96 protein-coding genes, 1 pseudogene, 2 riboswitches and 1 other annotated feature are annotated in these 112,085 nt (G+C 55.6%); of the genes and pseudogenes, 70 read left to right on the top strand and 27 right to left on the bottom strand.

The genetic code is table 11. The features are described 5' to 3' along the window. Positions 1-11: 11 nt before the first annotated feature. A complete protein-coding gene (locus ACFO1S_RS27940; RefSeq protein ID WP_204603028.1) occupies positions 12-857 on the bottom strand; it encodes an alpha/beta hydrolase in 846 nt (281 codons plus the stop codon). Between the two features lie 201 nt (positions 858-1,058). Between ACFO1S_RS27940 and msrA the strand changes: the two genes are divergently transcribed. Beyond that, complete coding sequence (gene msrA / locus ACFO1S_RS27935; protein WP_204603027.1) at positions 1,059-2,024, top strand: peptide-methionine (S)-S-oxide reductase MsrA; 966 nt, start codon at positions 1,059-1,061, stop codon at positions 2,022-2,024. Positions 2,025-2,033: 9 nt separating this feature from the next. Here the strand turns inward: msrA and ACFO1S_RS27930 are convergent, their stop codons facing one another. Then, entirely contained in the window at positions 2,034-2,933 is a 900-nt protein-coding gene (locus ACFO1S_RS27930) for a DNA-3-methyladenine glycosylase family protein (RefSeq protein ID WP_204603026.1), read from the bottom strand. Positions 2,934-3,204: 271 nt separating this feature from the next. Here ACFO1S_RS27930 and ACFO1S_RS27925 point away from each other — a divergent pair, with 271 nt between their 5' ends. Next, positions 3,205-4,137, top strand: coding sequence for a manganese-dependent inorganic pyrophosphatase (locus ACFO1S_RS27925; RefSeq protein ID WP_204603025.1), 933 nt, complete (start codon positions 3,205-3,207; stop codon positions 4,135-4,137). 79 nt (positions 4,138-4,216) lie between these two features. Then, entirely contained in the window at positions 4,217-5,212 is a 996-nt protein-coding gene (locus ACFO1S_RS27920; protein ID WP_204603024.1) for an LLM class flavin-dependent oxidoreductase, read from the top strand. Here ACFO1S_RS27920 and ACFO1S_RS27915 read toward each other — a convergent pair. After that, the gene (locus tag ACFO1S_RS27915; RefSeq protein ID WP_204603023.1) at positions 5,209-6,870 is read right to left on the bottom strand and encodes a helix-turn-helix domain-containing protein; all 1,662 of its coding nucleotides are present in this window, start codon (positions 6,868-6,870) and stop codon (positions 5,209-5,211) included. The genes ACFO1S_RS27920 and ACFO1S_RS27915 overlap by 4 nt on opposite strands. 128 nt (positions 6,871-6,998) lie before the next feature. Beyond that, positions 6,999-8,012, bottom strand: coding sequence for an ABC transporter substrate-binding protein (locus ACFO1S_RS27910; RefSeq protein ID WP_204603022.1), 1,014 nt, complete (start codon positions 8,010-8,012; stop codon positions 6,999-7,001). A 235-nt stretch (positions 8,013-8,247) separates the two neighbouring features. On the opposite strand from ACFO1S_RS27910, the gene ACFO1S_RS27905 reads away from it, so the two are divergent. The 4 genes and pseudogenes from ACFO1S_RS27905 to ACFO1S_RS27890 all read left to right on the top strand — a co-directional run bounded on the left by ACFO1S_RS27905 (position 8,248) and on the right by ACFO1S_RS27890 (position 11,363). Beyond that, a complete protein-coding gene (locus ACFO1S_RS27905) occupies positions 8,248-8,754 on the top strand; it encodes a metallophosphoesterase family protein (protein WP_204603021.1) in 507 nt (168 codons plus the stop codon). Positions 8,755-8,825: 71 nt separating this feature from the next. After that, positions 8,826-9,704, top strand: coding sequence for a radical SAM/SPASM domain-containing protein (locus ACFO1S_RS27900; protein WP_204603020.1), 879 nt, complete (start codon positions 8,826-8,828; stop codon positions 9,702-9,704). Positions 9,705-9,767: 63 nt separating this feature from the next. Further along, positions 9,768-10,814 (top strand): annotated as a pseudogene (locus ACFO1S_RS27895) (M42 family metallopeptidase); the annotation flags it as partial. Continuing rightward, on the top strand, positions 10,815-11,363 hold the full coding sequence (locus ACFO1S_RS27890) for a DinB family protein (RefSeq protein WP_378128061.1): 549 nt from the start codon (positions 10,815-10,817) through the stop codon (positions 11,361-11,363). A 25-nt stretch (positions 11,364-11,388) separates the two neighbouring features. Here ACFO1S_RS27890 and rsgA read toward each other — a convergent pair whose 3' ends face one another. After that, positions 11,389-12,495, bottom strand: coding sequence for a ribosome small subunit-dependent GTPase A (rsgA, locus tag ACFO1S_RS27885; RefSeq protein ID WP_204603018.1), 1,107 nt, complete (start codon positions 12,493-12,495; stop codon positions 11,389-11,391). A gap of 452 nt (positions 12,496-12,947) precedes the next feature. On the opposite strand from rsgA, the gene ACFO1S_RS27880 reads away from it, so the two are divergent. Beyond that, positions 12,948-14,420 carry an MDR family MFS transporter gene (locus ACFO1S_RS27880; protein ID WP_204603017.1) on the top strand — a complete coding sequence of 491 codons (1,473 nt, stop codon included), beginning with the start codon at positions 12,948-12,950 and terminating at the stop codon, positions 14,418-14,420. 75 nt (positions 14,421-14,495) lie between these two features. Here the strand turns inward: ACFO1S_RS27880 and ACFO1S_RS27875 are convergent, their stop codons facing one another. Further along, a complete protein-coding gene (locus ACFO1S_RS27875; RefSeq protein ID WP_378127990.1) occupies positions 14,496-14,705 on the bottom strand; it encodes a DUF6199 family natural product biosynthesis protein in 210 nt (69 codons plus the stop codon). Positions 14,706-14,793: 88 nt separating this feature from the next. Here ACFO1S_RS27875 and ACFO1S_RS27870 point away from each other — a divergent pair, with 88 nt between their 5' ends. Then, on the top strand, positions 14,794-16,038 hold the full coding sequence (locus tag ACFO1S_RS27870) for a DUF445 domain-containing protein (protein WP_204603016.1): 1,245 nt from the start codon (positions 14,794-14,796) through the stop codon (positions 16,036-16,038). Between the two features lie 27 nt (positions 16,039-16,065). Here ACFO1S_RS27870 and ACFO1S_RS27865 read toward each other — a convergent pair whose 3' ends face one another. Further along, entirely contained in the window at positions 16,066-16,929 is an 864-nt protein-coding gene (locus ACFO1S_RS27865) for an AraC family transcriptional regulator (protein WP_204603015.1), read from the bottom strand. 134 nt (positions 16,930-17,063) lie between these two features. On the opposite strand from ACFO1S_RS27865, the gene ACFO1S_RS27860 reads away from it, so the two are divergent. The 7 genes from ACFO1S_RS27860 (at position 17,064) to ACFO1S_RS27830 (ending at position 27,291) form a co-directional block, all read left to right on the top strand. Then, a complete protein-coding gene (locus tag ACFO1S_RS27860) occupies positions 17,064-17,894 on the top strand; it encodes an amidohydrolase family protein (protein ID WP_204603014.1) in 831 nt (276 codons plus the stop codon). Then, complete coding sequence (locus tag ACFO1S_RS27855) at positions 17,891-19,384, top strand: tagaturonate reductase (RefSeq protein ID WP_204603013.1); 1,494 nt, start codon at positions 17,891-17,893, stop codon at positions 19,382-19,384. Before ACFO1S_RS27860 ends, ACFO1S_RS27855 begins: the two co-directional genes overlap by 4 nt. Then, entirely contained in the window at positions 19,381-20,877 is a 1,497-nt protein-coding gene (locus ACFO1S_RS27850) for a UxaA family hydrolase (RefSeq protein WP_204603012.1), read from the top strand. Before ACFO1S_RS27855 ends, ACFO1S_RS27850 begins: the two co-directional genes overlap by 4 nt. Next, a complete protein-coding gene (locus ACFO1S_RS27845; RefSeq protein ID WP_204603011.1) occupies positions 20,877-21,821 on the top strand; it encodes an aldo/keto reductase in 945 nt (314 codons plus the stop codon). Before ACFO1S_RS27850 ends, ACFO1S_RS27845 begins: the two co-directional genes overlap by 1 nt. Positions 21,822-21,833: 12 nt before the next feature. Next, positions 21,834-22,847, top strand: coding sequence for a zinc-binding alcohol dehydrogenase family protein (locus ACFO1S_RS27840; RefSeq protein WP_204603010.1), 1,014 nt, complete (start codon positions 21,834-21,836; stop codon positions 22,845-22,847). 466 nt (positions 22,848-23,313) lie between these two features. Next, positions 23,314-25,218, top strand: a complete 1,905-nt coding sequence (locus tag ACFO1S_RS27835) for a carbohydrate-binding protein (RefSeq protein WP_204603009.1) — start codon at positions 23,314-23,316, stop codon at positions 25,216-25,218. A gap of 27 nt (positions 25,219-25,245) precedes the next feature. Continuing rightward, entirely contained in the window at positions 25,246-27,291 is a 2,046-nt protein-coding gene (locus ACFO1S_RS27830; protein WP_204603008.1) for a beta-xylosidase family glycoside hydrolase, read from the top strand. 393 nt (positions 27,292-27,684) lie between these two features. Here the strand turns inward: ACFO1S_RS27830 and ACFO1S_RS27825 are convergent, their stop codons facing one another. Then, complete coding sequence (locus tag ACFO1S_RS27825; protein WP_378127986.1) at positions 27,685-28,602, bottom strand: DMT family transporter; 918 nt, start codon at positions 28,600-28,602, stop codon at positions 27,685-27,687. A 184-nt stretch (positions 28,603-28,786) separates the two neighbouring features. Here ACFO1S_RS27825 and ACFO1S_RS27820 point away from each other — a divergent pair, with 184 nt between their 5' ends. The 3 genes from ACFO1S_RS27820 (at position 28,787) to ACFO1S_RS27810 (ending at position 31,392) form a co-directional block, all read left to right on the top strand. Next, complete coding sequence (locus ACFO1S_RS27820) at positions 28,787-29,731, top strand: hypothetical protein (RefSeq protein ID WP_204603007.1); 945 nt, start codon at positions 28,787-28,789, stop codon at positions 29,729-29,731. Positions 29,732-29,887: 156 nt separating this feature from the next. Beyond that, positions 29,888-31,144, top strand: a complete 1,257-nt coding sequence (locus ACFO1S_RS27815; RefSeq protein ID WP_204603006.1) for an MFS transporter — start codon at positions 29,888-29,890, stop codon at positions 31,142-31,144. A 38-nt stretch (positions 31,145-31,182) separates the two neighbouring features. After that, a complete protein-coding gene (locus tag ACFO1S_RS27810) occupies positions 31,183-31,392 on the top strand; it encodes a hypothetical protein (RefSeq protein WP_204603005.1) in 210 nt (69 codons plus the stop codon). Here ACFO1S_RS27810 and ACFO1S_RS27805 read toward each other — a convergent pair. From ACFO1S_RS27805 to ACFO1S_RS27795, 3 genes are all read right to left on the bottom strand, one after another. After that, a complete protein-coding gene (locus ACFO1S_RS27805) occupies positions 31,389-32,831 on the bottom strand; it encodes an aminotransferase-like domain-containing protein (RefSeq protein WP_204603004.1) in 1,443 nt (480 codons plus the stop codon). The two genes, ACFO1S_RS27810 and ACFO1S_RS27805, sit on opposite strands and share 4 nt — an antisense overlap. 24 nt (positions 32,832-32,855) lie before the next feature. After that, on the bottom strand, positions 32,856-33,461 hold the full coding sequence (locus tag ACFO1S_RS27800) for a hypothetical protein (protein WP_204603003.1): 606 nt from the start codon (positions 33,459-33,461) through the stop codon (positions 32,856-32,858). Between the two features lie 179 nt (positions 33,462-33,640). Next, the gene (locus tag ACFO1S_RS27795) at positions 33,641-34,357 is read right to left on the bottom strand and encodes a C40 family peptidase (protein WP_204603002.1); all 717 of its coding nucleotides are present in this window, start codon (positions 34,355-34,357) and stop codon (positions 33,641-33,643) included. Positions 34,358-34,626: 269 nt separating this feature from the next. Here ACFO1S_RS27795 and ACFO1S_RS27790 point away from each other — a divergent pair, with 269 nt between their 5' ends. The 9 genes from ACFO1S_RS27790 (at position 34,627) to ACFO1S_RS27750 (ending at position 44,655) form a co-directional block, all read left to right on the top strand. Beyond that, the gene (locus ACFO1S_RS27790) at positions 34,627-36,570 is read left to right on the top strand and encodes an ATP-dependent DNA helicase (RefSeq protein ID WP_204603001.1); all 1,944 of its coding nucleotides are present in this window, start codon (positions 34,627-34,629) and stop codon (positions 36,568-36,570) included. 93 nt (positions 36,571-36,663) lie between these two features. Beyond that, on the top strand, positions 36,664-37,209 hold the full coding sequence (locus ACFO1S_RS27785) for an NADPH-dependent FMN reductase (protein WP_204603000.1): 546 nt from the start codon (positions 36,664-36,666) through the stop codon (positions 37,207-37,209). 246 nt (positions 37,210-37,455) lie between these two features. Further along, positions 37,456-38,535: a D-alanine--D-alanine ligase family protein gene (locus tag ACFO1S_RS27780; RefSeq protein ID WP_204602999.1), complete on the top strand. Its 1,080-nt coding sequence runs from the start codon at positions 37,456-37,458 to the stop codon at positions 38,533-38,535. Positions 38,536-38,542: 7 nt separating this feature from the next. Next, the gene (locus ACFO1S_RS27775; RefSeq protein WP_204602998.1) at positions 38,543-39,952 is read left to right on the top strand and encodes a UDP-N-acetylmuramoyl-tripeptide--D-alanyl-D-alanine ligase; all 1,410 of its coding nucleotides are present in this window, start codon (positions 38,543-38,545) and stop codon (positions 39,950-39,952) included. A gap of 16 nt (positions 39,953-39,968) precedes the next feature. Then, a complete protein-coding gene (alr, locus tag ACFO1S_RS27770) occupies positions 39,969-41,132 on the top strand; it encodes an alanine racemase (RefSeq protein ID WP_378127982.1) in 1,164 nt (387 codons plus the stop codon). 205 nt (positions 41,133-41,337) lie between these two features. Then, a complete protein-coding gene (locus tag ACFO1S_RS27765; RefSeq protein WP_204602997.1) occupies positions 41,338-41,793 on the top strand; it encodes a MarR family winged helix-turn-helix transcriptional regulator in 456 nt (151 codons plus the stop codon). Next, complete coding sequence (locus tag ACFO1S_RS27760; protein ID WP_204602996.1) at positions 41,786-43,279, top strand: DHA2 family efflux MFS transporter permease subunit; 1,494 nt, start codon at positions 41,786-41,788, stop codon at positions 43,277-43,279. The genes ACFO1S_RS27765 and ACFO1S_RS27760 overlap by 8 nt, the downstream gene beginning before the upstream one ends. A gap of 137 nt (positions 43,280-43,416) precedes the next feature. After that, positions 43,417-44,334, top strand: coding sequence for a glycerophosphodiester phosphodiesterase (locus tag ACFO1S_RS27755; protein ID WP_204602995.1), 918 nt, complete (start codon positions 43,417-43,419; stop codon positions 44,332-44,334). Between the two features lie 48 nt (positions 44,335-44,382). Then, complete coding sequence (locus ACFO1S_RS27750) at positions 44,383-44,655, top strand: YqkE family protein (protein ID WP_378127980.1); 273 nt, start codon at positions 44,383-44,385, stop codon at positions 44,653-44,655. Between the two features lie 9 nt (positions 44,656-44,664). Here the strand turns inward: ACFO1S_RS27750 and ACFO1S_RS27745 are convergent, their stop codons facing one another. Then, entirely contained in the window at positions 44,665-44,862 is a 198-nt protein-coding gene (locus tag ACFO1S_RS27745; protein WP_378127978.1) for a uracil-DNA glycosylase, read from the bottom strand. An 81-nt stretch (positions 44,863-44,943) separates the two neighbouring features. On the opposite strand from ACFO1S_RS27745, the gene ACFO1S_RS27740 reads away from it, so the two are divergent. The 4 genes from ACFO1S_RS27740 (at position 44,944) to ACFO1S_RS27725 (ending at position 51,563) form a co-directional block, all read left to right on the top strand. Further along, entirely contained in the window at positions 44,944-45,924 is a 981-nt protein-coding gene (locus ACFO1S_RS27740) for a M15 family metallopeptidase (protein WP_378127976.1), read from the top strand. Positions 45,925-45,991: 67 nt separating this feature from the next. After that, entirely contained in the window at positions 45,992-46,510 is a 519-nt protein-coding gene (locus ACFO1S_RS27735) for a GNAT family N-acetyltransferase (protein ID WP_204602993.1), read from the top strand. A gap of 142 nt (positions 46,511-46,652) precedes the next feature. Beyond that, positions 46,653-51,119 (top strand): DEAD/DEAH box helicase, encoded by a 4,467-nt coding sequence (locus ACFO1S_RS27730; RefSeq protein WP_378127974.1) that lies wholly within the window; start codon positions 46,653-46,655, stop codon positions 51,117-51,119. A 93-nt stretch (positions 51,120-51,212) separates the two neighbouring features. Further along, positions 51,213-51,563 carry a PH domain-containing protein gene (locus ACFO1S_RS27725; RefSeq protein ID WP_378127972.1) on the top strand — a complete coding sequence of 117 codons (351 nt, stop codon included), beginning with the start codon at positions 51,213-51,215 and terminating at the stop codon, positions 51,561-51,563. A 107-nt stretch (positions 51,564-51,670) separates the two neighbouring features. Here the strand turns inward: ACFO1S_RS27725 and ACFO1S_RS27720 are convergent, their stop codons facing one another. The 4 genes from ACFO1S_RS27720 to ACFO1S_RS27705 all read right to left on the bottom strand — a co-directional run bounded on the left by ACFO1S_RS27720 (position 51,671) and on the right by ACFO1S_RS27705 (position 56,215). Then, positions 51,671-52,312, bottom strand: coding sequence for a metal-dependent hydrolase (locus ACFO1S_RS27720; protein ID WP_204602990.1), 642 nt, complete (start codon positions 52,310-52,312; stop codon positions 51,671-51,673). 191 nt (positions 52,313-52,503) lie between these two features. After that, the gene (locus tag ACFO1S_RS27715) at positions 52,504-53,652 is read right to left on the bottom strand and encodes a Ger(x)C family spore germination protein (protein WP_204602989.1); all 1,149 of its coding nucleotides are present in this window, start codon (positions 53,650-53,652) and stop codon (positions 52,504-52,506) included. Next, the gene (locus ACFO1S_RS27710) at positions 53,649-55,133 is read right to left on the bottom strand and encodes a spore germination protein (RefSeq protein WP_204602988.1); all 1,485 of its coding nucleotides are present in this window, start codon (positions 55,131-55,133) and stop codon (positions 53,649-53,651) included. Before ACFO1S_RS27710 ends, ACFO1S_RS27715 begins: the two co-directional genes overlap by 4 nt. Next, complete coding sequence (locus ACFO1S_RS27705) at positions 55,130-56,215, bottom strand: endospore germination permease (RefSeq protein ID WP_204603176.1); 1,086 nt, start codon at positions 56,213-56,215, stop codon at positions 55,130-55,132. The genes ACFO1S_RS27710 and ACFO1S_RS27705 overlap by 4 nt, the downstream gene beginning before the upstream one ends. Positions 56,216-56,555: 340 nt before the next feature. Between ACFO1S_RS27705 and ACFO1S_RS27700 the strand changes: the two genes are divergently transcribed. After that, positions 56,556-57,629 (top strand): glucosaminidase domain-containing protein, encoded by a 1,074-nt coding sequence (locus tag ACFO1S_RS27700; RefSeq protein WP_204602987.1) that lies wholly within the window; start codon positions 56,556-56,558, stop codon positions 57,627-57,629. Here the strand turns inward: ACFO1S_RS27700 and ACFO1S_RS27695 are convergent. The 3 genes from ACFO1S_RS27695 to desA all read right to left on the bottom strand — a co-directional run bounded on the left by ACFO1S_RS27695 (position 57,622) and on the right by desA (position 60,519). Beyond that, on the bottom strand, positions 57,622-58,227 hold the full coding sequence (locus tag ACFO1S_RS27695) for a response regulator (RefSeq protein WP_204602986.1): 606 nt from the start codon (positions 58,225-58,227) through the stop codon (positions 57,622-57,624). The genes ACFO1S_RS27700 and ACFO1S_RS27695 overlap by 8 nt on opposite strands. A 17-nt stretch (positions 58,228-58,244) precedes the next feature. Further along, the gene (locus ACFO1S_RS27690) at positions 58,245-59,372 is read right to left on the bottom strand and encodes a sensor histidine kinase (RefSeq protein ID WP_204602985.1); all 1,128 of its coding nucleotides are present in this window, start codon (positions 59,370-59,372) and stop codon (positions 58,245-58,247) included. 79 nt (positions 59,373-59,451) lie between these two features. Further along, positions 59,452-60,519: a Delta(5) desaturase DesA gene (gene desA, locus ACFO1S_RS27685; RefSeq protein ID WP_204602984.1), complete on the bottom strand. Its 1,068-nt coding sequence runs from the start codon at positions 60,517-60,519 to the stop codon at positions 59,452-59,454. A 186-nt stretch (positions 60,520-60,705) separates the two neighbouring features. On the opposite strand from desA, the gene ACFO1S_RS27680 reads away from it, so the two are divergent. The 5 genes from ACFO1S_RS27680 (at position 60,706) to ACFO1S_RS27660 (ending at position 67,330) form a co-directional block, all read left to right on the top strand. Next, complete coding sequence (locus ACFO1S_RS27680) at positions 60,706-62,985, top strand: ATP-binding protein (protein WP_378127968.1); 2,280 nt, start codon at positions 60,706-60,708, stop codon at positions 62,983-62,985. Positions 62,986-63,096: 111 nt separating this feature from the next. Next, positions 63,097-63,303 carry a copper ion binding protein gene (locus ACFO1S_RS27675; RefSeq protein WP_204602983.1) on the top strand — a complete coding sequence of 69 codons (207 nt, stop codon included), beginning with the start codon at positions 63,097-63,099 and terminating at the stop codon, positions 63,301-63,303. A 210-nt stretch (positions 63,304-63,513) separates the two neighbouring features. Further along, the gene (locus ACFO1S_RS27670) at positions 63,514-63,840 is read left to right on the top strand and encodes an antibiotic biosynthesis monooxygenase (RefSeq protein ID WP_204602982.1); all 327 of its coding nucleotides are present in this window, start codon (positions 63,514-63,516) and stop codon (positions 63,838-63,840) included. A 189-nt stretch (positions 63,841-64,029) separates the two neighbouring features. Then, positions 64,030-65,748, top strand: a complete 1,719-nt coding sequence (locus ACFO1S_RS27665) for an ABC transporter ATP-binding protein (protein WP_204602981.1) — start codon at positions 64,030-64,032, stop codon at positions 65,746-65,748. A gap of 280 nt (positions 65,749-66,028) precedes the next feature. Then, entirely contained in the window at positions 66,029-67,330 is a 1,302-nt protein-coding gene (locus ACFO1S_RS27660; protein ID WP_204602980.1) for a vWA domain-containing protein, read from the top strand. Between the two features lie 152 nt (positions 67,331-67,482). Here ACFO1S_RS27660 and ACFO1S_RS27655 read toward each other — a convergent pair whose 3' ends face one another. Beyond that, positions 67,483-68,244 carry a response regulator transcription factor gene (locus ACFO1S_RS27655; RefSeq protein ID WP_204602979.1) on the bottom strand — a complete coding sequence of 254 codons (762 nt, stop codon included), beginning with the start codon at positions 68,242-68,244 and terminating at the stop codon, positions 67,483-67,485. Positions 68,245-68,248: 4 nt separating this feature from the next. Continuing rightward, a complete protein-coding gene (locus tag ACFO1S_RS27650; RefSeq protein ID WP_204602978.1) occupies positions 68,249-70,120 on the bottom strand; it encodes a sensor histidine kinase in 1,872 nt (623 codons plus the stop codon). Between the two features lie 237 nt (positions 70,121-70,357). Here ACFO1S_RS27650 and ACFO1S_RS27645 point away from each other — a divergent pair, with 237 nt between their 5' ends. The 8 genes from ACFO1S_RS27645 to ACFO1S_RS27610 all read left to right on the top strand — a co-directional run bounded on the left by ACFO1S_RS27645 (position 70,358) and on the right by ACFO1S_RS27610 (position 80,195). Beyond that, a complete protein-coding gene (locus ACFO1S_RS27645; protein WP_204602977.1) occupies positions 70,358-71,719 on the top strand; it encodes an ABC transporter substrate-binding protein in 1,362 nt (453 codons plus the stop codon). A 168-nt stretch (positions 71,720-71,887) separates the two neighbouring features. After that, entirely contained in the window at positions 71,888-72,763 is an 876-nt protein-coding gene (locus ACFO1S_RS27640) for a carbohydrate ABC transporter permease (protein ID WP_204602976.1), read from the top strand. After that, complete coding sequence (locus ACFO1S_RS27635) at positions 72,763-73,581, top strand: carbohydrate ABC transporter permease (RefSeq protein ID WP_204602975.1); 819 nt, start codon at positions 72,763-72,765, stop codon at positions 73,579-73,581. The genes ACFO1S_RS27640 and ACFO1S_RS27635 overlap by 1 nt, the downstream gene beginning before the upstream one ends. Positions 73,582-73,595: 14 nt before the next feature. Then, positions 73,596-74,879 (top strand): alpha-L-fucosidase, encoded by a 1,284-nt coding sequence (locus ACFO1S_RS27630; protein WP_204602974.1) that lies wholly within the window; start codon positions 73,596-73,598, stop codon positions 74,877-74,879. 66 nt (positions 74,880-74,945) lie between these two features. Next, entirely contained in the window at positions 74,946-75,149 is a 204-nt protein-coding gene (locus ACFO1S_RS27625; protein ID WP_204602973.1) for a hypothetical protein, read from the top strand. A gap of 32 nt (positions 75,150-75,181) precedes the next feature. Continuing rightward, positions 75,182-76,900: a Gfo/Idh/MocA family oxidoreductase gene (locus ACFO1S_RS27620; protein ID WP_378127963.1), complete on the top strand. Its 1,719-nt coding sequence runs from the start codon at positions 75,182-75,184 to the stop codon at positions 76,898-76,900. Then, positions 76,897-79,335 (top strand): glycoside hydrolase family 95 protein, encoded by a 2,439-nt coding sequence (locus ACFO1S_RS27615; RefSeq protein WP_204602972.1) that lies wholly within the window; start codon positions 76,897-76,899, stop codon positions 79,333-79,335. The genes ACFO1S_RS27620 and ACFO1S_RS27615 overlap by 4 nt, the downstream gene beginning before the upstream one ends. Positions 79,336-79,541: 206 nt before the next feature. After that, a complete protein-coding gene (locus tag ACFO1S_RS27610) occupies positions 79,542-80,195 on the top strand; it encodes a hypothetical protein (protein WP_378127961.1) in 654 nt (217 codons plus the stop codon). A 73-nt stretch (positions 80,196-80,268) separates the two neighbouring features. On the opposite strand, the gene ACFO1S_RS27605 is transcribed toward ACFO1S_RS27610, so the two are convergent. Further along, entirely contained in the window at positions 80,269-81,432 is a 1,164-nt protein-coding gene (locus tag ACFO1S_RS27605) for an AI-2E family transporter (protein ID WP_204602970.1), read from the bottom strand. A gap of 137 nt (positions 81,433-81,569) precedes the next feature. Further along, positions 81,570-82,748 (bottom strand): hypothetical protein, encoded by a 1,179-nt coding sequence (locus tag ACFO1S_RS27600; protein WP_204602969.1) that lies wholly within the window; start codon positions 82,746-82,748, stop codon positions 81,570-81,572. Between the two features lie 153 nt (positions 82,749-82,901). On the opposite strand from ACFO1S_RS27600, the gene ACFO1S_RS27595 reads away from it, so the two are divergent. The 5 genes from ACFO1S_RS27595 to ACFO1S_RS27575 all read left to right on the top strand — a co-directional run bounded on the left by ACFO1S_RS27595 (position 82,902) and on the right by ACFO1S_RS27575 (position 88,355). Next, on the top strand, positions 82,902-83,834 hold the full coding sequence (locus ACFO1S_RS27595; RefSeq protein ID WP_204602968.1) for a VanW family protein: 933 nt from the start codon (positions 82,902-82,904) through the stop codon (positions 83,832-83,834). A gap of 205 nt (positions 83,835-84,039) precedes the next feature. Further along, positions 84,040-85,701 (top strand): GAF domain-containing sensor histidine kinase, encoded by a 1,662-nt coding sequence (locus tag ACFO1S_RS27590; protein ID WP_204602967.1) that lies wholly within the window; start codon positions 84,040-84,042, stop codon positions 85,699-85,701. Further along, positions 85,698-86,366: a response regulator gene (locus ACFO1S_RS27585; RefSeq protein WP_204602966.1), complete on the top strand. Its 669-nt coding sequence runs from the start codon at positions 85,698-85,700 to the stop codon at positions 86,364-86,366. Before ACFO1S_RS27590 ends, ACFO1S_RS27585 begins: the two co-directional genes overlap by 4 nt. A gap of 189 nt (positions 86,367-86,555) precedes the next feature. Continuing rightward, positions 86,556-87,179, top strand: a complete 624-nt coding sequence (locus ACFO1S_RS27580; RefSeq protein ID WP_204602965.1) for an FMN-dependent NADH-azoreductase — start codon at positions 86,556-86,558, stop codon at positions 87,177-87,179. A gap of 63 nt (positions 87,180-87,242) precedes the next feature. After that, positions 87,243-87,342: riboswitch (purine riboswitch) on the top strand. Positions 87,343-87,413: 71 nt separating this feature from the next. After that, the gene (locus tag ACFO1S_RS27575; protein WP_204602964.1) at positions 87,414-88,355 is read left to right on the top strand and encodes an EamA family transporter; all 942 of its coding nucleotides are present in this window, start codon (positions 87,414-87,416) and stop codon (positions 88,353-88,355) included. A gap of 11 nt (positions 88,356-88,366) precedes the next feature. On the opposite strand, the gene ACFO1S_RS27570 is transcribed toward ACFO1S_RS27575, so the two are convergent. Further along, a complete protein-coding gene (locus ACFO1S_RS27570; protein WP_204602963.1) occupies positions 88,367-90,040 on the bottom strand; it encodes a ribonuclease J in 1,674 nt (557 codons plus the stop codon). A gap of 162 nt (positions 90,041-90,202) precedes the next feature. Beyond that, positions 90,203-90,442 (top strand) — a binding site (T-box leader). 51 nt (positions 90,443-90,493) lie between these two features. Here ACFO1S_RS27570 and ACFO1S_RS27565 point away from each other — a divergent pair. The 3 genes from ACFO1S_RS27565 to ACFO1S_RS27555 all read left to right on the top strand — a co-directional run bounded on the left by ACFO1S_RS27565 (position 90,494) and on the right by ACFO1S_RS27555 (position 93,080). Beyond that, positions 90,494-91,678, top strand: coding sequence for an aminotransferase class I/II-fold pyridoxal phosphate-dependent enzyme (locus tag ACFO1S_RS27565; protein WP_204602962.1), 1,185 nt, complete (start codon positions 90,494-90,496; stop codon positions 91,676-91,678). Positions 91,679-91,694: 16 nt separating this feature from the next. Beyond that, positions 91,695-92,273, top strand: coding sequence for a DUF1349 domain-containing protein (locus ACFO1S_RS27560; protein WP_204602961.1), 579 nt, complete (start codon positions 91,695-91,697; stop codon positions 92,271-92,273). A 63-nt stretch (positions 92,274-92,336) separates the two neighbouring features. Further along, positions 92,337-93,080: a hypothetical protein gene (locus tag ACFO1S_RS27555; protein WP_204602960.1), complete on the top strand. Its 744-nt coding sequence runs from the start codon at positions 92,337-92,339 to the stop codon at positions 93,078-93,080. A gap of 162 nt (positions 93,081-93,242) precedes the next feature. Here the strand turns inward: ACFO1S_RS27555 and gdhA are convergent, their stop codons facing one another. After that, on the bottom strand, positions 93,243-94,616 hold the full coding sequence (gene gdhA, locus ACFO1S_RS27550; protein ID WP_204602959.1) for an NADP-specific glutamate dehydrogenase: 1,374 nt from the start codon (positions 94,614-94,616) through the stop codon (positions 93,243-93,245). Positions 94,617-94,834: 218 nt separating this feature from the next. Here gdhA and ACFO1S_RS27545 point away from each other — a divergent pair, with 218 nt between their 5' ends. The 5 genes from ACFO1S_RS27545 to ACFO1S_RS27525 all read left to right on the top strand — a co-directional run bounded on the left by ACFO1S_RS27545 (position 94,835) and on the right by ACFO1S_RS27525 (position 99,051). Then, the gene (locus ACFO1S_RS27545) at positions 94,835-95,599 is read left to right on the top strand and encodes a MerR family transcriptional regulator (RefSeq protein WP_204602958.1); all 765 of its coding nucleotides are present in this window, start codon (positions 94,835-94,837) and stop codon (positions 95,597-95,599) included. 161 nt (positions 95,600-95,760) lie between these two features. Beyond that, on the top strand, positions 95,761-96,198 hold the full coding sequence (locus ACFO1S_RS27540; protein WP_204602957.1) for a GntR family transcriptional regulator: 438 nt from the start codon (positions 95,761-95,763) through the stop codon (positions 96,196-96,198). Continuing rightward, positions 96,195-96,884 carry an ATP-binding cassette domain-containing protein gene (locus tag ACFO1S_RS27535; protein ID WP_204602956.1) on the top strand — a complete coding sequence of 230 codons (690 nt, stop codon included), beginning with the start codon at positions 96,195-96,197 and terminating at the stop codon, positions 96,882-96,884. Before ACFO1S_RS27540 ends, ACFO1S_RS27535 begins: the two co-directional genes overlap by 4 nt. Further along, positions 96,881-97,714, top strand: coding sequence for a hypothetical protein (locus ACFO1S_RS27530; protein ID WP_378127955.1), 834 nt, complete (start codon positions 96,881-96,883; stop codon positions 97,712-97,714). Before ACFO1S_RS27535 ends, ACFO1S_RS27530 begins: the two co-directional genes overlap by 4 nt. Positions 97,715-97,731: 17 nt before the next feature. Next, positions 97,732-99,051, top strand: a complete 1,320-nt coding sequence (locus ACFO1S_RS27525; RefSeq protein ID WP_204602954.1) for a hypothetical protein — start codon at positions 97,732-97,734, stop codon at positions 99,049-99,051. A gap of 69 nt (positions 99,052-99,120) precedes the next feature. Here ACFO1S_RS27525 and ACFO1S_RS27520 read toward each other — a convergent pair whose 3' ends face one another. Next, complete coding sequence (locus tag ACFO1S_RS27520; protein ID WP_204602953.1) at positions 99,121-99,750, bottom strand: helix-turn-helix transcriptional regulator; 630 nt, start codon at positions 99,748-99,750, stop codon at positions 99,121-99,123. A 31-nt stretch (positions 99,751-99,781) separates the two neighbouring features. Continuing rightward, positions 99,782-100,684: an oxygen-dependent tRNA uridine(34) hydroxylase TrhO gene (gene trhO / locus ACFO1S_RS27515; RefSeq protein WP_204603173.1), complete on the bottom strand. Its 903-nt coding sequence runs from the start codon at positions 100,682-100,684 to the stop codon at positions 99,782-99,784. Between the two features lie 145 nt (positions 100,685-100,829). Continuing rightward, positions 100,830-100,969, top strand: a riboswitch (cyclic di-AMP (ydaO/yuaA leader). Between the two features lie 136 nt (positions 100,970-101,105). Here trhO and ACFO1S_RS27510 point away from each other — a divergent pair. The 11 genes from ACFO1S_RS27510 (at position 101,106) to ACFO1S_RS27460 (ending at position 111,766) form a co-directional block, all read left to right on the top strand. Then, complete coding sequence (locus ACFO1S_RS27510) at positions 101,106-101,753, top strand: hypothetical protein (protein WP_204602952.1); 648 nt, start codon at positions 101,106-101,108, stop codon at positions 101,751-101,753. Between the two features lie 216 nt (positions 101,754-101,969). Further along, the gene (locus tag ACFO1S_RS27505; protein WP_378127952.1) at positions 101,970-102,749 is read left to right on the top strand and encodes a gluconate 2-dehydrogenase subunit 3 family protein; all 780 of its coding nucleotides are present in this window, start codon (positions 101,970-101,972) and stop codon (positions 102,747-102,749) included. Between the two features lie 13 nt (positions 102,750-102,762). Beyond that, on the top strand, positions 102,763-104,484 hold the full coding sequence (locus tag ACFO1S_RS27500; protein ID WP_204602951.1) for a GMC family oxidoreductase: 1,722 nt from the start codon (positions 102,763-102,765) through the stop codon (positions 104,482-104,484). Beyond that, a complete protein-coding gene (gene tatC / locus ACFO1S_RS27495; protein ID WP_378127950.1) occupies positions 104,481-105,245 on the top strand; it encodes a twin-arginine translocase subunit TatC in 765 nt (254 codons plus the stop codon). The genes ACFO1S_RS27500 and tatC overlap by 4 nt, the downstream gene beginning before the upstream one ends. Positions 105,246-105,279: 34 nt before the next feature. Then, entirely contained in the window at positions 105,280-105,480 is a 201-nt protein-coding gene (gene tatA, locus ACFO1S_RS27490; protein ID WP_204602950.1) for a twin-arginine translocase TatA/TatE family subunit, read from the top strand. Between the two features lie 150 nt (positions 105,481-105,630). Further along, positions 105,631-106,050, top strand: coding sequence for a BlaI/MecI/CopY family transcriptional regulator (locus ACFO1S_RS27485; RefSeq protein WP_204602949.1), 420 nt, complete (start codon positions 105,631-105,633; stop codon positions 106,048-106,050). Next, positions 106,047-106,910, top strand: a complete 864-nt coding sequence (locus tag ACFO1S_RS27480) for a M56 family metallopeptidase (RefSeq protein ID WP_204602948.1) — start codon at positions 106,047-106,049, stop codon at positions 106,908-106,910. The genes ACFO1S_RS27485 and ACFO1S_RS27480 overlap by 4 nt, the downstream gene beginning before the upstream one ends. Before the next feature lie 98 nt (positions 106,911-107,008). Then, positions 107,009-107,701 carry a DUF3105 domain-containing protein gene (locus ACFO1S_RS27475; RefSeq protein ID WP_204602947.1) on the top strand — a complete coding sequence of 231 codons (693 nt, stop codon included), beginning with the start codon at positions 107,009-107,011 and terminating at the stop codon, positions 107,699-107,701. Between the two features lie 242 nt (positions 107,702-107,943). Continuing rightward, complete coding sequence (locus tag ACFO1S_RS27470) at positions 107,944-110,322, top strand: response regulator (protein ID WP_204602946.1); 2,379 nt, start codon at positions 107,944-107,946, stop codon at positions 110,320-110,322. After that, positions 110,322-110,693, top strand: a complete 372-nt coding sequence (locus ACFO1S_RS27465; RefSeq protein ID WP_204602945.1) for a response regulator — start codon at positions 110,322-110,324, stop codon at positions 110,691-110,693. Before ACFO1S_RS27470 ends, ACFO1S_RS27465 begins: the two co-directional genes overlap by 1 nt. Before the next feature lie 14 nt (positions 110,694-110,707). Continuing rightward, positions 110,708-111,766, top strand: a complete 1,059-nt coding sequence (locus ACFO1S_RS27460) for an HD domain-containing phosphohydrolase (RefSeq protein ID WP_204602944.1) — start codon at positions 110,708-110,710, stop codon at positions 111,764-111,766. Positions 111,767-112,085 lie beyond the last annotated feature (319 nt).

Below are 112,085 nucleotides of genomic sequence, written 5' to 3'. Positions count from 1 at the left end.
CCGCCTTGTTCTTACTCCTCCAACTGCTTCCGGAGCCATGTCCGGATCACGGCGAAGACTTCCTCCCGGCGCTTCTCGTTGTGCAGCTCATGCTTGAAATCCGTCCATTCTCTCCACTCCGCAAGGTCGCCCGCCAGATGCGCGAATTGCTTGCTCGCCGCCAGCGACGTCACCTTGTCGTCCCCGCCATGCATAAGCAGCAAAGGCACGCTCAGCCGATCGGCATGCTTGAGCGCCCACAGTCCGGCATTCTGGACTCCGAAAAAGAACCTCGCCGTAATCTGTCCGTGCCCGAGCGGATCGGTCAAGTAGCGCTGAATCATCTCTTCATCGCTCGTCAGGCTATCGGCGACCATAGGGCGATTATTCGTATAGGCGGGATAGATCTTATCGATAAGCTTGCCCAGAATCGCCTGAAGCGAAGGGGGCTTGAAGGCGAGCTTAAGCCAGGGACCCGTGACGATTGCGCCGCGAATGTCCGGCTGCCGGCGAAGCAAGTAGTTCAAGGTCACATTGCCGCCCATGCTATGACCGAACAGAAAGAGGGGAAGGCCTGGATATTTGCGCCGGGCTTCCTGAAGGAGCAGCTCTACCCCCTCCAGCAGCGCTTCGTAATCCGGAGTGTGGCCGCGCTTGCCATGCGTGCGGCCATGTCCCCGCTGATCGAAGCCCATTACGGCGTAGCCTTCGGCATTCAGCATATCCGCGACGTGGATATAACGCCCCATGTGCTCGCCCATACCGTGAATCAGGCCGACGACGGCTTTGGGCGCACGGCCCGATTCCCCCACGCTCCACTCGCAGGCATGCATCAGGGTATTGTCGGAGCACCGCCAATCCATTGCTTGCAACGCCATCAGGTTGCCTCCTAAGCCTTTCAATTGGAATGGTATCCATCTATTCCTAATCATAGCCGATAATCGGCAATCAAGCGAGAGCAGCGGCCGGCTGATTCCGAAGAGAGGTTACGGATTACATGATTACAGATTGGAATCCGCTCGTCAGATTGATTACAATATAGAGAGTGTGAGCGACTCGAAAGGGGAAGGAGTATCAATATGGATAATGCGAATCAGAATTCGTTGCATAAAGCGACTTTCGCCGGAGGGTGCTTCTGGTGCATGGTCACGCCGTTCGAGGACTTGCCGGGCATTCACGGCATCGTATCGGGCTATACGGGAGGACATACGGCTAATCCAACCTATGAAGAGGTATGCTCCGAGACGACCGGACATGCCGAAGCGGTTCAAATTACGTACGATCCGCAAATTTTCCCTTACCGCAAGCTGCTCGACATATTCTGGAGGTCCATCGATCCGACGGACGAGGGCGGGCAATTCCATGATCGGGGCTCCTCTTATCGGCCGGCGATTTTCTATCATGACGAAGAGCAGCGTCAGCAAGCGGAGGATTCCCGCCGGGAGCTGCAATGCAGCGGACGGTTCGACAAGCCGATCGTCGTCGAGATCGAACCGGCGGAGACGTTCTATCCCGCAGAGGAATATCATCAGGACTATCATTTGAAAAATCCGCTGCGCTACAAATACTATCGGAATGGCTCGGGCAGGGATGTTTACCTCCAAGAGCACTGGAACACCGCGAAGGATAAGGAGGAGCTGCGCAAGAGGCTGACGCCGATGCAGTTCGAGGTGACGCAGAATAAAGGCACCGAGCCTCCGTTCCGCAACGAATTCTATAACAATACCGAACCCGGGCTGTATGTGGACATCGTGTCCGGGGAGCCGCTGTTCAGCTCCCGGGACCAGTTCGATGCGGGCTGCGGCTGGCCGAGCTTCTCCAAGCCGCTGCACAACGGCATCATACAGGAGCATCAGGATCTGTCGCACGGCATGTATCGGATCGAGGTGCGAAGCCGGGAAGCCGACTCCCATCTGGGACATGTGTTCGATGACGGCCCGATGCCCGGAGGATTGCGCTACTGCATCAATTCCGCAGCGCTGCGCTTTATTCCGAAGGATCAGCTGGAGAAGGAGGGCTACGGACGTTATATGTCCGAGCTGTAGGCAACGCCTCTAGTAAAGCACTCGCCAGAGATAAAACGTCGCATAGGCCTCCCAGTCGCGCCAGCCGGCCGCAAGCTCCTTAATCTGAGCTGAGGTCGGCTTTTTGTCCATCTGCAGCACCGATTTGATTGCATTATGCAAGCCTACGTCGTCAATGGGAAATGCCGCAGGATAACGAAGGCATCTCATGAGCACGTAATTGGCCGTCCATGGGCCGATACCTCGAATCGAGACGAGACGCTTCTCCGCAGCGGAGAAGCTGCCGGCTGCCAGCAGCTTTTCCTTGCTGAGCTCTCCTTCGGTCATCAGCCGGGCAACCCCGATCAGGTATTCGGCTTTTTTCGTTGTCATCCGAAGCGCGGTAATCTCCTCTACGGACAAGCGCGCTATCGCCTCCGGGGTCGGGAACAGCCAGCAATCGATATCTACTCGGCGCACTTGCCGGCCGAACGCCTCGACTAATCGGCGCTTGAGCGTATAGGCGAAAGCAAGATTGATCTGCTGGCCGATAATGCCCCAGCACAGCGCCTCGAACAAGTCGGGAATGCCCATGTTGCGGAGGCCGTACAGTCTTTTTACGACATCTCTTAGCACCGGGTCGTTGCGGGACATGGCATAGAAGGGAGACAGATCGTTGTCCAGGTCGAACCAGTCTCGCGTATATTGCACGATAGCAAGCTCCTCATCCGGGCTCCAACGCGTATCTCCATCGAGCGAACGAACCTGCAGGAAGCCGGGCTCCAAGCCGCTGACCTCGAAGAATGGCGTCTTGCCGCCCAAGGGAATCGTCTTGTACAGTCGGCCCTCGCGAATTCGATACAAGCTTTCGTCGGGAGAGCGGGAGAGGTAGTCCAGATTGACGGCAAAGTCGAACTCTGCCGGAACCGGTATGCGAAGGCTAGAGCTCATGGCTGCACGCTCCTTTAATTGGAAATCCGTTTCTGTTACTGAATCGTGCCGACCCCGATGAGCCATTGAAGAGAACGTAGCTCAAGGCGAGAGTCTATACCTATAGTTGTATCACAATTGCGGCGATAGTTGCGTTCGTTATCTTGCGGTTTCATTTTTAATCGTGTCGAAACAAGGTAAGCCTATCGGAATAAACTGTCGTTTTCCTTGATTCCTTGGGCGCTTTTGCGGTATACTTTTCTCGCCAATATCATAGATGAGGAGCAAGAAAATGAGCAAAGTATTGATCTTCGGTCACAAAAATCCGGATACGGATACGATTTGTTCTGCCATTGCTTACGCGGATTTGAAAACACAGCTTGGAGAAGAAGTCGAAGCTGTTCGCCTGGGCGCCGTCAGCGGCGAAACCCAATACGCCTTGGACAAGTTCGGATTCCAAGCGCCCCGTCTCGTCGAGACGGTCGCGGGAGAAGCAAAGGGCGTCATTCTCGTCGATCACAACGAACGCCAACAAAGCGTCTCCGATATCGATCAAGTTACGGTGCTGGAGGTCATTGACCATCACCGGATCGCGAACTTCGAGACGAGCGCTCCGCTGTACTACCGCGCAGAGCCAGTCGGCTGTACCGCAACGATTCTCAACAAGCTGTACAAGGAGAACGGCAAAACCGTGCCTGCGAATATCGCCGGCCTGATGCTGTCCGCGATCATCTCGGATTCGCTGCTGTTCAAGTCCCCGACGTGCACGCCTCAAGATGTGGCAGCTGCGAAGGAACTGGCGGCGATTGCCGGCGTTGACGCGGACAGCTACGGCCTCGACATGCTGAAAGCCGGAGCGGATCTGAGCGACAAGTCGATCGCGCAATTGATCTCTCTGGACGCTAAGGAGTTCAGCATGGGCAAAGCCAAAGTCGAGATCGCGCAAGTGAACGCGGTCGATGTCAACGACGTGCTGTCCAAGCAAGCCGAGCTTGAAGACGCGCTGACGAACATCATTAACGAGAAGGGCCTGGATCTGTTCCTGTTCGTCGTAACGGACATTCTGAACAACGATTCCATCGGTCTTGCCCTCGGACGCTCCGCAGATGCGGTAGCGGAAGCCTACGGCGTTAAGATCGAGAACAACAGAGCGCTGATGAAAGGCGTTGTATCGCGCAAGTCGCAGATCGTGCCTGTGCTGACCGACATTTTCAACAAACGCTAAGCTATCGATAACAGCCCGCGATTCTCGCGGGCTGTTTGTGCATGGACGCATCGATGGAGCATGGAGGCTTCGAATAGCTATGAAACTAAGCGTGCTAGAGCATTCGCATGTGAACGAAGGAAGGTCGGTCAAGGAAACGCTGGACGAGACGGTCGCGCTGGCCCGCGAGACGGAGCGCCTCGGCTACCATCGGTTCTGGGTATCCGAGCATCACGGATCGGAGGCGCTGGCCTCGTCCAGCCCGGAGGTTCTGATCGCCCATATCGCCGCCCATACGGAATCGATCCGCTTGGGGTCGGGCGGCATAATGCTTCCGCATTACAGCTCCTACAAAGTCGCGGAAAATTTCAAGCTGCTGGAGGCGCTGCATCCCGGAAGAATCGACGTCGGGCTGGGGCGGGCTCCCGGGGGGACTCCCCTTGCAACGAGAGCGCTGCAGGAGCACAAGCGCTCGGAGCCGGACTTCTACCCGCAGCAAGTCGTCGATCTCTATCACTACCTGCTGGACGATCATCCGCAGAAGCACCGCTTTCCCGGCCTGCGCGCCTTTCCGCAGACGGAGGGCATGCCCGAGCTGTGGCTGCTGGGCTCCAGCGACGGAACGGCAAGAATTGCCGCGCAGCTCGGAACGCCTTATGCGTTCGCGCAATTTTTCGGAGCGGCGGGCGATGAAGCGCTCCAGCATTATTATTCTTATTTTCAGCCTTCCTCTTACTGCGCCCGGCCGAAGGCGCTCGCCGCCGTCATGGCCATCTGCGCCGATACCGAGGAGGAAGCCCGCCAGCTGGCCAGAAGCAACGAGCTGTTTTTCCTCAAGCTGCTGACGGGGCAGGAGCTCGGCTTCATGCCATCCGTCAAGCGCGCGACGGAGTATCCCTATACCGCGGCCGAGCAGCAGATCATCGAGCAGATGAAAACCCGACGGTTCATCGGCACGCCCGGACAGGTCAAGGAATCCCTCAAGCGCTACGCGGATCGCATGCATCTGGATGAGCTGATGATCGTCTCGCATATTCATGATTTCGAGAAGCGGCTACGCTCCTATCGATATATTGCCGAGGCATTCGAGAGCTAAGAGATGTTCCCCAGCATCCGGGGAAGGTTTTGAAGCAGCTTTTGCCGCGACAGGGCGTCGCCGTGATTCCACAGGTCCGCTTCCATCACGTACGCGCGGCCTGCGCGTACGGCGGGAAGCTTGCGCCACAGGTCGCTGCCCATCATGTCCTCCGCCGCCTGTCTTGAGGTCTCATTGGAGCTGAGCAGCATGAAAATATGGTCTCCGGCGTAATCGGGCAGGCTTGCGGGAGAAATCTCGGCGAAGCCTCTGGCTGCCTCGACGATCTCCCGGATTCTCGAAGCGGCTTGAAATCCGGAAGGATGGTAGAGGGAGGAGGACAGCCCCGCCGTCCCCATCACGAACAGCCGTCTGCCGTGCTCGTAGATAAAGACGGAAGCAGTATCTCCCGCGTCGATGACGGCATGCAGCTTGCGCCACATCGCCGATACGCGTTCGTGGTAAGCGGCGAGCCATAGCTCTGCTTCGCGCTGCCTCCCTAGCCATTGTCCTAACGTAAGCAGCCTGTGCTCCAACGGAGCGTGGGTATTGAGCGTCACCGTGGGCGCGATGCGCGAGAGCGCCCGATACTGGTCTTCGTCGGCGCTTGCCAGAATGATCAAATCCGGCTTCAAGGCTTCGGCCTTCCCCGGATTGATCGGCATGCCGATATCCTGCATTTCGAGCTGCGGCTCATGCTCCAGCAGCGAACTGTTGGCGAAGAAGGCGCTTCCCCCGACGGCCCGAATGCCCAACGCGCACAAATCCCCCAAAGATTCTCCGTGGTAAATCACCCGTTCCGGCTTACGGGGAATGTATACCTCATGCCCGGTCCAATCCTTGATCCGAATCTTCCTGCTCATGGAGACGGAATATTGCCGGGGCGTCATTCCGGTCGTGTGCCGAAATCGCCGGTTGAAATAATATTCGTCCGTGAAGCCGACCCTTCTGGCGATTTCCCGCAAGGGCACATCCGACTGAAGCAGCCACTCCTTCGCGCGGCCGATGCGCAATTCGGTCAAGTAGTCCAAGGGCTTCATGCCCATCCGTTCCTGAAAGAGAGAACTGTATTGCCATTGCGGAATGTTCCCTAATTGCGCCAATTGCTTCACGGTAATGGTATGCATATAATGGCTTTGCATATAGCTGACGGTGCTCTCTACGGCCTGAGTGGCGCTTAATGCGTCGTCGTCCCGCCATTCCTCCTCGAACAGTGCGGACAGCAGCTCCTGAAACCGGACTTGTCGTCGGAAGCTTTCCGTCGCCCGTATGTCCGTCGGGTTTCCGGTCAGCTGATCTGCGAGCTCAGTCAAGCGGGAGAAGGGATGGACGACAGATTCGTGTCTGTCAGGCAGAAGATTTCCTCGATATGCAGCAGGTCCGGCCTCCCCGATATGGAAAACATCGAACCTGAGAAGATATAGCCTAAGGTTCTCGCACTCATTGACGATTTGCACGGCGTTGCCCGGATTAAGCCAATATACCCTGCCGCTGCATAGCCTTGTTTTCCATTGCGTTCTCCGCAAATCTCCGCTGCCTTCAAGGACCAGCAATAAGACGCGATCCTGAATCTCAATCGGATCGTTATGCCAACCGGCGTTATATTCCATCAGATTTGCCTGCTTGAGGCGAAACAGCAGAGAGTCCAGCGCAAGGCGCTCCAAGCCAGGTTGTTCCAATATCCATCACCTTGCCTTTCCTCGCAAACAGTGATAATCATTATCATTTCCGTCATTGTAAACAAACAAAAGGAACTTTTCAACGCGCGCGTTGAAAAATTCCTTAGGGATTGCGGATAGAAAGCGAATCAGGAGGCCATCAGCTTCGGCAGCTCTTGGATGAGCCATTCCCGGGTCAGGGCATCGCTGCCGGAACGATTGATGTCTATGCGATAGACGCGCCCGGCTTTCGCTGCGGGAAGATCAAGCCAGATCCGGTTCTGGAGCAGATCCTCGGTAGACTGAACCGCATCCGTCAGCTCGGAGAACGGATTAAGCACGAAGACGTAATCTCCGGCGAATTCGGGCAGCACCTCGGGGGAAATCTGCTTAAAGCCCGAACCGGCATCCAGTATTTCTTGAATCGGCTTCGCCGCCTGGAAGCCGTTCTTCCCGTACAGCACTTGAGAGAGTCCGGTTCGCGCCATGACGAACAGCCGATCGCCCGGATAATAGGTGAATACGGAGGCCGTTTCGCCGGGCGTCACTCCCGCATCCGCCAGCGCCTTCCACATCTGCTCCGCTAACAGGTTGTATTCGTCCAGCCATTTCACGGCTTCCTGCTTCTTGCCGACGATGTCTCCGAGCAGCGGCAAACGCTCTTCCAGCGGCGCGAACGTATCGAAGACGACTGTAGGGGCAATGATCGACAGAGAGTCGTATACTTTCTCATCGGTATCCGCAATGATGATCAAGTCCGGATTAAGCAAGGTCGTCTTCTCCAGATTTATCGGAAAGCCGACGTCTTCGATGTCGGCCAGCTTGTCCAGGTAGATCGTGCCGCTGGCCATATCCAACGAAGTGCCGATGGCCTTCACGTTCAGGACGAACAGATCGCTGAAGGTCTCACCGACGAAGATGACGCGCTGGGGAGACGCGGGAATCTGCAAGGTATGTCCCACGTAGTCCGTATATTCCCGCATTTCCGGCTCTTGGTTCGATTGCGGCGTTTCCGATGCGGCCGCGGACGAGGCGGAAGAAGGGCTTGCGGAAGCAGGAGGATTGGCGGCTTCCGGAGAGCCTTGCTTGCCGCAGCCGATGAGCAGCGTACCGAGAATGCCAAGTAAAGCCAAGGTTAACAATAAGGTTTTGCCCGTTTTCATGAGTTCATGTCCCCTATCCTTTTGTGCTTTCGGTGAAAATGATAATGATTATCATTAACAACGATATTCATCATAATCCAACAACCCACCCGGCTCAATGGACAAAAATATGCAGCTCGCTTTATTTTGTACAATCGTACGCGGAGGACGGAAGAATCGGGTCGCTTCGACATTGCCGGTCCGGAACGTTCCCAGTAAAATGAAAAGACGCGAGGCAAGGAAAGGAGAAGGCTGTATGAAGGTCGTCATCGTTTCCGATACGCATATGCCGAGAATGTGCAAGAAGCTGCCGTCCCGCTTGCTGAAGGAGCTGAGACGAGCCGATGCGATTATCCACGCGGGGGATTGGACGGCCATGTCGGTGTATGAGCAATTGGTCGAGTTTGCTCCGCTATACGGCGTTGCCGGCAACAACGACGGCGAGGAGCTGCGGAGTCGGCTCGGTCTGCGCAAGGTGGTGGAGCTCGCGGGCTGCCGCATCGGTCTCGTACACGGACACGGCGCCGCCCGTCGCGCCTCTACGGAAGCGCATGCGGTCGAGGCTTTCAAGGGGACGCCGGTAACGGCGATTGTTTACGGGCACTCGCATATTCCCGTGCGCAAGCTGGCAGGGGATACGCTTGTATTCAATCCGGGCTCTCCGACGGACAAGAGGCGGCAGCCGCTTTATTCCTTCGGCCTATTCAACATCGAAGCCGGAAGCATTCGGGCGAAGCATATTTATTACGCGGACAAATCTTAAGATCAGGGATGCTCGCTGTGCTATAATAAGGAGAAGAATTCGTAAGGCGGAACAGATTGGAGCACCGAACCTTGAAGAAATTCAAAAAATTCTACATTGAAATTACAAGTATATGCAATCTGGCCTGCAGCTTCTGTCCACCGACGAAGCGACAGGCGAATTTTATTAAAGTGGACGCGTTCAAGCATACGCTGGATCAGATTCGCGGGCATGCCGAGTATATTTACTTTCACGTCAAGGGCGAGCCTCTGCTTCATCCGAAGATCGACGAGTTGCTGGACATCAGCCATGACAAAGGCTTTAAGGTAAACCTCACGACAAACGGCACGCTGCTGGGCAAGAACAGGCACAAGCTGCTCGGCAAGCCGGCGCTCAGGCAGATGAACTTCTCCTTGCACAGCTTCGACGGGCATGAAGGCTCGGTTGACAAGGAGGGGTATGTCTCCGGGGTGCTTGAATTCGCGAAGGAGGCTGTCGCGCAGACGGGGATGCTCGTATCTTTGCGCTTGTGGAATCTAACCCAGAATAACGCCGAGAACGTGCAAAGGGACAGAAACCGCGACATACTCGCGCAGATCGAGCGCTATTTTCAGCTGGATTACCGGATCGAAGAGCATTTCGAGCGCGGGAAGGGCATCAAGCTTGCGGACCGCATCTACCTCAACCATGAGGAAGAGTTCAAATGGCCGGATTTGAAGGAGAAGGAAGACGAAAGCAAGGGGTTTTGCCATGCGCTCCGCAATCAGGCAGGCGTGCTGGTGGACGGGACGGTAATTCCATGCTGCCTGGATGGCGAGGGCGTGATCAATCTTGGAAACCTGAACCGCTCCCCGTTCTCCGAAATTATCGAGGGCGAGCGCGCGACCCGGCTGTACGACGGATTTTCCCGCAGAGAGGTCGTCGAGGAGCTGTGCCGCAAATGCGGGTATCGACAAAGGTTCAACGCTTAGGTTCGACAAGGGAAATAGTCGCGATAGCTCGCGGCTATTTTGCGCATAAAGGAGTGGGAAGATATGACAAAAGCACTACAGCCAAAGCTGGACAGGGCATATATAATAGGGCTGTTGGAAGAATTATTGAGAATTCCGAGCCCGAGCGGCTTCTGCATGGCCATCATGAAGCGTATACGCGAAGAAGCGGACAAGCTGGGCTTCGCGATTGAGATGACCCCGAAAGGCAATGCGATCCTTACGTTACCCGGGGCAGAGAGTGCGCCGGAAGGCACGCTCGCCCTGAGCGCGCACGTCGATACGCTCGGCGCGATGGTTCGTTCGATCAAGCCGAACGGCATGCTGCGGTTTACTCCGGTCGGCGGCTATGCCATGCAGTCGGTAGAGGGCGAGTATTGTCTCGTACATACCCGGGATGGCCGAATCTACGAAGGTACCGTGCTGGCGACCCGTCCATCCGTACACGTCTATTCGGACATGCGCGAATTGAAGCGGGAAGAAGCGAATATGGAAATCCGTCTCGATGAAGCGGTCGCCGCCAAGGAGGAGACCGAGAAGCTCGGCATCGCGCCCGGAGATTTCATCTCCTGGGATCCGCGAACCCGCGTCTTGCCCAACGGATGGATTAAATCCCGCCATCTGGACGACAAGGCCAGCGTAGCCGCGCTGTTCGGGGTGCTGGAGTGGTTCAAGCGCGAGGGCGCGGTTCCGGCAAGACCAGTGAAGCTTGTCTTCTCCGTCTATGAGGAGGTCGGACATGGCAGCTCGTACCTTCCTCCGGATATTACCGAGCTGATTGCCGTCGATATGGGGGCGATCGGCGACGATCTGTCCGCAACGGAGCGGGATGTGTCAATCTGCGCCAAGGATTCCTCCGGCCCTTACGATTACGAAATGACCTCCAGGCTCATCGCTCTTGCTCGGGCGGAGAATCTGCCGCACGCCGTCGATATCTATCCGCATTACGGCTCCGACGCATCGGCGGCGCTGAGAGGAGGCGCGAACATCCGGGCCGCCTTGATCGGCCCCGGGGTACATGGCTCTCACGGCATGGAAAGAACGCACGCCGACGCCGTCGTGAACACAGCCGCATTGCTGATTGCCTACATTATGGAATCAAGGAGAGGATCGTTCATGAGTAACCTGACCCAACGTCCCGCACCCGAAGAATTCGGCGCGCATTTCGGCAAGTATATTGAGATCGTCCCGGACGGAAGCATTGTCGATATTCTGGCGGGATACTTGAAGTCCACCGCCGAGTTTCTGTCGGATATCCCCCAAGCGAAGGGCGAGTACCGCTATGAACCCGGCAAATGGAGCTTAAAGCAAGTGATCGGCCATATCAGCGATACGGAGCGCGTCATGAGCTATCGGCTACTACGGATTGCCAGAGGCGACGGCACTCCGCTTCCCGGCTTCGATCAGGACGCCTATGTGAGCAACGTGGATTTCGACGCTTATTCCTTATCCGACTTGATTGAGGATTACATTTCCGTGCGCAGGGCGACTTTGACCTTGGTTCGGGGGCTGGCGGACGATGCTTGGTCTAGAATGGGCACGGCCAGCTCCGCTCCAATGAGCGCGAGGGCGCTAGCTTACGTCATTGCCGGCCACGAGTTGCATCATCTGCGCATCCTGAAGGAGAAGTATTTAGTCTAGTCGCGTCGGGATGAGCGAAGCTCACTCAATCCTGCGCATGATCCCAAGATCGATCGGGCCGCCAATCCGCCTTGCCAGGGGATTTCGGCCTTTTATTTTTGTCCCGTTTGCCCGCAGCGGAACGCTCCTTCCGTGCCTGATAGGCCAGCTCCTTCGCGGTTTTGTGATAGTTGGCAAGCCGTTTGGGGTCTATCGTGCCTTCGGCGAGGGCCGCGTGAACCGCGCAGCCGGCCTCGTGCTCATGGCGGCAGTCGCGGAATCGGCATTCGGCCGCCAACTGTTCAATGTCGGCGAAGGCTTGCTGCCATCCGTCATGGGCTTCCCAGAGCTGAAGCTCTCGCATGCCGGGGGTATCCATGACCAGCGCGCCGTTGCCCAGCAGGAACAGCTCGCGGTGCGTCGTGGTATGACGCCCTCGGGCGTCGTCTTCCCGGATGTCTTGCGTGTGCTGCAGCGGCTCGCCTGCCAGCCAGTTGAGCAGCGTAGACTTGCCGACGCCGGACGAGCCCGTAATTCCGATCGTGATTCCTTGACCGAGATAAGGATTCAGGCTTTCCTTGCCCTGCTCCGTCAGAGCGCTTACGACATGCACCGGCACGCCGGGAGAGAGCTCGCGCACCTGTTCGGCGAACGCTTCCGGCTGCGGGCACAGATCGGATTTCGTCAGCAGAACGACCGGCTGCGCGCCGCTCTCCCAGCCCAGAATCAGGTAGCGCTCGATCTTGCGCAGATTGAAGTCCTGATTAAGCGCGTTGACGATGAACAGATAGTCCAGATTCGCTCCGACCACTTGCTCCTCCACAGCGCTGCCGGCAGCTTTGCGAATCATGGCCGTACGACGGGGAAGGACCGCATGGATGACGGAACGGGCTTCGTTCGGAAGCGCCTCTGTCCACACCCAGTCGCCTACGGCGGGATAGTCGCTGCGTTTGCTCGCCAGAAATTCGAACTTTCCGGCGACGCTTGCGGTGTGGGGACCTTCCTCAGTCATCACAGTGTACGAGTGAGAGAATTGCGCGATCACTCTGGCCGGGGAGAGCCGGATTGACTTCGAGAGGGAAGGTGGAGACAACTCTTGCCAATATTCATTCCAGCCATATTTGGTTAACAAGGGATATAGGTTTGGATTCATGGGAGAACTCCTTATTAATGAGATGGGAACAGCAAAAAAAACCGCAGGATCGCCAGCGGCAGGAAGAGGCGCAATAGCGCACGCAAAAAAACCGCCGGGACCCTATAGGTCTCCGGCGGTAGGCAACAGGCCTGCTGTAAGCAAGCGAATATACGCTTCCTTCCGGCGAGGCTTAATCTGCAATTCCATCCGTAGAGACCGTAAACAATGTTCTAGCGCAACTAACGACGAGAGGAACGCGTTTGTTAACATAGGACATCTTCATCAGCCTCCTTATTATTGACATGCTGTCAGTATATTCAATTTGTTGCTCCGATGTCAAGACAGACGAAACGACAGATTGACGGAACGATAGGTCATCCGTCCGGGGGCGGATTGAAGATGAGGAAGCCGAATGTTATATTGGATAAGCTGAAAGCATCCATACACAATCAGATTTGGAGGAAACAACATTGAACGCCGCTGGTAATGCTGCGAACCTGCAGCCCAAGGAACTGGAGAATGTCAAGAGATTGCCCATCCTGATTACGCTTGTCATCGGGGCATTCTTCTCCATCCTTAATGAAACGTTGCTCAATATCGCTTTCGTGGACTTGACCATCGATCTCAACGTGGCCTACACGACCGTGCAATGGCTGTCGACGAGCTACATGCTTGTCGTCGGGATTCTCATCCCGGTATCCGCACTGCTCGTGCAGTGGTTCACGACCCGCCAGATGTTCCTGGGAGCGATGATCCTGTTCTCGGCGGGCACGCTCGTCTGCGCGGTGGCGCCGGAGTTTTACACGCTGTTGGCCGGTCGGATCATTCAGGCTTTCGGTACGGGGCTTATGCTTCCGGTCATGATGAATACGATCCTGATCCTGTATCCGCCGGAGAAACGCGGAGCGGCGATGGGAAGCATCGGGCTTGTCATCATGTTCGCGCCCGCGATCGGACCGACTCTGTCCGGTCTTATTCTGGAATCGCTCGATTGGCGCTGGCTCTTCTATCTGGTGCTGCCTTTTGCAATTCTCTCGGTTGTCATCGCAGCGGTATTCCTGAAGAATGTGTCCGAAGTAACCAAGCCAAAAGTCAACTTCCTGGCGATCCTCTTGTCCACGATCGGCTTCGGAGGCGTTGTATTCGGCTTCAGCAGCGCCGGCGAAGGTGAAGGCGGCTGGTCCGAGCCGAAGGTCTATGTCACGCTTATCGTCGGGGGGATCTCGCTGCTGCTGTTCATCTGGCAGCAAATTGTATCCAAAAATCCGATGCTGAATCTCAGAGCCTTTCTGTCTCCGATGTTTTCGCTTAGCACCGTGCTGCTTATCATCGTGATGATGTCGCTGTTTTCCACATTGATGCTGCTGCCGATTTTCTTGCAGCAAGGTCTTATGATGACCGCTTTCGCCTCGGGACTGGTTCTGCTGCCCGGCGGCATTCTGAACGGATTCCTGTCTCCGGTAACCGGCAAGCTGTTCGACAAGTTCGGCCCTCGCGTGCTCGTCGTACCGGGATCGGCGATTCTCGTTGTGGTCATGTGGCTGTTTACGCAGATTGATCTTGATACGAGCAAGGGCACGCTGATTCTGTACCATTGCATTATGATGGTGGCGATCTCGATGATCATGATGCCGGCGCAGACAAACGGGCTGAATCAGCTTCCGCGCGCTTATTATCCGCACGGAACGGCGATTCTGAATACGCTGCAGCAAGTATCCGGAGCGATCGGCGTCGCATTCTTCATCAGCATCATGTCTTCAGGTATGACTCGCTATTTCACTAACAAGACCGGCGAAGCAACGGCTCTGGACCCGGCGCTGGCGTTGAATGCGGGCGTTCACGATTCCTTTAGGATCGGTATGATTTTCGCGATTGTCGCGCTGGTGCTGTCCTTATTCGTCAAGCGGACCAAGGCGCCCGACGAGGCGAAGCAACCTTTGTAATCCAAGTCCGATCGACACGAAAGCCGCGCTCACGAGCGCGGCTTTTCATAATTTGGATCTCCGACTGTGTTCCATCTAGCTTCCGATCAGAGGAAGTACGACGAACAGGAATACGATAAGAATGATGACGCTGCTTATTCGGCTCATCAGAATGTAGGCGTCGCTAGGCTCGGATTCGCCCTTCATCATCCAACCGTAGCGGAGTTGCCAGCCGAATTTCGGGTAAAAGATATTTAATACGGCCATCGCCACGAACAATATGTAGAATACGATCAGCATCATCATCAGCTCCTTAAGTTTTATACGTTTAGACAGACGGTTTGTTTCGGTTATACTAGAAGAATGTCTAATTCATCCAACGAGGTCATGAGCTATGAGAACGAAATATATTGCCGGGTTATCGTTGATCGGAATGGGAGCCGGTTTCGTCATTACTTTATTTCTGCCGGAGCATCCGATTGTAAACTTGCTTCAGGGCGGCTTTGAGGCCGGTCTGGTAGGAGGCTTTGCGGACTGGTTCGCCGTAACGGCGCTGTTTCGCCATCCGTTAGGCATTCCGATTCCGCACACCTCCTTACTGCTGAAAAATCGCGATAAAATATCCCGCTCGCTCATCTCCGCGTTAGAGAACGAGCTGCTGAACCGGGACAGCATCGTGACCAAGCTGAAGCAGTTTCAGCCGATGAAGGCTGCGGGAGCCGCATTGACAAGAATGGCGGCCAAACGCGCCAATCGAACGGGCTTGCTTAGGTTCCTGCATGCGATGACGGAGAAGCTGCCGTTGGCGGATTTGGCGCCGCACCTTCAGAGGATCGTTGTGGAAGCGATTCGTCGCGTCGACGCTGGCCCGCTGGCCGAGAAGGCGGTTCGGACCGTTGTCCGAGAACGGATGGACGAGCAGGCCTTTGATTATGCTTTGCGGCAAGGAGCCGAGTGGATCGCCAAGCCCGAAACGGGCCATATGCTGGGCGCGATGGCGCTGCAGAAAATATCGGAGGCCCGCGTCGGAGGCTTCATGGGCTTCGCGGTTCAGGCGTTCGCCGGCTTCATGAGCGAGGATAAGCTGGGCCCGATGATCCAGCAATTGCTGCTGTCGAATATACGCGACCTGCTTGATCCGGGCAATGCGAATCGCGAGAAGCTGCTTGGAGAAATTCGGGCGCAATTGACCCGTGCGGCGGAGGACGAGGCGCTGCTTGCCCGCGGCAAGGCCTGGGTCATCGGGAAAGCGGAGCAACCGGACGGCACGGACTTTGTTCGGGAGCAGCTTGAGGCATTGCGAGCATCGCTGCTGAGCGCCATCGAGCGCGAGATCGAAAACGGCGGACGGAAGGTCGTTCAAGCGCTGCGCTTCGTTGTCCGCAAGCTGCAAGCCGAGCCGGAATGGGTCGAGCGCACGGAGAAGAAAATCCTCGATTTCGCGGCCGATACCGTAGAGGCCAATCACTATCGGATCGGCCTGCTGATCAAGGACAATCTCGACAAGATGAACGACAAGGAGCTTGTCGCGATGCTGGAAGAGAAGGTCGGCGGCGATCTGCAGTGGATTCGGGTGAACGGCGCGTTATGCGGCTTTCTGATCGGTCTCGTGCTGTCTCTGATTCAAGGCCTGGGCTGAGCCGGCGAAGGGCGGCCGATTGGCGGTCTAGCGCTGCCCGCGCTTGTAAGCGCCCGGGGTTTGACCCGTTATTTTCTTGAAAATGCGGTGAAAATGGGGGAGGCTCTCAAAGCCGCAGCGCTCGGCGATCAAGCTGACGCTGTCGTCGCTTTCCAGGAGCCGTTCCTTGGCGAGCGAGATGCGTTTGGCATTCACGTAGTCCGTTACGTTCATGCCTGTCAGCTGCTTGAATACGCGGGAGAAGTGCGCACCCGTAACGGAGGACTGCCTCGCCAGCGCCGCCAGTCCCAGATCGTTGCCCGGATGGGCCGCGATGTAGCGCAGAATATCCTTCATCCATTGCGGGCCCAGGCCCGTCTCGGCTTGGTCGCTGGCGCGCTCCGATTCGATCTGGCGGTTGACGCGGAGCAGCCATTGCTGCAGATGAAGAACAATGGCGTGGCGATAGCCGAGGCCGCCTCGGTCAAGCTCATCGCGGATGTTCTCCAATGCGGATATCGTCACGTCTTGAAGCCGTTCGTCCAGCTCAAGCTTGTAACGCTTGCTCTTGCGAGCGAGCTCGAAGCAGCGCAGGCTATGATACGGCTCGTCGAAGGCGCCGTGCGCGACGAGGCTCGGAGCGAAAAAGACGGCGGTAGACGTGACGGGAGATAGCGCATCGGGAAAGGCCCGATGCACGGAGTTGCCCGGAATCAGGAAGAGATCGCCCCCGTTCATATCATACAGCCTCTGATCGATGAAGAACGTACCGCGCCCTTCGTAGACATAGACAAGCTCATAGCGATCGTGCAGATGGTCCGGCAGCTCCCGCTCCGGGCTTTTGGTGTCTTTGTAGTCCAGCTCGAAGGGGAATAGGCTCTCATTATGAAAGGGCTTACGGACGGGCTTCATGAAGATGACCTCCAAGTCTCGCTTCTCCTTTAAAAATATCAAAATAGAGTATGTTTGTGCAAGCTGAGGCCCTTTCATGGAGAGAAACAGCTGATACAATATTGATGAGCGCTTAATTAAGGGAGAGTCTTCATATGAGAATCGATGCCCACCAGCATTATTGGCGAATCGACCGGGGCGATTACGGCTGGATCACCCCGGAGCTTCCGGTTCTATACCGCGATCTGCTGCCTGAGCAGCTTAAGCCGCATCTCGATAAGCACCGGATAGACGGCACGATTGTCGTGCAGGCGGCTCCGACCTTGGCCGAGACGGAATATATTCTCTCGCTGGCCGATAAGGAGGAGTCTATCGTCGGAGTTGTCGGCTGGCTGGATTTGCACGATCCCGCGCATCGAGACCACTTCGAGCGTTTTTCGGGGCATAGGAAATTCGTCGGCTTTCGAACGATGATCCAGGAGATGCCCGATGCGGAGCGAATTTTGGAACCGGGCTACGTAGAGGCGCTTCGCGGCTATGCGGATGCAGGCGTTCCGGTGGATCTGCTGGTGCTGTCCCATCAATTGGAACCGCTTGCGAGGCTGCTTGATCAGGTTCCCAACCTGCGGGGGGTCATTGATCATCTGGCCAAGCCCCCGATCGCGGAAGGACGGATGGAGCCCTGGCTGACGAGCATGACCGAGATCGCAAAGCATGAGGGCATCTACTGCAAGCTGTCCGGCATGGTGACGGAAGCGGATCACGGGAACTGGCGGCACGAGCAGTTCGTCGAATACATCCGTCACATGATCGCGCTGTTCGGGCCCAAGCGGCTAATGTTCGGCAGCGATTGGCCGGTCTGCCTGCTGGCAGCCAGCTACGACCAGGTGATCGAGGTGCTTGAGCGCAGCTTGCCGCCGGATTGGGGAGAAACCGAACGCGCCGGGCTGTACGGACTTAACGCAAAGGAGTTCTATAAATTATGAATAAGCTGAATCGCGCTCATTGGAGCGCCGACAATAAAGCCGGACTTGCAACGGCGCAAGCCGAACCGGTACGGGTATTGCAAATCGGCGAAGGCAACTTTCTGAGAGGCTTCTTCGATTGGATGGTTCATGAAAGCCGCAAGCAGGGGAAGTTTACCGGAAGCATAGCGGTGACGCAGCCGCGTCCGGCAGGCAAGCCCAAGATCGATGCGCTGAACGGCCAAGACCGCTTGTATACGCTTGTCGTGCGCGGAATCGAGAAGGGTGAGCGGGTGGAGCGCCGAGACATCGTTTCCGTGTTCTCGGAGGCTTTCGATCCGTACACCGAATGGGATCGGATGATCGGGCTGGCGGTCAGCCCGGAGCTGCGAATCGTCGTGTCCAATACGACGGAGGCAGGCATCGCTTATCGGGAAGAGGCGCTGACGGAAGGAAAGCCGATCGCCTCCTTCCCGGGCAAGATCGCGTACTTGCTCTATCGGCGCTATTTGGCATTCGACGGAGCCGCCGAACGGGGTCTGCTTTTCTTCCCTTGCGAGCTGCTGGAGCGCAACGGAGACAAGCTGCGGGAGGCGGTGCTTCGCCACGCGGAGGACTGGAAGCTCCCGGAAGGCTTCCGGGGGTGGGTTAAGCTTCACAATCGCTTCCTGAACACGCTTGTGGATCGAATCGTTACAGGCTATCCCGACGAGGCGCAGGCGGAGGCCTGGTTCGCGGAATGGGGCTACCGGGATGAGCTGCTGTGCGTAGCCGAGCCTTATTACCTCTGGGCAATCGAGGGCGAACCGGAGCTGGACCATGAGCTTCCGCTGGCTTCGGCCGGGCTTAACGTGCTGTGGACGAAAGACTTGGCGCCTTACCAGCAGAGGAAGGTGCGACTGCTGAACGGAGCGCACACGTGGATGGCGCCGCTTGGCATACTTAGCGGGATCGAGCACGTTCGCGAGTTCATGGAATCGGAGCTGGGAGAACGGGTGAGAACTACGGCGAGGGAGGAAATCATCCCTTCGCTCCCGTACGCGCAAGAGGAAATGAACGCTTACGCGGATACCGTATTCGAGAGGTATTTGAACCCCTTCGTTCGGCATAAGCTGGCGGATATTGCCATGAACAGCCTCAGCAAGTTCAAGACGCGTCTGCTGCCTACGCTGGAGCATTACGCTGCTGGGGCGAAGCGGATACCGGACGGGGTTCTGCTTGGCTTCGCGGGTCTGCTCCGCTATTATCGCGTCAAATCCGACGGCGAAGGATACCACGGCGTTACGTTCGACGGCCGCCGGTATACCGTTCGCGACGATGCCGATTCGCTTGCGGCAATGGCGCAAGCGTGGGGAGAAGCGGAGCTTGGCGAAGAGGCGCTGGAACAGACCCTGTCCCGGCTGTTGAAGCTGGAGGCCGTCTGGGGACGGGACTTGTCCGAATGGCCTGATCTATCCGCGAGATTAGCCGCGATTATCGAAAGCTTGAGCACGAAGGAGGCACAACGATGAGTGACTGGATACGCATCTCCGATCGCGACCAGGTCGTGATTGCATTGAGGGATTATACGGCGGGAGAAACGATTGCGCTCGAAGACGGTTCGCAGCTGCAAGTGACCGAGGATGTGCCGAAGGGGCACAAGCTGGCGACCCGGTCGGTTGCCGCCGGAGAAGATGTGCTGAAATTCGGCTATTCCATCGGCAAGGCGAAGACGAATCTGGAGCCGGGCGTATGGGTGCATACGCACAATCTGGGGACAGGCTTAAGAGGTCTGCTGGATTATCGCTACGAGCCTGCGCAAGAAGAAGCGCAGGCGACGCCGGGAGCTTGGCGCGACACGTTTCAAGGCTATGTACGCGGGAACGGCGAGGTCGGCATCCGCAATGAGATCTGGATTATCAATACGGTCGGCTGCATCAACAAAACATGCGAGACGATGGCCAGTCGCGCTAACGCCCGCTACGCGGGGAGAGTGGACGGCGTATTTCATTTCGCGCATCCATTCGGCTGCTCGCAGCTTGGCGACGACCTGGTGCATACGCAGAAGCTGCTGGCCTCGCTCGTCAATCATCCGAACGCCGCAGGCGTGCTCGTCGTCGGTCTCGGCTGCGAGAACAATCAGATCGATTCGTTCAAGAAAGCCATCGGGCCGCATGATCCGAACGCGATCCGGTTTCTCAAGGCGCAGGAGGCGGAAGACGAGCTGGAGGAGGGCTTGGCGCTGATCGAGGAGCTGGTCGCCCATGCGGAGACGTTCAAGCGGGAGACGGTGTCCGTATCCAAGCTGAAGCTCGGCCTCAAGTGCGGCGGCTCGGACGGATTGTCCGGCATTACGGCCAATCCGCTAGTCGGCGCGGTATCGGATCGGTTGATCGAGGCGGGCGGAACGGCGATTCTGACCGAGGTTCCCGAAATGTTCGGCGCGGAGACGATTCTGATGAACCGCGCGCAGGATGAAGACGTATTCGGCCGAATCGTATCGCTGGTGAACGATTTCAAGCAATATTTTATTCGGCACAACCAAGAAATCTACGAGAACCCTTCGCCGGGCAACAAGGCCGGGGGAATCACGACGCTGGAGGAAAAGTCTCTCGGCTGCACGCAGAAGGGCGGGCATTCGACCGTAACCGACGTCGTTCCTTACGGAGATCGCGTCAGCAAGCACGGGCTGAATCTGCTGGAGGCGCCCGGCAACGATCTGGTTTCGGTGACGGCATTGTCGGCGGGAGGCGCGCATATCGTCTTTTTCACGACAGGCAGGGGCACGCCATTCGGAGGGCCCGTTCCGACGGTTAAAATATCGACGAACAGCGAGCTTGCCCAACGGAAGAAGAACTGGATCGATCGCGATGCCGGAGAACTGCTTCAGGGCAAATCGATGCCGCAGCTGACGGAAGAGCTCTGGAACCAGATGCTCGATATTGCCTCCGGCACGGCACAGACGAACAACGAGAAAAACGGCTTTCGCGAGATTGCGATCTTTAAGGACGGGGTGATTCTGTAATGCAGACACGCAAGCTGGGCAGAACGGACCTCGACGTATCCGTTCTTAGCTTCGGCGCTTCCTCGCTTGGCTCCGTGTTCAGGGAGACGAATGAATCCGAAGCGATTCGCGCCGTGCATGCCGCGTTGGACAGCGGGATCAATTATATCGACGTTTCGCCGTATTACGGAATGACGAAGGCCGAAGCCGTGCTCGGCAAAGCGATCAAGGAATTGCCCCGGGACAAGTTTCTGTTGTCGACCAAGGCGGGGCGCTATGGGGTCGATCGGTTCGATTACAGCCGCGAACGGATTACCGCCAGTCTGGAAGAGAGCTTCTCCCGCCTGAATACCGACTATGCCGATCTGCTCTTCCTTCACGACATCGAATTCGTGCAGCCGGAGATCATTCTGGAGGAAGCCATCCCGACGCTGCAGCGATTGAAGGAGGCCGGGAAGATTCGATATTACGGAATCTGCGGGCTGCCGTTGGCGATGTTCGAGAAGCTGCTTCCGCAGCTCGACGCCGACGTTATCATTTCTTATTGTCACTACTCGCTTAACGATACGGCGCTGCTCGGCTTGCTGCCCTTGCTGGAGAAGCAAGGAGTCGGCTTGGTTAATGCGTCTCCGCTCTCGATGGGGCTGCTCAGCCTGCGAGGCACGCCGGACTGGCACCCGGCCAGCGCTGAGCTGAAAGCCGCCTGCCTGCGAGCCGCGCAGCACTGTGCAGACCGGGGCGTGGATATCGCCAAGCTGGCCGTCCAGTTCTCCACGTCGAACGAACGTATTCCCACGACGCTGGTAAGTACGGCTAATCCGGATAACATTCGCAACAATGCGGCCTGGACCGAGGAGAAGATGGACACGGAGCTTCTGCAGGAGGTACTGGACATTCTCAAGCCGGTTCACAATGTCACATGGAAGAGCGGCATACCGGAATACAACGAAGGCATTACAGTATAGGAGGACACTCTCATGTTAGGCATCGTGTGCGAAGAAATCGGACAGTTGAAAAAAGTCGAGCTGCCGGAACCGACCTTGGCCGACGGCGAAGCCATCGTAAGCATAAAGCGCATTGGCATATGCGGTACGGACCTGCATGCGTTTAAGGGCAACCAGCCCTTCTTTACCTATCCCCGCGTGCTCGGGCATGAGCTTGCGGGAGTGGTCGAACAAGTCGGCGCGAATGAAGCGGGCTTGGCGGAGGGCGATCAAGTCAGCATTATTCCTTACATGCACTGCGGTCAGTGCATCTCTTGCCGCAACGGGAAAACCAACTGCTGCACCTCTATGAAGGTGCTTGGCGTTCATATCGACGGGGGCATGCGCGAGAGGATCGCGGTGCCGATTACGCATCTGATCCGCACGAACGGGTTGACGCTCGATCAGGCCGCCGTATTGGAGCCGCTCAGCATCGGCGCACATGCGGTAAGGCGATCGGGTCTGAAACCGGGGGAGACGGCGCTGGTGATCGGCGGCGGTCCGATCGGCTTGGGCGTGATGGCCTTCGCGAAGCATGCCGGAGCGCAGGTCATCGCGATGGATGTGAACGAGGAGAGACTCGATTTCTGCAAGCAATGGGCGGGCGCCGACCATGCCGTGAACGCGCTGCAGGACGCAGCAAGCAAGCTGGCTGAGCTGACGGGCGGGGATTTGCCGACGGTCGTATTCGACGCTACGGGCAACGCGAAGTCGATGACGGATGCCTTCGGATTCGTTGCGCACGGAGGAACTCTTGTGTATGTAGGGCTCGTCAAGACGGATATCACGTTCCACGACCCGCTGTTCCATAGCAAGGAGCTGACGCTCATGGGCAGCCGCAACGCTACCAAAGCGGACTTCGATCACGTCTATTCGGCGGTTCAAGGGGGCAATCTCGATATCGCCAAATACATTACTCACCGATCCTCGTTCGAGACGATGATCGAGTCGTTCGAGGGCTGGCTGAAGCCGGAGTCCAAGGTTATCAAAGCAATGGTCGAGCTGTAAGGATTCAGCTCGCCGGCTCTCTGCCATTAAATTTACAAGACCCAAAGGGCGTGCCTTTGCGCGCCTCTTTGGGCTTTTGCGGTTTAAAGGGGACTTTGCGGAAACAAAACAAATATTTAAACAAAATCCAAAAGGAAATGCAAATAACCCGCTGAAGCATTGTGTTACGATCAGGTTGCCATTCAAACCTTAACAGGATAGGGGGGGAGGCCATCAACCCAATCGGTTTGTAGTTCGATTGCATGCAATCGCTTTCAATTGACGTAGATCTTCGCGATTGCACGAAGGCTGCAAATCCAAGCGTCTCCGCTTGGCAGAAGACAAGAATTAAGAAGGGGGACTGTGATGACAGGTAAAGCTTTGGTGATTTGAAGCGGATGCTTCATTCAGGAAGGCTGCGGGACGGAGGAATGCCTGCAATTCTCGTAATGCTTCGCAAAATTAATATAAACGGAGGTTAGAGGTTATGTTTAAAAAAATATCATTGTTTGTATTGGTTTTTGCCTTGATGCTGGGGTGTCTGCCCGTGATGACTGCGTATGCTGCCAATAATGCAACCGCCAAGCTGCCAGGAAACTCAAATCCGCTTATGGATCACAAATTTGGCGCAGATCCCTATGCGCTGGTCTATAACGGAAGATTCTATATCTATATGTCAAGCGATGCTTTTGTATATAACAGCAACGGCACGGTTAAAGACAATGATTTTAGCGCGCTCACCAAAATAAACGTTATCTCGTCTGCGGATATGGTGAACTGGACGGATCATGGATCGATTCCGGTCGCAGGATTAAACAATGCGAATAACGGAAGCGGCATAGCAAAATGGGCATCCCTTTCCTGGGCGCCGGCAGTCGCAAAAAAAACGATAAACGGTCAGGATAAGTTTTTCCTTTACTTCGCCAATGGCGCCTCGGGGATTGGCGTATTGACTTCAAATACGCCGATAGGTCCGTGGACCGATCCACTGGGAAAGGCATTGGTGACGGGAAGCACCCCCGGAGTAGCCGGTGTAACCTGGCTCTTTGACCCGGCCGTATTAGTAGATGACGATGGTTCGGGTTATTTATATGTTGGCGGAGGCATCCCCAATACGTCGGATCCGGCATCCATCGCCAATCCGAAAACGGCCAGAGTTCTAAGATTGGGCGCGGATATGACCAGTATTGTCGGAAGTGCGGTCACCATTGACGCTCCTTATCTGTTCGAGGATTCGGGCATTCATAAGTATAACGGCAAATATTATTATTCCTATTGCATCAATTTCTCCGGCACTCATCCAGCTGCTTATCCGGCGGGAGAAATCGGTTACATGGTGAGCGACAGTCCGATGGGGCCTTTTACGTATAAAGGGCATTTTCTGAAAAATCCGTACACGTTTTTCGGAGTTGGCGGGAACAACCATCATGCCGTGTTTAATTTTAACAACCAATGGTATGTTGTGTATCATGCGCAAACCGTAAGCAAAGCGATATTGGGAGATGGCAAAGGCTATCGTTCCCCGCATATCAACAGGCTTTATTATAATTCTGACGGAACCATACAAGAGGTTCAAGGAAATATGGCCGGTATAGCGCAGCTCGCCAATCTGAATCCGTACGTCAGGGTTGAGGCGGAAACGATCGGGTGGAATGCGGGCATTACAACGGAGGCAAGCCAAGCTTCGGGAGGGCCTTTCAATAATCTTAATGTGACAAACATACACAATGGAGACTGGATCGCCGTCGGCAACGCCGATTTCGGCTCCGGAGGAGCCAATAGGTTTAGAGCCAATGTAGCTTCAACGGTTGGCGGCAAAATTGAGATACGGCTTGACAGCCCGACAGGGACGCTTGCCGGAACCCTTAATGTCAATCCAACCGGAGGCGCGCAGAATTGGAATCTGCTAGAAACCGCGATAAACAACATTACGGGCGTTCACAGAGTTTTTCTGGTATTTACGGGAACCGGGACGAGCAATCTATTCAACCTGGATTACTGGCTGTTTGCCTCCGATCCTACCGGAACGACTGGAACCCGGGTGGAGGCTGAGAGTATGACCGTGGGCGGTACGTATGCCGGTACGATCAGTTCCCCATTCAACGGGGTAGCCTTGTACGCCAACAATGATTATGCCTCCTACAATCAGTACTTTGCATATTCCACCCATAACATTTCTGTCCGGGGCGCTTCGAATAATTCCGGCACGGCGAGAGTCGACATGCTTATAGGAGGAACGACGGCAGGCTCCTTCTACTTTACCGGAACTACCCCGACGGTTCAGACGTTATACAATGTCACCCATGCAACGGGAGGCCAGGAGGTCAAGCTGATTGTTACGACGGATAACGGGACATGGGACGTATTTGTAGATTACGTGGAATATAGCTAAGGACTAATCCTTGGAGGCGAGTTTCAGATGTATAAGAGAATAGGGATTTTAGTATCCATTGTGCCTTTGCTGATAGGTCTGGTTTCAAATCCTTCGGCTGCCGTCGCGGCTTCTTTTACAAATCCGTTTATTTATGCCGACGTACCGGACAATGATGTGATCAGGGTAGGCAATGTATTTTATATGACAAGCACGACCATGCATATGAACCCCGGAGTGCCCATCATGAAATCTTACGATCTTGTCAATTGGGAAATCGTGAATTATGTCTACGACACGTATGCCAACAATGATGCGCAGAATCTTAACAACGGGCAGAACGAATACGGCAAGGGCTCGTGGGCCAGCAGTCTCCGATACCATAACGGCACCTATTATGTGGCCTTCGGCTCCAATTCTACCGGAAAAACCTATATCTATCAGACGAGCGATATAGAAACCGGTCCATGGACCGTATCCGTGCTGGGCGGCTATTATCATGACGCCTCGCTTCTGTTTGACAACGGGCGCGTATTCCTGGTTCATGGCAGCGATAATATTAGTATTATTGAGCTTGCCGCAGATGCAAAATCGATCAAGTCAGGGGGGCTTAATCAGGTTATTATTCCGAATTCGAGCAATATTGCCGGGTCCAGCTTCATCGTTAAAGCGGAAGGAGCGCACATTCAGAAAATCAACGGAATGTATTATATCTTCCTCATCTGCTGGCCATCCGGCGGCGGTCGAACGCAGCTGACCTATCGCGCAAGCAGCTTGACGGGACCTTATACCGGCCAAGTGGCGTTGAACGACTCGGGCATTGCGCAGGGAGGGATCGTCGATACCGCCTCCGGCTCCTGGTACGGCATGCTCTTTAAGGACAGCGGAGCCATCGGACGCATGCCTTATCTTGTTCCGGTGACTTGGTCGAATAATTGGCCGGTGTTCGGCGTGAACGGCAAAGCGCCCCTGACCATGAATGTACCTGTCGATGGGTATCCGGTTAAAAGGATCTATGCATCCGACGAGTTTTCCACCTCTTTGAGTTCGACTCAGCTTATCGTCAATGGCGGGTTTGAAGATGCCGCTCTAAGCCCCTGGGCGAACAATAATGGCGCAACGATTGCCGTAACCTCTGCAGAATATGTCAGCGGCTCCAAAGGCTTGTATGTGAGCGGCAGACAGCAGACCGCTGCCGGCGTAAAGCAAGTCATTACCGGTAAAGTGGCGGCAGGGGGAGTGTATCAGTTTTCCGCGAAGGTGAAATACACCGACGGTCCTGCGACCAAGCCATTTAATTTTGCTATTCAGAACGGCCCGAGTTACACGGGGATATCGATTATGGGGTCGGCTACGCTGACCAAGGGCCAATGGGGCACCATTCAGGGAACGTATACGCTTCCGGCGAATGCCGACCTTTCGCAAACTTTTATTTTCATTGAGACGCCTTACAATTCAACTCCGAACCCGACAAATGACCTGATGAACTTCTACGTGGACGATGTCTCCTTTACAGAAACCTCATCTACGGGAGCGACATTAGCAAAGGTGTGGCAGTGGAATCATAATCCCGACCCTACGAAATGGTCGCTTACTCAGCGGCCCGGATTTATGCGATTGACGACGGGGAAAGTGAGCACAAGTATTCTGGATGCCCGAAATACGCTCACCCAGCGAACGTTCGGACCGCAATCTACAGGAATAGCCGCAATGGAAACGAGCGGAATGAAAGACGGGGATTATGCCGGTCTTGCCGCGTTTCAAGCCAGATATGGATTTGTCGGCGTGAAAATGTCCGGAACATCCAAGTTCATCGTGATGGTGAACGCCGGATCGGGAACGATGACGGAGGCAGCAAGCATTCCGTTGACTCAGAACAGAGTCTACTTCAAGCTCCTATGCGATTATACCAATCGGACGGACAAAGCCTACTTCTACTACAGTCTTGACGGAAACAATTGGACGGCTATAGGCAATACGCTGCAGATGTCTTATACCTTGCCTCATTTTATGGGGTACCGATTTGCCCTGTTTAATTATGCGACGAAGTCAACGGGAGGCTTCGTTGATTTTGACTATCTGAGATTGCAATAACAAAAGCCAGGGAGGCCAAACAACCCCTGCACTCCTCAGGAGAGCAGCGGTTGTTTTATACGATTAGGAAGGAAAAGCTACAGATCTCATTAATCCTCATCCGATCGCGCGATACAACAGATTAATAGGTGGTAGGATTTCCAAATATTTATTAGCGGCCAAGGAACTTAACGAAGTCATTAACGAGGCAATGGTTGTGAGCTTAAAACAAGCTCCATTTTGCAGAAAAATCAAGGGGTAGGAATTTCATCGCCGCTGAATGCGGCGGTGAGCGCCCCCATCAAGCCAAATTCCCGCCCGCCGTCGCAAAAGCAACGAAGAAAGTCCCCGTGCCGCCAACTCCTCCGCTGATTCAGGCAAGGGGTATCCAGGGTATGGATATCCTAGAGCCGTTCACGCCGCTATGGAGTCGCGTTTGGCAGAAGCCGAGGTCAGGTACTCTCCCCTCATATAAAGCAGAAGTCCCGCGATAATGAAGACTCCGCCGATTAGCTGCGGGAGCGCGACCATCTCGCGAAACAGCAGCATGCCCAGCAAAGTCGCGCCGACAGGCTCCGCCAGCACGGTGATGGAGACTGTCGTCGGCTTCACGTACTGCAGCAGCCAATTAAAGATCATATGCCCGAGCACGGTAGGGACGAGGGCGAGCAGGACGAAGATGAGCCATTCCTGCGCCGGGTAGGACGTCATCGGGTAGCCAACGGACAGATTGTAGGCGGCGAAGCAAACGAATGCGACCGCAAACACGATCAAGCTGTAGAGATAAGAAGGAACGCGGGCAAGAATGGCTTTGGCAAGAAGCACGTTAACGACTACGGCCAGCGTACCGAGAAGCGACAGCAGATCGCCTTTGAACGCTTCGGCGGATAGGCTGACGTCGCCCGAACCGACAATGAAGGCTCCGATCAGAGCCACGAATAGACCGATCAGCGGGAGCTTCCCGATCCTGTCCTTGAAGACGAAGTAAGCCCCTATCATGACAAACACGGGCTCCAATGAAAGAATAATAGTCGAGCTGGCAATCGACGTGAAGCGAAGCGATTCCATCCATAGCAGGAAATGCAGCGCCAGAAAAAAGCCGGCCAGAACGAGCAGCAGCCAATCTTTCGACGAGAGGGTGCGAATTGATCGCAGCTGGCGCGTACCGAAGGGCAGCATGACCAATACCGTAAACAGCATTCGGTACATGCCTTGTACAGAGGTTGGAGCGTCGGAATACCGCACCAGAATCGGCGCGAAGGAGATCGCGATCATTCCGACGAGAAGCGGAATAAATGTCGGCAGCGGCAAGGGTGTCTGTTTAGGTGTCACGAAGTTTGTCCTTTCGATTCAGAAGCGCAATCAAGTTATTCTACTGCCGAACCGGCAAAAGATCAATGGCGCAGACTCCCGGAAAAGTTTACACCTTGGCAACATCCCGATATTCCTAAGATACAAGACCTCGATAAACTAGGTCTATAAACGCATAAACCATTCAAGAGGAGTCGATTAACCCATGAGTAAAAAATCACGCAGCTTCAAAGCGACTATGACCACGATCGCAGCGCTTACCCTTTCCGTTCAAATGGTTTCCGGCGCAGCGGCGGCAAGCGTCTCAGCGGAAGGGATCCCCTACCGCGCGGTGACCGCCGCTGTAGCAGCCGCGCCTTCCAAGATCGTTAGCGAGTACAATGCCTTGCTGGCAAAACCGGGTCAGCTTCCGGCGGCGATGGCCTATTTGAAGGCGCACATTCAAGAAGTGAGCAAGTCCCAAGCGACGATCATGCTTCTTCATCTGGAGAATGCCGTACGGAAACAATTGCCCGAGCAGCAGAAGCGGTTCGAGAAGGCTTCGATACAGAGTGCCATCGCGAAGGTCTACTATCGCGGAGACAGCTTCGAGAAGGTCATGGCCAAGACGAAAGACGCGTCTCTGAAAGCTTTGTTGAAGCAAGCGGCTTCCAGCGGCTACAAGCTGGAAACGTCGGAGGGAATGTTCTATCCGATCATGGACTATTCAGCCTTTAAGGTTTACGTCAAGGCCGTTAATCCGGACATTCAGACCTATATTGAGCTCATGGCGACCGAATCCGCTCAAACCAACCTGAAGGATGCCGCAATTGTCATCGGCTATCAGCAGCTTGTCGGGCGCGCGATTCAGCAGGAAAGCTTCCTCCAGCGCTATGCCTATTCCAACAGGGCCGCCCAGGTTCGTCAGCTGTATCAAAGCTACGAGGCTCTGACCTTCTATGGAGCCAACAATACGCCGCTTTTCAATTACGATACGAAGGAGATGCAGCCTAACGCGATTCGCGGTTACGAGGCGATACTCCAGCGTAGTGACATCGATTCGAGTCCATATTTGCAGAAGCTGCAGAAGTTTATGAATGTCGCCAAAGAAAATGGCTACAAGCTTACCCCGGAGCTGGAGAAGTATCGCAAAGCCAATCTACCGTTATAATGGCGGCTTAAGCAAGTCCGCACAGCCTTCGTCGAACCTCGGCGAAGGTTTTTTTGTTGGGTTTCGAAATTTATAATAGACAAAAATGAAATATGTTTGTATATTAATAGACAAATTAATATTATGTTTGTTTTTAATAGAAAGGAAAAGTAGGTTATGTGGAACAATCGGTATGTCCGAACGATTATGCTGTCCAGAATCGCGCTGAACCTGGGCGTCTGGGTGAGGAACTTTGCAATCCTGCTCTACGTCACCGATGTGACAGGGAATAATTCCCGTTATGTGTCGTTGATCTCGATTGCGGAGTTCGCTCCGATCTTTGTGTTCTCCATTGTCGGAGGGGCGTTCGCCGACAGGTGGAACGCCAAGCGAACGATGGTGGCCAGCGATTGGCTTTCCTCGGCATCGATTCTTGCCGTGCTGCTTGCGCTGTCTTATGGAGATTGGCACACGTTACTATTCGCTACTTTTGTCTCCTCGATCCTGTCGCAATTTTCCCAGCCCGCGGCGATGAAATTGTTCAAGAAGCACGTGCCGGAGAAGCAGCTTCAAGGCGTGATGGCCGTTCACCAATCGATGACGGCATTCTTCCTGATCATTGGCCCGGTGGCCGGTGCTTATGTCTATTCGACTTACGGGATTGAGACTTCGTTGCTTGTCACGTCGGGCTTATGTCTCTTATCCGGGGTCATCCTCCTGAGACTTCCGAAGGAGTCTAACCGGCAGAAGGATGCGCAGGGCAAAGGGAATCTGTGGGCCGATATCCGGGAGGGATTCCGTTATGTCATTGAGCATCGCATCCTGCGCACCCTCGCAGGCACCTTCGCGGTTTCCGGACTCGCAGTCGGCTTGATCCAGCCGCTCTTGGTTTTCGTAACGCTTGAGAACCTGGGGCGCGAACGCGAGTTTCTGCAATGGCTTCTCATGGCAAACGGAACGGCTACGATGGTCGGGGGAGCGCTGATCATGACGGTCGCCAAGAAGATCAGGCCGCAAACGATGCTTGCAGCCGGCCTTCTCGTCAGTATGGTCGGGACAATCGGAATCGGCTGGTCCGAGAGTCTGCTGCTGACGTTTGGGCTGCAAATCGTCAACGGACTGTGCTACCCGCTTATCCTGATTGGAATTAATACAATGATCATGCAGAATACGCAGGCTGCCTTCATCGGAAGAACGGGAGGAGCAATGACTCCGATGTTCATGGGTATGATGGTGATTGGCATGGGCTTCGCGGGGACATTAAAGGAGAGCGTGTCGCTGCAATTCGTCTATTCAATATCCGGGATATTGTTCCTGCTTGGAGCCATGATTTTGGCTCCTCTGTTGCGAAGACCAGAGAAGCGGGCTATAGGCGGAATCCATGATCGAGTGGATGGTCCGCCGCCTGCCGGAGTGGATGGTCACAGGGGGTAGCAAAAAGGGTACAATGAGCTCAGAGGAAGGTGTCCCTTATGAGCACAAATGTAATTTTGATCTTAACCTTGATCGTAATGGCGGCGGGGGTCGTGCTAACCATGAAGGTCGGCTCTACATTAGGCGACAAGGAGAGCAACAGCGGGTATTCCGTCAATATGAAGCGGAAGCTGGGCAGACTGCTGCTGTTCTACGGCGTGACGATTGTCGCCGTCGTTGTCGTATTCGTCCTGATTATGGGTGATTAATTCAGGCTTTGCCGATAAGCCTCCGCGAAGCGCTCGATACCGGGGCCGATCCATTCGTCGTTGACCCGGCTGTAGGTGAGCCGGACATGTCGGGAAGTCGAGCCGAGCGTGCTGCCGGGCGTCACGACGACGCCGTTGTCGATCCCCCGGCGGAACAGGCCGAGCTCGTCCCAGCGTCCGTTTAATTCGCACCAGAGATGAACGCCACCCTGCGGCAGCCGATAGAGAACTTGGTCGCCAAGCTCCGATCGGAGGGCTTCGGCCGTTCGGAGGAGCTTGCTCTGCAATCCGGCTCTCAACCTGGAGAGGTGCTCGTCCATCCGCGAGGAATCAAGCAACCGCGCTGCGATCCATTGCGGAAGATTGGCATGACCGAAATCAAGCTGCTGCTTGGCGTCGGTCAGCCTTCGAATGACGGATTGCGGTCCCGCGATCCAGCCGATGCGCAGACCGGACGAGACAATCTTGGACAGCGAACTCACATACAGCACGGAGCCGTCGCGGTCGAGCGACTTTAACGTGCCAGCCGGCTCTCGCCCGAATCCGGTCAGGCTGTAGGGATCATCCTCTACGATGGCGAAGCCGTAATGCGTCGACAGCTCCAGAAGCCTTCTCCTTCGTTCCATGGACATCGTTGCCCCTGTCGGGTTATGGAAGGTCGGGTTGATGAAAACCATTTTGATCCGGTGCCGTCGATAGAGGGGAATGAGCTGCTCGGGATCGATTCCGTCGTGGTCGACGGGAAGCAGGCAGGTGCGCAACCCCGCAGAGCGGAAAATAGGCAGGGAAAACGAGTAGGAAGGATCCTCGATCGCTACCGCATCTCCCGGCTGCAGCAGACCTTGCACGATTAATTGAATCGCTTGCTGCGCTCCTGAGGTCACCAGAATAGAGGAGGCCGAGGAGGCGAAGCCTCGATGCGAGCGAAGATGCCGGGAAATGCTTTCTCGTAGTCCTTCGTTGCCTTGCATATGCTCATAGCCCAAATACTGGCTGACTTCAATGAGGCTGTGCGCATGCTGCATCAGCTCGATGGGAAACAGATCGGAACTCAATTCCCCGATCGCGAAATTAATATAGGACTTGTCCGACCCGAGAACCGCGTGAATACGCTGCGTGATCGGGTCGTTTGGGTGTAAGGAGCCGCTCTTGGCGTACTGCTCCCAATTGGGCACGCGTTTCGTATCCTGCTCGCAGACAGAGCGGGCGGAGGCGAGGGTCCCTAATCCTTTGACCCGGTGAACGAGTCCGAGCGATGCAAGATGATCGTACGCGGAGACGATCGTGCTGCGATTGACGCCCAACTGGGAGGCCAGCGCTCGCTCCGAAGGCAGGCGGCTGCCGGAAGGATATTCGCCGTTTCTCATGCGACCCTCGAAATGTTCCGCGATCTGGACATATACGGGGCTGTGCGAAGCTTTATCGGGTTTCCAGTTCATCCGGGACAACGGCCTCCTGATCAGTTACAATCCGAATAATCGGTAGATGGCGCCCGTAACGGCGGCTGCAAGGACGGCGCCGGTAATCGCTTGCCAAGCCGTGTGAGCGCCGACGCGCCATCTTGCCCAGCCGACAAGGACGATGAGGGGGGAGAGCCAACTGGCACTGGGCGTTACAAGCAGGCTGAGCGTCAGCACCGCTCCCGTAATGCCGATCAGGTGCAGGCTGATCTTCCAGCGGGCCAGATGGGTGACCAGCAGCGCCGACGCGACCGCGCAGACCATGCCGATGAAGACCGCCAGCACCTGGATGGCCGCATCGAACACGATCAGCAAAGCCAGTGCGGCGCCCATGCAGATGAGGGTATATAGAAAGGGAAGCAGGCGCTGCTCTCGCCTGCTGACATCGTAATCCGTCAAGCGTCCTTGCGCGACGCCCCGGCGGATCAACGCGAACGGAGCAGCGGAAACGCCAAGGCTGACGAGACTTCCCCATAACACGCCTTCAAGCGGATGAATAGCGAAACGCAGGGAGACGATAAAGAACAAAGGAACGACAATGATAAAAGGATGGAACAGAAAAGAAATCGCATAAGCGATCCGATAACCTTCGTTTTTCTTTATTGTCACCGAGCCGCCTCCATCTTCTTGCTTGGCCAATCGTCCTTATGAACTCAAGCTCAGTTGATTATAGCATAGGCGCGGGCGCGTAGGCATGACAAAAGCGGCGCCGGCGAATGGACAATGCGACAAAATCGCTTTGCCCATTCGAGGCGCCGCTTCAATAACTGAAGCTTATGAGGCCGCGTCTAGCGGTAGTTGCGCACTTGCTTCCAATAAGAAGGCGCAGCGAATGGAGTCTTGTAGGGTTGGGATACTTCATTATCCGAGGCATCGGTGCCCGTAAGATCATTCTGGCCCGCAGAATTGTCCTGCGAGGAATTCTCGCCGCTTTGCGCGTCGCCGGAGCCATTGTCGGCATCCTGCGGAATGACCCTGCGAGCGGTCACGTAATTCCGGTCCCAAGCGCTGCCCTCGAAATCGGAGATCGTGACGCCGATTCCGACCCGATAGGTGTGAAGGAGCTTGCCGTCTCCGATATAGAGGCTGACATGATTGATCACGCCGTCCCGGTTCGTATCGGAGAACACCAGATCGCCCGGCTGGAGATCGCTTTTCTTCACGGCCACGCCGACTTTGGACTGGTCGCGGGAAGAACGGGGGAGCTGGATTCCATTTTGTTTGAAAATGTACTGCAGGAACGAGGAGCAATCGAATGCATCCGTCCGATTGGATTCGGCGCCGTAGAGATAACGCACGCCCATGAACTTCTTGCCCGTAGCGATAATGTCGTCTGCGACCGACGCGCTGGTCGCTTTGGATACGGCTGTTGTCGACTTGGTCGCGGCGGCGAATGCCGTTGGACCTCCTGCGAAGATCGAGCCCGCAGATAATGCGATCGTCACGCTGAGCGCAGCCCCGGCCACCGCTTTGCCTATATTGGAACGAACGAAGTTGTTTTTCATGATCCTAACGCCTCCTGTAAGTTAGTTCTGTAGGTGCGGCAAGTTCTCTGCTACCCACATTAACACATCGTTTTCCCCCATCAATTGCTAGTAACAGCGGAATAGCCTGCCCCCGCTGCCGATTTCGCAAATTCTGATAATAAGATTAGACTTTTCACATCCGCAGCATCTTGACAACCCGGGCATACGCGTTCCGGGAAGATTTCTTTGCATTTTGCCGTATGATCGTGCAATAATGTCTCGACTAGATGTTGTGGAGGCTTTCCTTATTGAATCGTTATCCCTTTGAATATGAACACGCCAAGCCTTTTCTGCAGCAGGTCGGGGAATGGGCGGCGGATGTTTTCTACGAGATATTGCCCGAGGCGGGCTTCGAGGTGCGCGACGAGCAGATTTTCATGGCTTTTCAGCTTGAGCGGGCCTTTACGGACAAGCAGACGATATTCGCCGAAGCGGGTGTCGGCACGGGCAAGACGCTTGCCTATTTGCTCTATGCGGTATGTTATGCGCGTTATCATCGGAAGCCGGTGGTCGTGGCCTGCGCGGACGAGTCGTTGATCGAGCAGCTGGTCAAGCCCGAAGGGGATATTGCGAAGCTGACTCGGCATCTGGGCCTGGCGATCGACGCCAGACTTGCCAAGTCGCAGGACCGGTACTTGTGTCTTAACAAGCTTGACGCCGCAAGGACGGAGTATGAGGATACGGAGCTTTACCGGGCACTGTACGAGGAGCTTCCGGCGTTCGTAAATAAGAGCGAAGGAATGCAGGCGTTCTATGCCTACGGAGATCGCAAGCAATACGCCCATCTGAACGACCGTCAGTGGGACAGAATCAGCTGGGATCCGTTCCAGGATTGCTTTGTGTGCGAGAAACGGCATCGCTGCGGGCAGACGCTTTCCCGCGAGCATTACAGACAGTCCGCCGATCTGATCGTTTGCTCCCACGATTTCTACATGGAGCATGCCTGGACGTATGAAGGCCGAAAGCGGGAAGGACAGCTCCCGCTGCTGCCCGAGCATTGCGCGGTTATATTCGACGAAGGGCATCTATTGGAAGCGGCGGCGCAGAAGGCGCTGACGTATCGAATTAAGCATGAGCATTTTGAGCAGCTCCTTACGAGGCTGCTGAAGAACGAGATTCGCGAGACGCTGGCGGTGAAGATCGATGAGGCGATCGAGCGAAGCGAAATGCTGTTCGATTGCCTTCGGCGCTATAGCCGTTCCGTTCCCGGATCGGATCGCCTCGAGGTTGTGCTTTCCCAGGAGCTTGCGGAGGCAGTGGCGCGTTTACGACAGGTGTTGGACGGCATTGAGGAGGAGCTCGTATTCGAGAGCGAGCTGTTTAATCTCGACGGCTATCAGCTGCGTATCGTCGAAGAGCATCTGGAGATGATGCAGAAGGCGCTGGTGTTGTTCCAAAGCTCCGGCTCTTTGATCTGCTGGGCGACGGACAGTCCTGCTGGGCTGACGCTCGTCATCATGCCCAGAGCGGTGAAGGAAGTGCTGCGCGAACGGGTTTTCGGGCAGGGGATGCCGATCGTATTTTCTTCCGCCACGCTCTCCGTGAACGGCTCCTTCGAGTATATGGCCGAAGCGCTCGGCATCGACCGCTATTTGTCCTTCCGCGTGGATTCTCCTTACGAATATGGGACGCGGATGAAGGTGCTTGCTCCAGTACAGCCGGGAGACGAGACAATCGGAAAAGCGAAAGCGGCTATCCGTATGCTGGAGCGAACGGAAGGGAGGGCGCTGATGCTGTTTCCTTCGCGGGAGGAGCTGGAGGCTTTTCGGGGGGCGCTCGCGGACTTGGGAGCTGCAGAAAGCTTCGCCTTTCTGTATGAGGGAGAACGGGAGATCAGTCGTCTGATCGCCGATTTTCAGCGGGAAGAGACAAGCGTCCTGTGCGCGGTAACCCTGTGGGAGGGTCTGGATATCCCGGGGCCGTCCCTGTCGAACGTGATCGTATGGTCGCTTCCTTTTCCCCCGAACGATCCGGTCTTTGCCGCCAAGCGTAAGGATGCCGCGTTCCCATACGATGAGGTGGATCTGCCCTATATGCTGCTTCGTCTGAAGCAGGGGATCGGACGATTGATCAGGGCGCGAGAGGATCACGGCATCATTGCCCTCCTTGACGGGAAAATACACACGGATGGTCGGTTGAGAGAGCTTGTGCAAAGTCTGCTTCCCGATGGAGTCGAGCTGCAATCGGTGTAAGATCGACCGTGCAAAAGGAATTGTGTCTTGCCTCCGGCTGGTGCTAAAATAAGGAAAGAGACTGCAAAACCACCAAAAGGAGGTTGTGATCGGATGTTATCCATCGCTGTACTCATTGGAAGTCTTAGACAGGGTTCCTACAATCTGCAGCTGGCTCATACGATGAAGGAGCGTTATATCAACAAGCTGGATCTGGAAATTGCGGACATTCGATCTCTTCCGTTCTTCGATCAGGACATTGAACTGAATCCGCCGTCCGCCGTTCAGCAGTTTCTGCGCAAGGTCGGAGCGGCGGACGGCGTGCTGATCGTTACGCCCGAATACAATTGGTCCGTGCCAGGCGTGCTTAAGAACGCGATTGACTGGCTGTCCAGGGGTGACAAGGTGTTGATCGGCAAGCCGGTGATGACGGCGGGGGTATCGCCCGGAATGATGGGGACGATCCGCGCCCAGCTTCACCTCCGCGAGATTCTGGCCAGCCCCGGCATTCAAGCCAGGCTTCTTCCGCCGGCGGGCAGCGAAATCTATATCAGCTCCGCCGCGCTCAAATTCGACGAAACGACGCATCGGCTCGTCGACGAATCGACGTTGCGCTTTATCGACCGCGTCGTGGACAAATTCATCGAGCATGCGCGCTGACGCAGTGAAATAAAAGAAGAGAAGAGCTTCCGGGCCTTGCGCAGGCCGGAGGCTCTTTTTGCTATTGCGTTTATTGGTGATTCCTCGTTCGCTTCTATCCTCCGTTCGAGCCCTCCCGATATCCGCCGCAAATCGTAACATTCTTTTAGCATTCTTAAGCATTATTTAAGCTTATGTTAGAGGTATCGTCAGCTTTGTCGGGTAAGGTAGATATATATAAGCCAGCGCCAAAAGGAGGCGAAAGATATGACGAGAACCCTCTTGTACGTTCTTTACGGAGGCAAATCTCCCGAGCACGAAATTTCCTTAAAAACCGCATTTACGGTCCTGTCAGCTATTGATACGCGCAAATTCGAGGTATATCCCATCTACATTACGAGAGAGGGGATATGGTGTCCCTACGGCAAAATGATCGTGGCGCCGGAAAGCCAGGACGAGCTTATTCTGCGGCCGTCCTTCGAGCAAGCGAGCCTGTCGATCGGAGCGGTGCTGACGCGGCTGTTCGCGATGGAGGGGGAGAAGGTGGCTCTGCCTTTGCTGCATGGACCGAACGGGGAAGACGGTACGATTCAGGGATTTCTGGAATTGCTCGACATCCCCTACGTCGGGAATGGCGTTCTTTCCTCTGCGGTCGCCATGGACAAGACGGCTACGAAGGAATTGCTCGCCTCGGAAGGCTTCCGGCAGGCGGAGTTCCGCTCCTTCATTCATGCCCAATGGGCCGAGGACAGAGCAGGCGTCGTTCAATCCATCCTGCAAAGCATCGGTTTCCCCGCTTATATCAAGCCGTCATCCATGGGTTCGAGCATCGGCATACGCCGCTGCTTGAACGAAGGCGAGCTGGAAGCGGCGATCGACGAGGCCTTCCGGTACGATCGGAAGATTGTAGCCGAGAAAGAGATCGTCGGGAGAGAAATCCAGGTTGCGGTCATGGGGAACGATCAGCCGCTTGCCTCGGTGCCGGGAGAGTTCATACAGGATCAGGCTTTCTTCGACTATGAGGCGAAGTACGAAAGCGGCAAGCTGAAGATGTCGATTCCAGCCGATATTCCGGCTTCTCTTACGCAGCAGATTCGAACCGCGGCGAAGCACGTGTATCGAAAGCTAAGCTGCTCCGGATTAGCCCGGGTCGACTTCTTCGTCGATCGCGAAGCGCGCTTGTACGTGAACGAAGTGAACACGCTGCCGGGCTTCACGGCGTTCAGCATGTATCCCGTTATGTGGGAGAAGACCGACGGCACGACCTACTCCGCGCTTGTCGAGAAGCTGATCGATTATGCATTCGCCCGCGACCGGGACAAAAAATCGATACAATACGCGAGGTGACGGGACCATGATAAGAAGAACGCTGCAACGAATCAGCGAGCTGGCGGGCTCCAGTTTCCCGACCAAGGATCAAAGCCGCTTGCTGGTCGTCGGAGTTTCGATCGATACCCGCACCCTTCGCAAGGGCAATCTGTACGTTCCGATCGTCGGCGAGCGCTTTAACGGTCATCGCTTCGCCGATGCGGCGATTGCGGCAGGCGCGGCTGCCGTGCTGTGGAATCGCAATGAGCCGACTCCACCGCCGCTGGGAAAAGTACCGGTGCTGATGGTCGAGGATACGCTGGTTGCCTTGCAGAGCCTGGCAAGAGGCTACCGGGAAGAGCTGCGAACGAAGGTTATCGGCATTACCGGGAGCAACGGCAAAACCTCAACGAAGGACATGCTGGCGGGATGCCTGTACCTAAGCTGCAAAACTCACAAGACGCAAGGAAACCTGAACAATCATCTTGGCGTTCCGTTAACGCTGCTGGATATGGACGAAGACACGGACATCGCGGTCGTGGAGATGGGCATGTCGGGGCTTGGCGAGATCGAGCGGCTGTCGTGGATTGCCCAGCCGGACCTGGCGATCATTACGAGTATCGGAGAAGCGCATCTCGGCGATCTCGGCAGCATGCGCCATATCGTTCAGGCGAAGCTGGAGATTGTATCGGGACTGCGCAGAGGCGGCAAGCTCATCTATCACGGCGATCACCTGCTCCTTTCCTCTGCCGTTCAGGCGATGAGCACTAAGCCGCAGTGCCTCACCTTCGGCATTGAAGGCTATAACGATTACTTCCCCGGGATGCTGGAGCTGTGCGCACAAGGCTCGAAGTTTACGGTGAGTCGCTTCCCGGGAGTTGAATTCGAGCTGCCTTTGGCTGGACGCCATCAGATCCTGAACGCTTTAGCCGTGATTGCGGCGGTTCTGGAGATCACAGCCGAGGGAACCGAAATCGCGCGACAAGGACTGGCCCAGGCGGAGATTACCGGCATGCGCAACGAAATTGTGGTAACGGAAGACGCGATCATCCTTAACGATACCTACAAATCCAATCCGTCCAGCGCGAAGGCGGCGCTTGAGACCTTGTATTTGTGGCAGGACGCATCCCAAAGAATCGCTGTACTCGGGGATATGCACGATCTGGGGGAGCAGTCGGTTTCCCTGCATCATGAGGTAGGAGCGCAAATCGATGAGAACAGACTGGACTATCTGTTCGCCTATGGGCCGTTATCCGTTCATATGGCGGATGGGGCAGCAAGAAGAATGACCGTCAATCGCGTTTATCACTATTCGGACAAGCAGGCCATGATGGAGCATGTGCGATCGGTGCTTCGACCCGGCGCCGTCGTGCTCGTCAAATCGTCAAGGGCGATGCAGTTGGAAGAAGCGGTCGCCGTTCTACGCGAGTCCGGGGCAAGAGAGCATGCGAGATAGGAAAGGAGGGGGCGGGATGACGTTCCCATCCATTCGCCGGGACACACGAGCGGAGATTGATCTCGGCTGCATTCGAAACAATGTTCGCCAGATTCGCTCCCGCTTGCCGCAGACGACGGCGCTTATGGCCGTCGTCAAGGCCAACGGTTACGGTCATGGAGCAACGGAAACCGCCCGGGAAGCGATTCGCTCGGGAGCGGACAGTCTGGCTGTGGCGTATCTGGACGAGGGGATCGATCTTCGCAGACAGGGGATTGCCGTGCCGATACTGATTCTGACGCCAATCGAGCCCCGCCTGGCATCTCTGGCGGTCCGGCATCGGCTGGAGCTCACCGTCGGGTCCGCCGACTGGTTCGAGCGGCTTGCGGCGTGTCCAGGCTTCTCCTTCAAGCAGCCTCTCTGCGTGCATGTGAAGCTGGATACAGGCTTAGGCAGAATCGGCATTCGCGAGCGCTCGGAATGGGAGAGGCTGCTTCCGTGGCTGCGCTTGTCCAGCGTTCGCGTCGAGGGCGTGTTCACCCATTTCGCGACTGCGGGCGATCCGGATGACGGCTTTATGCGCAAGCAGGCGGAGCAATTCCGGGCGATGAAGGATTGGATCGTGAATTCGGGTATCGAGGCGGGACGTTATCACTGCTCGAACAGCGCCGCTGCGCTTCGTTATCCCGACGTGCAGACGGATATGGCCCGAATCGGGGCTGCCTTGTATGGACTCGCGCCGCGAAGCGTTGCGCCGGAGCTTCGCCTGAAGCCGGCCTTGTCGCTACGAAGCCGATTGATTCACGTCAAGAAAATCGGTCGGGGCGACCGAATCGGTTACGCAGACGGCTATGTGGCACGGGAGGAGGAATGGATCGGGACGGTTCCGATCGGATATGCCGACGGCTGGTCGCAGATGATGAATCGGACGGCATTGCTTGCTGAAGGAGAACATGTGCCCATAACCGGAAAAATCGGCATGGATCAGCTGATGGTACGACTTCCGCGAGAGATGAAGGTAGGAACGACCGTCACGTTGATTGGCCGCGACGGGGGGGCGCACATTTCCTGCGCGGAGCTGGGAGCCGATCTGGGCGTCGCTCCGCAGGAAATCTCCTCCTCCCTTACCTCCCGCGTGCAGAGAATCTACAAGTCGCAGCAAGAGGACGAGCGCCGCCGATGGCCTGTCGCCATGTGCTGAGGCTTTCATATTCGGAATCTTATGCAACCCCGCGCCTCGCGCGGGTTCTTTTCGTTGTGCGGACTTGGCGAAAGGCTTCGTCTCTAACTTATGATAAAAATGACATATGTAAACATTGACACATCGAAGGAATGGGCGTATTTTATTTCGTATACGAAATATTCTTCTGCGAAGGATAACGGTACGACGGAGAGGAGGCTATACGATGGAGGAAAACGAGCGTATTCAACGAATCTTTTCGTCCTTCCGGGAATTGAATCAGGCGTTTCACCAAACGATCCTGCAAACGACACAGCGCTTGGGCATTACGCCAGTCCAATATTTCGTGCTGAGCATTGTGGGTGAAAAGCCGGGCATCGGTCTGAACGAGCTTTCCGAGAAAATCCATTCCGTAACGAGCACGACAAGCGGAATCGTCGAACGCATGGTTCGATCCGGCTGGCTGGAGCGCGAGAGGCCGGAATCGGATCGCCGTTCGATCCGGCTCACGCTCACCTCCGAGGGAGAGCAGTTGCGAAGCAACGTCAAGGCGATGAGGGCGACGGAGTTGTCCGCGGCCCTGTTGGGCATTACACCGGAGGATGAGAAGCACCTTCTGCGCATACACAAGCAAATCGTGCGCATCATACAGAGACAGAGAGAGGAAGAGGAACATGAGTAATCCAGGTTCTACGCTGAAGAGAGGGCCGATTGTAGCGGCTCTGCTGATCGGGGCATTCGTCGCGATCCTTGCCCAAACCCTGTTGAACGTCGCGCTCCCGAAGATGATGATCGATCTCGGAATCAGCGCCAATACGATTCAATGGCTGTCTACGGGCTATTTGCTGGTTAACGGCGTGCTGATTCCCGTCAGCGCTTATCTGATCGATCGGTTTACGACGAGACAGCTGTTCGGAACGTCGGTCGGACTGTTTACGCTGGGGACGATCATTTGCGCGGTTGCTCCGAACTTCGAGGTGCTGCTGATCGGGCGGTTGATCCAGGCGGCGGGCGCAGGCATTCTCATGCCGCTCATGTCGTTCATCTTCTTGACCATCTTCCCGATTGAAGAACGCGGCAAAGCGATGGGCATGATGGGGCTTGCGATGATTTTCGCGCCGGCTGTCGGTCCGACATTGTCAGGGTGGATCGTCGAGCACTACGACTGGAGACTGCTGTTTTACATCGTTTTGCCGATTTCGCTGTTTGCTTTAATTTTCGGCTTGATCTCGATGAAGAACGTTACCCGGATTTCGAAGCCCAAGCTGGATTCGCTCGGCATTATTTTTTCCACGCTCGGGTTCGGAGGACTGCTGTACGGCTTCAGCGACGCCGGACACGACGGATGGGGCAGCGCTCGGGTCATCGTCAGTCTGGTCGTTGGCGCGACGGCCTTGCTGTTGTTCTTCTGGAGAGAATGGACGATTGAGAAGCCGATTCTGGAATTCCGGGTATTCAGGTACGGCATGTACTCGCTTACGACGGTCATCAATATGATTATTACGATGTCGATGTATTCCGGCATGATTCTCTTACCGATTTACCTGCAGAACATTCGGGACTTCTCGCCGCTGGAAGCCGGGCTGCTCCTGCTCCCGGGCGCGATCCTGATGGGCATTATGTCGCCGATTACCGGCATTATTTTCGACAAGGTCGGCGCCCGTTGGCTTTCGGTGGCTGGCTTGGTCATCACGGTAATCACCACCTACGAATTCAGCAAGCTTACGATCGATACGACTTACACGCATATGATTCTTATGTATACGATGCGCATGTTCGGGATGTCCATGCTGATGATGCCGATTCAGACCGCGGGCATGAACCAGCTGCCGCAGCGCCTGAATGCGCACGGCTCCGCGATGTCCCAGACGCTTCGCAATGTCGCGGGAGCCCTTGGCACCGCATTTCTGGTTACGGTGATGACGAATACCGCAGCCAGCCGGGTGAAGGAGCTGGTGATCGCGGGCAGCATAGCCAAGACCGATGAGGCGGGAATGCTGGAGGCGACGCAGCAGGGCACAATCTTCGGCATCAACCACGCCTTTGTCATCGCGACGTGGATGACGGTTGCGGCGCTGGCGTTGGCGTTCTTCATCAAGAAGGTAAAGCCGCAGTCCGAGGTAATCTCTTCCGCGCAGCTTCGCAAGCAGGCGGACTCTCCGAGCTGATCGGAACCGTATTTTCATTCTCTCGAACCCCTCGTCTGCCGAAGAGGGGTTCGTTTTGGCTTTCGGCGAGGCGGTGAAAATGTTAGTATTTGAATAAGCCGCAGACGAGTGCGCACCCAGACCGCCGGGAGGGCTATATGTTCAAGAAGCTGCTACAGCCGTTACGCATTACCCGATTGTATTTCTACGCCCTGCATCTGATGCTGCTGCTGGCTTTGACGAGCGTCATAGTGCTGCTCTCAGGTCACCGGTTCGATTTTCCCAGCTTGTTTTTTCCGAAGGAAGGCATCGTCACGGTTGCGCACCGGGGGGCTTCGGGATATGCGCCGGAGTGCACATTGGCCTCCTACAGGCTGGGGGTCAGAATGAAGGCGGACTATATCGAGATCGACCTGCAGGAGACGAAGGACGGACAACTGGTCGCGATGCATGACAAGACGGTGAACCGGACGACGAACGGTACGGGACGCGTGAAGAACATGACGCTGGCGGAGCTCCAATCGCTGGATGCGGGGAGCTGGTTCAACGACAAGTATCCCATCTACGCGCGGGAGGAATATGCGAGCGAGCGGGTGCCGACGCTGCGCGAGATTTTCGAAGCCTTCGGCAAAAATACCCGATACATGCTGGAGACGAAAGACCCGGAAGAGTACCCGGGCATGGAGGAAAAGCTGTGGGCGCTGGTGGAGGAGTTCGACCTGAAGGCGCATGTTGCGGTACAATCGTTCAGCAAGGAGAGTCTGGTCAAGATTCGGAGCTGGGACAAGGACGTTCCGCTGTTCCAATTGCTCTGGTACAACAGGACGGCGCGTATTTCCCAAGCCATGCTGACGGAGATCGGCGGCTATGCGAACGGCATCGGCGTGAATTACCTGCGGATCGACGAAAGCTATGTGCATAAAGTCAAGGCATCCGGCTTGCTGATCTATCCGTATACGGTCAACTATCAAGTGAACATGGAGAATACGGTCAACTGGGGCGTGGACGGCGTGCATACCGATTTCCCGGATCGGTTTCGGGAAGTGATCGCGGAGCTGGATAACGGCGAAGTCTGATCGCATGCCGCTATCGTCCAAGAGGATAGGAGAAAGGAGGGAGAAGTCGTGGCGAATGCAGGACGCAAGAAAATGAGAGATTCCAAGGGAGCTTCGCCGGAGCAGACGGATAAGCCCGTTACGTTAAAGGACAGATTGGGCGCCGACACCCTTGCCAAGCTTAAGCTGCAAGCGGAGTCGCTTAAGCAGGAGGAAGTCAGGGCTGCGGAGGCGAAGCGCAAGGAGGCCGAAGCCGCGAGGGAAGAGGTGCGGAAACGGCAAGAGCAAGATTTCGGATACCTTCTGAACAATTCTTCTCAGGATTGGAAGAAGTTTAAGTAAAGCGCGGCTTCAAGGCCGAGCGGAGCCTCCTGAAGGCGTCTTCGGCTCGAACATCATGCAAGGCTGACCCGAGGAGGAGCGCACGGTAAGGCTCGGCAAGGTGTGGGACTTGAACCCGAAGGCTTTGCAGCCTTTCGGGAACCGAGGGTCCCAAGTGACGTAGAAATGCTTGCACTTCATGCAATCGATACGTTGGGCGGCGGGCATCGGGACATCTCCTTCGGTCAGAATAAGCGAGGCGACAGAACCTTGAGCGCGCGGGCGGATCGCCCTGCATGCTATTGGAGGTTGACATCACCCGTTGCTGGCTTCAATTATATCGCATGTTACCGGATGGAGGAATGGATGGGTATGAACCGGACGTTCATGCGCAGACTTGGCGCAAGCGCGCCGCTGACGCTGTTGCTGTTGGGCTCCTTCTTGCTTCTGACGGCATGCGGCGGAGAGACTCGAGTCGCGACAACCGAAAGTCCGGCCGTCTTGAGGCCGGACAAGAACGAGCCGCCTGAAGCTCAGGTCGGCGCCGAAGCAACTCCGGCAGCCGTTCCGTCTTCGTCTCCCTCTCCGACTCTGACGGCCGCTTATGAGCCTGAGGAGACGGATAGCAACGCAAATAAGGAGCAGCTGGAATCGGAGCCGCCCTTACAGAAGCAGAGGAAGCTCCCGCAAGGTTTCGTCTACGCGGACGAGGTTATCCCTTCGGCACGGCTGGAGATACGCTATTATACCGATTACAATTTCGTAGGAACGAGAATATCGGGCTACGAGGCGCCTGTGGCGATTCTGACTGCGGAGGCCGCTGCCGCGCTTAAGGCGGTCAGCGACGAGCTGGAGAGCAAGGGCTATGCGCTGCTGATCTACGATGCTTACCGTCCGCAGAAAGCGGTCGATCACTTCATCCGCTGGTCCAAGGACCCGGAGGATACGAAGACGAAGCAGATCTTCTATCCCGAGGTGGACAAGACGAAGGTATTCAAACTGGGCTTCGTAGCCTCGAAATCCGGCCACTCCCGCGGGAGCACGGTCGATCTCTCGCTCGTGGACAAATGGACGGGCATCCCGACGGATATGGGGAGTCCCTATGATTTTTTCGGCGAAATATCGGCTCACGGGACTAAGCTGATTACGGCCGAGCAGACCGCGAATCGGAATCTGCTTAAGGCCGCTATGGTTAAACACGGGTTTAAGCCTTATAATAAAGAATGGTGGCATTACACGCTGAAGGATGAGCCTTACCCCAAGAAGTATTTCGACTTCGACGTTGAATAGAGAATGGTTTGTCTTTCTGCAACGCGGGTACTATAAATTCATCTTTTACGATTAAGGAGGCGTCGTTATGTCTATCTTTACGAGTGTTGAACGGGCGAGTGCCGAGAATACGACGGAAGTGATGAGCTTGCTCGTGAATACGGCGGAATGGCTGCTCATGAAGGGCTCCACGCAATGGAACGGGCTGCTTAAGGGCGAGGACTCCAGCAATACCCCAGAGGCGATCAGCCGCGGAGAAGTGTACCTGTTCAAGAAGGACTACCGCGTTGCGGGCATGGTCATCTTGATGCAGGAGCCAAGCGCCTGGGATCGGGATCTGTGGGGCGAGGTATCGGGAGATCATTCCGCGATCTATTTACATCGTTTAGCGATCGATCGCAAATTCGCCGGGCAAGATGTCGGCAAGCATATTATGAGATGGGTGGACGGCGCCGTGCCGGAGCAATTGGGCAAGCACGTTGTGCGGCTGGATTGTCTGGCCAGCATATCGGTGCTTAACGACTTCTATCGCGATCTCGGGTACAGGAACGTCGGAGAGCAGGCGAATTCCTCCGGCATGTTCAGCAAATTTCAGAAGAGCGTATAAGTAATCCGCTTCAACGGCAACTTGACCGAACCAACGGTCGGGTTGTTTTTTATATCCGACCTGGATTGCCGGCGAAGCTGCCGGTTAAGCCGCGTCGGAATCCATGCCGAGACAAGCTGCAATAGACAGGAGGCTGTACGAGTTGACGGATAGTAGCGAAGCGATCCCGTTTCACCCGGTACTCCGCGCATGGTTTGCGGAAGCCTTCGGAGAACCGACCGATGTCCAGAGAGAAGCATGGCGCTCGATCATCGTCGGACAGCATACGCTGATCGCGGCGCCGACGGGCTCCGGCAAAACGTTGGCCGCCTTGCTTCCTTGTCTGGACAAGCGGGTTCGGGAGAAACCGTTATCGGGCAAAGAGCGGCGGGGCGTTCGAATTCTGTATCTTACGCCTCTTAAAGCGCTTAATAACGATATACATCACCATGCTCTCGGCTTCGTAGAGCAACTGGAGGCGCAAGCGGCGGCTAGCGGCGCGGATTGGCCGGGCCTTCATTGCGAGGTTCGCACGGGGGATACCAGCGCAAGCAAAAGGGCGGCCATTCTGCGTCGACCGCCAGACCTGCTTATTACAACGCCGGAATCTCTCTATTTGATGCTGACCTCGCAGAAAGGCAGAGACATTCTGACGACGGTCGAGCAGGTCATCATCGACGAGATTCACGATATAGCCGGGGACAAGCGGGGAGCGCATCTCTCCCTGTCGCTGGAGAGGCTTGCCCGCAGAGGCGAACGTCCGCTGCAGCGTATCGGGGTGTCGGCAACACAGAATCCGCTGGAGAGAGTGGCCGCTTATTTGGGAGGCTGGGAGGAGGCGCGGCGGGACAGCGAACCGGAAGAAGCGCTTCCGCCGACCGGCCGCGCGCTGGCTCCCCGTCCCGTGACTATCGTGGAAAGCGCAATGAGCAAAAGAATGAATCTGCTCATTACGATGCCCGATCAGTCCAGACCCGCCGCGACGCGAGAAGCCGTGTGGCTGCCCCTGCTGGACCGGCTCATGAAGGCGATGGAGGGCTGCCGTTCCGTGCTGTTGTTCGTGAACAGCAGGCGGCTGTGCGAAAGGCTATGCTTGCGCTTGAACGATCATGTCGGGTACGAGATGGCCCGTTCCCATCATGGCAGCATATCGCGGGAACGCCGTCTGGAAGTGGAACAGATGCTCAAGGAGGGCAGCTTGCGCTGTCTCGTGGCGACCTCTTCCCTGGAGCTGGGCATTGACGTCGGACATATCGATCTGGTGATTCAGATAGATTCTCCCCAGGAAGCCGCCAGGGGCATACAACGAATCGGCCGCGCAGGTCATGCGGTTGACGAAGCCAGCAGGGGGATACTGCTTGCCCGTCAGAAGGCGTTATTGCCGGAGCTTGCCGTGCTGGGAAGACAGATCGCTCTCCGCGAGATCGAAGAAATCCGCATACCCCGCGCTCCTCTGGACGTGCTCTCCCAGCAAATCGTGGCCATGACCGCGATGGAGGAGTGGGGGGTCGACGAGCTGCACCGCCTCATTAACCGCAGCTACAGCTATCACGGATATGAGAGAGAACGACTGGAAAGCGTCCTTCAGGTGTTGTCCGGCTTCTATCCTTTCGCCAGGCCGCTGCTCGATTGGGATCGCGTCGGCAATCGGCTGTCCGCAAGGACCGGAACCGCCATGGCGGCGATTACCGGTGTCGGAACCATTCCGCAGAGCGGCAATTATCCGGTTCATCATCTGGATAGCCGCGCGCATCTGGGCGAGCTGGACGAAGAATTTGTCGAGGAGAGCCGTGTCGGCGACGTCTTCCAGCTCGGAACAAGCTCATGGATGATCCGCGACATTCGCCACGACAGAGTGTACGTATCGGAAGCCGGCAATCGCTTCAGCGAAATTCCGTTCTGGCGAAACGAAGCCGGGAGCCGCCCTTACGAGCTTGGAGAGAAGATCGGGGCCTTCCTGCGAGAGCTGTCGGAGCGTCTCGAGCTGGGCGAGGGGGAAGGGGAGGAGAGCGACGAGCGCCAAGTCAAGGAGAGCGATGAACGCGCTTGCCAATGGCTTGGCGAGCGTTATCCGCTGGACCGCTCCTCCTCGGAGGAGTTGATCGGGCTCGTTCGGGCGCAGCACCGCGCTTGCGGCCTGCCGACCGATCGGCAGATCGTCATCGAGCATTATCGCGACGTGATGAACCAGACGCATGTTATCGTGCACAATCTGGCGGGCCGTACCGTGAACCGGGCTTGGCTGCTCGCGATCGAGCGGCAGTTCGAGCAGCTGCTGCCGTATCGGCTTTACGGAAACGCCAAGGACAACGGGATAGAATTCGTACTGCCCGTGGGAGACGCTTCCTGGCTGCAGGTCATTCGCCAGGTAACGCCGGGCAATACGGAGGCGCTTCTGGTCGAGGCGATTACGGGTTCGCCGCTGCTCGGCATGGCATTCCGCCGGATCGCCGAGAACGGGCTGCTGCTGTCCCGCAGCTATACGCGCACTCCGCTGTGGCAGAAGCGGCTGCGAAGCGAAGAGCTGCTGCGCGGAGCGATGCCCTATGCCGAGCGCTTTCCCTATTTGCACGAGGCGATGTCGGAGTGCCTGCATCATTATCTGCGAATCGATGAGCTGAAGCAGCTGCTTACTGGGCTGGTGTCGGGCGAGGTGGCTGTCGTCGTTAAGGAGACCGCTTATCCTTCTCCGTTCGCGGCCCAGTTTATCGCCGATTACGCGAACATGAAGCTCTACGAGGGAGAAGGGCTGGACGAGACGACGAGATTGCAGCTGCTGAACGTCAGCAAGGAATTGGCGGAGCAGCTGTTCGATCGGTCGGATAGCGGCGAAGCGATCAGCCGGGAGGTAGTGGAGGAGGAGACGCGCAGGCTGAACGAGCCGGAGCAGAAGCCGAGAAATTCGGATGAATTGGGCGCGCTTCTGAAGAGGAGAGGCGATATGACGGCCAAGGAGCTGACGCGGCTGGCGGGCGAATCCGCGCTGGTTTGGCTGGAGCAGCTGCGCAAGCAAGGCAAGGCGATGACCGTCGATCTGACCGGAGACGGGGAGTTTCGCTGGATTGTCTCCGATGAATCGGAGGTTTACGGCGAGTTTCCGCGAACGGCATCCTCGCTTTTGTTCATCCTGGGCCGATTCGCTGAGCATGTGCTCTCGTTCACGGAAGCGCAGCTGTGCGAGCGTTACCCCGACTTGACGCTGAGTCAGGCGAAGCGGGCTGTCGTGCAATTGCTCGACAACGGTTTAATCGTGCGGGCTCCGCACGCCGCGAACGATGAAGAAAGAATCTGGACAAGCGAGAAGCTGGCTTCTAAGCTCGTCAGGCTATCGATTCGCCAAGCCCGCAGCAAGGCGGAGCCGGTCGATCCGGCAAGGTGGTGCGGACAGGCCGCTTTGCTCCAGCATGCGTGGAAAGGAATGCAGCAGCAAGGAAGCGAAGGCTTGTTCGCCGTGCTTAAACGGCTGCAAGGCCTGTTTCTTCCGCTGTCGCACTGGGAGACGATCGTGCTTCCGTCTCGCGTAATCGCGTATCGCAAGGAGTACCTGGATCAGCTATGCGCATCCGGGGAGGTGCTCTGGATCGGACGCAAGGAGGCGGAGGACAAAGAGGGCAAGGTCGCCTTTTTCCTTACGGATGCCAAGCCGCTGTATGCAGCGGTGCTGGAGCAAGCCAATGCCAAGCCGACCAAGCATCCGGAGCTGCTGCGCCGGATTCGGGCGGGAGGCGCGAGCTTCCTCACGCGGCTTAGCCGGGAGGAAGGGAAGCCGCCGTCGGAGCTGCTGGGCGAGCTGTTGGAGCTGGCCTGGGAAGGCAGAGTGTCCAACGACCAATTCGCGCCCTTGCGCTTAAAGATCGGAAGCAAATCCGCCCCATGGGAGAAGACCGGCTCGGGTCAGGGACGGTGGTATGCCACCAGCTCTCTTGCGCAGGAAGCGGAGGGGGCGGCAGCAAGTTCGGGCAGCCTTGAGCGGCAGTCGGCTTCGGGCGCCGAATCTCCCGTGCTGGCGTGGACGCATCAGCTTCTGAACGCCTATGGCCTAATCAACAAGGATCTGGTGGCCAAGACCGCTCCATATTCATGGGATCAATTCTATCCGGCGCTGAAGAAGCTGGAGGAATGGGGCGTTCTGGCGAGGGGGACGTTCGTCAAGGGAGACCCTCATCTGCAATTTACGACCCGCGAGCTCAGCGAGGCGGTCAGACAGCCGCTTCCGCAGGTCGGCGAGCCCCAGACGACGATCTTATCCTCGGCAGACCCGGCTAATCCGTTCGGCATTCTGATCGATTGGCCGAAGAGCGCGCGAGGGGCGAGCTATTCCCGCAAGGCCGGTAATTTTCTCGCGCTGCGGGGGGAGCGCTGGCTGTATTGGATCGAGAACAACGGTAAGCGAATTTACCCCGTCAGGGAGGACGGCTCAAGCGCTGCGGAGGGGGAGGATTCGGCGCCGCAAGGCGAGGCGGTCGAACTGCTGCAAACCTGTCACGCGATTATTCGCAGCCGCAAGCTGGTGAAGGTCAAGCTGGAGATGTGGAACGGCCAGCCGATCTTGGACACGACTATCGGGCGGGAGCTGGTAAGTCTGGGCGCCGAACGGGATATGCGCGCATTGGTCGTATGGTCGAGATAAACGGAAGGAAAGCAATGGAAGAAAGGGAAGCCAAGATAGTCTGCTTCGTGTACAATGAAGGAAGCAAACATCCGATTCCGGGGAGAGGTCGACATGTCGAACGAAAACGTGCTTTGGGAGGGGAAACCCTTCAACTATGGCATTCCCAGCTTTACGCGCTACCAGATTACCGAACGCAGAATCATTGTGGAGAAGGGGATCTTCACGAAGCGGCGCGAGGAAATTCAATTGTACCGCGTTCGGGATATTACCCTGAAGCGCAATTTGCTAGAAAGAATGCTGAAATTCGGGGATATCACCGTGTTCTCTACGGATACGACTTCGCCGTCTTATACGCTGCGTAATATTCGCGACAGCATCAGAGTGACCGATCTGCTTGGACAGGCGGCGGAGACCGCCCGGCTGAAATACCGTGCGCACGAGCTGACTGAAATTCAAGTGTAGCCGGAGGGCGGGAGCAAAGAAGGGACTGCTCGGCGTGGTCAAAACCCGCCTCTGCAGTCCCTTCTTTGTGGTTAAGGCACTAATGAGCCCCTCAACAGCTCGTTCTCTCAATGAAGCTTAATTGATTTCTTGTACAGCGGATACAGCCATTTCACGCCGCTCGGCGTCATCGTGTCGGCCAGCAAATGCGAAGCATAGCCGGCAACCGCGACAGCGGCTATCCCTTCTATGCCCAGCTGCCGCTCCAACTCTCGCCCGATTGCGCCCCACAGCGCCAAAGCCCAGACGGTGTGCGTCATTCCCCGATGCTTCAGCCAAGGCGCGCCGATGATGAACAGGGCAAGGCCGATCATCCAGGTCTGGCCGGACGCCAAGCCGTAATACAGGAGCACGCAGCCGACGAGACTGACCAGCCCGTTGCGGATGAAGCCCTGCTTGGCGACGAGGCCGAGGAGGAACGCGGCGATCGCGCAGGAGGCATAGCCGGTGTAGAAACGATCGAACATCAAGTAAAGGCAGGCCAATCCGACCATAAGGACAATCCCCGAGCCTAGCACGACATTTCTCAATACTTTCGATAGCTTCGTAATTTTGCCGCTCAGCAGGCTCGGGCCGTCAAGGTCCGCGCTTAGAGCCGAGAACCCGGCCACGGACAGATACCATGCCGCATGGTTCAGGCTGAACGGATAATAGGCGCATGCGACAGCGCCGATCGCGCAGCCGATGGCCAGATGGGTCGTTCCTTTCATTTGTTTCCTCCGCCGATTCTGGTTGTGGTTGATTACGATACTCAAGGGGTGCAAACGTATGTTCCCTATTCGTATTATACAGATCAAGCGGGCTCCCGGCAACAGGCCGCTTGACTATCGCGCCCGATCCGTGCCAAGAACAAATAACGCTTCTCCGGAAGCGGAGAAGCGCGAATCTGTCCCGACGGAAGCTACCGGATCCTTCCTTTATATTTTCCCGTGTTGCGCAGATGCACCTTGACCGTAATACTGTTAATGGAGTCCCGATCCAGCAGAAACTCTTGCTTATCGTGAAGCAGATGCCATTGCTTGGGATGATTGCGATACAAGGTTTCTTCCAGCTTAAGCACGTCAACCTGCTTCGCGAGCCCCTTGCGAAAGCTATCCATAATATCCTCGCGCACAGCAGCCTCTGTCAGCCGCTCCAATTCCTCTACCGATACCTCGCGGTTCAGGTCGTCCAACGTAGCATCCAGCTGCAGGCTTAGATCAAACCGCGCTTTGCCGTCCTTGACCCTGGCATCGACATGATAATGAGGATTGATCAGGACTAGCGTCGCATAAGGATGATCTCCGGCAGGAACGCTGATTAAGGAGCGCTTGAGCTGCTTCTGCGTCCAGCGCGAGCCGGCCAGCTCCTCTTCGGCCATCCAGGTTTGCATCTTCTTCCCCTGGAAAAAATAAGCCCCGTCGATCTTGAGCATCGGCCGACTCCGCTTGTCTTCCTTCCACACATCGCGAACGATCGAGATCGAGGGCAGCATAGCCGGCTCGCCGGGCTCGGTCAGTTGGGCGATGACCTGATTGCCCGTCAGCGGCATGATAAAAGAACGCTGGGCATAGATTTGCTCCGGCGAGAACATGATCGTGTCGAGAGGAGACAGGTTAAAGATCGACTTCTGAATGAACAAGTCGGTAAACTTCTCCTTCGTGCCGAAAATGTAAATGTTGTAGCGGATTTCGCCAAACCGGTTAATCGAGTTGTAAGCCTCCTCGACTCCTTTCTTCAGCAAGCTTTCGGAGCATACGATCGTCTTGACGTGTCCCCAGAAAATGTGCATCTGCGAGGTGGCGTATATGGAAGACATAGATTGGCTGACCGTGGCGCCTTCCCCTCTGCCGACCCAGATCGGCACTTCCTTGCCGATCTGGACGGTTTCATTCCTGCCGACGTTCGAGAAGTTTAAAAACTGCACATACGTGATGTACTTGCCGTCCACGTAATCTAAGCCGATAGCGGTGGCATAATCCATATTCTGAATGTCCTTGGAATTCCAGCAGCCGGATAGCGGCAGAAGCGCGGCCAGACATAGGCCGAGCAGCAATCCTCTTCGCTTCATTCGCCGTTCTCTCCCTGATGGTCGCGGTCGACCGGCTTCAAGCTTCCCGGCCGGGTTCTCATCCGGCTCCAGGGAACCCGGAGATAGGACACGGCCAGGTCTTTGACATTAAGCGGAGAGAGCGGAGCCAGATACGGCATGCCGAACGAATGCAATCTGGACAGATAAGCGACGAGCAGGATCAGGCACAGAATCATCCCATACATCCCGATGAAGGCCGATACGCCGAAGATACAGAAGCGGACCAGACTCACAATCGTGCTTAACGACTGATTGACGAGAGTCACTGAAGTAACCGCCGTGATTGCGCCTACGACAACAACGGACGGGGACACCAGCCCTGCGCGAATCGAAGCGTCCCCGATAATAAGCCCTCCGACGACGGTCAAGGTTTGGCCGATGGAGCTGGGCAGCCTGACGCCGGCTTCCCGGAAGATCTCCAGCAGCATCAATAGAATGAACATTTCCATCTGCGCAGTCATGGGCAATCCCAGCCTCGCTCCCGATATCGTCGCCATCATGCGAAAAGGCACCTGATCCTGATGAAAGGCGGCGAGCGATACCCAGAAGCCGGGCAGGGAGATGGACAGAAACAAGCTGATATGCCGGATGATTCGGGCGAAGGAAATATAGGTGTAGTTGAAATGCACATCCTCCGGCGACTTCATGAGCAGGGACAATCCAGCCGGTCCGATGAGCACCATGGGACTTCCGTCGACGATCAGAATGAATCTTCCGGCCAGCAGGCTGCTGACCGCATAATCGGGTCGTCCGGTTACTGCGAACATAGGGAAAACCGTATATTTGGAGTCGGCTAGCATCTCTTCCAGCTGATTGATGCTATACAGGCCGTCAACGTCGATATTGCCGATTCTGGAACGAACCTCATGCAAAATATCCGGAGACAGAATGTCTTCGAAGTATAGCAGGCCGACTTTGGTTTTAGTTCTTCTTCCTACCGTAAACGTCTCGTAATTCAGGCTCGTGCTGCGAATTCGCTTGCGAATTAACGCTACGCTCACAACGAGATCTTCGGTAAAGCCGTCCTTCGGGCCTTTAATGGAAATCTCGGTGTTGGATTCTTGCGGACTGCGTTCCGGACGGTTGCAGATATTCATCTTGTACAGACGTCCGGTTTCGGCGAACAGCAGCAGCAGGTCTCCTTGAAAAAGATATTCGGCCAGGGATTCGGCAGACTCGTTCTTAACGGGTATCAACGGCAGAGAGCCCGAGTAGCCGTCTGCTCGCAAATCCTTGAAGCGATCTCTTAGATACTGACGTTCAAGCTTCGGCAGCACGGTCTGGGCCAGCTGTACCGTATCGCACAGCCCTTCCGCATAGACAAGCAGAATCTCGGAATCGGAAGCGTCATCGAGCTTGCACGGAAGAATCTGCACGTCGGCGGAGTGGGAGAACAGGTTGCGCAATCCGGCCTCGTTCCAGTTCTCTGCGGCTGCATTTGAATCGGTCTGATCGTTCATGTCAGGCCTCCTTTTGCAGGTTTGGAAAACCACGCGATCCCCATCCAGAATATCGAGGCCGTGAAGGCCACGATAAGGGAGATCGGAAAGTAGTAGCGATACAGCCACAAATAGAAGCTGTACTCGTTGACCGGGAAGAGGGCCAGAATGATGTAGCTGATGGCAATCAGCAGAATGAGCCGGCGCTTGAGCTCTTTTCTTCTTATACGCAGCAGATCGAGGCACAGGAAGATGGACAAGCTTACCCGCACGCAAGCGCCCGAAAGCCATTGATAGATCGAGAAGAAATCGACATGCTCCACGTAAGTGCCGAGCTTGACCAGCCGCCATTGCTCGTAGGGAGAAACCATCTGTTTCGCTGCCTCGAAGGGACCGAACTCCGTAATCGCGCCGATCAAGGGACCGAGCATGATATATACCATCAATAAGGCATAGACGCCCATAGCCCAGGGGCGGATTGTGACTTTCAGGTGCCGCTGCATGGCGACGAGCACGACCAGCTCAATGAATCCCCCTCCGGCATAGATCATGCCGTTCAGCACGGGATGCCAGCCGAATTCCAGATACGGCTTCAGGAGATTGAAGTTTTTCTCGGGATAATTCGCGACTCCGGCGAAGATGCCCAGCAGAATGACAACGGGCAGCAGCACGCCTGACATGATCGCGATGACGCGAATTCCCCAGCTCGCATAGAGAGCGCATAATCCGGCCAGAATCAACGCGAGCAGAAATTTCGGAGTCCCTGGTAAATAATTCGTAATCGTCCATGTAGAGGTATGAACGACAGTCATCGCTCCGATGAAATACAGCTGAACGCAAAGCGGTATCGTCAGCGCCCAGGCGACCGCGGGAGAAGCGCGCTCGGCCAGCCAGGGCTGAAGCTCCCGTTGCCCGGATTTTCTCATGAAGAGAGCCAGCAGGATGCTCCAGGGAATGAAGAGAGCGCCTCCAGCCAGAGCGGCTATCCATGCATCCCGGCCGGAGGCGTCCAGAAGCATCGGATTGACGATGACGTGATTGGTCAGCCCGTTCATCAGCATCAGAATCGTACACGCCTGGAAGAAATTAATCTTGCCGTTCATCAGAGCCAATTCGAAACCACCTAAGCAATTGGTAATGTTTGCAACAGCAATACTATGCGCGTTTGTTGCTTAACCTATGTAAGCAATTGCTGCGGCTGCGGGATCTGTAGCAGGGATCGGCAGCTTTATGAAAAAATTTTAATTTTTTTCGCCCAAAACCGAAAACTCCCCGGAAACCTTGGCATTCGCGGATTCCGGCAGCGGCAATGCCTTTCCGATATCGACAAAATCACATTTTTTATTCGCATATAGAATGACAAGCTTTTCATCTGCATATATGTACAATCAAACCAATCACTGCGAGTTGCCTTCACCAAATTGATGAAAGAGGTGCAGTCGAATGCGTAGGAGTACCCTTGGAAAATGGATCCTCTGCCTATCCGGCGCGGTTATAGCGCTGACTCTGGCTCTAGGAATAAGCCACTTGCTGCCGAATGCTGAATCAAAGGATAATCGCGATAATTTCTCCTCCGAGTCCCAACCTTGGCCGCTGATCGGGGCATACGCTGGAGTGCAGGAAGCGCCGCTTCGCGAAGCTCCGTCTCTTCCTTCCTCCAACGAGCAATTCATCCGCCTGGAGACATTCCAGGCTGAGTCGACCCTCCCGGAGATCGAAGACATCGTCAAAAATGCGAATCAAGAAGTACATATCGCATCAATCCCGGTTAGGAAGATACATACTTACGAGGTGACGGCGTATTTCCTGAATGTCAGGACGAATGGCTATCCGAAGTCGAAGGTCATTCGCGTGGCCCGAAAAGGCGAGAAGCTGGACATTGTCTCCAAGACGGAAAACGGATGGCTGAGAATAAGCGGGGGAGGGTATGTACACGGCGATTATGCGAAGCTTCTGGACGAAACGGACGGGAAGCCCGAAGAATACAGCACGGAGCATAAGCCGAAGGGAGAGAGCGATAAGGAGTCGGAGACGGAAGGGAAGCCCGAGGAGCAAGAATCGGCGGACAAACCGACGAAGCCGACTTCAACGGTCGAGACGAGCTCCGGCCTGACGGAAGACGATATCGCCGTGATCTTCCGGGGGACGGCGCTGGCCGGTCACGGCCTGGAGGAGTCGGTTCTGGAGGCGGAGGAGAAATTCGGCATCAACGCCTTGTTCACGATTGCCGTGATGAAGCTGGAGAGCGGCAACGGCAAAAGCCGGCTGGCCCAGAAGAAGAACAACCTGTTCGGGCTGAACGCTTCGGGCTCCGATCCTCACGAACGAGCATACAGCTTCGAGACGAAGGGGGACAGCGTCATGAAGTTCGGCCAGCTGCTCTCCGACAAATACGTGGACAAGGGCTATACGACCATCGAGAAGATCGGCACGAAATATTGTCCGGCCAATTCCAAATGGCCCGGACTGGTGAAGGCGATCATGAAGAAGGATTTCATGAAGCTCAACGCTATTTGAACCAGCCCTTCTCATTGAAGCGCTTGATCGCTTCAACCCGATTGCTGACGTTCAGCTTGTCCAGGATAACGGAGATATAGTTGCGGATCGTTCCGGTCGTCAGATAAAGCTCTGTGGCAATTTCCTTCGTGTTCTTGCCGTCGGCGATCAGGCCGAGCACTTCCTTCTCGCGATCGGTCAGCGGATTTTCATTATTCTCGCGATAAGCGACGTCCACCAGCTCGGGCGCATAGACGCGCCGTCCGGACAGCACGCTCCGAATGGTGCTGGCCAACTCGTCGCTCGGACTGTCCTTGAGCAGGTAACCGCTGACGCCGGCTTTGACAGCCCGTTCGAAATAGCCCGTGCGGGCAAAGGTCGTCAGAATGATAATCTTGCAGGAATGATCCTTCAGCTGCTCCGCAGCTTCCAGACCGGTCTTGCCGGGCATCTCGATATCCATAATGCAAATGTCCGGCTGAAGGGCAAGGACGAGATCAACCGCCTCCGCCCCGTCCGAGGCTTGTCCGACGACTTCCATATCCTCTTCCAAATCCAGCAGAGAGCCCAGGGCGCCAAGCAGCATGCGTTGATCTTCGGCGATGACAATTCTAATCATCCGTTCTCGTCCTCCTATTAGGGGCGCTTCAGGATCAGAGGGATGGCGGCGACAAGCGTCGTTCCTTGATCCAATGTGATGCTGAGCGTCCCGTTCACGAATTCAAGCCGTTCCTTCATCCCCTGCAAGCCGTGTCCCTGGCGGAAGTTCAACCGCTCGGCCCGGCTCGTTCCGTTGTCGTGCACCTTCATCACGACCTCGGTGTCCGATTGGGCGAGCGACAGCGTACAGGAGGAGGCGCCGCTATGCTTGAGAATATTGTTGACGGCTTCCTTCAGACACATGCTGAGCACGTTCTCCGATAATAGCGACACGCCGTGAAGCTGCGTACTGCCCTCGAATGCAAACTCGATTTGAGCCACCTTCAAAATCTGCTTGATTCGTTCAATTTCATCCTCAAGACGGGTTCCGCGCATCTCCGATACTAGCAGCCGGACTTCATGCAGAGCGGTCCGGGCGGTCTGCTGCACGTCCTTGATCTCCGCGCGCGCGCGATCGGGATTGGCGGCGATCAGCTTGTGGGCAAGATCGCTCTTCAAGCCGATCAAGGACAGCTTCTGTCCCAGCGTATCGTGCAGATCGCGGGCGATGCGCTGCCGCTCCTCCAGCTTGACGAGCTCGGAGATCCTCTGATTGGCGTCTTTAAGCTGTTCTTGAAGCTCCCCTTGCTTGTTGCGGTTATAGTTGCTGATCGGAAGAAGAATAACGGCAAGCAGGCTGATCAGGATAAAAGGTGTCTGGGTGATGAAAAACTTGTCCTGCAGCACAAAGCCCAGATTGACGGCAATGAACGAGGTCGCGATATGCACCGTGTACAGCGTAATAAACCCGGCTTTGTTCTGAATATAGCCGATGAAGAACGCCAGGAAAAAGGCGAAATAAGCATAGCTGAACAGCAGCGTCATGGCGATCGAGATGGCGATCTGCACGCTGGTTCCAACGTAAACCGGCCAACCTTTGTATTTCAAGGTTAGCCGGTAACAGAAGAAGAACACGATGATCATCAGAATGCCGGAGGCAATCTCGACGTTGGATGACGAACGGAAAATAAAGTAAAAAGGCAAAATGCAGAACATCAGCCATACGAAGGGGCTGACGCCGGTCGTCCTCGGAAAAATCTGAAATCGCCTAAGCCTCTTGATCATGATTAACGCTCCTAGAGAAAAAATCCGCTTAGGGATAGTTTAACACAACTGTCGCCGTTCAAGGATGCCGGATCTTCGGCTAGGCGACTTCATCCGTCAACGGAGGCTCGGGCTTAGACTTGGTCGCCCCGGCTTTGACCGTCTGGGCGGCCCGCAGCAATGGACGTACGTCCTTGAACGTCAAGAAGCCCTTGTTCTGCTCATCCCACAGCTTAAAGCTGATGGCCTTCAGGCTTGTGGATATTGTGACGGTCGTGGCCTGCTGGAGAGGAGGTACGGCGTTGTGCGCTTCCTCCAGCAAGTAATTGGGAACCCTTGGGCTCAGATGGTGCACGTGATGGAAGCCGATGTTGCCGGTCAGCCATTGCAGGATTTTCGGCAGCTTATAGTAAGAGCTGCCCTCGACGGCTGCCTTTACATAGCTCCATTCGTCTTCATGCTCGAAGTAAGTATCCTCGAATTGATGCTGTACGTAGAACAGCCAGATTCCCGCCGCGCCGGACAGCCAGAAGATCGGTCCTTGAACGAGCAGGAACGATTGCCAGCCGATCGCCCAGGCCAAGCCTCCGTACAGAGCGACGATGCCGATGTTGGTGATCCAGGTGTTCAGACGCTCGGCGCGGCGCGCGCCCTTGCGGTTGAAGCGATATTCGATCAGGAAGATCGCGAACGGACCGATGCCGAACATGACGGCTGGGTGGCGATAGATGCGATAGTAGAGTCGCTTCCAAGCGGAAGCGGCGAGGTATTCCTCGACGGTCATCAGCCACATATCACCGACGCCTCTCTTGTCCAGGTTGCTGCTCGTAGAGTGGTGGATCGAATGACTGTGCTTCCACTGGTGATAGGGGAAGAAGGTCAGAATACCCGTAATCGTGCCAAGGACTTCATTGGCTTTGCGGCTCTTGAAGAACGATTGGTGGCAGCAATCGTGAAACACGATAAAGGTTCGAATAACGAATCCCGAAGCAAGAATGATAAAAGGAAGAGCCAGCCAATAAGAAACGGATAAGCTGTAATAAGCGGCAGCCCATAGCACAAAAAACGGGAGCAGCGTATTAAGCAGCTGTTTCGCGCTGGTTGCAGGGTTCGATTTCTCATAAGGAGAGACGCTTTTCTTAAGCTGCGCGGTGTTGGAAGCGGACATATTATCCTCCTTACGATATAGGGAATAGTTCCATTGTATAGGGTGGATGCGCTTACGGTTAGTCATAAGTGTCAGTTCGGCGATATGACAAACGTCATGTGGCGATGAATTTATTGCGGAAAAAGAAGGAAATTGTCGAACTGTGTCAAAATGATTAGAAATACCTAGATGACGGAGGCAAGTCGCGTGACTATTAAAGCAAAGCTCTCGCTGCTTATATCTGTTGTCGTTACAGCCGTTCTTGCGCTTAACATCTCTATTTATTATTACTCCACGAAGAATGAGCTGGAGATGAGCAGGCGTCAGGAGATGCAGACGATTGCAATGCAAATCGGGACAAGCCTTGATGCTGCGGCAAAATCGAAGAGCTTCATGGAGGAGGCCATCGGAGAGCGGCTTCGCATGGCTGCTCTCGCGGCCCAAAGTCAGCTCGATCCGCATATCGACCGGATTCGCAACGAGCAATTGATCGAGCTGAGCGCGAGGCTTGGCGTCGATCATATTTCGCTATGGCAGCGAACCGAAGACGATATTAAAGTGCTGAAATCCTCTGATCCTAAGGAACTAGATATGGGCTCGAAGACGATGGACTATTGGTACACCGCGTTCAATCAATTGCTTGACGCGAGGGAGGTCCGTATTCCGCAGGGACAGAAGCTGTCGAATTATTGGTCCGGTCCGTATCAATATGCTTCCTCCGACCCGGACCGGGTCAACAAGTGGGGTTACTATTATGATGGAACAACCAATTACATCATAAATCCGTATGTGAACGCTCAGGCACTCTTGGATTACGAGAAGCAGATCGGAACGGAGTCTCTGATTCGCAAGCTGATGGAAGACAACGGGGAAATTCTGGAGATTACCGGCTTCAACCCTGCCTTCTTCGGAAAAGCGCCGATCCTCAAGCAGAAGAAGGGGAAAACCGTTCATAATCTGGACGTTCAGGGGGTCGTTTTTGGCCCTTATACCTTCTCGGAGGAGCGAAGCGATGCGGAGCGGGTTCGTCAGGCTGCCCAAACCGGGCAGATCGTCACGGCCAAGCAACGGCTGCAGGATCGCGATATCTTGAAAAGCTTCGTCGCCCTAAGCGGAGAGTCCCCTTATGTAGTCGGCGTTGTATTCAGCTACGACGCAGTTCGGGCGGCCTTGAACCATCAGTTGCTGCTGCATATCTCCATCTCGCTGCTGCTTATCGTTGTCGCATACATCGTCAGCTATTTTATGGCGGGGTGGTTGATTCGTCCGCTTCGGCTTATTCTGGACAACGTCAACGAGATCGCCGAGGGGAGGTTCGGCAGCAAGATTACGGTGCGCGGTCGGGACGAGCTGGGCTGGCTGTCTTCGCGGGTGAACGCAATGGCGGACAATCTGCAGCTGTATACGGACAAGCTGAGAGATTCGGCGGAGGAGCTTAGAAACACGAAGGAGTATTTGGAATCGTTCGTTAATCATACCTCCGACGCGATTCATGTCACGAATCTGCAAGGCAGGGTCAGACAAGCGAATCAGGCGTATGAGGCTATGTACGGATGGTCTCTGGAGGAGACGCTGCATACGGAGCCGCGCATCGTTCCGAAGGAGATGGAGGAGGAATATGCGGACATCCGCAGACGCGTCCAAGCGGGACAGTCCATGGCGGATTATGAGACCGTTCGGCTGTGCAAGGACGGCACGCTTATCGACGTCAGCATTACGGTATCGCCTATTCGCGACGAGGGCGGTGAGATTGTGGCGATTGCGGAAATCTCCCGCAATATTACGGCGCGAAAGCAATCGGAGGAAGCGATTCGCAGATCGGAGAAGCTGTCCGTCATCGGCCAATTGGCCGCAGGGGTGGCGCATGAGATCCGCAATCCGTTAACGACGCTGCGGGGGTTTGTCCAGCTCGGGCACCGACAGGGCACGCTATCAACCTCTTATCTGGAGATCATGCTGTCCGAGCTGGACCGGATCAATCTGATCGTAGGCGAATTCCTCGTTCTCGCGAAGCCGCAGGGCGGCCGGAGGGAGCTTGCGGATATGGCCACGCTGCTTCGAGAGATGATCGCGCTGCTGGAATCCCAGGCGGTCATGATGAATGTGACATTCGTCCCCCGATTCCGCCAGAGCGTTCCTCCGGTCAAGTGCGACGCGAATCAATTGAAGCAGGTGATGATCAACGTCATCCGCAACGGGATGGAAGCGATGCAGGAGAAGGGGGGCGACCTGGAGCTGGAGCTCCAGCTTGAAGGGGAGGATGTGGTCGTGCGCATCACCGATCAGGGCAGAGGCGTCGCCGAAGAGGATTTGTCCAAGCTCGGCGAGCCGTTCTTCACCAGCAAGCCCTCGGGCAACGGGCTTGGTTTAATGGTCAGCAAGCGGATCATCGCCAGTCACCACGGAACATTGAGCATTACCAGCAAGCTGGGCGAAGGAACATGCGTGGAGATCAAGCTGCCGCTGCCTGCGGTATCTCAGGACTAGCCGTTTATGCCAAGATTCCGATTGATCGGGATTGTTGCTTGGGAAAAGGCCGTTCGGATACAATACAAGTAAGTTGAAAATTCGTCCGACAGGCGCAAAGGAGGAATCGGGATGGCGACAGCAACGCTGCAGGTTCAAGGAATGTCTTGCGGACACTGCGTAAGCTCGGTCGAAGGCGCGGTCCGCAAGCTTGGGGCGGAAGCGACCGTGGATCTGGCCAAGGGAAAAGTTACCGTGGCCTACGACGAGAAGAAGATTCCGCTTCAGGACATTCGGCAAGCGATTGAAGATCAAGGCTACGATATCGTCCAGTCCTGATCGAGTACACGGAAGAGCCGATGAAGCGGGCCGAACGGCCTGCTTCAATGTTCGTACTATTAAGAAATCGAGAGGTCCATTTCGATTTCTTTTTTTTATTGCGTAATGCTATACTTATAATGCAAATGATAATCATTATCGTATTCTGACGATGGTAAATGAAGAGACTCAAGACGCACCATGAACCGACCCTAAGGAGGCTGCTCAAGCATGCTCATACAAACGAGAACAATTGTCGTGGAGAAAGGAAATGCCGATCAAGTCGTCGCGCGCTTCAGCCAGGAAGGCATACTTGACGAGCGGGAGGGATTGGTCGATATTACGGTTATGACCAACAAACGCGCCAAGGAGACGGAGGAGGTTGTCGTGATCATCCGCTGGGAATCGGAGGAGGCGTGGAAAAGTTGGGAGAAAAGCCCTGAGCACCTTCAGGGTCATCGCGACAACAAGAACCAGGCTGCTCCGGATTACATAGTCAGCACGACGGTCAGCATGTATGAGGTAAAGAAGGTCCGTCGCGGAAAGTCCGGACGGTAGTCGGGCAGGTCGTCCGGTACATGAGCGAGACAGGCAGACACGGCTCTCCGATCGTCAGCGGGAGTCCGTTTCTGCTCTTTTGATGCGCATAACGGATTTGGCAAGTTTTATAGACGATTTCTATTTCGGAGAGTTATAATGTTTTTTCGGGCAAGCGCCCGTCTGTCGGAAGAGAGGGGAACACATCATATGCTTCGCAGATTTTTCTCGTATTATCGGCCTTATAAAGGCTTATTCGTACTGGACTTCTCTTGCGCGGTTATCGCGGGCTTGCTGGAGTTGGCATTTCCGCTGGCGGTCAGCAGCTTTATCGACGACCTTCTCCCTGAAGGCGACTGGGGCATGATCGTATTGGCAGGCATGGGCTTGCTGGGCATATACGCATTGAATACCGCGTTGAATTACGTTGTCAACTACTGGGGGCATATGCTGGGCATCAACATCGAAACGGACATGCGGAGAAAAATGTTCGAGCATATTCAGAAGCTGTCCTTTCGTTTTTTCGACAATCATAAAACGGGTCATTTGGTCGGCAGGGTAACGAACGATCTGAACGATATCGGCGAGATTGCGCACCATGGCCCCGAGGATATCTTTATTGCCATTATGACGCTGGCCGGATCGTTCACGTTGATGGCCTACATCAACCTTGAGCTGGCGCTGCTTACCTTCATCATTATCCCGATCATGGCATGGCTCATCATCGTGTTCGGAGGGAAGATGACGCATACTTATCGGCGGCTCTTCGGCAACGTCGGCAATTTCAATGCCCGGATCGAAGAAAATGTCGGCGGGATTCGCGTCGTTCAATCATTCGCCAACGAGGAGCATGAGAAGAAGCTGTTCGCGATCGACAACGCTAACTTCAGGGAAACCAAGCTTCTCGCGTACAAGACGATGTCCAAGAGTCTGTCCGTCAGCTACATGCTCATGCGTTTGATCACCGTATTCGTCATGGTCTGCGGAGCGTGGTTCTTCATTCATGAGAAGCTTGAGCTTGGCGAATTCATGGCCTTCCTACTGTTATCCAACATTTTCTTCCGTCCGATCGAGAAGATTAATTCGGTGATCGAAAGCTACCCGAAAGGAATTGCCGGCTTCAAAAGATACGTGGAGGTTCTCGACACCGAGCCGGATATCGCCGACGCGAAGGACGCGAAGAGCGTCGAGTCGCTGCGAGGAGATATTCGCTTCGAGCAGGTCACCTTCGGCTACGAGGCGGACAGGAACATTCTGAGCGATATCGACCTGACGATCCGTCCCGGCGAGACCATTGCGTTCGTCGGACCCTCGGGCGCGGGCAAAACGACGATCTGCAGTCTGCTGCCGCGGTTTTACGACGTTACCGGCGGGCGGATTACCGTCGACGGAATGGACATTCGCAGTCTGACGCTGCAATCGCTGCGCAAAAATATCGGCATCGTCCAACAGGATGTATTCCTGTTCTCCGGCACGATCAGGGAGAATATCGCCTATGGCGATCTGAAGGCAACGGAGGAGCAAATCTGGGAGGCGGCCAGACGGGCCTCGCTGGAGGAGATGATCCGGCAATTGCCGCAAGGCATGGATACGGTCATCGGCGAACGAGGAGTGAAGCTGTCTGGCGGACAGAAGCAGCGGATGGCGATTGCTCGCATGTTCTTGAAAAATCCGCCGATTCTTATCCTTGACGAAGCGACATCGGCGCTCGATACCGCGACCGAGCAGGCGATTCAGAAGTCTCTGTCCGAGCTCTCCGTCGGCCGGACTACGCTCGTTATCGCGCATCGGCTCGCGACGATCAAGAACGCGGACCGGATCGTTGTCGTCGACGAAAGCGGGATTGCCGAGCAAGGCCGGCACCAGGAGCTTATCGCTTCCGGCGGAATCTACAGCCGTCTTCATGAAGCGCAGTATCAGCACGCTTAAGCTTATCGCAGCGGGGCTCGCGCCCACGGCTCTTCGAGGGCGCGGGAGACATCAAAAAAACCGTTCGTTTCTGACACTAGAACGCGCAGAAGACAGGATGAGGGAACTTCCCTCGATCCTGTCTTCTTTGCTTCATTGTAAAGAAAATCAGATTCGAGACTTGACTCGGCAAGTTCATGAATAGGGCGAACTCTAGAGGAGTTACAAGAAAGAATAGCGAATAATAAGGAATCCACTCGAATCATGCATGAAGTCAAAGCATCATGGAGGAGGCAATTAAATGTCGAATACGAATCATCTAATTACGGGTTCCAACTCGCCTTTACCAGGCAACAACATAGCGGAAATCATTGTGGAATGGACAAGTTCCCCTGCGGAATTGGACGTAAGTTGCTTTATGGTAAACGATCAGGGCAAAGTACCGTCGGACCAGTACTTTATCTTCTATAATCAGGCGGTCGATCCGGCCCAGAATGTCCGTTTTGAACCGCAAACGGACCGTTCGGTAAAGTTCACGATTAATCTGAACGGACTGATGTCTTCGCCGATTCACAAATGTGTCTTCGCGGCTACGCTCGACGGTCCGGGCACATTCTCCGAGGTGCAGGGTTGCAAGATCGCGGCTAAATCCGGCGATACCGAAATCCTATATGAGTGCAACGAAGGTAAAACGGAAAAAACGCTGGTGCTGGTCGAATTGTACCGTCATCAAAATGCGTTTAAGCTGAGGGCGATAGGACGGGGTTTTAATGGAGGTCTGAAGCCGCTTGCGGAGTCTCACGGCGTCGTTGTAGAAGAGCCGGCAGAAGAGGCCTTCCCGGAAGTCGCGGCGTCCGCCTCCGCCAGCTCTCCTCCGCCTTCTAGCGTACAAGATTCGAACGCTGGAGAGACCCAAGTCAATCTGACCAAGATTGATCTCTTGAAGAAAAAGGTAAAGGTATCTCTGGAGAAGAAGAGAATGGACACGATTAAAGCTCGCGTGGCAGTCGTGTTCGATGCCTCCGGTTCCATGGCGAATATTTACCTTAAAGGAACCGTGCAGCGAGCCTTCGAGAAGGTGCTGGCGATCGCGGCTTGCATGGACGACGACGGAGTGATGGATGTTTGGTTCTTCGCGTCGAAGTCGAAGCGGACTCGCAGCGTCACGGAGCACGAATATGAGAATTACGTGAAGAACACCTACTCGGGTCCGAAAATGTTCGGGGGGCTGGGCATCGGAAACAACGAGCCGCTCGTGATGGAAGACATTATTAAAAAGTATACCAAGGAAGAGCCGCGCGACGATCTCCCGACGTACATCTTATTTTTCAGCGATGGCGGTATCTACGAGACGAAGAAAATTTCCAAGCTGCTCATCGAAAGCTCGAAATCGAACCTCTTCTGGCAATTCGTTGGCCTCGGCAATGCGAATTTCGGCGTTCTGGAAGAACTCGACGACTTGCAAGGGCGTTTTATCGACAACGCGGACTTTTTCGCTCTCAGCGATATAGACCGGGTAAGCGACGAGGAACTCTACGATCGAATCTTTAACGAATTTCCGGGTTGGCATCGGTTAGCCAAGGAAAAAGGAATTTTGCGATAATGCTAAATTTCTACATACAGTAGAACCGAATAGAAACCCGTGGGGCTCTCTGGCATCCGCGACATCCGTTCGGTATCGGCTGTCGAGACTTTCTCGACAGCCTGACCGTTCGCCTGCGAACGGTTTTTTCTTTAACGAATAGCAGATACGGCTTATTTCTGAAATTCCTTCGGCGTAGATCCTGTAACCTGCTTGAACAGACGGCTGAAGTAAAACTGGTCCGGGTAGCCGATCCGTTCCCCGACCTCCTTGACGCTCAGATGTCTGTGCTCGGTCAGCAGGTACTTCGCTTCGTTGATCCTCAGCGCAATCAAGTACTTGGACGGAGCGGCTCCGGTGTGCTTGATGAATATTTTGCTCAAGTAAGAAGAGGTAAAATTAAAGCTTTTAGCGACTTCTTCCAGACTTAGCTCCCGGGTGAAATTTTCCTTCAGATACTGTTGGACAAGCTGAACGATGGTCTCCGGCTTATCGCTCCCGGCTCGCATGGATTCCAGGCTGTTGCGGTAGGAGGATTTCTCGCTGTCGATCGAAAGCTTGACGCGGGAGATGGCTTGGCGCAGCTCCTCCTGCTTGATCGGCTTAAGCAGATATTCGCTGACCTGGAAGCGCAGCGCCTGACGGGCGTACTCGAAATCGGCGTAGCCGGTCGTAATGACGGCCCGGATATGGGGGAAATGCAGATGAAGCTCCCGAATGAGCGAAATTCCATTCATGACGGGCATGTGGATGTCCGTTACGACGAGATCGACCGGATTGTCCCGCACATAGCTCAGCGCCTCTTTGCCGTCTTCGGCCGCGCATACGACCTGCAGAGAAGGATCGATATTTTCGATTTTTCGAATCAGATTGTTCATAATCAGCTCTTCATCTTCGGCGACGACGATCCGAATCGGAGTTGAAGTCGAATCCATGCGGTTATTCCTCCTTGTTGGAGAGCTTTCCTCCGATAGTGATAACGGCGCCGCCCTCCGGCGAGTTGGCGAGCTCGAAGCGGGCGGAATCCCCATAGGTCAGCTTCAAGCGGATGTAGATATTAAGCAGACCCATGCCGCCCAATTGCAGCACCGGCATTTCGTTCGACCGGCCAAGCTCGCGAATCTTCTGATCAAGGCGGGCTAGGCTATCCTCGCTGAAGCCAGGTCCGTTATCGGACACGGAGATCCGCCAGCGATGATCCGCGACATCCGCCTTGATTCGAATGCGCCAAGGCGGCTTCTCCAGCGTGCCGAACTTCAAGGCGTTCTCGACCAGCGGCTGCACGATCAGCTTGGGCACTTGAAGCCGCTTGAGGCGCTCCGCGATCTCAAACTCGTACATCAGCTTGCTGCGATGCCTCAGGCCGTTGACCTCCAAATATTTGGCCGTGTACAGCAATTCGGTTTCCAGAGGAACGAGAGGCTGGTCGGATGAAATGTAGCGAAGGATATCGGACATGTTCTCGGACATCGCGACGATCTCCTCGTTCATTTTCTCCTCGGCCATCGCGCTGATCGTCGCCAGCGTATTGTATAAGAAATGCGGATTCATCTGGGTCTGGAGCGCGACCAGCTTGGATTGAAGCTCCTGGGACTGGGACAGCAGCAACTCGTCCATCGACTGCCTGAGCCGCGCGCTCATCTGCAGGAACGAGCCGTGAAGCTGGTCCAGCTCGTTCAGGCCGCTGTTCAGCTCCTGCGTCGCTACCCTTCCGGAGCCCAGGTCGTCAAGCCGGATGTTGCGGATGGCGCGATGGATCTTCAGAATCGGGTACGTGATTCTCTTGGCCGCCACGTAGGACAGCGCTATCGCAAACAGCAAAATAAAGAGGGCGACCAGCACCGTCGTGCGGGCAAAGCGGAACAACGGGCTGAGCAGCTTGTTCTCGGATACGATCAGCACCGTGTTCCACCCGGTAAAGCTCGAATGATGGTAGGACAGCAGCTCCTTATGACCGGTAAGCGGGTTCGTGAACGCCGAAGTGAACCGATCGGGCGCTTCACTCCCTCGCCGCTCGCCGGCGTATTGAATATAAGCCTCGTAATCCTCTGCATTTGCCTCAAGCGGGTACAGAATTTCTCCCGCATCCGTATAGACGAGCACGCTCTCCTGATCGGGATTGTCCCGCTTGTAATCGAGCACGCTTCGCATGATCCGATTGTAGTACTGCTTGACCTCGACGATGCCGATCGGCACGTTGTACGTATCGTAGAACAGCCGGAACAGGGACATCGAATATTGTTTGTCGCGGGAGGAAATATATTTGGACATTTCCTCATCGATAACCGGAGGCGTAATGATCTTGGTCGCATCGCTGCTTACGACCTCGTCGTACCAGAATTTCTTCTTCGGATCATAGTAGCGTTCACGGTTGTCGAAGCCGTTACCGTATACCTTGTTCTTGAAGTCGTACAAGTACAGCTGCTCTACCGGTCGGGAGGGACCGATGGCCGCCGTCAAAATCTCGGCCAGCTCCTTGGCGCTTTCAAGCGGCTCGCTGGCTTGAGGGATGGCCGGATCTACGGGCTCCGACGCGCCGTTATCGATGTCGGAGAGATATTGCTTGAAGCGGTTCTTGACCAGATTAGAGTACATGACGTTCAACGAGACGTCGTTCATCTTGCGTATTTCCGATTCAATCTGCTCCTGCATCGATTTGCCGTTGTTTTCGAGGGAGTCGGTGGCGTTCTTCCTCAATAAATCGGATGTCCAGGTGTAGAACCATAGAACGAGAATCGTAAATACGACAATTATGATAAGTGAGTACGTGGAGAACAGAATAGTCTGGATGTTGCGAAATTTGTTCCACATGGGCGTTCCGGTTCCCCCTGAGATCGCTTTCATGCTATTATTGTGCTTTCGGAATTCGGATTTGTCAAAAGCCAATTGAAGGGACGGTAAAATAAACACATAAAATGTAACCGTTTTCTCCATGGAGCGGAAGAGGAACTGTTTTTATAATAAAGCCATGCCCGCCGATCAAGCGGCACAGCATCAAGGGAAACATGAAAACGGATTCAAGCTTTAATCTTAAGGGGGAGCCAACACATGAGAAAAGCTTTAGGGTTGTTCGCGGCCATCATCCTGATCGCCGGATTGCTGTCCGCTTGCGGAGGCAAAAGCAATAACGGGGCTTCAAGCAGCTCGCCGGCGTCCGGCGGCGCTTCATCCGAAGCGTCCGGCAATGCTTCGGGCGGGAAGAAGGACGTCACCTTGACGTACATCGCCAGCCAAGGCTGGATCAAGGATGCCGAGATGCAGCTGGCCAAGAAATTCGAAGAAGAGACCGGCATTCATATCGACTATCAGATTATCCCATCCGATCAATACTTCAACGTCTTGAAAACAAAGCTGAATTCCGGAGAAGGCTCCGACCTGTTCGGCGGTCAAAGCGGCAAAAGCGAAATCAGCCTCAACTACAACGTAGAGAAAAACGCTGTGGATCTGAGCGATCAGGAATGGGTGAAACGCGAAGACCCGCTGTCGCTCGATCAATTGTCCTTGAACGGCAAAGTATACGCGCAGACGATCTGGGATACGTCCAGCAGCTTCGTCATCGTCTATAACAAGAAGATTTTCGAGAAGCTTGGCCTCTCCATTCCGAAGACCTACGCGGAATTCAAGGAAGCCGGCCTGAAGATTCAACAGGAGGGCATCACGCCTCTGTACGAGCCGGTCGCAGACGGCTGGCACCACGTGATGTGGTTCTCCGAAATCGGACCGCAATACGACAAGCTGCAGCCGAACCTGTACAACGATCTGAACGAGAACAAGACGAATTTCGAGTCCAGCGCGCCGATGCTGACGGCGCTGACGCAGCTTAAAGAAATGTACGATCTCGGCTTCTTCGGAGACAACGCCCTGTCCGATACCGGCGCTGAATCCGCCAACAAAATGGCGAGCGGTCAATACGCGATGGTTCTCGCGAACCAAAGCCTGCCGAAAGAGATCGAGGAGCTCGGCACCGATCTGAAAGCGACCGACTTCGGGTACTTCGTTATTCCGCTGGCCGACAACCAGGTTTATTATGTCAATCCGGGCGGTCCGAGCAAGTTCATCTATTCCGGCTCCAAGCATATCGAGGAAGCCAAGCAATATTTGGCTTACCTGGCCAAGCCTGAGAACCTGCAGTACCTGCTGGACAACGACCCGACCGTCTCCAACCTGAACTTCGCGGGGCTTAAGGACAAGTACACCGACGAGCAGAAGAAGCTGCACGAGATGTATCCCGAGAAGGGAACGGATATCCAGAACTATGTCAACTATGTGAATCCGCAATGGATGGACATGGGCAAGGATCTGGTGGGTATGTTCGGAAATGCGCTCCAGCCGGTCGACGTGCTGAAGAGCATCGATAAGCGCAGGTCCGACATGGCGAAGGTTGCCAAGGATCCGGCCTGGACGAAATAAGGCAGGACAGCAGCCAAGCATGGAAGGTTTCGCCGTCGCAAAGCTCAACAAAACGTGAGGACGCTGCGCGTCTGCCGGATTGTTGCCTCCAGGACGGCGGAGCCTTTTTTTCCGGCCGGAAAGATAAAACGGGTCTGAGGATGCCGTAGCGAGTGGAGATGAACAAGCATGCTGAAAAACAAAACCTATCCGCTGTATTTCACCTTTGTGACGATCGCGCTGTACGCGGTGTTCTTTATCGCGCCGGGACTGATGGGCTTCTACTATTCGTTTACCGACTGGAACAGCTATTCGAACGAAATCAAGTTTATCGGCTTCGATAACTTTAGCGTCATTTTCTCCTCCGGAGAGCACTACTTGAGCTATATCCGCAACACGCTCAACTTCACGTTCTCAACCGTCGTGCTGAAGACGGTGCTCGGCCTTCTGTTCGCGCTGGCGCTGAACGAAGGCATCCGCTTCAAAGGCTTTCACCGCGTCATGATCTTCATGCCCGCGATTATCCCGATGCTCGTCGTCGGACTGATCTTCAAGTCGATTCTCAATCCGGCAACGGGTCTTCTGAATGAATCCCTGCGCTTTATCGGACTCGATTTTCTGGCCCAGAAATGGCTCGTCGACGTCAACTGGGCGTTCAAATCGATCATTGCCGTCGATACCTGGAAGGGCGTCGGCTACATTATGATCATTTTGCTGGCCGGTCTGCAATCGATCTCCAAATCGTATTACGAGGCGGCGGAAATCGACGGGGCGAACGCCTGGCACAAGCTCAAATCCGTCACGATTCCGTTGCTGATGCCGGCCCTGGTCGTGACTACGGTGCTGAATCTGCTGCATGGGCTTAAAGTGTTCGAGGTCGTCTATGTTCTGACCAACGGGGGTCCCGGCTACGCGACGGACGTGCTGTACACGTCCATCTTTAAGGAGTTTTCCATGGGCCGCTATGGGGTGGGCACGGCCATCTCGTCGCTGCTGTTCGTATTCATGACGCTGGTCGGCTACTTCGTGATCCGGCTGATGGCGAAAGAGGAGGGAGATCACTAATGGGCAAAGGATTGCTGAGTTTGCTCAAGAACGCTTTTGCCTGGGGGCTGAGCCTGTTCATGTTCGTGCCGATGGTGCTGATGGTCATCAACTCGTTCAAGACGAAGGGCGAGGCGAACACCATGAGCATGAGCCTGCCGAAAGCATTGCAATGGGACAATTACTCCATCGTCATCGAGCAAGGCAAGCTGATTTCTTCTTTCCTGAACAGTCTGCTGTACGCGACGGTATCGACGGCGCTCGGATTGCTGCTCTCGTCCGTCGCGGCCTATATCTTCTCGCGCAACCGCACGAAGCTGAACAAGGCATTGTATTTTTTCCTGATCCTTGGCATTGCGATGCCGATGAACTTCGTTACCTTGACGAAGGTCATGCAGTTCACTCATCTGATCAACACCCAGCTGGGAATGATCATCCTGCTGGCGGTGACGACCATTCCGTTCAGCGTGTTCCTGATCTACGGCTTTATCGGCTCCGTGCCGAGAGAGCTGGATGAAGCGGGCATCGTGGACGGAAGCTCTCCGCTGCGGCTGTTCGCCTACATCGTGCTTCCGCTGCTAACGCCAGTGCTCGTTACCGTAGCGATTCTGAACTTCATGGGCTCGTGGAACGACTTCGTGCTTCCGCTGTACTATCTGAACAATTCGAACTATTGGCCGATGACGCTTGCCGTCTACAATTTCTTCGGACAATTCTCGGTCAGCTGGAATCTGGTATCCGCGGATATCGTATTGACGACGCTGCCGGTTATTCTGATTTATTTGCTCGGTCAGAAATACATTATTTCCGGAATGACATCCGGGTCGGTTAAAGGCTGAAGGAGGACGGCAGCATGAACGAAGACAGAACGAAATGGTTCACCGAAGCCCGCTTCGGCATGTACATTCATTGGGGGCTTTATGCGCTCGGCGCGCGGCACGAATGGATGAAGGGGCGCGAGCACCTGACCAATGAGCAGTACGACAAGTATTTTCGCCGTTTCGATCCCGATCTGTACGATCCCGAGCTGTGGGCGCAGCTTGCCGCGGATGCGGGGATGAAGTACATGGTTGTGACGGCCAAGCATCACGAGGGCTTCTGTCTGTGGGACTCGAAGCTGACGGAATACAAGGCGACGAATACGCCCCATGGCAAGGACGTGCTTCGTCCGATGCTGGACGCGTTCCGGGACAAGGGCATTCGCACGGGCCTGTATTACTCCTTGCTGGACTGGCATCATGACCACTACACGGTGGACGTGAAGCATCCGCTGCGCTACGATCCGAATTTCGTGGCGCAGAGCAAGGAGCGGGATTTTTCCCGATACGTCGATTATCTGTTCGGCCAGACAAGAGAGCTGCTGACGGAGTACGGCGACATTGACGTACTGTTCTACGATTTCTCCATTGCGGCCGAGGAAGGCTTCGCGGGCAAGGGCAAGGAAGCCTGGCAGAGCGAGAAGCTGGTGAAGATGATCCGCGAGCTGCGTCCGGATATTATGCTTAACGACCGATTGGAAATCCCGGGCGATATTACGACCCCCGAGCAGTATCAGCCGCGGGAATGGATTCAGGTCAACGGCAAGCGGGTCGTCTGGGAAGCCTGTCAAACGTTCAGCGGGTCCTGGGGCTATTACCGGGACGAAGAATCTTGGAAAAGCGTCGAGATGCTCGTTCAGATGCTGGTGGATACGGTGTCCAAGGGCGGCAATCTGCTGTTGAACGTCGGTCCGACAGGCCGCGGCGAGTTCGACGAGCGTGCGGTGGAGAGGCTGAAGGGGATTGGCGAATGGATGCGCCGCCATCGTTCGGCGATTCAAGGGTGCACGGCTGCACCGGAAGCTTACGAATGTCCGCAGGATTGTCGGTTCACGTACCATCCCGGCAAGAACCGGCTGTATCTGCACCTGTTCGCCTGGCCCTTCAAGCAGTTGCATCTTCCCGGGTTCGCCGGAAAGATCGCCTACGCCCAGTTGCTGAACGACGCCTCTGAAGTCCGCTTCGTGGACGGAGAGCAGTCGATGACGATGGAGGCCGGCGCATTCGACGAGGGCCGTCCGGCGGGAACGCTGACGCTGCAGCTTCCGGTCAAAAAGCCTAACGTTACGGTGCCGGTAATCGAGCTTTTCTTGAAATAGTGCCGATGCGTGCTTGCCGACGGGGCGGACCGCTTCAGTTGCAGGTGGCGAAAGGCGCGGCTATAGTTGCATAATGCGACGATGGAGCGAGCGGAGAAGCGCGAGACGCGGCTAAGGTCGCAGAATGCGACGATGGAGCGAGCGGAGAGGCGCGGGACGCGGGTATGGTCGCAGAATGCGACGATGGAGCGAGCGGAGAAGCGCGGGGCGCGGGTATGGTCGCAGAATGCGACGATGGAGCGAGCGGAGAAGCGCGAGACGCGGGTATAGTCGCAGAATGCGACGGTGGAGCGTGCCGAGAGGTGCGAGACGCGGGTATAGTCGCAGAATGCGACGATGGAGCGAGCGGAGAAGCGCGGGGCGCGGGTATGGTCGCAGAATGCGACGATGGAGCGTGCCGAGAGGCGCGGGGCGTGGGCATGGTCGCAGAATGCGACGATGGAGCGAGCCGAGAGGCGCGGGACGCGGGTATAGTCGCAGAATGCGACGATGGAGCGAGCGGAGAGGCGCGAGGCGCGGCCATAGTCGCAGAATGCGACGATGAGGCGCGTGGAGAGGCGCGGCGAGCGCGTAAGTCGCGTAATGCGACGATGGAGCGAGCGGAGAAGCGCGGGGCGCGGGTATGGTCGCAGAATGCGACGATGGAGCGAGCGGAGAAGCGCGGGGCGCGGGTATGGTCGCAGAATGCGACGGTGGAGCGAGCGGAGAAGCGCGAGACGCGGCTAAGGTCGCAGAATGCGACGGTGGAGCGAGCGGAGAAGCGCGGGGCGCGGGTATGGTCGCAGAATGCGACGATGGAGCGTGCCGAGAGGCGCGAGGCGTGGGCATGGTCGCAGAATGCGACGATGGAGCGAGCCGAGAGGCGCGGGACGCGGCAAAGGTCGCAGAATGCTTATACTGTGAATGCAAAGACGATTGGGGAGAGTGCAGAGATGGAACAGAAAAAGGTTTATACATTGGGTGTTGTCGGCTTGGGAGAGGGACGGAGCATTATGTCGGCGGCGCTGCAGAGCGAGCGTTGGAAGCTGGTTAAGGTATGCGATCTGAATGAAGAGATTTGCGCCCAGCGCGCCAAGGAGTTCGGCTTCTCGGAGTGGACGACGGATTATCAGGAACTGCTGGACGATCCGACGATTGAAGTCATCGCCATCTATACCCCCGACCAGCTTCATCTGAAGCATGTCTGCCAGGCGCTGGAGGCGGGTAAGCACGTGGTCTGCACGAAGCCGTTGCTCCCTTCTCTGGAAGGGGCAAAGGAATTGATCGAGGTTCAGCAGAGAACGGGGAAAAAGGTATTCGTCGGCCAAAGCACCCGTTTCTTCGAGCCGATGATCAAGCAGCGGGAGGATTACGATCAAGGCCGCAACGGCGACCTGGAGACGGTAGAGGCTCATTACATTACGGATGGACGCTGGTTTCTGGAGAAAGCTTGGAGCCGGCAAAAGGGCTTTAGCTGGATGTACGGCTTTATGATTCATGCCGTCGATCTTGTGCGCTGGTATTTGCCGGAGGTGAGCGAGGTTGCCGGATTTGGCCGAAGCAGCGCCAACAATGCGGCCCACGGGCTGGAAACCTGGGATTCGATGCGCTTCATTCTTCGCGACGAGCAAGGCAGAATTGCGACCGTAGCGGGCAGCTACACTCTGCCGACGTTCGAGCAGGCCATCGAGCCGTCGATTAGCTGCGTGCTGCGCGGCACGAAAGGAACGACTCGGGGCGAATATCCGAGCTTGCGCTATAACACGCACTTCGAGGGCGAGGGCAATGCTGCGCACGCCTATGAGGAGAAGGATCCGTATTACTTCCGGTTTGAAGGAAAAAGCCATCACGCCGGGGAGTACCAGAACTATATCGAGTATTTCGCCGACTGCCTGGACAGTGACGCAACGCCATTGCCGGATGTTCATGAAGCTGTGCGCACCTTGGCGTTAATGGAGGCGATGGAGAGGAGCATGAGGTCGGGCGGTCAGGTCGTTCGCGTCCAAGCGATTCTCGACGAGTACTGGAGCAAGGGACAATGAAGCTGCATTACCGCAAGCCGGCAGATGTATGGACGGAGGCGCTTCCCCTAGGAAACGGCTCGCTTGGGGCCATGGTGTACGGCGGAGTGGATCTGGAGCGGCTGCAGCTCAATGAGGACACGCTGTGGTCGGGCTATCCCCGCGACTGGAACAACCCGCTTGGCAGAGACGCTCTGCCTCGGCTGAGGAAGCTGATTGCCGACGGGCGGCATGAAGAAGCCGAGCGGCTCAGCCGGGCGTCGATGATGGGACCGTACACGCAAACCTACATGCCTCTGGGGCAGCTTCAATTGTCCTTCTTCCATGGCAATCTGGCGGAGGCTTATCGCCGCGAGCTTGACTTGGAGGACGGCGTTGCGCGGGTTCGTTATCGCATCGGGCAAGTCGAATATTGCCGGGAAGCGTTCGTCTCGCATCCGGACCGTGTGCTGGTGCTGCGATTGACCGCAAGCCGCGAACGGATGCTCGCATTCAAAGCCGAGTTAAGCAGCCCGCTTCGGTCGACCCGCTCTAGGGAAGAGAAGGAGCTGGTGCTGAGAGGGATATGCCCGGAAAACGTCGACCCTAATTATTATCCGACGGACGAGCCGGTCAGGTATGGAGATCCGGCGAGCTCTAGGGCTATTCGCTTTGAAGGGCGGATTGGCGTTCAAGCGGACAGTCAGGCTATCGTCAGATGCGATTCCGAGGGTCTGCACGTTGAAGGCGCGACGGAGGTCACGCTGCTGTTCGCAGCGGGAACAAGCTTTAAGGGCTTCGACCAGCTGCCGGATGCCGATGGCCGGTTGGCGGAGGAGCTAGCCAGATCCCGATTGGCCGCGGCTATGGCGCAGCCCTACGAAGCGCTGCTGGACAAGCATTTGAACGATTATCGGGAGCTGTTCGGCCGAGTGGAGCTGAAGCTCGGCCCTGCCGATGACCGAGGCGAGCTGTCGACGGACAAGCGAATCGCGGAATATGGCGCGAACGATCCGCAGCTCGTCGAGCTTCTCTTCCAATATGGACGTTACTTGATGATTGCCGGCTCCAGGAAGGGAACTCAGCCAACGAACCTGCAAGGCATCTGGAGCCATCAGGTGCGTCCGGTATGGAGCTGCAATTACACGCTGAACATTAACGCACAGATGAACTATTGGCCGGCGGAGGTCGGCAATCTGTCCGAATGTCATGAGCCCTTATTGCGGTTTATCGGCGAGCTGGCCGCGAACGGTCGGATAACCGCCGAGACGAACTACGGTTGTCGAGGATGGACGGCGCATCATAACTCGGATCTATGGCGGCAATCCGCGCCTCCCGGAGACTACGGGCACGGCAACCCGCTTTGGGCGAATTGGCCGATGGGTGGCGTATGGCTGTGCCAGCATTTGTGGGAGCACTATGCTTTCGGCCGGGATGCCGCGTATTTGCGCGAATACGCTTATCCGATCATGAAGGATGCGGCGCTGTTCTGTCTGGATTGGCTCGTCGAGGATGGGCAGGGAGGTCTTATGACGTCGCCTTCTACCTCGCCGGAGCATCGGTTCGTAGACGCCAGCGGCAGGGAGTCGGCCTTGAGCGAGACGGTCACGATGGACGTCACTCTCATCCGGGAGCTATTCGGCCATTGCATCGAGGCAGCCCGCCTTCTTCGGCAAGATGAAGAGCTGGTCGAGACGCTGTCTGTCTCGCTCTCCCGATTGCCCTCTTATCGGGTGGGCAAGCACGGCCAACTGCAGGAGTGGTCCGCGGATTATGAGGATGAGGATGTGCAGCATCGCCATGTCTCTCACCTCTACGGCATTTATCCGGGCTATGAGCCGGACATTGGCGAGCAGGAAGCGTTGTCCCATGCCGCCCGGGTATCCATGGAGCGAAGAGGAGACGACGGAACGGGCTGGAGCCTGGCGTGGAAGGTAGCTCTATGGGCCCGATTCCGCGAGGGAGACCGGGCATTGCGGCTGATCGCCAACCTGCTTCGTCCGGCGGAGGACGACGGAATCAGCTTTGTCGGGGGCGGAGTATATCCCAATCTGTTCGACGCCCACCCTCCGTTTCAGATTGACGGTAATTTCGGCGTGACGGCGGCCATTGCCGAAATGCTGCTGCAATCTCACGGAGGGACGATCGAATGGCTGCCTGCGCTGCCAAGCGCCTGGAAGGAGGGCAGCGTTCGCGGCTTGCGCGCGCGCGGAGGCTTCGAGGTGAGCCTGACTTGGTCGGAGGGCCGTCTTCAAGAGGCGCTGCTGACTTCCCTGGCAGGCGAAACGTGCACGATTCGCTCCCGAGAGCCGATTCGTGCGAAGAATGAGTCCGCTGCAGTCCCATCGTTACTTGCGATGGAAGCCTTCGCAGAGACAAAAGAACTTCAGGACGGGACAGCAGCCCCGCAGCTTTACCGCTTTCCGACTGAGGCCGGCTGCACTTACCGGATTACTGCGGCAAGCACACACCATTGACGACCCGCTTGCAATTTGCGCAAATAGGTTGAGCCGAGGCTCAGCCTATTTGCTATGTAAAGGAAATCTTTAAGGATTATCAAGAAGGAATACTCTGGAAAATTGTCGAATGTTCATATGCGGAAAAGTGGGTAAAAAGGAAACTAATAGGAGGATTCGAGTCAAGCGTTCCGCAATTCAAACATCAAAGAGGAGAATACTAAGGCATGGAAACAGCAAAGTCGAACATATCAAATCTTAAACGTATCGTGATCGGAGTGATAGCGAGTCTTGTATTGCTGGGGACGACAGCCTACTTCTTGAACGAAAGGTATGGCTGGTTGAGCGGGGCTTCCGCGCTGCCGAACTACGATTATACTCCTGACGAATTCACGAAGCTGGATTTGGCCCTATATGACAAGCAGAAGAGAAAGCAACTCAGCTATGGGATGCGCAAGTCCGAAGCGGAGGACATCGTCGGAGCGGCCACAGAGGAAATCCTCACAACGAAGGGAAACAGCCCCATCGAAATTCTCAGATATGAAGACGGGCTGGCTATCGGGTATAGACTAGACCGGGCTGTATCCTTTCAAGTTACCGACGTAGGGGGAGACGACCGGTTCGTGACCATGCGGAATATTGGATTCGCCAACGGGAGCGGCGATCCTCTTGTCACTTACGGTCTCACACCCACAAGCTCGGAAGCGGGTTATCTCACGTACCTGTTCGAAAAAACAGGAGGCGATTATCAGAAGTTAAACGAAATTACCAATGATAGAGATCGAAAGCTTACGACCTATCTCGTTTCCTTCAAGACTGAAAACAACAAGCTCGTATCTTTCTCGATATCGGATATGTTGTTTGCCCAAAATGTTATGTAATCGGCCCAGACGCTTGTGCACATGTGTATCTGCCAAGAAGACCAACCTCATGGCGGTTAGTCTTCTTGCGATTTTATTCCGTTGCCGGGGACTCTGTCGTCGGCTCTTCGTCATACAAGCCTGTACGTTTCTTGAACCAGCGGAACAAGTGCGTGGCGATGACCTTCAGGATGGCATATCCGGGAACGGCCAGGATGATGCCGATAATGCCGAACAAATTGCCGGCTGCGATGATAACGAAAATAATCGTGACGGGATGGACCCGCATCGACTTGCCCATGATCTGCGGAGAGATGAACTTGCCTTCGATCAGCTGCACGATCGTCCAGATGACGATCATCTTGAGCAGCATGATCGGCGAGGTCATCATGGCCACGATTAACGCAGGGGTAATGGCGATTGCAGGCCCTAGATAAGGCACGATGCTCGTGCAGGCGGCAATTACGGCAAGCACAAGCGAATAATCGAGACCGATGATCAGATAGCCGATATAGAGCAGTACGCCGATACAGGCGCTGACGATAATCTGGCCGCGTATGTAAGAACTGATCTGGTGGTTCATTTCAAGCATGACGTTGAAGGAGCGGTTTCTCAGCCGGGTGGGAATGAACCCGAGCACGAACGGATTCAGCTTCTTCCGGTCCTTGAGCAGGTAGAACAGGATAAACGGAACCGTAATGATCGCCAGCACCGTTTCGGTGATTTTGCTGACCAGACCGCCGATGCCGGACCAAGCGTTGCTGAGAAGCGAGGACGCGCGCGACGAGAATTCGTTTACGAGCTTGGCCGTATCGATTCCGAGCATTTTCTGCAATTCGTTCGCATACTCGCTGCCTACCCACTCGTCGAATTGCTGCTTCGCGTCCTGGCTATAGGCCGGGAATTGCTCGATGAGACTGGCGATTTGCTGGCTGAGCAGCGGTACGACTTTCATAATCAGCAGCGTCAGCAGTCCGATGATGAGCAGATAGAGGGCGAGGATGGAATAGACTCTCCGCACTTTGCGGCTTTCCAGATAATCTACGATCGGATTCAGAAGATAGAAGGCTACGCCGGTTAGAAGGAAAGGAAGGAATACCGTTTCCAGGATAACGATAAAGGGGTGAAACACGTACGAGATTTTGTCCAAAACCAAGATGTTTAGGCTAATGAGCAAAATAACGAAGAGAAACAGCACGACTTTCTGATTGAGCAGCATCCATCGAATGCGATCGGACCATTTGCGCGAATTGGGCATGGGGCTTCCTCCTTCAATAAGTCTATTTTAGTCGGACTCCTGTCCAGATGCAAAAAGCTCCGTTCCGGCCAGCGCGCGCTGCATTCAGACAAAAAGAGGAGAGCGCAGGCACGCTCCCCTTCTTGTCAGATTAGCTATTAGAATGAGATGCCCGGGACGTTGGAGGACACCCCGATCAGCCGCCATGAAGAACCTATAGAGCTTTTCTCGAAAGAGAATCGGAGCTTGGCGTCGACCGAACGGCCCTCTATTCGGCGAATGCGCACCGGCAGCTCGATCTCGGCGCTTAGACGTTCGTCCTCCTGGGAGGAAGGAGCGTCCGGGCGAGCTTCGCGTTTGCCCCTGACGGCAATCGACTCCAGCTCGTTCAGGAAGGAATCCAACGCCTGGAAGCTTGCCTGCGGAGCCTGTTCCCGGAGCAGCGCCAGCATATCCGTATCCTTGCTATTCAATGCTTCGACAAAGCTAAGGGCCAAGGTGAGCGGAGGAGAGGAGGAGAAATAACGGCTCAGGCTGCCTGCGGCTTGATGCACTCTCAGCTGATGGCCCCAATCGGGCGTCTCCGACCGGTGCGAGGTGCTGTCCAGGAAGTGCACGCAGAAATGTCCGTTAAAGCCGTTATCGGGTATGCCGTCCCCGCCGTGAGGCATGCCGTTCATGGAGGCGGCCAAGCGGTGGCTGGCCGTACCGACGAGAACGGCTCTGCGTTGCCAGCTCCAGCGGCCCCCGTATATTCGTTTCATCGTGGCGGAATCTTCCTTGGATAAGGGCTGCACATCGGCATGGCTGCTGCCCGCCCGGCGCTGGACGCGAAAGGAAAGTCCGCTTTCCAAATCCGTCAGCGTGAAGATGCTCTTGCGGGCAACGAGGCGGCGCGCTTCGCTCCAGGGCACGAGCTTGCCGTAGTGGCGATTTCTCAGTATGCGTGCGTAGGCGAGCATGCGCGCCGCGGCGGAATTGGGAAGCGGCAGTCTGTGATTCGTTTCCGGGCTCAGAAGATGGCCCGTGTGGTCAAGCCGGTAAACGCGGCTACGGGAGTCGGGACGCCACTCGACTTCAATATCGGGGAAGAACGGAGTCCTTCCGGCCGTTTCCGCGCGAGCCGCCCGAAGCTCCCTCAGGAGGGAGGGACTGTCGATCTCCAGTCTGCTGAACAGCATGGACGAGGAACTGGAGCGGACGATGATAGATAACTCCGGCTCGCGAGCTATTTTGTCGTCGGCATAGACGGATGACGCGCAGCTTCCCAGAAGCCAGACAGCTGTCAATGCTGCCGCGATCTGTCGCCATCCGTATTTTCCTGCGCTTCGTTTCATTCGAACTCCTCCGTCTAGTTCAGCGTTTTCCGTTTTTATTTTCCACCTGCCGAATTGTTTTTATGTAGGATAACTCGCGCGACTTTGGCGCAACGTAAGGGGGTTGAAGCAGTAGAATAGACTTGGCTGTCATGAAGAAATGGAGGCTTCGCCGTGATACTGAGCTGGATCGCGGGAGCGCTGCTGCTCGTCCAATCCATAGCCGGGCCGGAACGGCTCTCTCTTCAAGTCGAGGGGCAGGAAGTAGCCGACGTGGCTCGCTCCGAGCTCGTCTTTCCCTTGCCGGGAACTCCGATTCTGAATGACGAGGTTTTGGCGAGCCTGACCCGAAAGGTCGAGCGGCTAGCGAACCGGGAGTCTGTCGATGCCCATCTGGACGCCCGCGGCGCCATTATTGCCGAGAAAAGCGGATATCGCCTGGATCGGCAAGCGTTCCTGGACGGCATTTACCGATTCATCTTCGAAGGCGGGAACCCGTCATTGGCATTGCCCAGAAAAGTCGTCTTCCCCAGAGTGGACAGCGAGCTGTTGTCCATGCTTAAGGAGAAGGCCATCGGTCAGTATACGACCTATTACAATTCAAGCAATAAGAGCCGTTCCCATAATATCGATCTGGCCGCCAAGGCGATCAACAACAGGTATGTCTTTCCGGGAGAAACCTTCTCCTTTAATGCCGTTGTCGGCGAGCGAACGACCGAAAAAGGCTATAAACGAGCGAAAGTAATTGTAAGGGGGGAAATTTCGGAGGGGATCGGCGGAGGCATCTGTCAAATCTCCTCAACCTTGTTTAACGCGGTAGACCGCGCGGGCATGAAGATCGTAAGGCGCTACTCGCATAGCCGCAACGTGAGCTACGTGCCGCCGGGACGCGACGCGACCGTAAGCTGGCAGGGACCGGACTTCGTGTTTCTGAATCCGTACGATCAGCCGATTCTCATTCGCGCGTTCGCGTATGGCGGCGCGACAACGATTGTCATTTGCTCCTCTGAAGACATTCACAATCGACCGCGCGAGGTGCCCAGCGCCTCCAAGAAGCTGCCGGAGGAAGTGCCGGCCGACCGCAACGTCCATCAAATTACGCAATGAGCCGATAAGCAGCAGGGATGAACCGCTTCGTTAAGGGACATCCCTGCTTTTGGCGTTCCGCAGCCTTCCCGAATCGGGTCCGAGACGCTTTTCCCGGAGTTGTCAGCGTCCCTGATCTTCGTATATACTCATCTGAACGAAAGCCCTGTCGTTCGGAAGGACAAGAGGGAGGAACGCGAACGCAGCAGGGAAAAGGGAGAGAGCCATGAAGGATATTCGTACGAATGAGCTTCTTGCGCTTAAGGAAATTGCGGAGTTTCTCAACTCGGCCAACGAAATGGATTCCATGCTGACCGATGCGCTGGCCAAGCTGCTGGACGTTGCGGGGTTTACAACGGGCTGGATTTTCCTGATGGACGATCTTGATGGCCAGATCGGGTTTATTTCGCGTCGTTTGCCTCCCGCATTGGCGGAAAATAGCCATGCGCTGATGTGCGGAGACAACTGTGCCTGCATAGAGAGTTTTAGACAGAACAAGCTGAATCGCGCGGTGAACATTATTGAATGCACCCGGATTAATTACGCGATACATAATGGGATGGGAGATACCGCGGGAATCACGCATCATGCCACCGTACCGCTGAATGCAGGAGGCGAGCGCTTCGGCTTGCTTAATGCCGCTCAGGCGGGGAAGGAACAGCTTAGCGAGAACGAGCTTGCCCTTCTGCAAGCCGTGGCGCTGCAGATCGGGACTGCGATCAAGCGCATTCGGCTGTATGAGGCGCAGGAGAGGAACGCGCAGCTGTACGCGAAGCTTGGCGATGTGATTCAGCGCATTCACGCCACTGCCGATCTGAACCGTCTCCCGGTCGAAGCGGTGCGGATTATCGGCGATACGTTCCGTTGGGCGAATGTGTCGTTGTTCATGAGCCGGAACAGGGAGCTCTCGCTCCGAGCCCAATACAAGAATGCTCAGGCAAGCGAAACCTGGAAGGATCTGAGCATCGAGCATGCGGGAATCGTGCGCACCGCTTATGAGGAAGACCGGCTTGTGGTCGTATCGCATGAGGGTGCGGCCTGCGCGGCGATTCTTCATACGCTGGGCTTGCCGCCGAACGGTTCCGCAGCGGCCATTCCGCTTCGCTCCAGAGGACACTCCATCGGAGTGCTGCTGATCAGCAGTCCGCGCAATCGGCAATTCGAGCATTATCCCGAGGATTTTCTGTATTCGCTCGGCTACCATGTCACGTTGAGCTTCGAGAATATGCGGATCAACGAGCAGCGGGGAGAGCTTGCGCTTCTGGAGGAGAGAAACCGGATGGCGCGAGATTTGCACGATTCGGTGCTGCAGAAGGTTTTTTCCCTCTCCTTCATGGCGAAGGGAGCCGAAGCGATCCTGGCCGGCAAGGAGCCGTCGGTGGAGCGCTCGCTGCAGGAAATCGGATCCCTGTCCCAGGAGGTTCTGAAGGAGATGAGGGCGCTGATCTGGCAGCTTCGGCCGGCGGGACTGGAGAATGGATTGCTTCCCGCCCTGAAGCAATACGGCCAGCGTATCGACTTGACGGTGTTCGAGCAGGCCGAAGGCGTCATGGAGCTGCCGCGGGCGATTGAAGAGGCGCTGTGGCGAATCGGGCAGGAAGCGTTGAATAATGTCAAGAAGCATGCGGGAACCAACGTGGCCTACATTCGGCTGCGCAAGAACGAGAAGGAAGCCAGCCTGGAAATTACGGATCGGGGCCGTGGCTTCTCCGGCCGCACAAGAAGCAGCAAGCTCTCTATGGGGATGCTGTCGATGCGCGAGCGCGCCGAGGCGCTTGGTGGAAAGCTCGCCATCACCGGAGGCAAGGGCCAGCCGTCGACCGTGAAGGTGACGATTCCGGTTCATATCATAGAGGAGAAGTGCCTAGAGGAGAAGGAGCAGCCGTGACCATCAGATTATTGCTAGCGGACGATCATCAGATCGTGCTGAAGGGGATTTCATTTTTTCTTGGCCTGCAGCCCGATTTCGAAATCGTAGGCGAGGCGCGCAACGGGCAGGAGGTGGTCGAGATGACGGGGAGCCTGCGGCCGGATATGGTGCTAATGGATTTGAATATGCCGATCATGGATGGGATAGAGGCCAGCAGGCGGATCGCGGAGAGCTACCCGGATACGAAGGTGCTCGTGCTGACCAGCTTCTCGGATCGCAGTCATATCGTGCCGGCTCTTCGTACCGGAGCTATCGGATATATGCTGAAGGAGGTGGCTCCGGAGCAACTGGTCGAGGCTATCCGCAGCGCCTATAAAGGCAATGTGCAATTGCATCCCGACATTGCAAGCGCGCTTTTGGCCCAACTGTCGCCTCACGCCTCCGAGCAGGCGCTGCCGTCGTCCAAGGAAGCGCTTGAGCTGCTGACTCCTCGGGAGCTGGAGGTGCTCGTCCAACTGACCAAGGGGTTGAGCAACAAGGAGATTGCGCAAGCGCTTGTCGTCGCGGAGAAGACGGTAAAGACGCACGTCAGCAGCATCTTGAGCAAGCTGAATCTGGCCGATCGCACCCAAGCGGCGCTTTATGCCGTTCAAGTGCTGCCCTCCGGGGCGGAGCAAGGCTGAGAGGAGCATTTCGCCTGTCGTATCAGCCTAAAGTCTTAAGACCGGTCCTCCGACCTTGGAGGATTTTTTCATGCGCTGAAATCGGCCTAATTACCGATGTATTCAGTCGGGAATGACGATATATTAGGTATGTTCCTAAGTTACTTTAAGTTACTAACTAAAGATAAATTATATCGGAGGGAAATTAAAATGAGCACTGTATTATTCGTAAAAGCCAACGATCGCGGCGATCAAGCGATCAGCGTCAAGCTGTATGACGCATTCCTCGCAAGCTACAAGAACAGCCATCCGGAAGATCAAATCATCGAGCTGGATTTGTTCCAGGAAACGTTGCCGTACTTGAACGCCAACATGATCAACGGTAGCTTCAAAATCGCCCGCGGCTACGATTTGACTGCCGAGGAGCAAGAAGCCGTTGCCGTGAAGCACAAATACCTGGATCAATTCCTGGCCGCCGACAAAGTCGTATTCGGCTTCCCGCTCTGGAACCTGACGATTCCGGCCGTTCTTCATACGTATATCGACTACGTCTACGAAGCAGGCAAAACGTTCAAGTATACGGAGCAAGGTCCGGTCGGCCTTATTCCGGACAAAAAAATCGCTCTGTTGAATGCCCGCGGAGGCATCTATTCCGAGGGTCCGGCTGCGGCAGCCGAAATGTCCTACAACTATATTCGCAACATTATGGCCTTCTTCGGCGTAACGAACTTCGAGAGCATCATCGTCGAAGGTCACAACCAATTGCCGGATCAAGCTGCAGAATTGATCGCGCAAGGCGTGGCCAAAGCGGAGAAAGCTGCCGCAAGCTTCTAATGACGGCGTTATGCCTATTGACTTAACGGTTTTCCCGCTGTATGATTCATTCTATTGCAGCGATGGAATAAGCAAGATTTAATTCGTATAACCCCGCGATTTCAGGGCGGGGGTCTCTACAGGAAGCCTTAACTTCCTTGCTACGAATATGGAGTCGTTCAACGACGATTCGATGTTCAGGGCAAGGAAGTTTTTTGTTTGCACGGAATTCACGCAAGGGAGGACATAACGCTTATGAAATATAGATTAACGGTGCTTCTCGGGGCGGTCTGCTATGGAGTGCTGTCCACGATCGTCACGAAGGCTTACGGCCAGGGCTTCGAGCTGGGCGAGGTGGTCGGCAGTCAGTTGATGACGGGATGCCTTCTGGCATGGGCGCTCTCGGCGTATTTGGGTTGGAAAAGAAAGCGCAAGGGGAGCGAAGGACCGGGCAAGCTCGAAGACAGCTCCGGCATCCGCTTGTCCTGGAAGCAGCGCGGAATTCTTCTGGCTGCAGGAACACCGACAGCCGTAACAGGCTTGCTGTACTATCAGTCGCTGCATTACGTTCCGAATTCCTTGGCGATACTGCTGCTCTTCCAGTTTACCTGGATGGGGACGCTGATACAGGCAATCGGTCAGCGCAAGCGGCCAAGCGGAACGACAGTTCTGACGCTGGCCGTATTGCTTGGCGGAACGGTGTTGGCCGCCGGCATTCTTGACCAGGGAGCGGGCAGCTTTAGCGGACGGGGCGTTGCCTTCGGACTTGCGGCGGCGCTAAGCTACTCGCTGTTCATCTGGGTCAGCGGCAAAGCGGCTCCCGCCGTCCATCCGGCCTCCCGAAGCGCATGGATGATTACAGGCGGGATGCTCCTTGTGTTTCTTCTGTTTCCGCCGAGCTTTCTTGTCGACGGAACGCTGTGGGAAGGGTTGCTGCCGTTCGGACTGCTGCTGGGGCTGTTCGGAGCTTTCCTGCCGCCGCTGCTGTTCGCCATCGGTGTGCCGCGCATCGGCGAAGGCTTGACGGGCATTCTTGGAGCAGCCGAGCTTCCCGTCGCGGTACTGCTGTCCGCGATCGTCCTGCACGAGCATGTCAGCACCTGGCAATGGGCAGGCATCCTGCTCGTGCTCTTGGGCGTCGCGCTACCTGAGCTGGTCAGGCGAACGAGCCGGCAGGCGAATGCTGCAACCGGGTAACTGCGGGCCTTCTATACCTGAATAAGAATAGGCAAGATCATCGGACGTCTCTTGGTCCGATTCCAGAGGAAATTGCCGACTTCTTCCCGAATGGCTTGCTTGTACAGGGCCCACTGGTTGGCTTTATGCTGCAGCAGCTTGCCGAGCGCGGCTTCGGCAATTCGGTTGGCCTCTTCCAGCAAGCCTTCCGATTCGCGGACATACACGAAGCCGCGCGAAATCGTATCCGGTCCGGACACGATTTTGCTCTCCGAACGGCTAAGCGTAATAACAATGACGAGAATGCCGTCCTCGGACAGGTGCTTGCGGTCGCGCAGCACAATATTGCCGACATCTCCGATGCCGAGGCCATCGACCAGCGTATTGCCGCTGGGAACGTCTCGATGGCGGCTCGCAACGCCGCCGCGGATGTCTACGGCTTCCCCGTTCTTGACGATAAAGACGCGATCGCCGTCTATGCCTACGGCTTCAGCCAGAGCGCGATGCTGGCAGAGCATGCGATATTCGCCGTGAATCGGTATAAAGTATTTCGGTTTCATCAGCGCGAGCATCAGCTTCAGCTCCTCCTGGCTGGCATGTCCCGATACATGCATGCCCGTGACGGAACCGGAGCCGTAGATGACCTTGGCCCCAAGCTCATACAGATGATCGACGATGCGCGCGACGTTTCTTTCGTTGCCGGGAATCGGCGTCGCGGCAAGAATGACCGTATCGCCTCTGTGCACTTCAACCTGCCGATGGCTGGAACCGGCTAGTCGGGAGAGCGCAGCCATCGGCTCTCCCTGAGAGCCGGTGCACAGAACGACAATCTCATGCGGGGAGTAGCGGTTCACATCGGCCGCTTCAATCAACAGATCCTCCGGTACCCGAAGGTAGCCCAGCTCGGTGGCAATCCCAACGACGTTGGTCATGCTTCGGCCCAGCAAGGCGAGCTTGCGCTTCATCTTGCTCGTGGCATCGACGATTTGCTGCAGCCGATGGACGTTGGAGGCGAACGTAGAGATAAAGATTTTTTGCGAGGCTTTGGAGAACGCTTCTTCAATATGCTCGCCGACGAGACGCTCGGAGGGCGTGAAGCCGGGGCGCTCCGCGTTCGTGCTTTCGGACAGAAGCGCAAGCACGCCCTTCTGACCGAGCGCGGCCATCTTGTGGAGGTCCGGGTAGCTTTCATTCACCGGCGTCAGGTCGAACTTGAAATCTCCCGTATGCACGACAGTGCCTTCCGGCGTGTGAAAGGCGATCCCCAGACAGTCCGGAATGCTGTGGTTCGTGCGAAAGAAGCCGACCTTGATCTGGCCGAAATTAAGCGAGGAGTCCGAGTGTACCGTCTTCAGCCGGGCATTGCCCAGCAAGCCGTGCTCGCGCAGCTTGACCTCAATCAAGCCGAGCGTCAATCGGGTCGCGTAGATTGGCATGTTAAGCTGCTTTAGAATGTAGGGGATGCCGCCGATGTGATCCTCGTGCCCGTGCGTTACGAGCAAGGCTCTGATCTTGTCCTTATTGTCCAGCAAATAGGCGATATCGGGTACGATGACATCGATGCCGAGAAGATTTTCGTCGGGAAACTTGGAGCCGCAATCGACTACGAGGATATCGTCCGCGTACTCGATTACGTACATATTTTTGCCGATTTCGTTGACTCCGCCTAGAGCGACGATCGATAGCGCTTTTTCCTCCGTGCTCAACGCTTCTACCCCTCCGTTCGTAACTGTTTCAGAAGAAGTATTTCCTTACGGCGCTCTCCTCATCCGATATCGCCGCGGAGGCTTTAAAGCCGATCTGCGCAAATAAAGGGTTGCAAATCGGAAGCGCAGTGCGTATAATTACGACTAACTTCATATCCTATTCGAAAGTCGATGAAGAGAAAGAGTACGTTATTCGTCAGTTCCGCAGAGAGTTGGGGTCGGTGAGAGCCAACGTTCGGGCGATAACGGAAAGCCATCTCCGAGACGCAGACTGAAATTCAAGTAAGCTCTGCCGCATGTCCAGCGTTAACGGGACCGCGCATTGATGGATGCGTTGCAGAGTGCCGGTCTCCAGCGAGATCGGAACTAGGGTGGTAACACGGGCATAAGCTCGTCCCTTGCGGACGAGTTTTTTTGTTTTTAAATCATTCGAGGGTCAGAGGAGGATTTACGATGTTGAATATGCCGGTTTTTTCGCCGCTTGGGCAAAAGCTGTCTCCGCAGGTTCGGGATATGCCGCCGTCGGGCATCCGCAAGTTTTTCGATTATACGTCAGGTATGAAGGACGTCATCTCATTAGGGGTTGGAGAGCCCGATTTCGCCACTCCGCAGGTTGTTCGAGATGCTTGTATTCGCGCGCTGGAGAAAGGCAGAACCTCTTATACCTCCAATGCCGGGATGCCGGAGCTGAGAGAAGAAATTGCGAATTACGTGAACGGCAGCTTCGGGGTAGCCTATGAGCCTGCGAACGAGATTCTGGTTACGGTCGGCAGCAGCGAGGCGATTGATCTGGCGCTTCGGGCGCTGATTACCGAGGGCGACGAAATTCTCATTCCCGAGCCCTGCTATATTTCGTATTCGCCAATCGTATTCCTAGGCGGGGGGAAGCCTGTCGGCATAGAGACCTTCGCGCAGGATCATTTCAAGCTGAGAGCCGACGCGCTGCAGGCCAAAATCACTCCGCGTTCGAAGGTGCTGGTGCTGTGCTATCCGAACAATCCTACCGGCGGCATCATGACCTACGAGGACTGGCTTCCAATCGCTCGGCTGGTAGAGGAGCATAATCTGGTGGTCATCGCCGACGAGATTTATGCGGAGCTGACCTACGGGGAGCGCCATACGAGCTTCGCTTCGTTGCCGGGCATGAAGGATCGCACCTTGCTGGTCAGCGGATTCTCCAAGGCGTTCGCCATGACGGGCTGGCGGGTCGGCTATGTGTGCGGCAATCGGGACTGGGTCGGCGCGATGCTGAAAATTCATCAGTATACCGTGATGTGCGCTCCGATCATGGGTCAGGTGGCGGCGCTTGCCTCCCTTCAGATCGGCATGGAGGAAAAGGACCGAATGATCGAATCCTACAACCAGCGGCGCAAGGCGTTCGTTCGCGGCTTGACGGAGATCGGATTGCCTTGTCACGAGCCCCTTGGCTCCTTCTATGCTTTCCCTTCAATCGGGCATACTGGGCTCAGCTCGGAGCAGTTCGCCCAACGCCTTCTTCAGGAGGCTAAGGTCGTTACGGTTCCGGGTCAGGTGTTCGGCGCAGGCGGAGAAGGATTTATCCGTTGTTCTTACGCCTCCTCACAGGTACAATTAGAAGAAGCGCTGGAGCGCATGCACAGCTTTTTACAGCAGCTCTAAGGGAGGCAAATTCGGGATGGACTTGCGGAATTTCAGCTGGATCAACGCGCCTGGTCGCAGCGAAGTGAGCGGCGACCGGATCGTCATCTATACCGATCCGCATACAGACTACTGGCAAAATACGTACTATGATTTCCGGCACGATAACGCCCATGCGTTCGTCCTGGAGGCGGAGGGGGATTTTACGTTCGAGGCGCGCGCCGGATTCGAATATGGTTCCCTGTTCGATCAGTGCGGGCTGCTCCTGTATCAGGATCATGGCAATTGGGCGAAGGCCTCGCTGGAGTACGCCGACGAGCAGCGGGGCTGGCTGGGCAGCGTCGTCACGAATTTGGGTTATTCCGATTGGGCGACATCGGATGTCGACGGCGGCATTCGGGAGATGATCTACCGATTGAGCAGGAGAGGGAGCGACTTCCTGTTCGAATGCTCGCGCGACGGATATGCCTATCAGCAAATGCGCATCTTTCATATGCATAAGCCGATCGGCAAAGCGAGATTCGGCGTGTATGCTTGCAGTCCCGGGGCTTCGACTTTTCGAGCGGAGTTCAGCGGGCTGCGGCTCGGACCTTGCGTATGGGAAGCGCACGAATAGGCGGCTGCGCCGGCGGTCGCTGTATCGAGAGAACAAATCGGAAGCAGGAAGGAAGCGAGAACGTTGGAAGCGACCAAACTAACCGGAATCAAGCTCTACCCTCCGCAAGAGGATTATATCGCCTTCTCCGACGAGGAGGATTACGCGGACAAGGGCCGCGGCTGGGGTCTGTTCGGCAAGACGCCGAAGACGCAATTTTGGTACAAGAGCGCATTCGGCCAATGCCTCGTCACGATCAAGGGCTACCAGGAGTTCAGAAATATGAACGTGCTTGTGGTGGAGCTTGAGGACGGGAGGGTCACTTGCATTCATCCTTCCTATTTGAAGGAAATGCAGAGCGGCTCGTTCGGCAAGGAGCAGACCTTGGAGGAGACCGACGCAGCAGAAGGCGAAGCGGATACGCGCGGCCAGGTAGCGGCGGCCAATGTCGACGCTGAGGCTTCGGCGAAGCCCGTCAAAGCCGCGAAGGCTGAGAAGAAGCCGAAGGAAAAGAAAGAAAAGCTGGCCCTTCCGGCCGATAAGGTGAAGTTCACAGCCAAGGTCAAAGACTTTACGACCAAGAAAAATCCATTCTCCGACCGCGATGATGAAATTTTGCTGCTGGAAGAGGTTGCAGTCGTCGGGGAGGCTCCGCTGGCTCTGGGAGACGCATGGTGCGGCTACAGCAATACGCTTAAGGGCTTCGGGCTTGAGATCGGCAACGTGATCGCTTTCGAGGGCAAAGTCGTCGACAAGAAATTCAACAAAGAGATTTTGTACAAGGTGAACAATCCCTCCAAGCTTGTGATCGAGCAATCGGGAGGCTGACGGGAGGGACATTGCTCTCGCAAGCAGATGTTCGAACGCGATTAGCGCGTCATGCGTCTCGTTGATTACAGAAAAAACCGTTCCTCGTGCAGGATGGAAGCGAGCTTCGCCGCCATGTGCACAAGGAACGGTTTTTATTTGTTTAACGTATGGGCCTCTCGCTTACACGACGCCTTGAGCGACCATAGCATCGGCCACGCGCAGGAAGCCCGCGATGTTGGCGCCGACGACCAGGTTGCCGGAATGACCGTAAGCTTCGGCAGCCTTAACGCTGTTTTGGTAAATGTTCTTCATGATGCCATGCAGCTTGGCGTCGACTTCCTCGAACGTCCAAGAGAGGCGCATGCTGTTTTGCGTCATTTCCAGCGCGGATACGGCTACGCCGCCGGCATTCGCTGCCTTTGCCGGTCCGAACAGAACGCGATTGTCCAAGAAGACTTCGATCGCTTCCAGCGTCGACGGCATGTTCGCGCCTTCGCCGATCGCTTTGACGCCGTTGGAAACCAGCAGCTTAGCGGATTCTTCGTTGATTTCATTTTGCGTTGCGCAAGGAAGCGCGATATCGCAAGGAATGGACCAGATGCCCTCGCAGCCTTCCGTGTAAGTGGCATGCGGATGTTCTGCAACGTACTCGCTGATGCGTTTGCGCTCAACCTCTTTAAGGCGTTTGACCGTTTGCAGGTTGATTCCTTTCGGATCGTAAATATAGCCGTTGGAGTCGCTGCACGCGACAACCTTGGCGCCCAGTTGCGCCGCTTTGTCAATTGCATAGATCGAGACGTTCCCGGAGCCGGACACGACAACCGTGCTGTCCTGGAAGCTTAAGCCTTTGGCTTCGAGCATCTCGTTTACGAAGTAGACGCAGCCATAGCCGGTCGCTTCGGTACGCGTAAGGCTTCCGCCGTAAATAATGCCCTTGCCGGTGAGAACGCCTGCCTCGTGACCGCCTTTGATCCGCTTGTATTGGCCGAACATGTAGCCGATCTCGCGACCGCCGACGCCGATATCCCCTGCCGGCACGTCTTCGTCCGGACCGATGTATTTGTACAATTCAGTCATGAAGCTTTGCGTGAAGCGCATGACCTCGTTGTCCGATTTGCCTTTCGGATCGAAGTCGGAGCCGCCTTTGCCTCCGCCGATCGGAAGTCCGGTAAGAGAGTTTTTGAAGATTTGCTCGAAGCCGAGGAACTTGATGATGCTGGCGTTAACGGAGGGGTGGAAGCGAAGACCGCCTTTATAAGGACCGATGGCGCTGTTGAACTGAACGCGGAAGCCGCGGTTGACCTGCGTGGCGCCTTGATCGTCGACCCAAGGAACCCGGAAGTAGACGACGCGCTCAGGCTCTACGATTCTTTCCAGGACGCCGAGCTTCATGTACTTGGGATGCTTGGCGAAGACAGGGGTAAGGGAGTCCAGAATTTCTTTGACGGCTTGGTGGAATTCGTTCTCGTGGGGATTGCGCTTAATGACGCTCTCATATACGCTCTGCACGTACTGCTGGGCAGCGGTAGACTGTTCGGCTGTAATTGTTGTCACTATTCCATAACACTCCTTTAGATTGTTTGCATTAAACGGGTAAAATCATGTATTTTTATACTTATCGATTGTAGAATATACATGATTAATTCGCCAATAAAAGTTATTTCTGACCCCGAAAACATTCATTTATGCCACGAATCGAGCCGTTCCTAAACTCACGATTGACATTCACGCGACGTAAAGGTGTACGATCGGAATTGCAAGGGGGATCGAATATGGAATACACGGTGCAGAAGCTGGGCCGAATGGCAGGCGTAAGCACGAGGACGCTGCGTTATTACGACGAGATCGGCCTTCTCAAGCCGGCTAGAATCAACGCCTCAGGCTATCGGATTTACGGACAGCGGGAGGTGGATCGACTGCAGCAGATATTGTTTTATCGCGAGCTCGATGTCGGGCTGGAGGAGATCAAAGCCATTATGGATTCTCCCGGCTACGATGCCGCGCTAGCGCTGGCGCAGCATCGGGAAAGCCTTCTCGACAGGCGGCGCCGCCTCGATGCGCTGATTGACAATCTCGATCGGACCTTAGCTCAAGGAGAGGGGAAAGGAACCATGAGCAATGAGCAGAAGTTCGCAGGCTTCAAGCAGAAGCTTATCGACGATAACGAGGAAAAATACGGAGAAGAAATTAGGAGAAAGTATGGCCATGAGCGGGTAGAGAAGTCGAATGCCAAGGTGAAGAGCATGACGCAGCAGCAATACGAGGAAGTCGAACGCCTCGGCGCGGAGCTTCATGAAACGTTAGGCAAGGCGATGGAGACGGGCAATCCTGCGGGAGAGCTGGGGCAGACGGCCGCAGACTTGCACCGCCAGTGGCTTAGCTTCTATTGGGACAGCTACAGCCCGGAGGCGCACGCGGGACTGGCTCAGATGTACGTCGAGGATGAAAGATTTACCGCACACTATGACAAGGATCGGCCGGGGACGGCGGAATTTCTGAGAGACGCCGTTCTGATTTACACCCGTCAGCAGGCCTAGTCGGATTCGAATCGCTTCAAACAAGCCGTGAAATCACGGCTTGTTTTTTTGTATTTCTTGTGTACTAAGCACTTGACACACTAAGTGTATTAAGGTCATAATACGCATGCGGTGTATGAACCGAATAATACACACACTTAAGTCGATTGCGAGGAAGCGGAATGAGAACAGGCGGAGGCTGGGAGGAAGTCGAATTCAACAGCCGGGATCCGGTCTATCTGCAGGTCGTTCGGCATTTTAAAGAAATGGTCGTCACCGGAAAGCTGGAAGCGAACCAGGTGATCCCTTCGCGCAGGGAATTAGGCGCGTTATTGAAAATCAACCCGAACACGGCGCAGAGAGCTTACAAGGAGATGGAGGAACGCAAATTGATCGTCACGGAAGGAAACTCGCCAAGCCGGATTACCCAGGACGAGACCGTGCTGCGGGCTATTCGCGCGGAGCTGCTCGGGGAGGCGGTAGACGCCTTCGTCTCGTCGGTCAGGAAGATCGACGTTCCGGTGGCCGAGCTGCTTGATCTGGTAAAAAGCAAATACGTAGAAGCCAGGGACGGCAAGGCCGACGGCGATGCGGCGGAAAGGGGAGAAGGACGGCCATGATCGAGGTGAAGGAGGTACGCAAAAGGTATCGCGGCCGCGTCGTTCTGAACGGGCTGTCCTTTACGGCGGAGAAGCGATGCATCACATGCCTGATCGGAATGAACGGAGCGGGCAAATCGACCGTCATGAAGGCGATCATGGGACTCGTTCCGGTGAAGGAGGGCGGGATTCTCATTGACGGACAGTCTCCGGGCAAAGCCGTCTACGAGAAGATTTCGTTCGTTCCAGACCGGCTGACGATGCCGCTAGGCATGAAAATGTCCGAGGGGCTGACGTTCATGGCGGACTTCTACGAATGCTGGAACGCGGAACGGGCAGTGGAACTGATGCGTTTCTTCCGATTGGACGAGCGGGAGAAAATCGGCAATCTGTCCAAAGGAATGGCCGCCAAATTTAATCTTGTGCTCGGGCTGGCGCAAAATTCCGACTATGTGCTCATGGACGAGCCGTTCTCCGGAATCGACCTGTTCAGCAGGGAGATGATTGCCGACGTCTTTTCCAGCGAACTCATCGAAGAGCGCGGCGTGCTGCTGACGACGCATGAGGTTGGCGAGGTGGAGCATCTGATCGATAAAGCGGTCATTATGCACAATGGCCAAGCCGCCATGGAATTCGAGTGCGAGACGATGCGAAGCGAGCAAGGCAAGTCGATCGTCGACGTGATGAGAGAGGTGTATTCGCGTTGAGCCATTATTTGAAGCTTGTTCATCTGGAAATCCATCGATTCCGGTATATGTTGTTCGGTTTAATGGGTTTGACCGCCCTTGTACAGATAGGAGCAATCGTCTTTCGCGTACTGGGGGAGATCGAAGAGAGGAACGCTTATTTCCAGGCGACGGGGAAAGCATCGGAAACGTTTTTCGCGCCGATGTCGTTCACGCGCGCCGTGGCGGATACGCAGTTCTGGTTTGCCGTTCCGATCGGGCTCAGCATCGCGACTTTGGTGCTCTATGCCTTTCTGATCTGGTACCGCGATTGGATCGGACGAAATACGTTCGTATACAGGCTGCTGGCGCTTCCAGCGGGACGCAAGCCGGTGTACTTCGCCAAGCTGACGGCGTTGTTGACGTTCGTCTTCGCCATGGTCGGCTTTCAGCTGCTGCTCATGCCGATTGCAAGAGAGATCTACACGATGATCGCCCCCGCCGATCAGCTTGAGTTCTCCTACATCGCGGATGCAATTCTCGCAAGCCGGTTGTTCAGCCTATTGCTTCCGGGCTCGTTCGGTACTTTCGTCGTTCATTATGGACTGGGGATCATGGGGGTGCTTGTCGCGTTTACGGCCATCTTGCTGGAGAGAAGCTTCCGATTGATCGGAATCGCGTACGGTCTTGCCTATACCGTCGGATGTATCGCGCTGGTCGTCTATCCTGCGTACGTCTTTGGCATGTCGTATCCGCGAGGCTATTTGTACGCCGAAGAAATATTCGCGATCCAACTGGCGATTCTTGGGCTCGTCGCGCTGGTATCCGTCTGGCTAGGGTTGTATTTGCTGAAGAAGAAAGTGTCCGCATAGAGGAGGGAAAACGGGCGATGAAACGTTACATACTGTCGATAGGGCTGTTGGCCTTTGCCGTCGGATCGGTCGGTTCGTATTATGCGATCGGCTCATCCGGGGATACGCCCGAATACAGGCTGGTCGCCACGGAGGGAGATGCCGCCGAAGGAGAACGGTTCACGATCAGCGGCCATTACTTGGGCGGGGTCGGCTCGAAATCGTTGGAGGTTTCCGCGGAAGGCACGGAATATCGTTTGGGAATGTCGTTTTACGATGTTTATGTCCGGGATACCCGGTACTCTTTCAGCGAATACGAGGATTTAAGAGATTTGAAACGGGAGAAGCGAAATTTCATGAGGGCGAGAAGCAATGTGAACGGCTTCTATAAGGATGCGGAGTGGCTTATCTACGCAGAAGGCATTCTATACGGTCTCGAAGGTCCGGCTCGGTTGGCGGAGCTGAAAATAGATCTTATGGAAGAAGCTACGGGACGAGTGACGAATTACCGGATCACGACGGACAATTCTACGCGATTCCAGTGGCTGGCGGTGGAGGACGTGCAGCGGATCGGGGACGAAGTGCACGTCCTTGCCAGGGTGCGTCTTTCCGGTTCTCCCGAAGACATTGCGGAAGAATTCCGAGATTATGTAGTCGATCTGCGCAGCGGCCAGCTGGTTCGGGAAGCCGTCGTGGTGTCGGAGAAGCTCGGAGGCGGAATCGGAGCGCCGCTAACGAACGGCAACACGTCCGCGACACAGGCGGTGATGAACGAGATCAGCCTGTCCGCGGTCTCTAACGAAGTCCGTTCGCAGCCTTCGGAGTATGTTGTTCTGCGTTCGAGCACAAGCCGAACGATCCACGACGAGGGAGGGAAGAAAGAGACGACGACAGAATGGCGGATAACGGCCTATAACTATCGAACGGGCGAGCTGACACCTTTATCCGAATCGATTCCGGCGTCCGCTTCCGGGTCTGGCACGGAATACAGATTAAGCGGCATTCGATATTCCGTCATGTATTACGATATCGACAAGCTATGGTTGAAGCACTACAATGTGACAACAGGACAGGAAGAGGCCGGCAATCTAGAGCTTACCTCGGCGCAGCTTGGCGGCAAAGCGATCGATCAGGTTCGATTGGCGCAAAACCGGCTCTACGTCTTGCTTCAAACCGGGGACAAGGATGCTCGTCGAATGGCGGACAGCCGTTCGATCGCGGCCGTCGTCATCGACGCCGACTCAGGGAAGGTGCTTTACAGAGGAGAAGCCGTCTACACAGGAGCGGCGGGGAAGGCCGAGGAATTCCGTAAAAACCTGTGGTTGACCAACATTCAAGCACTGGGCAAATCCCGTTAATGCGGTTGGCTACGGTTTGATTCGTCAAAGAATAAACGCTCTTGCCCGGAATGCGGGCGAGAGCGTTTGTTATGAACGGCGAATATGATAGACGCACTTGCGATCTCCGCTGGCCAAGCAGTCCGAACGGCTGACCGTCGCTCCAAGCAACGATTCGAACAGCTTCAGCTCGCAGGCGCAAGCCTGATTGTATTTGTTGGCGACCTGAGCAATCGGACAATTATACTCGGTCAGGACATAAGCGTCGTCGGACGTTTTCTCCCAGGTCGTCATATAGCCGTTGTCATTTTGAATGTCGGACAGAGCCGCAACCTTGTGCTCCAGCTCGGAGTCGGCCATCTTCCCGGCGTACCGCTTGTACAAGGTTTCCTTGCGCTTCTCGAAGAGAAGATTGACCATCGATTGTCCGGCTTCGTCTTCCAGCTCCGCGAGAAGATCCAATGCAACGGCATGATAGTTTTTCGGGAAATACTCCTCGGCTTGGGCGGCCAGCCGATATACGGCGGCCGGGCGGCCCATCGGAAGCCGGACCGTCGTCGATTCGATCAAGCTGTCGCGTTCGAGATTGGCGATATGCCGCCTTACGGCCATGCCTGTAATGCCCAGTTGATCGGTAATCTCCTTCGCCGTCAGTTCCCCGGAGGTTTTCAGCATTTGCATAATCCTGTTGCGCGTGGACAAATCCAGATCGTCTTTCAAGACATAACCTCCCGGGAATAGACTTTGTCCGCTACAGGACAGAGCCTGCAACGGCGAGATCGTGAGCTTCGCATTCCGCCGAGCAGTAACCTCGATGTTCGGTTTCGCAGGCCTCGCAGCACAAATGCTGCAGATGGCAAGTATCGTCCGCGCAGTTCAGGTAGCGGTCCGTCTTGGCGCCGCAGTGATGGCATTCGCCGACGAGGATGTGCTCATCTGTAAGGTTGATGCGTACGGAAACTCGCTCGTCGAAAACGTAGCAGTTGCCGTCGAAGCCTCTGCCTTGCACCTCGGGATCCTGACCGTACGTCACGATGCCTCCGTCCAGCTGGTAAACCTCGTTAAACCCTTCGTTCTTCAGCACGGCGGTCAGCATCTCGCAGCGGATTCCTCCGGTGCAATACGTCAGAATCGGCTTGTCCCGGTGCTCGGTCAGATGATTGCGAATCCATTCCGGGAATTCGCGGAATGTCTCCAGATCCGGCTTGATCGCGTTGCGAAAGTGGCCGAGATCGTATTCATAGTTGCTCCGTCCGTCGAGAATGAGGACGTCGTCCTGCTGCATTTTTTCGTAGAAGGCTTTCGGGCTCAGCCGGTCTCCGCCGTCCGTGTTCGGATCGAGCTTCTTGTCGTAGCGAAGCGTCACCAGCTCTTTCTTGTGTCGAACGAACATTTTGGAGAACGCGTGGCCCTCCGCTTCATCGATCTTGAACAGCAGATCGGAGAAGAGGGGGTGGGCATGCATCGCGGCCATATAGGCATCCGTCTGTTCGATTGTGCCGGACAGCGTTCCGTTGATGCCTTCGTCGGCGATCAGAATGCGTCCCCGGATGTCCAGAGCCTTGCAGTATTGCAAATGCTCGGCGGCCAGCTCCGCAGCGTTCGGAATCGAGACATATTTATAGAACAGCAAAATGCGATAGGGAGTCGTCATGTCGAAATTAACACCTTTCTTGATAGGTAATGAGCCTAACCGATATTTCATTATCGTAGCGGTTCCCCTCAACATAGTCAACATATCTGTTTAATATGTTTGGAAATTCCGAAGAAAGGTTTGACATTTCGACGGCTGCCGCATACTATAGAAGTAGCTTAATTTCCGTCCTTCAGGGATGGAAAGCGGGGGAACCAGTCTTCAGGGGCGAATCGTTCGTCAGAGCGTAGGGTACCATCTACCCGAGTCCGTCAGCTAACCTCGTCAGCAGAGATGGGTCTGAGTCTTCGACATTTTACTTTTCCTTTCGGACCCTTTTATGGGGTCTTTTTGCGTTCTTTGGAGACCCTTTATCGCTCAAGCGTAGGCTTGCGGCGATCGGGTCTTTTTTGCGTAATTTCATATCCAGGAGGTGTGCGCGATGCATCAAGCGGAATCGGCCAGAACGACTTACGAGCAATTGATGGAACAAACGAAGCTGATCTTGCAGCGGAAATCGGAGCCGTCTGAGCACTCCCCGACCGAGGACGATTACGCCGTGCTTCATTTGACCGTTGAAGCGAGCGGAGCCGGAGTGCGAGGGGAGGATCTGGCGCTGGCTCAGCTTGGCGTCGTTCGTTTCGTCACGGTGATGACGCAGATCGTGTCGGGCTGGGGAGGCAAGCTGATCGAAGCGAGCCAACACTCCTACACGGCAATCTTCCCGATGTCGGTGCCCGATGCGGCCAGTCGCTGCTGTCTTTGCGGGATTCAAATCTTGAATGCGATCGATACGGCCATCAACCCCTCGTTCACGGAGGAAGGCCTCGATCTTGCGCTGCAGGGCGGCGTCGGCATCAGCATGGGGGCCGTTTTCGGCTTCGAGACGGGACTGAACCTGCCTGCCGACAGTCTGTATTATGGAGAAGCGATGGGCAACGCCGTCGAATACGCCAACATGGCTTACGGCTATGTCATCGTCGATAAGGTCGTCAAGGAGCATTTCGAACGCTCCGCGACGGAATTCAAAGCCAGCTTCAAGCCGTATCGCCATCATGAATGGGTCGGCTATCGGTTCGATGTAGGCTAAGGCGTCGGGAGGGGAGCTCCGAAGCGCCTGAGAGTTGCATCAGGCCAGATTATGTGACGGGGAATTGGCGATCCCCGCAACCTATCGATCTGCCGGAAGGATTTCCCGAGCTGCTGGGGAAATCCTTCTTTTTTGCACGGATTGATGGATGAAATGGTGGATATAGGGAATAATTCGCCTATATTCTTTCCGGTCGAGGAAGAGAGGAAGAGGACATTGACGAAGCAATCGCCCCAGCAGCCCAAGGATGAATCGCGCAGAAAATTTCTGAAATACTCGGGCACGGCTCTCGGAGGCGTCGTCGTAGGCGGCGTCATCGGCGGAATAATCGGCACGAACAGGAGCAAGTCCGGACCGGAGGGAGCGGTTCCGCCGGAAGCGACGGAAACGCCCCAGTCTCCGCAAAGCCAGGATTACAATCAAGCGTTGATGTTCTTCTCGCAGGGGCAATTCCAGACGGTCGAGGCGGCAGCGGAGCGCATATTTCCCAAGGATGATAACGGTCCCGGCGCGAAGGAGCTCGGGGTTGCCTTTTTCATCGACCACCAGATGGCCGGCGCTTACGGATTCAACGCCCGGGAGTATATGACCCCGCCGTTCTACAAAGCCGAGGCGACGCAGGGCTATCAGCTGACGTTCAAAAGAAGAGATCTGCTCGCCCTCGGCCTGGACTCGTTGAACGAGTACAGCCAGGACAAGCACCAGAATACGTTCGCCAAGATTTCCCCCGAGCAGCAGGATGAGGTGCTTACCGCCTTCGAGAAGGACGAGGTGAATTTGAAAGGCGTTCCGGGGTTGGCATTCTTCACGATCTTGCGGAATCTGACCCTGGAAGGCGTCTATGCAGACCCTCTCTACGGCGGCAACAAAAACATGGCCGGCTGGAAGATGCGCAATTATCCCGGCAACCAAATGAGCTATCTCGATCTGATCGAGAAGGAAGAGTTCATCCAGATGGAGCCGCTCAGCCTTCACGACCATCTGCAACTAAGCTAAGGAGGAACCCCGAATGGCGAACAAGCTGCCGAAAGTGCCCGTGGTCATTGTCGGAATGGGTTGGGTAGGCGGTATTATCGCAGCCGAGCTGACCAAGGCCGGGCATCACGTCGTTGGCCTGGAAAGAGGCAAGAGCCGCAGCACCCAGGATTATTATCACGTACACGACGAGCTCAGATATGCATCGCGTTACGAGCTCATGCAGGATTTGTCCAAGGAAACGGTGACATTCCGCAATACGGAAAAAATGAGAGCCCTCCCCATGCGCTCCTACGGCTCCTTCCTTATGGGAGACGGCGTCGGGGGGGCGGGCGTGCACTGGAACGGGCAGTATTATCGGTTTCTGCCGTATGATTTCCAGATACGCACCATGACGGAGGAGCGCTACGGAAAAAACAAAATTCCGAAGGACATGCCGCTTCGCGACTGGGGCATCACCTATGACGAGCTGGAGCCTTACTTCGTCAAGTATGAGCAAATGTCGGGCATCTCGGGACCGCAGGAGCTGCCCGATCATGTCGGGAAGATGTCCAAGCCGTTCGCGACGCCTCCGATGAAGACTTCTCCGGGAATGAAGCTGTTTACGGATGCGGCCACTAAGCTGGGCTACCATCCGTACATTATCCCTTCCGCGAATCTGTCGCAGGATTACGCCAATCCGGACGGCATCGAGCGTGCGGCCTGCCAATACTGCGGCTATTGCGAGCGTTTCGGCTGCGAATACGGCGCGAAGGCAGACCCAGTCGTTACGGTGCTGCCCGTTGCCCAGAAATCTGGGAAGTTCGAGCTGCGCACCCACGCCAACGTCACCGGGATCGTACACGACGGCAAGAAGGCGACAGCGGTACAATACGTCAATACGCTGACGGGCGAGCAATTCGAGCAGCCTGCCGACGTCGTCGTATTGGCGAGCTACGTGTTCTCGAACGTGCGCCTGCTGCTGATGTCCAAGCTGGGCAAGCCTTACAATCCGAAGGACGATACGGGCTCGATCGGCCGCAACTATGCTTATCAGGTGAACGGCGCGAGCACATCGGCCTATTACGAGGATCGGCAATTCAATATGGCAATGGGCGCGGGAGCGCTCGGCAGCAGCCTGGACGATTTTAACGGCGACAACTTCGATCACGGCGATCTGAAGTTCCTGCACGGCGCGAACATCCGGTTCACGCAGACCGGCTTGCGGCCGATCCAGTACCAGCCCTCTCTCCCCGGGAAACCCAAGTGGGGGGGCGAATTCAAGCAGTCCACCCTGCACAATGCGAATCGTATCCTAGGCGTATCGGGACAGGGAGCGAGCATGCCCAATCGGTACCATTACCTCGATCTTGATCCGGAATACAAGGATTCGCTCGGATTGCCGCTCATTCGGCTGACATTCGATTTTATGGAACAGGATGTCGAGCTGGTCAAGTTCATCGCCGGGAAGACGAAGGAGATCGCCGACCAGATGGGCGCGACGAGAACGGAGATGAACGATGTCATCAAGCAATACAACATCGTCCCCTACCAGTCCACGCACAATACGGGAGGGACGATCATGGGCAGCGACCCGGCAACCTCCGTCGTCAACTCGTATCTTCAGATGTGGGATGCGGAGAACGTATTCATCTGCGGCGCTTCGAACTTCCCGCATAATAGCGGCTACAATCCGACAGCGACGGTCGGCGCGTTGGCCTATCGGACTGCCGAAGGCATAGAGAAGTATATTCAGAAGGGCGGTTCGCTCGTGTGAGCGCGAACAAGCAAGCCCAGGAACAGGAACGGCTGGAGCGCGATTGGGTCGTCCATCTGACAGAGCTGAGAAAAAGGCTGATCGTCGTAGCCGCATGGTTTGTCGCCGCACTCTGTCTTGGCTTGTACGCGTCCCCGCGAATCTTGACCTTCATCAAGCGCGACGCGGGGCCTGTCGAACTGGAATGGAGCGTCTTCGCGCTGACCGACGGCCTGGTCGTCTACATGAAGTGCGCGCTGCTGGTGGGCGTTCTGCTGACGCTGCCGGTTCTGCTCTATCACCTCTGGGCGTTCGCGCGCCCCGGTCTGACCGAGGCGGAAGCCAAAAGCACGCTGGTCTACGTCCCGATCTCGTTCCTGCTCTTCGCGGCGGGAGCCGGCTTCGGCTACACTGTGGCGATACCGATGATGATCCGCTTCATGATCCAGCTGAATCAAGGAATCGGCGCGGCGGAAGTATACGGTATCCACCATTACGTTTCCTTCCTGGTCAGCTTCCTGCTGCCCATGGGCATTGCGTTCGAGATGCCGCTGGTCATGCTGTTCCTGACTCGAATCGGCTTGCTCGCGCCGGACAGAGTCAAGTCCGTGCGCAAGTACGCTTACGTGGGATTGGCGATTACCGGGACGCTGATCTCGCCGCCGGATTTCGTATCGCATCTGTCGGTAACGATTCCGTTGCTCGTTCTCTTCGAGATAAGCGCGTTTCTCTCCGCCCGTTACTATAGAAGGAGATCGCTCGTTCCCGCCGTGCAGCCATGACGGCGACCAGTCTAACAAGGAAGGAGGAGATGGGATGTTTAACAATATCGGCGTGTCCGGGCTCATCATCATTCTGGTCATCGCTCTGATCGTATTCGGACCGGCCAAGCTTCCGCAGCTTGGAAGAGCGTTCGGCGATACGCTTCGGGAATTCAGAAATTCCACCAAAGGCATCGTAGAGGAAGATTTGGCGGAGAAGCCTGCCGTCATTGAGCTTGACAAGGCGAAGAGCTGATCGCGGAAGCGCAGCCATTCAAGAGATGCAAGCCCCGGCCCATCGATGGCGCACACGCGCAGCCGACAGGCCGGGGCTGCTGTGCGCAAAGAGCTCGACTTGTCAATGCTCGTCCCGATACACTATAATGTGTAGTGGAGGGTGACGCCGTTGACGATTCGAAATTTTAAATACGACGAGGTCGGCCTGAACCGATTTTTCGGTTCGCTCGAAGCCAGAATAATGGAGCTCGTCTGGGAAGCGGAAGAGACGAGCATTAAAGAGGTCCAAACGAGGCTGGACAAGGACAAGCCGATTAACTTCAATACGGTGATGACGGTCATGAACCGATTGGTCGATAAAGGCATTCTGCTTAAGAGAACAGATGGACGGATATCCAAGTATCGGGCGATTCAGTCCAAGGAGGCCTTTATCGAGGAGCAGTCCAAGAAGCTGACGGAAAATCTGTACGAGGAATTCGGGGATTTGGTCGTCAATCACATGATCGAGGTCTTGAACGATGTCGATCAATCCTTGCTGGATCGGCTTGAGCAGAAGATTCAGCATCTGAAGAGGAACACCCCGCGATGACGAAGCTCTGGACAAGACGCTCCTCCGCCATGCTCGCTGTCGGCATTCTCATCGCCGCGCTTGTGCTGAGCCAGATGGCAATGTACGAAGCGCACCTGCTATGGGGCGCGAATATGCACCGCAATCTGCTCGACTATTGCGCAGGTCTGTTCTATAGAAGTTCGTTTCTGTACTATGCGATTCATATTGCGCTTAATGCGCTGGTCATCTATACCTTGTTCAGGCTGATTCATACGGGACTTAGGCAAATTATGCTGGATCGAACCTATGGAAACAGGCTTTCCAGACTAAGCGCCAAGCACGGCGCGGACCGGCTGGCCGTTCGGTTCGGCCACGGCGCCAACGATCTCGTGGTTCTGGAGGACGAGCGAATGGTGGCGCTGACCGCAGGGTTCGGGAAGCCGCGCATCGTTCTGTCTACCGGCTTGATCGATCTGCTCGACGAGCGGGAGCTGCAGGCCGTTCTGGCGCACGAAGCGTCTCATCGCATTCATCGCGACCCCTTGAAGCTGTTCGTTCTGCGTCTCATCTCGGACGCATTCGGTTATATTCCGTTAACCCGATGGGCTTATCGCAATTACAGCATCCTATGCGAGCTAACGGCCGACGAACATGCGATTGCGAGTACAGGCTCCGAGGCCGGGCTTGGAGGCGCGATGCTCAAAATGCTGGGCAGAGCGCGGAGCAAGCCGATGTTTCCGGCAGCGGCGGGCTTCGCGGACGGCTCGATCAACTATCGGCTGCGGCAGCTCGTCGAGCCGAAGCCGGCGCTGCCGATCAGACTCGATGCGCGGTCGCTTGCGATCTCGTTGAGCGTGCTGGCGCTGCTGCTCGGCATGATTGTACTGGCGGGAACGTAATGCGGTAACGGCACGATAAGTGCCGTCTCTTTATGCCGAATCAAACTACGCGATGTAGTGTTTAGACGAACATGACCATCCAGAGGAGAGAAATAAAAATGATCGTTGGAATTGTTGGCGGAGTTATCATCCTTGCGTCGATCGCGGCTTACGTGTACGCCTCCAAGCTTAATCAGGAGAACGACAGCAAAGCGAAAAAGGAAAAGAAGGCCGAATTGAAGCGCAGGAGCCGCAAGGCGCGGCTGGGAGCGCATTCGCTCCTAGGGGCGGGAATTGTTTTGGTGCTGGTTGCTCTGCTCTTGAACGCGGCGGACAGCGCCAATATTGAAGACCTGAATTACAAAGAAGCAATCGACGTCAGGCAGGATCCGAATTACGGCGCGGGTCATTCGGAAATGCCCGTTCAATATGAGATGGCTTTGCCTACGTCCGGCACGCATAGCCCTCACGATTTGAAATTCGGATTCTACGAAACGAAACCGGCCACAGAGATGCTCGTCCACAATCTTGAGCACGGAGACATCGAAATCTATTACCGCTCCGATGCGGATGCGGCTTTGCTGGAGGAGCTGAAGAAGCTGACCGCCTACCGGAAAGCCGGGGCAGGCGTGCTGGCCATTCCCGCAGACAGCATGCCCGAGGGCAAAGAGGTGGTGCTGACGGCGTGGACGAGAACGATGGAGCTCGACAAGTTCGACTTGCGCAAGGTCGGCACCTTCATCTACGAATATATCAATCAGGGACCGGAGAAAATTCCGGCCAGCATTCGCCGCGGCGGCGGCACGATGTAATTGTGCGGAAGAGGATGGAAGCAGAAGAAGGATTTCTGCATTCCATCCTTTTTGTTGTCATCCTGGCATAGGCAGGGCTTCGATTTTTGGTCACACTCGCTAAAAAACAAGCCGATTCGGGCCGATTGTTCACGAATTCTCTTCAATCTGAGCGGCGCTTTGCCGAAGACATGATAAGGGGAAAACGAGCTTGCACCGCAAGGCGCGGTCCCTGTCTATCCAAAGCTGAAAGTGGGTTGAAAATGGATCACGTTACCGGTTCTTACGATACCGCTCTGGTCGTCTTTTCCTACATCGTGGCGGTAGTTGCTTCTTATACGATGCTCGATCTGACGGGAAGGGTCAGCGAATCTGCGGGCATCAGCCGTACCGTGTGGCTTGGATTCGGAGCCGTCGCGATGGGTCTGGGCATCTGGTCGATGCATTTTGTAGGCATGCTGGCTTTTCATCTGTCCGTAGCGGTCAGCTATGATGTTACGCTTGTGGTCATATCTGTGCTGGTTGCCATCGTCGCCTCTTATGTGGCGCTGACGATCGTCGGACGCAATAAGGTCACTCCGGGCAAGCTGCTCATCGGCGGATTGCTCCTGGCGACGGGAATATCTGCGATGCATTATATCGGAATGGAAGCGATGATGATCGATGTCACTTACGATCCGATTCTGTTTGCTTTATCGATCGCGATTGCGCTGGTTGCCTCGATCTCGGCCTTGTGGTTGGCCCTTTACTTCCGCAAGTCGACCGAGCGAGGCGCAGTATGGAAGAAAATCGGCAGCGGGTTTCTGATGGGAGCGGCCATCGCGGGGATGCACTATACGGGCATGTACGCGGCGAATTTCCACCACGGCACCCACCAGGAGCTCACGACCGGCTTGCTGATGGAGCAACGGATGCTGGCCTATTTTATCTCGGGCGGAACGCTGTTTACGCTGGGCTTGTCCTTGCTCGGGATCTATATTTCGAGGCGCTTTTCCTTTAAGGATACCGAGATTGAACGCAAGAGCAGGGAGATTTACCTTAAGAACGAGGAGCTCCAGCGTCTGAACGAAAACCTGGAGCAATTGGTGAAAGAGCGTACCGCCGAGCTGGAGAAGGCTCGCGACGATGCGATTCAAGCGAATAAAATCAAGAGCCAGTTTCTGGCCAATATGAGCCACGAGCTTCGTACGCCGCTTAACGCCATTATCGGCTACAGCGAAATGCTGGCGGAGGAAGCGGAGGAGATGGGCGAGCAGGCGTTTACCGACGATCTCGGCAAGATTACCAAATCGGGCAAGCATCTGCTGTCGCTTATCAACGACATCCTGGACATTTCCAAGATCGAAGCCGGCAAGATGGACGTGTTCGTGGAGCCTTGCGAGTTGAAGGGGGTGCTGGAGGACGTCATTACGACCGTTACGCCGCTCATCGAAAGCAACGGCAATCGTCTGGAGATCGAGGCATGCGAAGGTCTGATGGCGACGGACGTCACGAAGCTTCGTCAAATTCTGATCAACCTGCTCAGCAATGCGGGCAAGTTCACCAGAGACGGCGTCGTGCGTCTCGAAGTCCGATCCAAGGACGCCGAAGGCAAGGAGGGTTATCTGTTCCGGGTAGTCGATTCCGGCATTGGCATGTCGTCCGAGCAGGTCGCCAAGCTGTTCCAGCCGTTCACGCAGGCCGATTCCTCGACGACCAGGCAATACGGCGGCACGGGGTTGGGCCTGACGATCAGCCAGAGATTCTGCCGTATGCTCGGCGGGGATATTACTGTGAGCAGCCGGGAGGGAGAGGGCAGCACATTCGAATTCTGGCTTCCGGCTTCGTCCGAATCGCAGATTGCGACGGAGGCGTATCGGGAAGCCGGACCGGTGGTCGGAAGTGAGGAGATCGACGGTCAAGTCAGCATTCTCCTCATCGACGACGAGCCGGTGGATCGACAGCTGGTTCAGCGTTATCTGGCCAAGGAGGGATGGACGCTGGCCTTCGCCGAGAGCGGCCAGGAAGGGCTGCGAATGTCGAAGCAGCTTAAGCCCAAGCTTATCTGTCTGGACATTCTTATGCCGAGTATGGATGGCTGGAGCGTTCTCGCGGCATTGAAGAGCGATCCAGAGCTCCGCGACATTCCGGTCGTTATCCTCTCGATGACGAACGACAAGTCGCTGGGTTATTCGCTGGGCGCATCCGAGTTTCTCATGAAGCCGATTCGGCGGGAGCAGCTTGTCGAGACGATCGATCGTTACTTGCCCAACCCTTGCGGACAAAGCGTTCTCGTAGTCGAAGACGATGCGACGACAAGCGAGATGATGGCGAAGCTGCTGAACAAGGACGGCTATTCCGTCCTGACCGCAAGCAACGGCAAGCACGCTCTAACCAGTCTGGAAGCGGAACGTCCCGGATTAATTCTGCTGGACTTGATGATGCCCGAGATGGACGGCTTTCAATTTTTGTCGGCTATGGCCGAGAGGGAAGAATGGCATGATATTCCGATTGTCGTCGTGACGGCGAAAACGATCAACGCGGATGACCGCACGAGATTAAAGGGCTACGTAAAAGGCGTACTTCAAAAAGGGTCGTTCGAGCCGAAGCAGCTTCTTTCCGAAGTGCGGCGCTATTTGCTGAATCAGCGGGAGGTGAGTTAATGCGTACGATATTGCTAGTCGAGGATAACGAGCTTAATCGCGATATGCTGACTCGCAGGCTGGAACGCAAGGGCTACCGCATGCTCACGGCGGAAGACGGTCAACGGGGCATTGAGCTTGCGGCAGAAGCGCGGCCCGATCTGATCCTGATGGATATGAGCCTGCCCGTGCTGGACGGTTGGGAAGCGACACGGGCTTTGAAGAGGAGCCCGGATACGAAGGATATTCCGGTCATTGCTCTGACGGCGCATGCCATGTCGAGCGACGAGCGCAAGGCTTACGATGCCGGTTGCGATGATTTTGATACAAAGCCGGTTGAACTGCCGAGGCTTCTGGGCAAGATTGAAGCGGCGCTGGACAAGGCACAATAGAATGGAGAACGCCAATGGATGCACGCTTAACCGCTAAAATATTGATAGTCGACGATCAAGAGTACAACATAAGCTTGCTGGAGCGTATTCTGAAACGCGCGGGCTACGAGGACATATACAGCACTGAGGATCCTCATGGAGTCCTGGACATGATCAGGAGGGTGGACCCGGACATCGTGCTGCTCGATCTGCACATGCCCGGACGGGACGGCTTGCAGGTGTTGCAGGAAATTCGCGAACAGGGCGAAGAGGATCAATATTTGCCCGTGCTCATGCTGACCGCCGATACGACGCCCGAGGTTAAGCAGCAAGGGCTGCAGTTCGGCGCCAACGATTTTCTGACGAAGCCCTACGATCGAACGGAGGTTGTGCTGCGCATTCGCAATTTGCTGAAGACTCGGGAATTGCATCTTCAGCTGCAGCAGCAAAACAATACGCTGGAGGAAAGCGTCCGGGAGCGCACGAAGGAGCTGAGTCAAGCGAAGCTGGAGATGATGCAGCTGTTGGGTCGTGCGGCGGAGTATCGGGACGATATGACGGGTCAGCATACGCATCGGGTGGGCGAGCTGTCCGCGCGGATCGCGGAACGGCTGGGCTTTCCCTTGAGAGAGGTCGATATGATCCGCAAGGCGGCGCCGCTGCACGATATCGGCAAGATCGGCATTCCGGACGAGATCCTTCTGAAGCCCGGGCGATTCGAGCCTCATGAATTCGAGCGGATGAAGGCTCATACGACTATTGGGGCGAACATTCTCGGCGGCAGCTACTTCAACATCCTGCAGTTGGCGAGAGTCATTGCGCAATCGCACCACGAGAAATGGGACGGTACGGGATATCCCGAGAGGCTGGCTGGCGAACATATTCCGATCGAAGCGAGAATCGTGGCCTTGGCCGACTTCTACGACGCGCTTACTCACGAGCGTCCGTATAAGCGGGCCTGGACGCCCGAAGAGACGATGGAGGAAATCAGGAGACAGCGCGGCGTTCACTTCGATCCGCGGGTCGTGGATGCTTTCGAGGAATTGTTTGCCGGGCTTGATTCGCAGGGAGTAATCGAGATTACGAGCAACTAAGCCGAGGTAAGGGAACCGGGAGCGCGGCATTAGTTGCGAGAAGAGCAACTAAATCGCGGCGTGGGAACCGAGAGAGCGGCAATAGTTGCGAGAAGAGCAACTAAATCGCGACGTGGGAACCGGAAGCGCAGCAATAGTTGCGAGAAGAGCAACTAAATCGCGTTGGGAGTACCGAGAGAGCGGCAATAGATGCGAGAAGAGCAACTAAATCGCGACAGGGGAACCGGAAGCGCAGCAATAGTTGCGAGAAGCGCAACTAAATCGCGGCGTGGGAACCGGAAGCGCAGCAATAGTTGCGAGAAGCGCAACTAAATCGCGG

Origin of the sequence: Cohnella boryungensis, assembly GCF_042651945.1 — a bacterium.
Classification (GTDB): Bacteria; Bacillota; Bacilli; order Paenibacillales; family Paenibacillaceae; genus Cohnella; species Cohnella boryungensis.
Note: the sequence above shows the minus strand (reverse complement) of the source record. Positions and strands in the feature narration are given on the sequence as shown.

What these genes read in the sequence shown, in the direction of transcription:
- ACFO1S_RS27940 (WP_204603028.1), bottom strand. Translation starts at nt 857, where the DNA reads ATGGCGTTGCAAGCAATGGATTGGCGGTGCTCCGACAATACCCTGATG.
- msrA (WP_204603027.1), top strand. Translation starts at nt 1,059, where the DNA reads ATGGATAATGCGAATCAGAATTCGTTGCATAAAGCGACTTTCGCCGGA.
- ACFO1S_RS27930 (WP_204603026.1), bottom strand. Translation starts at nt 2,933, where the DNA reads ATGAGCTCTAGCCTTCGCATACCGGTTCCGGCAGAGTTCGACTTTGCC.
- ACFO1S_RS27925 (WP_204603025.1), top strand. Translation starts at nt 3,205, where the DNA reads ATGAGCAAAGTATTGATCTTCGGTCACAAAAATCCGGATACGGATACG.
- ACFO1S_RS27920 (WP_204603024.1), top strand. Translation starts at nt 4,217, where the DNA reads ATGAAACTAAGCGTGCTAGAGCATTCGCATGTGAACGAAGGAAGGTCG.
- ACFO1S_RS27910 (WP_204603022.1), bottom strand. Translation starts at nt 8,012, where the DNA reads ATGAAAACGGGCAAAACCTTATTGTTAACCTTGGCTTTACTTGGCATT.
- ACFO1S_RS27905 (WP_204603021.1), top strand. Translation starts at nt 8,248, where the DNA reads ATGAAGGTCGTCATCGTTTCCGATACGCATATGCCGAGAATGTGCAAG.
- ACFO1S_RS27890 (WP_378128061.1), top strand. Translation starts at nt 10,815, where the DNA reads ATGGAATCAAGGAGAGGATCGTTCATGAGTAACCTGACCCAACGTCCC.
- rsgA (WP_204603018.1), bottom strand. Translation starts at nt 12,495, where the DNA reads ATGAATCCAAACCTATATCCCTTGTTAACCAAATATGGCTGGAATGAA.
- ACFO1S_RS27875 (WP_378127990.1), bottom strand. Translation starts at nt 14,705, where the DNA reads ATGATGATGCTGATCGTATTCTACATATTGTTCGTGGCGATGGCCGTA.
- ACFO1S_RS27870 (WP_204603016.1), top strand. Translation starts at nt 14,794, where the DNA reads ATGAGAACGAAATATATTGCCGGGTTATCGTTGATCGGAATGGGAGCC.
- ACFO1S_RS27865 (WP_204603015.1), bottom strand. Translation starts at nt 16,929, where the DNA reads ATGAAGCCCGTCCGTAAGCCCTTTCATAATGAGAGCCTATTCCCCTTC.
- ACFO1S_RS27860 (WP_204603014.1), top strand. Translation starts at nt 17,064, where the DNA reads ATGAGAATCGATGCCCACCAGCATTATTGGCGAATCGACCGGGGCGAT.
- ACFO1S_RS27855 (WP_204603013.1), top strand. Translation starts at nt 17,891, where the DNA reads ATGAATAAGCTGAATCGCGCTCATTGGAGCGCCGACAATAAAGCCGGA.
- ACFO1S_RS27850 (WP_204603012.1), top strand. Translation starts at nt 19,381, where the DNA reads ATGAGTGACTGGATACGCATCTCCGATCGCGACCAGGTCGTGATTGCA.
- ACFO1S_RS27845 (WP_204603011.1), top strand. Translation starts at nt 20,877, where the DNA reads ATGCAGACACGCAAGCTGGGCAGAACGGACCTCGACGTATCCGTTCTT.
- ACFO1S_RS27840 (WP_204603010.1), top strand. Translation starts at nt 21,834, where the DNA reads ATGTTAGGCATCGTGTGCGAAGAAATCGGACAGTTGAAAAAAGTCGAG.
- ACFO1S_RS27835 (WP_204603009.1), top strand. Translation starts at nt 23,314, where the DNA reads ATGTTTAAAAAAATATCATTGTTTGTATTGGTTTTTGCCTTGATGCTG.
- ACFO1S_RS27830 (WP_204603008.1), top strand. Translation starts at nt 25,246, where the DNA reads ATGTATAAGAGAATAGGGATTTTAGTATCCATTGTGCCTTTGCTGATA.
- ACFO1S_RS27820 (WP_204603007.1), top strand. Translation starts at nt 28,787, where the DNA reads ATGAGTAAAAAATCACGCAGCTTCAAAGCGACTATGACCACGATCGCA.
- ACFO1S_RS27815 (WP_204603006.1), top strand. Translation starts at nt 29,888, where the DNA reads ATGTGGAACAATCGGTATGTCCGAACGATTATGCTGTCCAGAATCGCG.
- ACFO1S_RS27810 (WP_204603005.1), top strand. Translation starts at nt 31,183, where the DNA reads ATGAGCACAAATGTAATTTTGATCTTAACCTTGATCGTAATGGCGGCG.
- ACFO1S_RS27805 (WP_204603004.1), bottom strand. Translation starts at nt 32,831, where the DNA reads ATGAACTGGAAACCCGATAAAGCTTCGCACAGCCCCGTATATGTCCAG.
- ACFO1S_RS27795 (WP_204603002.1), bottom strand. Translation starts at nt 34,357, where the DNA reads ATGAAAAACAACTTCGTTCGTTCCAATATAGGCAAAGCGGTGGCCGGG.
- ACFO1S_RS27785 (WP_204603000.1), top strand. Translation starts at nt 36,664, where the DNA reads ATGTTATCCATCGCTGTACTCATTGGAAGTCTTAGACAGGGTTCCTAC.
- ACFO1S_RS27780 (WP_204602999.1), top strand. Translation starts at nt 37,456, where the DNA reads ATGACGAGAACCCTCTTGTACGTTCTTTACGGAGGCAAATCTCCCGAG.
- ACFO1S_RS27775 (WP_204602998.1), top strand. Translation starts at nt 38,543, where the DNA reads ATGATAAGAAGAACGCTGCAACGAATCAGCGAGCTGGCGGGCTCCAGT.
- alr (WP_378127982.1), top strand. Translation starts at nt 39,969, where the DNA reads ATGACGTTCCCATCCATTCGCCGGGACACACGAGCGGAGATTGATCTC.
- ACFO1S_RS27765 (WP_204602997.1), top strand. Translation starts at nt 41,338, where the DNA reads ATGGAGGAAAACGAGCGTATTCAACGAATCTTTTCGTCCTTCCGGGAA.
- ACFO1S_RS27760 (WP_204602996.1), top strand. Translation starts at nt 41,786, where the DNA reads ATGAGTAATCCAGGTTCTACGCTGAAGAGAGGGCCGATTGTAGCGGCT.
- ACFO1S_RS27755 (WP_204602995.1), top strand. Translation starts at nt 43,417, where the DNA reads ATGTTCAAGAAGCTGCTACAGCCGTTACGCATTACCCGATTGTATTTC.
- ACFO1S_RS27745 (WP_378127978.1), bottom strand. Translation starts at nt 44,862, where the DNA reads ATGCCCGCCGCCCAACGTATCGATTGCATGAAGTGCAAGCATTTCTAC.
- ACFO1S_RS27735 (WP_204602993.1), top strand. Translation starts at nt 45,992, where the DNA reads ATGTCTATCTTTACGAGTGTTGAACGGGCGAGTGCCGAGAATACGACG.
- ACFO1S_RS27725 (WP_378127972.1), top strand. Translation starts at nt 51,213, where the DNA reads ATGTCGAACGAAAACGTGCTTTGGGAGGGGAAACCCTTCAACTATGGC.
- ACFO1S_RS27720 (WP_204602990.1), bottom strand. Translation starts at nt 52,312, where the DNA reads ATGAAAGGAACGACCCATCTGGCCATCGGCTGCGCGATCGGCGCTGTC.
- ACFO1S_RS27715 (WP_204602989.1), bottom strand. Translation starts at nt 53,652, where the DNA reads ATGAAGCGAAGAGGATTGCTGCTCGGCCTATGTCTGGCCGCGCTTCTG.
- ACFO1S_RS27710 (WP_204602988.1), bottom strand. Translation starts at nt 55,133, where the DNA reads ATGAACGATCAGACCGATTCAAATGCAGCCGCAGAGAACTGGAACGAG.
- ACFO1S_RS27705 (WP_204603176.1), bottom strand. Translation starts at nt 56,215, where the DNA reads ATGAACGGCAAGATTAATTTCTTCCAGGCGTGTACGATTCTGATGCTG.
- ACFO1S_RS27700 (WP_204602987.1), top strand. Translation starts at nt 56,556, where the DNA reads ATGCGTAGGAGTACCCTTGGAAAATGGATCCTCTGCCTATCCGGCGCG.
- ACFO1S_RS27695 (WP_204602986.1), bottom strand. Translation starts at nt 58,227, where the DNA reads ATGATTAGAATTGTCATCGCCGAAGATCAACGCATGCTGCTTGGCGCC.
- ACFO1S_RS27690 (WP_204602985.1), bottom strand. Translation starts at nt 59,372, where the DNA reads ATGATCAAGAGGCTTAGGCGATTTCAGATTTTTCCGAGGACGACCGGC.
- desA (WP_204602984.1), bottom strand. Translation starts at nt 60,519, where the DNA reads ATGTCCGCTTCCAACACCGCGCAGCTTAAGAAAAGCGTCTCTCCTTAT.
- ACFO1S_RS27675 (WP_204602983.1), top strand. Translation starts at nt 63,097, where the DNA reads ATGGCGACAGCAACGCTGCAGGTTCAAGGAATGTCTTGCGGACACTGC.
- ACFO1S_RS27670 (WP_204602982.1), top strand. Translation starts at nt 63,514, where the DNA reads ATGCTCATACAAACGAGAACAATTGTCGTGGAGAAAGGAAATGCCGAT.
- ACFO1S_RS27665 (WP_204602981.1), top strand. Translation starts at nt 64,030, where the DNA reads ATGCTTCGCAGATTTTTCTCGTATTATCGGCCTTATAAAGGCTTATTC.
- ACFO1S_RS27660 (WP_204602980.1), top strand. Translation starts at nt 66,029, where the DNA reads ATGTCGAATACGAATCATCTAATTACGGGTTCCAACTCGCCTTTACCA.
- ACFO1S_RS27655 (WP_204602979.1), bottom strand. Translation starts at nt 68,244, where the DNA reads ATGGATTCGACTTCAACTCCGATTCGGATCGTCGTCGCCGAAGATGAA.
- ACFO1S_RS27650 (WP_204602978.1), bottom strand. Translation starts at nt 70,120, where the DNA reads ATGTGGAACAAATTTCGCAACATCCAGACTATTCTGTTCTCCACGTAC.
- ACFO1S_RS27645 (WP_204602977.1), top strand. Translation starts at nt 70,358, where the DNA reads ATGAGAAAAGCTTTAGGGTTGTTCGCGGCCATCATCCTGATCGCCGGA.
- ACFO1S_RS27640 (WP_204602976.1), top strand. Translation starts at nt 71,888, where the DNA reads ATGCTGAAAAACAAAACCTATCCGCTGTATTTCACCTTTGTGACGATC.
- ACFO1S_RS27635 (WP_204602975.1), top strand. Translation starts at nt 72,763, where the DNA reads ATGGGCAAAGGATTGCTGAGTTTGCTCAAGAACGCTTTTGCCTGGGGG.
- ACFO1S_RS27630 (WP_204602974.1), top strand. Translation starts at nt 73,596, where the DNA reads ATGAACGAAGACAGAACGAAATGGTTCACCGAAGCCCGCTTCGGCATG.
- ACFO1S_RS27615 (WP_204602972.1), top strand. Translation starts at nt 76,897, where the DNA reads ATGAAGCTGCATTACCGCAAGCCGGCAGATGTATGGACGGAGGCGCTT.
- ACFO1S_RS27610 (WP_378127961.1), top strand. Translation starts at nt 79,542, where the DNA reads ATGGAAACAGCAAAGTCGAACATATCAAATCTTAAACGTATCGTGATC.
- ACFO1S_RS27605 (WP_204602970.1), bottom strand. Translation starts at nt 81,432, where the DNA reads ATGCCCAATTCGCGCAAATGGTCCGATCGCATTCGATGGATGCTGCTC.
- ACFO1S_RS27600 (WP_204602969.1), bottom strand. Translation starts at nt 82,748, where the DNA reads ATGAAACGAAGCGCAGGAAAATACGGATGGCGACAGATCGCGGCAGCA.
- ACFO1S_RS27590 (WP_204602967.1), top strand. Translation starts at nt 84,040, where the DNA reads ATGAAGGATATTCGTACGAATGAGCTTCTTGCGCTTAAGGAAATTGCG.
- ACFO1S_RS27580 (WP_204602965.1), top strand. Translation starts at nt 86,556, where the DNA reads ATGAGCACTGTATTATTCGTAAAAGCCAACGATCGCGGCGATCAAGCG.
- ACFO1S_RS27575 (WP_204602964.1), top strand. Translation starts at nt 87,414, where the DNA reads ATGAAATATAGATTAACGGTGCTTCTCGGGGCGGTCTGCTATGGAGTG.
- ACFO1S_RS27565 (WP_204602962.1), top strand. Translation starts at nt 90,494, where the DNA reads ATGTTGAATATGCCGGTTTTTTCGCCGCTTGGGCAAAAGCTGTCTCCG.
- ACFO1S_RS27560 (WP_204602961.1), top strand. Translation starts at nt 91,695, where the DNA reads ATGGACTTGCGGAATTTCAGCTGGATCAACGCGCCTGGTCGCAGCGAA.
- ACFO1S_RS27545 (WP_204602958.1), top strand. Translation starts at nt 94,835, where the DNA reads ATGGAATACACGGTGCAGAAGCTGGGCCGAATGGCAGGCGTAAGCACG.
- ACFO1S_RS27540 (WP_204602957.1), top strand. Translation starts at nt 95,761, where the DNA reads ATGAGAACAGGCGGAGGCTGGGAGGAAGTCGAATTCAACAGCCGGGAT.
- ACFO1S_RS27535 (WP_204602956.1), top strand. Translation starts at nt 96,195, where the DNA reads ATGATCGAGGTGAAGGAGGTACGCAAAAGGTATCGCGGCCGCGTCGTT.
- ACFO1S_RS27525 (WP_204602954.1), top strand. Translation starts at nt 97,732, where the DNA reads ATGAAACGTTACATACTGTCGATAGGGCTGTTGGCCTTTGCCGTCGGA.
- trhO (WP_204603173.1), bottom strand. Translation starts at nt 100,684, where the DNA reads ATGACGACTCCCTATCGCATTTTGCTGTTCTATAAATATGTCTCGATT.
- ACFO1S_RS27510 (WP_204602952.1), top strand. Translation starts at nt 101,106, where the DNA reads ATGCATCAAGCGGAATCGGCCAGAACGACTTACGAGCAATTGATGGAA.
- ACFO1S_RS27500 (WP_204602951.1), top strand. Translation starts at nt 102,763, where the DNA reads ATGGCGAACAAGCTGCCGAAAGTGCCCGTGGTCATTGTCGGAATGGGT.
- tatA (WP_204602950.1), top strand. Translation starts at nt 105,280, where the DNA reads ATGTTTAACAATATCGGCGTGTCCGGGCTCATCATCATTCTGGTCATC.
- ACFO1S_RS27480 (WP_204602948.1), top strand. Translation starts at nt 106,047, where the DNA reads ATGACGAAGCTCTGGACAAGACGCTCCTCCGCCATGCTCGCTGTCGGC.
- ACFO1S_RS27475 (WP_204602947.1), top strand. Translation starts at nt 107,009, where the DNA reads ATGATCGTTGGAATTGTTGGCGGAGTTATCATCCTTGCGTCGATCGCG.
- ACFO1S_RS27470 (WP_204602946.1), top strand. Translation starts at nt 107,944, where the DNA reads ATGGATCACGTTACCGGTTCTTACGATACCGCTCTGGTCGTCTTTTCC.
- ACFO1S_RS27465 (WP_204602945.1), top strand. Translation starts at nt 110,322, where the DNA reads ATGCGTACGATATTGCTAGTCGAGGATAACGAGCTTAATCGCGATATG.
- ACFO1S_RS27460 (WP_204602944.1), top strand. Translation starts at nt 110,708, where the DNA reads ATGGATGCACGCTTAACCGCTAAAATATTGATAGTCGACGATCAAGAG.